Genomic DNA, 115,343 nt, shown 5'->3' with positions numbered 1-115,343 from the left:
TGCAGCGCTTCACGGGCGGCAGTGAACGCTTCGTTGGCGGAGTGTTCCGGTGGCAGTTCGTAGGTCACTGACGTGGTTTGGCCTCTGGCACTGACCTGCCCTTCGAAGCGCAGCTTGCCGCTGATTTTACGGATCGATCCGAGCGGATAGACACGCTCCAGTTCGGTCGGGGCACGATAGTCGACGATTTGTGCATCGGCCAGACGCGGCACGATCGGTAGATCCTGACTGCCCGGTACATCGTCGGCGATTGAAAAGGAACTGAAACAGCACAGTGCCAAGAGACTGAGTGAACGCATGGATAGGTTCATCGGACAGACATGGCCTGGGTGCCGCTTTGGCCATTCGGGGTCGTAGCGGTGTAAAGATCCATCATGGTTATCTCCCATTTCAACCCGCCCAGCCTCGACAGTTGCCCGCAGCAAGTCAAGGAATGGCGAAGAACCGATTGAAACAGTCTGCGACAAGATCGGCACCGGCCTCATCGTTGAGGTGCAAATGGTGTCCGCCGGGCAGCTGTTCCCGGTTAAAGGGTAGACGCTCCAGCAGTTCTGGGTGTTTGGCCAGCATGCCGTCGGCCGCGACGACCAATTGCGCAGGACAGTCGATGCGCTGGACGAAAGCCATCGCCTGTTCCAGGGGCAGGCGCAGCGGCGACGGCAGCGTCAGGCGATTATCGGTGCGCCAGGTGTAACCGCCGGGCACGGGCATCAATCCCCGTTGCGCCAACAGTTCCGCCGCCTCACGACTGACCGCCACCAGACCTTTCATCCGCGCTTCGATGGCTCGGTCGAGGCTGTTGTAGACCGGTTTGCGCTTCTCGCGCAGTTCCAGTTGCGCTTGCAGGGCCATGCCCATGCGTTCGGCAGCGTTTTCGCCTTTGTCTGTAGGAGGAATCACGCCGTCGATCAACGCCAGATGCGAGATACGCTGCGGCAACGAACCGGCCAGCACCAGCGACACGATGGCGCCCATCGAATGCCCGAGCAGGCCGAAACGTTTCCAGCCCATCTGCTCGGCAACCTGCAGCACGTCATGGGCGTAGTCCCACAACGCGTAACCGGCGCCACTCGGTCGATGCCCGGAGTGCCCATGCCCGGCCATGTCCAGGGCCATGATGCGCAAGCCTTTGAGCTTCGGCGCCAGGCGGGCAAAGCTGTTGGCATTGTCGAGCCAGCCATGCAGGGCGATGACCGGCAAACCGTCCTCGGGACCGAACAAGTGCGCAGCCAACTCGATATGCGGCAGGTTCAGGCGTACTTCTTCGAAGGTCGGGCTCATGCGCAATCCTTGTCCTGAGGGTTTTCCCAGCGAGTGAACAGGCTCTTGAGCAACCGCGCCGTGTCTTGCGGGCGTTCAAGCGGAAACATATGGCCACCGGGCATGCTCAGCGCCTCGCCCTGGGCAAGACGCGAAACGAAACGGGTGTGATGACGCATCACCACCCGACTCTTGTGCCCTCGTACCACCGCCAGCGGCACTTGCAACTGTCGGGTAAGGCCGGGACTGGTGTGCGGCACCCCGCGATAGATGCTGATCTCGGTGGCCGGGTCGAAGCGCAACCGCAGCTTGTCGCCCACCTGATGCAAACCGTGTTGCAGATAGGCATCGAAACATTCGGGATCGAAACTGCGAAACAATGTCTTGCCGGCAAAGTAGCTGCGTGCGCTGTCGAGATCGGCAAACTCTTCGCGCCGGCCCAGGGTGCGTCCAGCCGGAGTCAGTCTGTCGATGAAGCCGAAGCGCTTGGCCGCACGGATCACCCATTGATCGGTACGGGTCAGCACAGGGGAATCGAGCATGACCACGCCGCGATACAACTCAGGGCAACGCAGCGCCGCATGCAGGTGCAGCACGCCGCCAAACGAGTGGCCGACGCCCCACACCGGTTGATCCTGCTGCTGCAAATGGTGAATCAACTCATCGACAAGGTTGTACCAGTTATCGTCCGCGGGAAATCGCGGGTCATGGGCATGCTGCTCCAGATGCGCGACCCGGTACTCGGGCGCCAGCGCCGCGAACAACTTGCCATAGGTACCCGAAGGAAATCCGTTGGCGTGGGCGAAAAAGATCGGTTGCGACATGCGGGTAGATCCATGAGCGGGAAACGTGGCGTTGATTGTCCGCAAGAGTGCGCCTCACAGCAATGACCGTAACGGCCAGGAATGATGACAGTCGCGCCATGGCTATATCCGACGCACCGCCGTGTGGGTGTTTTTGTCAACTGTCAGTTCTGTCAGTTGACCCACGCCGTGTTCAGGCTGATAAGAGGATTACCCTCATCAAAGCTGCCGGCGCCCATGACTCACGCGAATACACCCGCCATCCAGGCCTTCGACGCTCGAGGCCTGGTATTACGCAGCGTGAATTACCATCGTCGCGATGAGACTTTGGCACCCGAGAGTTACATCACTCACCAGACGCATGATGCAGCGGGGCGCACGGTATTGAGTCGCGATCCCAGACTGTTCCGCGAGCACACACCTGAAAAACCCGGCCCGGCGAATCAGAGCAATGTGTTCAGCCTGTCAGGCGCCATGCTGTCGAGTGAAAACAGCGATGCAGGCTGGCGCCTGAGCTTGCTCGCAGAGGACGGCGCTCACATTGACGGATGGGATCAGAAACGCAACCACAGCCGTATCGTCCATGATGCTCTGCGACGACCGAGCGCCACTTTCGAGCAGTCTGGCGACGAGCCTGAACACTGTACGGAGCGCTTCACCTATTTCGATGATCCGGATGAAGTCCACCATAACCGCCGTGGCCGATTGATTCGGCATGACGACACCGCAGGCACCCTGCACTTCACTGAACTCAGTATGAGCGGGCAACCACTGCAACTTTGTCGCACCTTCAGTGCCGATCCCGCGTGGGCGGTGGACTGGCCGGAAGTGGAAGTCGATCGCGATTTTTTTCTGGAAACCCGATCGGCCGCGACCCACTTCAGCTACAACGCCCTTGGCGAGTCGGTTGGTCAGACAGATGCCTTGGGAAATCGGCAGATACAGCTTCAAGACGTGGCGGGCCATGTGAAAGAAACCCGTCTGACACTGGCCGCAAACGACGACAGCCAGACGCTGGTCAGCGATATCCACTACAACGCCTTTGGGCTTATTGAGCAGCAACGCGCGGGAAATGACGTGATCTCCCAAGCGACATTCAGCCTCGACGATGGCCGCCTGCAACGTCTGAGGAGCCAGACCAGTCATGGCTCGATCCTCCAGGATCTGTCCTACGCGTACGACGCAGTCGGCAATATCACTCGCATCAGCGATAGCGCAGAGGCGGCTGTCTATCACCGTAACCAGCGAACAGACGCGATCTGCCGCTACCGTTACGACAGCCTCTCGCGCTTGATCGAGGCCAGTGGCCGGCAGATCCGCAACGCTGCGGGCGGGCCACAGCTGCCGGCATTTGCCTCTCCTGCCGACCCGGGTCAGTTGGAAAACTACACGCGCACTTACACCTATGATCCGTCCGGCAATCTGCTGTTGATGGAGCACCGCGCCGCCAGTGGAAACCGCACCGAGCGCACGGTTGTGGCCAGCGCCAGCAATCGCAGCCTGCCGGAAAGCCCCGACGGCCATCTGCCCGATGAGCAGGCGATTGCCGCCGCTTACGACGCCAATGGCAACCGCGTGTTTCTCCAAGACGAAGGGCAAACGCTGCAATGGGATCGACGCAATGAATTGCAACAGGTTGATCAGGTGGTTCGAGAGGGTGAACCGAATGATTGCGAGTTCTACATCTATGACGGCAGCGGTCAACGCCTGCGAAAAATCCGTCAGGCCTGTACCGCATCGGTGCAACGACTCAGTGAAACGCGCTACTTGCCCGGTCTGGAAATTCGCACCGATCCGAATCAGACCGTACACGTCATCACCGTCAAGGCCGGTCGCGCGACAATCCAGGTGTTGCACTTTGAAAAACCGCCACCACACGGCATACCCCAGCATCAGCAGCGCTACAGCTTCACCGATCAATTGAACTCCAGCACCATTGAACTGGACGCCCAGGCACAGATGATCTCCCGGGAAAGCTATTACCCGTTTGGCGGTACCTGTTGGTGGGCGGGCCGAAGCCTGGTCGAAGCGAGCTACAAGACCCTGCGCTACTCGGGCAAGGAACGGGATGCCAGTGGCCTGTATTACTACGGTTTTCGTTACTACACGCCATGGCTTCAGCGCTGGCTCAATGCGGACCCGCTGGGGGTGCAGGACGGACTGAATCTGTTTGCCATGGTGCACGGCAACCCTGTCGGGAACGTGGACTTCCAGGGACTGGTCACACTGAAAGAAGGCGTGGGCGCCGCTCTGGCAACCTTTGGCCGGGACAGTGTGAGTGCACTGGCCGCAGGAGCGGTTAAATATTTTGCTGCAAGAGGGTTGGAGCAATGGGCAACCGGCGATCCGGACTCACCGCCAGACCCGGGTGTCAATCTGGGATTGACCCTAGCAGGCAGCATGGTGGGTGCGTTGGCCGGTGGTTCCATGGGGATAGGAGCAGGCAGTCGTATTGCCAGCAGCCGCAACTACAACCGCACCACACAGAAAGTCATGGCCGGTATCTTGGGGCTGGCGGGCGCTGCGGCGGGAGCCGCCGCTCCACTGTATGCGTACCTGTCTGAGCGGGAAACCTTGAACATGACAGCCATCAGCATACTTGCCAGTGTGCCCAAGAGCATGACAAGGGAAGCAGGCCAGCGCGCGTTCGCCAGCGTCGGCCCCAGTGTCACGATTGCGCCAAGCGGTACCACGACCGCTTGGCGCACCGCCTTCTATGGAGCCGTTCTTTTTGCTGACGGTGCGCTCGGGGCAAATCTGCCACCTGGCCTGGATATCACTGTCGCCGCTACCGTGGAAGGCCTGGATGGAGCGTCCACAACCACGATCAACTCATTGCGTGGAGGTGACTACAGCAGCCCGGAACGCAATCGGCTTTCTGTGCCGAATGCAGCGGAATGGCTATACGGCGTCGTAACACGTACCGCCGGCTCAACCTTGACCGCCTCACTGACATTGCTCGCCGAACCTCTAACGAACACAATCGAAAACGCCCACTTACAATCAGCAGTCGTCGAAAGCCTGGCCACCCCCACCGAGGCCCGCACATACCTGGGCCAGCATGTGCAGCGTGGCGCCTTCGAGCTGGCCAGGTACGACGATGGGGACTTCACTCTGGATCGTTTCACTCCAGCGAACCGGATTTGGAGAGATGCGACACCCGCCGGTTATCACCCGGAAACACCCGACGCGGGCGACCTGCCCATGAGTGTTATCAGACGACGTAGCGTATGACTCAACTCGAGGGTGGTGTCTGCCCCAACGGCACCACTGCCATGGTCAAGCGCGAGACACAACTGGCCTTGCCTTCATCGCTGGTCAGTCGAATATCCCAGACATGCGTGGTGCGACCGATATGAATCGGCTTGGCCACAGCCGTCACCCGGCCACTGCGCAAACCACGCAAATGGTTGGCGTTGATCTCAAGCCCCACGCAATAAAACTGGCTGGCATCGATACACAAATAACTGGCCATAGAACCGACAGTTTCAGCCAGCACCACCGAGGCGCCGCCGTGCAGCAGGCCGTAAGGCTGGTGGGTGCGATGGTCGATGACCATGCTCGCGGTCAGTGATTGTTCGTCGAACGCCTCGAAACGGATATCCAGCACTTCGCCGATGGTGTTTTTCTGGATTGCGTTCAACTGCTCGATGTCGGGAGTGGTGCGCCACAGGCTCATCACAGACTTCCTTTGTTGTTTTAGTGGTCGCTCAATCCTGCCACAGCACCGCCTCGCTGCGCTCGCTCCATTCTTCGAAGCGCGCGCCGTAGGTGTCTTCGATGACGTTGCGTTTGATTTTCAGGGTCGGCGTGAGAAACCCGTTCTCCACCGCCCAACTGTCCTTGACCACCACCAGTCGACGCAGGCGCTCGTGCTTGTCGAGCACCGCGTTGACCTCCTCCAGCAGTTTTTCCAGGCTCGAATGCAGACTCGCCCGCCCCTCTTCCTGATTGACAATGGAGAGCACGCACAAGCCCAGCGGCGCGCTCAAACCATCGCCCACCACGCAGACCTGTTCGATACGCGAATGCACCGCCAGCCGATTTTCGATCGGTGCCGGCGCCACATATTTGCCTTTACTGGTCTTGAAGATCTCCTTGAGTCGACCGGTCAGGCGCAGGCGCCCTTCGGCATCCTGCTCGCCCTTGTCACCGGTGCGCAGAAAACCGTCCTCGGTGATCGTTTCGGCGGTTTTCTGCGGCTCCTTGAAATAGCCGAGCATGTTCGCCTGACTGCGTACCTGCACTTCACCGGACTCATCGATACGCACTTCAACATCCGGGCACGGTTTACCGATCCAGCCCTGCTTGTATTGACCCGGCAGGCAGATGTGCGAATAGCCGCAGCTCTCGGTCATGCCGTAGACCTCCAGGACGTCGAGCCCGAGTTTCTGATACCACGCAAGCAAGGTTTGCGGCACTGGCGCGGCGCCCGACAGGGCGACGTGCAAGGCATCCAGCCCGAGGCCAGCAAGCACTTTGTGCCCGACCCGCTTGCCGATGAACGGCAGGCCGAGGAGCAAATCCAGGCGCTTTGCCGGAATCTTGCTGTAAACGCCCATCTGGAATTTGCTCCAGATTCGCGGCACACCAAACATTGCGGTCGGCCGCGCACGCTGCAAGTCAGTGATAAAAGTCTCGAGGCTTTCGGCAAAGAACACCGTCTGCCCGGTGTAGATCGACGCCAACTCTACAAACATCCGCTCGGCGACGTGGCACAGCGGCAGGTAGGAGAGCAATCGATCATGCTCGTTAAGCCCGAATAACTGCGTGCCATGGGTCGTCGCAAACCCGAGGTTGGCGAAACTGTGCATCACGCCTTTGGGCAGGCCAGTGGTGCCGGAGGTGTAGATGATGGTGGCCAGTTGCTCGGCGGCGGGACGCGGGTCGTCCTGGATCGGTGAACTGCGTTGCAGGTCGGCCCAGCTGAAATCGAAGTCGCCGGCCGGATGCAGCGGCAGGCTGATGGTCGGCAGGCCCAAAGGCATGCCTTTCGACATGCCGGGCCAATCATCCAGTTTGCCGATAAACGCCAACACACTTTCCGAGTGGTTGAGCACCTGAGCCACGGAGTCGGCGGTCAGGTTGGGATACAGCGGCACAGAGACGTGCCCGGCCATCCAGATGGCGAGGTCGGCGATGATCCAGTGCGCGCAGTTTTTCGAGATCAGCGCGATGTGGCTGCCCTGCGGCAACTCGCGCGCTCGCAGCCAATGCGCGGCGCAGCGGGCCTGATGGCCGACGTCGGCCCAGGTCAGCGTTTCGACCTGCCCGCCCCCGACTGGCTGTACGAGGAAGCGTTGGCGCGGGTGCCGCGCCTCGCGTTCGTAAAACACGTCCAGCGGCAAACGGAATGCGGCAGACATGCGACTCGCTCCTGTTTTTTAGGTCTGGAGCAAGCGTAGTCAACCAAGCAAGTGCTTGGTTGGAAAATTCAAACAAATAATTTCCACCGACACAGCGAAATGTGGGAGCGGTGTTTACAACGTTATGGATGCTTGAGGCTATTGAGCTTCATCGAGCCGATCAGCAACTCACTGTGTTCAAGCTCCGCAAGCCCGGCCGTGCTGACCCTCTCGGGCGGATACCCGGCGCCATGCTGCAGATAGCTGAGCAAATTGCCCACCAGCGGGTTATGGCTGACCAGCAGCACATTGCTCACCGAGACCAGTTGATCGGTGACCTTGTCCGGATCGACCTCTGGCGTCAGCCACTCGACCGTGCGAATCGGCGGCTCGAAACCCAGCGCCTCACGGACAATCTGCGCGGTCTGTTGCGCGCGCAGATAGGGGCTGGCGTAGATCGCGGTCAACGGCTGGCCCATCAGACGGGCCGCACTGCTCAAGGCTTCCTGGCGGCCATGCTCGGTCAGCTCCCGCTCGGCATCGGGGCACGCGCCATAAGGCACGGCTTCACCGTGACGCAATACCCAGAGTTTCATAGCTTGGGTTCCTCATCTCGGGCCGGATGCGGTGCTGGCGGCACGGCATGCGGCGCTTCGCCTTCGGGGGTACGCGGCGCAGGCCAGTCGGCGAACGGCCATGGTTTCTGGTCGCTGTGAAAGCTGCCGAAACGGCCGATCTGTGCCAGAAACTGGCTCAGGCTGTCGCCGAAATTCATCAGGCCGGCGCTCGGAGCGCCATAGATCAAACGATAGATCAGTTGCACCAGCACCACTGCGCCAAGGATGAACTGCGCCACTTGCCAGACCAGCACGTAAATGAGCATCCACAACACCCGCAGGAGGATGGACTCGTACTTGGTGTCGATTTTTGGATCGTTCATAGGTCGTTCCCTGCTGATTCAGTTGAAACCACTGGTGGAAATAAAGTCGACGTCGGTTTTCGGCTCGGCCCGCATCAACAACGCGATGACCTGGTCCAGCGTGCGCCCTTCGAACAGAATGGCGTGCAGCCCGGCGACCAGCGGCATGTAGACACCCACCTCCTGGGATTTGGCCTTGAGTACTTTCAAGGTATTCACCCCTTCGGCGACTTCACCAAGGCGCGACACCGCTTCGTCGAGGCTCAGCCCCTGACCGAGGGCGAAACCGACCTGATAGTTGCGGCTCTTGGGCGACGAACACGTCACGATCAAGTCACCGACGCCGGCAAGCCCCAGGAAGGTCATGGGGTTGGCACCCTGATTCACCGCAAACCGGGTCATCTCGGCCAGGGCCCGGGTGATCAGCATGCTCTTGGTGTTCTCGCCCATCTCCAGAGCCACCGCCATGCCGGCGATGATCGCGTAAACGTTTTTCAACGCACCGCCCAACTCGACACCGAAACGATCGGCGCTGGCGTAGACGCGGAAGGTGCGGCCATGCAGCGCGGCTTGCACTTGTTTGCACAGGTCTTCGTCTTCACTGGCAACCACGGTGGCGGTCAGTGCGTGCTCGGCGATTTCCCGCGCCAGATTCGGCCCGGACAACACGCCGATGCGCGCTTGCGGAGCGATCTCTTCGAGGATCTGGCTCATCAGCTTGAAGGTGTGGGCTTCGATACCCTTGGTCAGGCTGACCAGCATTTTGCCGCTCAGCCGTTCGGCGTGGGCGGCCAGCACCGTGCGCAACGCGCTGGACGGCAGGGCGACAAAGCACAGGTCACAGGCATCGAGGGTGGCTTGCAGGTCGGTGACGGCGGTCACGCCCGGCACAATCTTGATGCCTTTGAGGTAACGCGGGTTTTCGCGATTGACCCGGATGGCCTCGGCCTGCTCGGGGTCACGCATCCACTGCAAGACTTGATGGCCGTTCTCGGCCAGAAGATTGGCCACGGCGGTACCAAAACTTCCGCCTCCCAGGACCGCAATCGGGCGCTGTTCAGTCATATGCAATCCGTTAATCCATACCAGTGGCGATGTCGGCATTATACGGGGCGACCCCGTCGCGGCCAGCCCCCGCGTCAATTACCGATACTTGTAGGAAGAAGACCAACAAAACCTAGGAAAATGCCTATAACGTGACTGGAAAAGTCGCTGCCCTCGGTTAACATGCCCGCCAATTCTTCGCTCTATAGGCTGTGTCGTGCTCTTTGCTTCTCCCTCATCGCGCTCGTCCCTGTTGCTCGCGCTGCTGTTCAGCCCGGTCGTGCAGGCCGATGACCTGTTCATGGACAGCGAGTCGCTACCGCAGGTGCTGACGGCCACACGCCTTAAACAGACACCGGCGCAAGTGCCGGGAAGCATGACCGTCCTCGACAGCGAATTGATCAACGCCAGCGGCGCCCGCGACATCAGTGAACTGCTGCGCCTGGTGCCCGGGATGATGGTCGGCAACGTCAGCGGCAATCAGGCTGTGGTCAATTACCACGGCACCAACGCCAGCGAAGCGCGGCGCATGCAGGTGTTGATCGACGGCCGCTCGGTTTACCGCGCGGGTCTGGCCACGGTGGACTGGAGCGATATTCCGGTGGCCGTGGAAGACATTGAGCGCATCGAAGTCTTCCGAGGCCCGAACACTGTCAGCTACGGCGCCAATGCACTGATGGCGGTGGTCAACATCATCACGCGCCACCCGGCGAACAGCCACGGCACACGGCTGAAGATCACTCGAGGCCAGCGCGGCATCAACGATTTCCATGCCAGCCAGGGCACGGGCTGGAATGGCGGCGACCTGCGTCTGTCGCTGTCAGGTCAAGAAGACGACGGTTTCGACAGCAATCGCACAGGCGCCGATTACCGCGACAGCCGCCGCTTGAACCGTTTCAGTCTAGCGGTCAGTCATACCCTGAGCGACAGCCAGAGCCTCGACTGGCAGGTCAACGCGAAGGACGGCACCAACCAGCGGCCCTATACCTACCGACCGGTGTTCTCGGGGATTACAGACGCGGGGAACAACTCCGACGTGGTGGCCAAGGACTACGCCGGGTCGGTGCGCTGGAATCTCGACATCAATCCCGAACATAGCCTTTATGTACAAGGATCGGCGCAGCACTGGGACCGTCAGCAAACCTGGCGCGCTTGCGACGCCGAAGTGTCGTTCAGCCCGGAACTGACGCAGCTGTGGCAACTCGACCCCAATTACACCGAGCGCCTGGCGCGCAACATCACCCGGTTCACCGGCCCCGGCGCCGAGCCCGGCAGCCCGCAGAAAATGGCACTGGCCAATCAGGTGCTTGATCAATGGCGCAACGGCGCCAGCCAAACCCTGTGCGGCGATATCGACCAGAGTGCCCGGGAGTCGCGTTACGACCTCGAATTGCAGGACACCCTCAGCCTGTCCGACAGCCTGCGTCTGGTCAGCGGCATGAACTATCGTTACGACCGGGCCGATTCCGAGACCTACTTCAACGGCACGCTGGACGACACCACTTGGCGCGCCTTCGGCCAACTGGAATGGCGCGCGACCGAACACTGGCTGTTGCAGGGCGGTGCAATGTTCGAAGACACGCAACTGATCGGCAGTTCGCTGACCCCGCGCTTCGCGATCAACTACCTGATCAACCCGCGCCATGGTCTGCGTGCGGTGTACTCGGAGGCGATCCGCTCGCCGGACATGTTCGAGAACAACGTCAACTGGAGCTATCAGGTGACCAACCTGCGGCCCACGGCGTACGGCCAGTCGTCAGCGCGTTATTTCGTCAAGACCCGTGGCCCCGGCGATCTCGATCAGGAACACATGCGCTCGCGTGAACTGGGCTACAACGGCAATTTCGCAGAGTGGGGACTGGCACTGGATGTGAAGCTGTTCTACGACGAAATCACCGGGATGATCAGCGAGCCGTTGCGCAACAACCAATACATCGCCAGCAATGCCAACAGCTCACGTTTTCGCGGCACCGAAACCCAACTCGACTGGCGCGTGAGCAGGGTCGACCGCTTGCGTTTCACTTACGCCTACGTCGACGCCCAAGCGAGCAATCCGCTGGATCAGCAATTCACCTCGCGCAACAGCGGTTCGGCCGGTTGGCTGCGCGACTGGGGCCAAGGCTGGAACAGCGCCCTCTTCTATTACGGCGACAACGCGCTCAACGGCTATCGCTTTGAACGGGTCGACACGCGGATCGCCAAACGCATCCCGCTGGGCAAAGCCCAACTGCAACTGGCCGGCGTGCTGCAACAGCGCCTCGATCACGCGCCAACGACGTTCGTGGACAACCAATACGACGAACGCCGGGTGATGTATTTCAGCGCCGAGTTGGAGTTCTAGGGTGCGCCTCGGCCTGTCACGCAAGGCGCCAACCCTTGGCCACTGCCTGGCCGGGCTGTGCCTGTTTCTGGCCGCGTGGCTGCACGGCATCGCAGTGCAAGCGGCCGATATTCTGCTCACAGGGGCTGAAGAAAGTCCCGGCGTGCAGGCTTTCGTTCAGGCCCTCAGCGAGTTGCGTCCGACCGACAGTGTGCGTTTCCAGCCGCTGGCCAGTCTCCCGGCACCGGGAAAATTACCTTCCAGCCTGCGCCTGATTCTGCTCGATCTGCCAAGCCTCGACTGGCGCCTGCAAGACTCAAAGGGCCCGGCAACGCTGGTGCTGCGTATCAGCCGCGTGCAAGCACATCAGCGTTTCGGCTCGGCACAACCCTCGCAGCTGACTCTGCTGTGGAGCGATCCACCACTGGGCCGTCAATTGCAGTTGATCCGGCGGATGTTGCCGCAGGCGCGCAGGGTTGGCGTGTTGTTCCACCCGCACAGCGAATTTCTGCTCAAGGAACTGCGCCTGACCGCTCAATCGCTGAATCTGCAAATCGTCAGCCAACGCTGGGACAACACCCACGACAACCGCCCCCTGCAAGCTGTACTGAAAAATAGCGACGTGCTGCTGGGCCTCGACGATCCTGATCTGTACAACCCGAGAACCGCGAAAAACCTGCTGCTCAGCAGTTACTCGCAGCAAATGGCGCTGGTGGGGCCCAACGTTGCGTTTGTCCGCGCCGGTAGCCTGGTCAGCAGCTACAGCGATCAGAGCGACTGGCTGGCGGTACTCGACCAACTGCTCGACCAGCCGCCGGGCAATTGGCCGCCAGCCCTCTATCCCAAACGTTTTAAAGTCTCAAGTAATGCGCAGGTGGCTCGTTCCCTTGGGATCGAACCGTTAAATGACGCGTCAGTCGCCAGAGCGTTGGCTGAAGGAGAAAGCCGCCCATGAGTTTCCGTCGCCGTTGGGACATCAACACCCGGACCCAGTTGATCAGCCTGGGCCCGGCGCTGTTGCTGACCTTGTTGTTGATCAGCTTTTTTACCTTCGTGCGCATTCAGGATTTGCGCCAGGAGCTGAACCACACCGGCCAATTGATCGCCAACCAACTGGCACCCGCCACCGAGTACGGGGTGATTTCCGGCAATAACGAAGTGCTGGAGAGCCTGCTCAAAGCCTCGCTGGCAACACCCAACGTGCGCTTTATCGAAGTGCAAGACAGTGCTAACCGGATTCTGGTCTACGTCGAGCAACCGGCGAATGTCCATAGCCGTGCGCATCAGGTCGAAGTTTTTCAAGCGCCGGTAAGGCTGCAACGGATCGCCCTGCACAATGATTTTTTCCAGGACACCAAAGTCAGCAATGGCGCGGCCAACGAGGATTATCTGGGGCGAGTGATCGTCGGTCTGTCCAACGATGCCTTCAGTCAGCGTCAGCAGGAAATCCTGCTCAAGGCCGCTATTCTGGCGCTGTTTGCCCTGCTCTTCACCTTCATCGTCGCGCGGCGTCTGGCCGGCAGCCTGTCGCAGCCGATTCGCGATATCGGCAATGCGGTCAAGGCGATTCAGCAAGGCGACTATAAAACGCCGCTACCGATTGTCGACGACACCGAACTGGGCGCCCTGTCGCAACACATCAACAACCTCGCTCAGGCGCTGGAACAGGCCAGTCGTGAACAGCATCAAGCCATGGCCCAACTGATCCAGACCCGTGAGGAAGCGGAAAAGGCCAACTGCGCCAAATCCGACTTCCTGGCGATGATGAGCCATGAACTGCGCACCCCCATGAACGGCGTGCTGGGCATGTTGCAATTGCTCGAAACCACCGACATGACCGAAGAACAGGTCGAGTACGCCGCGCTTGCCTCGGAGTCCACCGAACACCTGCTCAAGGTCATCAACGACATTCTCGACTTCTCGCGCATCGAGCGTTCGGAACTGGAACTGGAGCATATCCCGTTCAACCTCGCCGAACTCATCGCAGCCTGCGCCCAGTCGTTCCAGCACAGCGCGGTTCAGCGTGGCCTGGCGCTCAATCTGCGGATCCCCGAAGACATGCACGGTTTGCAGGTACAGGGCGATCCGACGCGGATCCGGCAGATTCTGGTCAACCTGGTCGGCAACGCCTTGAAATTCACTGAACAGGGTCGGGTCAGCATCGAGGCGCAGTGGCAGTCGCTGGATCACGAACTGCTGTGGTTCACCTGTTCGGTGCGCGACAGCGGCATCGGTATTTCGTCCGAGAGCCTGGAGTTGATGTTCAACGCTTTCCAGCAGGCCGACAGTTCTATTTCAAGGCGTTACGGTGGCACCGGCCTCGGTCTGCCGATTGCCCGCACTCTCGCCGAGCGCATGGGCGGGACATTGCGCGCGCAGAGCGAAGAAGGTCGCGGCTCGGTATTCACCCTGGAAATTCCGCTGGCTCTTTATAAGCAGGCGTTGCCGCAACTGGCAGCGCCACGCGCATTGAACAGCAGCGGTCACGGCGAGGGGCGTCATGTGTTGCTCGTGGAAGACAATCCGGTGAATCAGACTGTGATTGAAGCGATGCTGCGCAGTTTGGGCTTTACTGTCAGTGTTGCCACCGATGGCGCACAAGCGGTGCAAAATGCCGAAGCAAGCGATTTCGAAATGATTCTCATGGATTGCCGTTTGCCGATCATTGATGGCTACGAAGCGACCCGGCAGATTCGCCGCTTGCCCGGACGCAGCGCGGTGCCGATCATCGCATTGACCGCCAATGCCTTGCAGGGCGACCGCGAGGCCTGCCTGTCGGCGGGCATGAACGATTATCTGGCGAAGCCGTTCAAACGCAATGACCTACAGCAGATTCTGCAGCGCTGGGTGTCGTAGTGACGGCTTTTCGACCATCTGCGACTGGCGTGAAAAGCGAAAGTGCGGCAGTCTTAGGCACCCGAACGAGCCTCAAAAGGGGCTTGAATAAAAATTTCAGTGCACAAGTGTACATTCATGTCCTTGGTGCTGTGACTTTCACCACAACGCAATAGTCTATGAGTAGGCTGCCGGTTCGAGGCATGAACGCTTCGAACGGTCGGGAAGATTTGCCCCACCTGCCGCATGGGATTATTGAGGAGCTCGCATGACCAAACAAAACGCCTTTACTCGGGAAGATCTGCTGCGCTGCAGTCGCGGTGAGCTGTTCGGCCCAGGTAACGCGCAACTGCCCGCCCCGAACATGCTGATGGTGGATCGAATCACCCTGATCAGCGAAGAAGGCGGCAAGTACGGCAAAGGTGAATTGGTCGCCGAACTGGATATCAATCCTGACCTGTGGTTCTTCGCGTGCCACTTCGAAGGTGATCCGGTCATGCCGGGCTGCCTGGGTCTGGATGCCATGTGGCAACTGGTCGGTTTCTTCCTGGGCTGGCAAGGCCTGCCGGGCCGCGGCCGTGCGCTGGGTTCGGGCGAAGTGAAATTCTTCGGTCAGGTGCTGCCGACCGCCAAGAAAGTCACCTACAACATTCATATCAAACGCGTCCTCAAGGGCAAGCTGAACCTGGCCATTGCCGATGGTTCAGTGACTGTCGACGGTCGCGAAATCTACACCGCCGAAGGCCTTCGCGTCGGCGTGTTCACCTCCACTGACAACTTCTAAGGGTTATTCGCATGCGCCGCGTCGTTATCACTGGTCTGGGCATTGTTTCGTGCCTGGGCAATGACAAAGAGACCGTCTCCGCTAACCTGCGTGCAAGCCGCCCTGGCATCCGGTTCAACCCGGAATATGCCGAAATGGGTCTGCGTAGCCAGGTTTCCGGCTCCATCGACCTCAACCTTGAAGAGCTGATTGATCGCAAGATCTATCGCTTCGTCGGCCACGCAGCGGCTTACGCCTACCTGGCCATGAAAGACGCTATCGCTGACTCCGGTCTGACCGAAGAGCAAGTGTCCAACCCGCGTACCGGTCTGATCGCCGGTTCCGGTGGTGCTTCCACGCTGAACCAGATGGAAGCGCTGGACATCCTGCGCGAGAAAGGCGTGAAGCGCGTTGGCCCATACCGCGTCACGCGGACCATGAGCAGCACCGTTTCCGCTTGCCTGGCCACGCCCTTCAAGATCAAGGGCCTGAACTACTCCATCGCTTCTGCCTGCGCCACCAGTGCTCACTGCATCGGTACCGCCATGGAACAGATCCAGATGGGCAAGCAAGACATCGTCTTCGCCGGTGGTGGTGAAGAAGAGCATTGGAGCCAGTCGTTCCTGTTCGACGCGATGGGCGCCCTGTCCAGCAAGCGCAACGACACCCCGCAACAAGCCTCCCGTGCCTACGACGCTGACCGTGACGGTTTCGTCATCGCTGGCGGTGGCGGTATGGTCGTGGTTGAAGAGCTGGAACACGCTCTGGCCCGTGGCGCGAAAATCTACGCCGAAATCGTTGGCTACGGCGCGACGTCCGACGGCTACGACATGGTCGCTCCAAGCGGCGAAGGCGCGATCCGCTGCATGCAGATGGCGATGTCCACCGTTGATACCCCGATCGACTACCTCAACACCCACGGCACTTCGACTCCGGTCGGTGACGTCGCGGAAATGAAAGGTGTGCGTGAAGTGTTCGGCGACAAGGCTCCGGCCATCAGCTCGACCAAGAGCCTGTCCGGTCACTCCCTGGGCGCCGCCGGCGTTCACGAAGCGATCTACTGCATGCTGATGATGGAAGGCAACTTCATTGCCGGTTCCGCCAACATCGACGAACTCGACCCAGAAGTGGCCGATATGCCGGTGCTGACCAAGACCCGCGAGAACGCCACCATCAACACCGTGATGAGCAACAGCTTCGGCTTTGGCGGCACCAACGCCACGCTGGTACTGAAGCGCTGGGAAGGCAAGTAATTCCCCGCTGCTGAGCCTCACATGAAAACGCCCCGACTGGTTCGGGGCGTTTTTTTGGCCTGAAGTAAATGGCAGTTACACCGTAAAACCCTGTGGGGCGAGCCTGTTCGCTCCCACAAGTGGGCTTGCGGAGCTTCTGAAAATGAAACTTCTGTCATGCAACTTCCCACCCTGCGACCGAATGTCGCGGTTTTAGCGGCCTCCAGCACTGTTGCAGAATTCGCAACTATACCTTGCACGAATCAGCCGTTTACTTAGCAAACTAACAAATCATATAAAAGAGTCCTGCACACGCCTTGCTGCAGATAACTTGAGATTTGGAGCTAGCAGATGACTGTAAAAGTAACTGAACGCGACGATTCACACATGTCCCATGAAGGCGTAGCCGCCGGTTTACGAATCTGGGATGTGCATCAACAAGACTTGCTGGTCGGCATGTTCCATAACGAAATCGATGCCCACAACTACAAGGCCGAACTGGAACTGCAAGAACAGCAACGGGATTTACGATCCGCCTGAACCAACCACAGCATTGAAAACGACAAACCCCGCGATCGCGGGGTTTGTCGTAGTGACAGCACTACCGATTTACCACATCAGATCGTCAGGGATCTGGTAGGCCGCGTACGGATCGTCCTCGGTGATGATCTCTTCGGTCTGCACGTTGAGCTGCACGATGCGCTGTGGATCGCGCTCCTGGATCTTCAGGGCCGCTTCACGGGGGATCACTTCATAGCCGCCGGCATGGTGCACGATCGCCAGCGAACCGCTGCTGAGCTTGTTGCGCATCAGCGTGTTGACCGAGAGGCGCTTGACCTTCTTGTCGTCGACAAAGTTGTAGTAGTCCTCGGTGGTCAGCTTCGGCAGACGCGAGGCTTCTATCAACTGCTTGACCTGTGCCGCACGCGCCTTGGCCTCGGCTTTCTCTTTCTGCTGACGATTCAGCTCCTGGTCGCGCTTGACCTTCTCGGCCATGGCTTCCTGTGCGGCGCGCTGCTGCGAGTCATCCAGCTCGATCTGGCCTTTGTGGGCCAGACGCTGCTGCTTCTGTTTGTCCTTGCTGACCTGTTTGGCCTGCTTCTGGTTGACCAGCCCTGCTTTGAGCAACTGATCGCGAAGGGAAATACTCATGGTGCTTACTCACTTGGGCAGTTGCTCAGCCGCAGCTGGGCAAGTTCTTTTCCTGACGTTTGGCTTCACCCCAGAGGGCGTCCAACTCTTCGAGGGTGCAATCTTCCATGGGACGGTGGGTGTCGCGCAATGCCTGTTCGATAAATCGGAAACGTCTTTCGAACTTGCCGTTGGCACCACGCAGTGCGGTTTCCGGATCGACCTTCAGATGCCGGGCCAGATTGACCACGGAAAACAGCAGATCACCGATCTCGTCAGCCACCGCGACGGGATCGTTCTCGGACATGGCCTCAAGCACTTCATCAAGCTCTTCGCGCACCTTGTCGAGCACTGGCAAGGCGTCTGGCCAGTCGAAACCGACCTGCCCCGCACGCTTTTGCAACTTGGCTGAACGCGACAGCGCAGGCAGCGTCGCCGGTACGTCATCAAGCAGCGAAAGTTGCTCTGGCGCAGCGGATTTCTCGGCGCGCTCTTGCGCCTTGATCTCCTCCCAGCGCTGCTTGACTTGCTCTTCACTCAAACGCGGTACGTCGAGCGGCGCATACAGATCGCCGGTGGGGAAGACGTGGGGATGACGGCGGATCAGCTTGCGGGTGATGCTGTCGATCACCCCGGCAAACTCGAATCGCCCCTCCTCCCGTGCAAGCTGGCTGTAATACACCACCTGGAACAACAGATCGCCCAACTCGCCCTGCAAGTGATCGAAGTCGCCACGCTCGATGGCGTCAGCCACTTCGTAGGCTTCTTCGAGGGTGTGCGGGACGATAGTTGCGTAGGTTTGCTTGATGTCCCACGGGCAACCGTACTGCGGATCGCGCAGGCGACTCATCAGGTGGAGCAGGTCTTCAAGGCTGTACATCATTTATCTCTCACCACAAAACCCATGTGGGAGCGGGCTTGCTCGCGAATACGGTGTGTCAGCAACAATGATGTCGACTGACATGCCCTTTTCGCGAGCCACCCCGCTCCCACAGTTGATCGGCGTTGGTCTTCACGGAGTACGGTTACGCCGCGTTTCGATGATGTTCGGCAACTGCGAAATCCGCCCCAGCAACCGCCCCAACGCATCCAGACCCGGAATCTCGATGGTCAGGGACATCAGCGCGGTGTTGTCCTCCTTGTTCGAGCGGGTGTTGACCGCCAGCACGTTGATCCGCTCGTTGAGCAATATCTGCGAAACGTCGCGCAGCAGACCGGACCGGTCGTAGGCTCGGATGACGATGTCCACCGGATAGGTGAGCACCGGCACAGGGCCCCAACTGACCTGGATGATCCGCTCAGGTTCGCGCCCGCCCAGTTGCAGCACCGAAGCGCAGTCCTGGCGGTGAATGCTCACGCCACGGCCCTGGGTGATGTAACCGACAATCGCATCGCCCGGCAGCGGCTGGCAGCAACCGGCCATCTGCGTCATCAGGTTGCCGACGCCCTGGATCTGTATGTCGCCGCGCTTGCCCGGCTTGTAGCCAGTGGCTTTGCGCGGGATCAGCTCCAGTTGTTCGTTGCCGCGTTCCGGCTCGACCAGTTGCTGCGCCAGGTTGACCAGTTGCGCCAGACGCAAATCGCCAGCACCGAGGGCGGCGAACATGTCTTCGGCGGTTTTCATGTTGGCCTTGTCCGCCAACTTGTCGAAATCCACCGCAGGCAGCCCCAGACGCGCGAGTTCGCGCTCGATCAGGGTTTTGCCCGCCGCAACGTTCTGATCACGGGCCTGTAACTTGAACCAGTGAACAATCTTGGCCCGAGCCCGGGAAGTGGTGACGTACCCCAGGTTCGAGTTCAGCCAGTCGCGACTCGGCGTCCCGTGCTTGCTGGTGATGATCTCGACCTGCTCACCGGTTTGCAGGCTGTAGTTGAGCGGTACGATGCGCCCGTTGATCTTCGCGCCACGGCAGTTGTGACCGATTTCCGTGTGCACGCGGTAAGCGAAGTCCAGCGGCGTCGCGCCTTTGGGCAAGTCGATGGCGTGACCGTCGGGGGTGAAGATGTAGACCCGGTCCGGCTCGATATCGACGCGCAGTTGTTCGGCCAGGCCCCCGATATCGCCCAGTTCCTCATGCCACTCGAGCACCTGACGCAGCCAGGAGATCTTCTCTTCGTAGTGATTGGAGCCGGATTTGACATCGGTGCCCTTGTAGCGCCAATGCGCGCAGACGCCGAGTTCGGCCTCTTCGTGCATGGAATGGGTGCGGATCTGCACCTCCAGCACCTTGCCTTCCGGGCCGATCACCGCGGTATGCAACGAGCGGTAGCCGTTCTCTTTCGGGTTGGCGATGTAGTCGTCGAACTCTTTCGGAATGTGCCGCCACAGGGTGTGGACGATGCCGAGCGCGGTGTAGCAATCGCGCATTTCCGGCACCAGCACGCGCACCGCACGCACGTCGTAGATCTGGCTGAATTCCAGACCCTTGCGCTGCATTTTGCGCCAGATCGAATAGATGTGTTTGGCCCGGCCGCTGATGTCGGCGTCAACACCCGTGGCCTGCAATTCGTCTTTGAGCTGGGTCATCACGTCGGCGATGAAACGCTCGCGATCCAGACGTCGCTCGTGGAGCAACTTGGCGATCTGTTTGTATTGATCGGGTTCCAGGTAGCGGAAGGACAAGTCCTCCAGCTCCCATTTGATATGACCGATGCCGAGCCGGTGCGCGAGCGGCGCATAAATGTCGAAGACTTCCCGGGCGACACGGTTACGCTTCTCGTCGTCGGCGGTTTTCACCGCGCGGATCGCGCAGGTCCGTTCGGCCAGTTTGATCAGGGCAACGCGCACGTCGTCGACCATTGCCACGAGCATCTTGCGCAGGTTTTCCACCTGCCCTTGCGCCCCCATGACCATCGACTGACGCGGGCTCAGACTGGCACTGATGGCGGCCATGCGCTGCACGCCGTCAATCAGCTTGGCGACCACGGAACCGAAGCGCTGGCTGACGGCTGCCAGTTCGATCTGACCTTCGCGCACACCGCGATACAAGACCGCAGCGACCAGCGAATCCTGATCGAGCTTGAGGTCGGCGAGAATCTCGGCAATCTCAAGCCCGGTGCGGAAACTGCCGGAGCCCTCGGCCCACAGGTTCTTGGCGGCGTTGGACTGTTGTTCAGCCTCGCGAGCGAACTCGCAGGCTTCTTTCAAGGCTTCGCGATCCAGTGCCAGATCGACACTGACCGCGTGATCGAGCCAAGCCTCGAGATTGATACTGCCGTCATTGTTGATCGGCTGGTGTGCTCTCACCTGTACCATCTTGCTTTACCTTCCCTACGACGCAGATTCAATGCGTCAAATCGCTGGTCTTCTATGCCCGTGGGCACTCGCGGGGCTAACGCGAGCGCGTCACGGACAGACCGGACGGATCAGACGAGCCATCCTGGCTCGCTTCAAATAACGCCATGGCTTCGACATGCGCCGTCTGAGGAAACATATCGAGAATCCCGGCACGTTTTAACCGGTAGCCCTGCTTGATCAATTCGACCGTATCGCGCGCCAGCGTTGCCGGGTTGCACGACACATACACCAACCGCTTGGCACCCAGGGTCGCGAGCTTGCGCACCACCTCGAAAGCACCGTCACGCGGTGGGTCCAAGAGTACCGCAGAAAAGCCGTTTCCGATCCACTGAGCATCGGTCAAAGGCTGGGATAAATCGGCTTGAAAAAACTTTGTGTTATGCAAATTGTTACTAGCGGCGTTCGCGGCGGCACGCTCGACCATGGTCTGCACACCTTCGACCGCCACCACTTCGCGCACGGTTCTGGCCAGCGGCAAAGCGAAATTGCCCAAGCCGCAGAACAGATCCAGCACACGCTCTTCGCTCGTCGGTTTCAGCCAATCCAGCGCCTGCGCAACCATCGCTTCGTTAATACCGGCGTTGACCTGAATGAAATCCCCCGGCCGGTAAGCCAGATCCAGTCCCCATTGCTCCAGGCGATAACCCAGCGACTGGTTCGCATCAATCGGTTGCGGTCCGCCTTCGCCATGCAGCCACAATTGCGCTTCATGGCATTGGCAGAAATCCTTGAGGATCGTCAGATCCGCTTCCGACAGCGGCGCCATGTGCCGCAGCAACACCGCCAGCGATGAACCGCTGAACAACTCGATATGGCCCAGCGCTTGCGGTTTGCTCAAACGACGGAGCATCTGCGGCAAAGCGGTCATGATCGGCTGCAAGGGCTGTACCAGCACCGGGCATTCGTTGATCGCAACAATGTCCTGGCTGCCGGCAGCACGCAAACCCACCTCAAGTTGCCTGGCTTTGATGTCCCAGCGCACGGCAATGCGGGCGCGACGGCGATAGCCGAACTCGGGGCCGGTCAGCGGCGGCGCCCACTCTTGCGGTTCGACACCGGCGACCTTCGATAATTGCTCGGCGAGCATGCGCTGTTTCAGGGCAAGCTGTTCGCCGTGGGGCAAATGCTGAACGCTGCAACCGCCACAACGGCCCGCGTGCTGACACGGCGCAGGACGGCGCAACTCACTGGTCTTGAACACGCGTTCGGTACGCGCCTCGACCACTTTGCCGTGGGCGCCGAGCACCCGCGCCTCGACCTCTTCACCGGCGAGGGCGCCGAGGACGAACCAGGTGCGGCCTTCGAAAAACGCGATGCCGCGACCGTCATTGGCCAGACGCTCGATGCTCAAGCGCTGTTTTTTGCCGGTCGGGATTTGCGGGGCCTTGCTGCCACCCGTGGGCTGGAAGCGCAGGCCTCTCTCGTGTTTGGCCATCAGTTGGGCGCGTCGAAAATGCCGGTCGACAGATAACGGTCGCCACGGTCACAGATGATCGCGACGATCACCGCGTTTTCAACTTCCTGGGACAGACGCAGCATCGCTGCCACCGCACCGCCCGAGGACACACCGCAGAAGATACCTTCTTCGCGGGCCAGACGACGGGTCACGTCCTCGGCTTCGCTTTGTGCCATGTCGACGATGCGGTCGACGCGGTCGGCCTGATAGATCTTCGGCAGGTATTCCTGCGGCCAGCGACGGATGCCGGGAATGGCCGAGCCTTCCATCGGTTGCAGACCGACGATCTGCACGTTGTCGTTCTGCTCTTTCAAGTAGCGCGACACGCCCATGATGGTGCCGGTGGTGCCCATAGAGCTGACGAAATGGGTGATGCTGCCCTGGGTCTGACGCCAGATTTCCGGGCCGGTGGTGGTGTAGTGCGCCTCAGGATTGTCACCGTTGGCGAACTGATCGAGCACCTTGCCACGACCTTCGGCTTCCATGCGCTGGGCGAGATCGCGAGCGCCTTCCATGCCTTCTTCCTGGCTGACCAGAATCAGCTCGGCACCGTAGGCGGTCATGGCCGCTTTGCGCTCGGCGCTGGAATTGTCCGGCATGATCAGGATCATTTTGTAACCCTTGATCGCTGCAGCCATGGCCAGAGCGATCCCGGTGTTGCCCGAGGTCGCTTCGATCAGCGTGTCGCCGGCGTGGATCTGCCCGCGCAACTCGGCACGGGTGATCATCGACAGCGCCGGACGGTCCTTGACCGAACCCGCCGGGTTATTCCCTTCGAGCTTGAGCAATAGGGTGTTGCTGGTGGCTCCGGGCAGGCGCTGCAAACGCACCAGCGGAGTGTTGCCGACGCAATCGGCGATGGTTGGGTACTGCAAGGTCATGGCGTATTCGCAATCCAGACGTGCGGGGGCGCCTATCATACCGGCAAACCCGCGCAGGCCATATCACGCAAAGTGCGGTGCTTATGGTTTATGGGAATAAGGAGACGCTAGTCCGTGTTTTCTGCGTGCGCCGTATCCAATGCATAAAACTCGTGCAGTTTGGCTTGCAACAATTGTTTATCCGGCAAGCACGTTTGGTATTCAGCAATCAAGGCAGGCGAAAGGCTGCGATTAAGGGCGTACTCGACGACCTCGTCCTCTTTGCTGGCGCAGAGCAGCACACCGATGGCCGGGTTTTCGTGGGGCTTGCGAACAGTGCGGTCCAGCGCCTCCAGATAAAAATCCAGCTTGCCGAGGTACTCCGGCTCAAAGCGCCCAACCTTGAGTTCGATGGCCACCAGGCAGTTGAGCCCACGGTGAAAGAAGAGCAAATCGAGCGCGAAATCCCGACTGCCGACTTGCAGGGGGTATTGAGAGCCAACAAAGCAGAAGTCGCGACCAAGCTCGGTCAGGAACGCCTTCAGCCGCCCCAGCAATCCTTGGTGCAGATCGGTCTCGGCATGGACGCCGGGCAAGTCGAGAAATTCGACCATGTAGGCGTCGCGAAATATCTCCAGTGCTGCTGGGTGAGCCTGCTTTAAAGCAGCAGATGCCTTCGCCGGATCGGTGACACTTCGTTCGAACAGGGCTGCCTTGAACTGGCGCTCCAGTTCGCGCTTCGACCATTTTTCCTGAACCGCCATTTTCAGGTAGAACTCCCGCTCTTCCGGGCGTTTGCTTTGGCCGAAAATGATCACGTTGTGCGACCAGGATAATTGTCGCGCCAGTGGTGCGACTTTTTCTTCGCCGCGATAAATTTCATAAAACTGACGCATACGAAATAGATTGGACCGGGTAAAACCTCGCAGTCCCGGTTGGGTCAGAGCCAAATGTTCAGCCAATTGACCAACCACTGAATCCCCCCACTCCGCCCGCTCAATCTTGCGACTGATATGTGCACCGACCTGCCAATACAGCTCAATCAGTTGTGTATTGACGGTCTGCATGGCCTGGTGCCTGGCACTGTTGATCAGCGCTAACACTTCGTTAAAATGATCGCCATCCGAGATACCGGTAACGCTGGAGGCATTCATGCGCAATTCCTTGAAGATGAGGTGAAGCGCGAGCTTAAACGCTCAACGAACCTTCAAATGACCGCCGATCCTGCTTGGGAAATATCGTACAAAAATACGAGAGCACTCCCGCAAAGTCGGCGGAAATGGACATTCCATAGGACTACATCGCGAGCAGGCTCACGCCTACAAGAGAACCGTTTCCTTCACACAGTCAGCGGCGAACACAACCCCAATGCAGGAGCGAGCCTGCTCGCGAAGGCGTCAGTCGAAGCAATCCCCTCATCAGCAACCAACCGAAAATTCAGTCGCAACCCCGTCCCGCTGTTCTCCGCCCACAACGTCCCGCCCTGGCGCTGCACCGCATTCCTGGCAATGCTCAACCCCAACCCGAACCCGCCATTGCCCGGCCGCGCCCCATCCAGTCGGATGAACGGATCAAAAATCCGCTGCAGATCCCCGCCAGCCACCCCGCCCCCCTGATCCTCCAGACACAGATGCCAATAACTCCCCTCCCGTCGCCCATCCAAGCGCACGATCCCGCCCTCAGGCGAGTGACGAATGGCATTGCGCAAAATGTTTTCCAGCGCCTGCGCCAGCGTATTGAGATTGCCGCGCACCCAGCACGACGCTTCGACGGAGCACTGCAATTGCAGACTTGACCAGCCGCTTTCATAACAGGCGTTATCGGTGAGCATTTCCCACAGCGCCTGGATCTGGATGGCCTCATCCGGCAACGGTGAGCGGTCAGTATCCAGCCAGGCCAGTTGCAGCGTGTCTTCGACCAACCGTTGCATGCCGTCGACTTCACGCCCGATGCGCTCGCGCAATTGCACCAGGCTTTGCTCGCTTTCGCTGGCCACGCGCAGTCGACTCAGCGGTGTACGCAGTTCATGGGAGAGGTCGCGCAGCAATTGCTGTTGCAGCGCGACGCTCGATTGCAAACGTTCGGACATCGAGTCGAACGCCCGGGCCAGTTCGCCGAGTTCGTCCGGTCGCTGGGTGATACCGCTCGACAGTCGCACATTCAATTGATCGGCGCGCCAGGCGTTGGCCTGTTCACGCAGGTTGTTCAGCGGCACCACCAGCAGGCGATACAGGCCAACGCACAGTAATAAAGTGAACAGGCCGGGAATCACGCCGTTGGTGATCACCCGCCAGAACACTCGATATTTGCCCGGCAGAAAACGCTCGGGGAGTTCGATCACCAGACTGCCAACGGAGGGGGCTTGGGGAAACGGTATGCGCAGCCACGGCCGCCCCTGCTTGTGGATCGGCCAATCGAGCCCGCGCAGAAAAGTCAGGTGCTGGATTTCCCGGTCATTGAGCGGCTCATTGCTCAACGATTGCAAGTTGCTGCCGATCACGCCGACCCAGGCGGCTTCGCGCAACTCCATGCTCTGCAACCAGCTATCGACGCCTTCGCGCCGGCCCCGCTGCCAAGCCTGCTCGGCTTCGCTGGCATAACGCATCAAGGTGCCACGCGCCTCGCTGGAGAGAAACTGATTGCGTTGCTCCATGTACCGGCCCCATGACCAGCTCAGCCAGATCATCAGCAAACAGAACGCCACCAACAGAAAGGCCAGCTTCCAGAACAGCGAATGACGCCCCGGCAGTTCAGACACTTTCATCAGCGGCACTCAACACATAGCCCTTGCCCCAGACCGTGCGCACTTCGCGCTCGGTATAACCGATGGCCTTGAGTTTGCGGCGGATCTGGCTGATGTGCATATCGAGGCTGCGGTCATGGGCCGCGTAGCCGCGTTGCAGAACATGCTGATAAAGGAAGGCCTTGCTCAGCACCTCCTCATTATTGCGATCGAGGGTTTCCAGCAGGCGGAATTCGCTGCGGGTCAGCCCCGCCGGTTGTTCGCGAAAAAACACATCGCTCTGTTGATCGTCGAAGCGCAGCGTACCCGGCGCCACGGGCACGGCTACAGGCGCCGGGCGACGATCCAGGGCCACCCGCCGCAGAATCGCTTCGATGCGCACATGCAATTCGGCCATGCTGAACGGTTTGGGCAAATAGTCATCGGCGCCCAAGCGGAAACCACTGATGCGATCAGCCTCGGCCCCCAGCGCCGACATCAGCAGCACTGGCGTCGAATGACTCTGGCGCAACTGGGTCAGCACCTTGAGACCGTCCAGCCCGGGCAGCAGAATATCCACCAGCACCACGTCGAACGGTTGGTGCTGAGCGATGTTCAGACCTTCCTGGCCGTTCTGGCACCACGTCACCTGAAAGCCGCTGCGGCCCAGGTGTTCGTGAACGTAGGCCCCCAGGACCGGATCGTCTTCGATGGAAAGAATGCGTGGCTGAACGACGGAAACAGGATTCATGAGTATCTGCAAATAATTCTCAGTTGAGCGCGATTATTCAAGATTGAGGGACATCGGGCAACCCAAGCCTGGCCTGCCGGACAAACGCGCACCGATGCACAGACCGACCACGACACCATTTTTCCGAAGATTGCCCGCGAGCAAATCGCTACACTGCGCCCATGCCGCGTGCCGGATGCACGCATGAGTCAACAGATCAGCGGGATGCAGGAGACAGGTGTGCTCAAGAAACTGGGAATCAAAGGTCGCGTGATGCTGCTGACCTTGTTGCCGACCAGCCTGATGGCGCTGGTGCTGGGTGGTTATTTCACCTGGACGCAGCAGTCCGACTTGCAGACCCAATTGATGCAGCGTGGCGAAATGATCGCTGAGCAACTGGCGCCGCTGGTAGCTCCCGCCATGGGCCATGGCAACAACGAATTGCTCGAACGCATTGCCACCCAGTCGCTCGAACAACCGGACATGCGCGCGGTGACCTTCCTCGCGCCGGATCGCACGCCGCTGGCCCACGCCGGCCCCACCATGCTCAATCAGGCGCCGAGCGGCGACAGCGCCCAACTGCAAAGACGCAGCGGCAATGACGCGACTCGTTACCTGATGCCGGTCTTCGGCAGACACCGCAACCTTGCCGGTGAGGTGATCCCCGAAGAGTCCGACCGCCTGCTGGGCTGGGTCGAACTGGAGCTGTCCCACAACGGCATGCTGCTGCGCGGTTATCGCAGCCTGTTCGCCAGCCTGCTGCTGATCGCCGCAGGCCTCGCTGGTGCGGCTTTGCTCGCATTGCGCATGGGGCGCACCATCAACCGCCCGCTGGGCCAGATCAAACAAGCCGTCGCGCAACTCAAGGATGGTCATCTGGAAACCCGCCTGCCACCCCTTGGCAGCCAGGAGCTCGATGAGCTGGCGTCGGGCATCAACCGCATGGCCGGCACCCTGCAAAACGCCCGCGAAGAATTGCAGCACAGTGTCGATCAAGCCACCGAAGACGTGCGCCAGAACCTGGAAACCATCGAGATCCAGAACATCGAACTGGACCTGGCCCGTAAGGAGGCGCTGGAGGCAAGCCGGATCAAATCCGAGTTCCTCGCCAACATGAGCCACGAGATTCGCACGCCGCTCAATGGCATTCTCGGCTTCACTCACCTGTTGCAGAAAAGCGAACTGACGCCGCGTCAGCTCGATTATCTGGGCACCATTGAAAAGTCCGCCGACAGCCTCCTGGGCATCATCAACGAGATCCTCGATTTCTCGAAAATCGAAGCCGGCAAACTGGTGCTCGACCATATCCCGTTCAACCTGCGCGATCTGTTGCAGGACACCTTGACGATTCTTGCCCCGGCCGCCCACGCCAAACAGCTTGAACTGGTCAGCCTGGTGTACCGCGACACGCCACTGTCGCTGGTCGGCGACCCGTTGCGCCTGAAGCAGATCCTCACCAACCTAGTCAGCAACGCGATCAAGTTCACCCGCGAAGGCACCATCGTCGCGCGAGCCATGCTTGAGGAAGAACACGAGGACAGTGTGCAACTGCGCATCAGCATTCAGGACACCGGCATCGGCTTGTCGAGCCAGGACGTACGGGCGTTGTTCCAGGCCTTCAGTCAGGCTGACAACTCGCTGTCGCGCCAACCCGGTGGCACCGGTCTGGGTCTGGTGATTTCCAAGCGACTGATCGAACAGATGGGCGGCGAAATCGGCGTCGAGAGCACGCCGGGCGAAGGCTCGGAATTCTGGATCAGCCTGAGCCTGCCCAAGGCCCGCGACGATGCCGAAGACCTGCCCTCGGCGCCGCTGCTCGGACGTCGGGTGGCGGTGCTGGAAAACCACGAACTGGCGCGTCAGGCGTTGCAGCATCAACTGGAAGACTGCGGCCTCAATGTCACACCGTTCAACACCCTGGAAAGCCTGACCAATGGCGTCACCGGCGCGCATCAGACCGATCAGGCGATTGATCTGGCGGTAATCGGCATCACCAGCAACGACATGTTGCCGGAACGTCTGAACCAGCATATCTGGGATCTCGAACACCTGGGTTGCAAAGTGTTGGTGCTGTGCCCGACCACGGAACAGACGCTGTTCCATCTGTCGGTGCCCAATCCGCACAGCCAACTGCAAGCCAAACCGGCCTGCACGCGCAAACTGCGCCGGGCGCTATCGGATCTGGCCAACCCGCGCCAACCACGCACCGAACCCGGCGAGCCGCTGTCGAGTCGCGCGCCGCGAGTGCTTTGCGTCGATGACAACCCGGCCAACCTGTTGCTGGTGCAAACCCTGCTCGAAGACATGGGCGCCAAGGTCCTCGCCGTGGAAAGCGGTTACGCCGCAGTCAAAGCGGTACAGACCGAATCCTTCGACCTGGTACTGATGGACGTGCAAATGCCGGGCATGGACGGCCGTCAGAGCACCGAAACCATCCGCCAGTGGGAAAGTGAGCGGCATTGCACGCCGCTGCCGATCGTCGCCCTCACCGCCCACGCCATGGCCAACGAAAAACGTGCGTTACTGCAAAGCGGCATGGACGACTACCTGACCAAACCGATCAGCGAACGGCAACTGGCGCAGGTCGTGTTGAAGTGGACCGGTCTGGCCCTGCGCAATCAGGGGCCGGAGCGGGCCAGCGAAAGCACTGCCGGCCAAAACGAACTGCCGGTACTCGATCACGAGGAAGGTTTGCGTCTGGCTGCCGGTAAAGCAGATCTGGCGGCGGACATGCTGGCGATGTTGCTGGCCTCGCTGGAGGCCGACCGCGAAGCCATCCGCAATGCACGCGACAGCCACGATCAGAATGCACTGATCGAACGAGTCCATCGCCTGCACGGCGCCACACGCTACTGCGGCGTACCGCAATTGCGCGCCGCCTGTCAGCGCAGCGAAACCCTGCTCAAACAGGACGACCCAAAAGCCGCGCAAGCGCTCGATGAACTGGAGCGAGCGATGAACCGACTGGCAGCGCAAGCGAGGATCAGCGCCTGATCCAGCGCAATGCCGGTCGACGCAGACCCGGCTAAAGTGGATTCGGGTGCTTCAACCCGGGTCGATGTTCCAGGAGGATTCAATGCGCACAATCGTTTTCAGCAGCCAGGCCTACGACCGCGACAGTTTTCTCGCGGCCGACTGCCCGACGGACATCGAACTGCATTTTCAACCTGCCCGGCTCAGCCTCGACACCGCCGCACTGGCCGACAGGCACGAGGTGGTTTGCGCGTTCATCAATGACGATCTCGGCGCGGCGGTGCTGGAGCGACTGGCCGCCGGCGGCACCCGATTGATTGCCTTGCGCTCGGCCGGTTACAACCATGTCGATCTGGCCGCAGCCAAACGTCTCGGCCTGACCGTCGTGCGTGTCCCGGCCTACTCGCCCCATGCCGTGGCCGAACATGCTGTCGCACTGATCCTGGCCCTCAACCGACGCTTGCACCGCGCGTACAACCGCACCCGCGAGGGCGATTTCAGCCTGCACGGGCTGACCGGTTTCGATCTGGTCGGCAAGACCGTCGGCATCGTCGGCACCGGGCAGATCGGCGCCACGTTCGCGAAAATCATGCACGGTTTCGGCTGTAAATTGCTGGCCTGTGATCCGTATCCAAACCCCGACGTCCTGGCACTCGGCGCACGCTATCTGAGCCTGCCGGAGTTGCTCGCGCAATCGCGAATCGTCAGCCTGCACTGCCCGCTCAACGAGCAAAGCAAACACCTGATCAACCGTGATTCACTGGCGCACATGCAAGCCGGCGCCATGCTGATCAACACCGGGCGCGGCGCTTTGGTCGACACGCCAGCGTTGATCGACGCCTTGAAGGACGGGCAGCTCGGCTACCTGGGGCTGGATGTGTATGAAGAAGAAGCGCAGTTGTTTTTCGAGGATCGCTCCGACCTGCCGTTGCAGGACGACGTGTTGGCGCGATTGCTGACCTTTCCGAACGTGATCATCACCGCGCATCAGGCGTTTCTGACGCATGAAGCGCTGGGCGCGATTGCCGCAACGACCCTGCACAACATCGCGACCTGGGCGGCGGGATCGCCGCAAAATCAGGTCGAGGGTTGAGGGTTTAACGTTTTATTTCGGTGATAGCGAGGACGCCAGAATCAGTAGCGCCAGCCAGCCGAAGCCGAAAAGCCGCTGCTTCGCCGAGTGCCCGCTGCGCAGCAGAAACCAGACGAAAACCATCGGCAACAGGAACACCATGATCTTCAGCCAGCTTTCCACCGGACGGCTGCCATCTTCATTGATGGGCCGCGCAACCGTTTGTTCGGCCTGTTGCCGACGCCGACGCCCCGCTGCGGCCGGCATGACTTTTGGCAAAGGCTCAGGCGCCGGAGGGACAAATGCCTCGGGCACGGCCTGGTTACGCGGCAGACTGCCGAAAGAAATCGTCGAAGGCTGAACGGGGGCCGCTGCGGTCTGGGCTTGTGCGTGGGTTGGCTGCTCTGCCAGAGGAGCCCCGCAATGAATGCACGCCGAGGCTTCTGAGCTGATGTTGCGCTTGCATTCATAACATTCGATAAGCGCCATGTTCCGTTCCTTCAGAGTCGAGGGCGGCAGTTTGCCATGTGTGCAAGCCGATTTGAACCTGATCGAAGGTCACAAGCGTGCGTCATTCTGCAACGTGGCCCGTGCTAGCATGTCGCGCATATTTGGAGGACCCATGGTCGAACACGATTTCCGCTACAACCTGATGAACCCGCAACACACCCTCACCGAATGCCGCGCCCTTGTTCCGGGCCGCTATCAGGTCACCGGCAATGGTGGCTCGATCCGCATCGGTGACGCCCTGTTGGTCACCCTCAAAGGCAGCAAGGACTTGTCCATGCGCCTGACCGTCGAAACCGTCCGCCACCTGATCAATCCGCCGGGCCAATGGACCGCGATGACCACGGGCCCGGTGTTCGGCGAACTGGCGATTCACACCTGGCAGGTCAACTGCGACAGCTGCGCCAAAGAGCTGAGCTTTGAATTCGCCGTCGACGCCAAGCTGGGCAAAACCGCAGAAAAACCAGCGGCTACGGCGCGCATCGCCGAACTGGGCTGGAAAGCCGTTGGCGACAAGCACCTGTGCCCGAAATGCCAGGAGCCTGCGTGATGAAACGCCTTGCCCTGGCCGCTCTGGTCGGTGTTGGCCTGATGGGCTGCGCCGCGGAGCCTGTGCAGTTGCAACAGAACCGCAGCTACATTCTGGAGTGGATCGGCGAGCGGCCGTTGATGGATTACAGCCATCTGACCGTGACACTTGGCGATGATGGTCGCGCCTATGGCAACGGCGGCTGCAACCATTGGTTCGCGCCTTACACGCTCGATGGCAACAAGTTGAGCTTCGGCAAGATCGGCAAGACCCGCAAGCTGTGCGCACCGGCACTGATGGAGCAGGAGCAGCGTTTCCTGCAGGCATTGGAAGGCGTGCAGCGCTGGGACATCTCGCCCATCGAGCAGATGCGCTTCTGGCCGGCGCAAGGCAAACCGCTGCGCTGGTGGCTGGAAGAGGGTTGATCATTTGTGGTGAGGGGACTTATCCCCTCACCACTGAAGCTCGCTTTCGGCAAAAGCTCGGCGTGCCTACTGGGTAGCCTGCAACGCCTCAAGCCTGGCCATCACCCCGGCCGCCGTCTGCTCACCCAGCAACTGCTCCCGCACCTTGCCTTTGTTGTCGATGATGTAAGTCACCGGCAACGCCTCGCTGCGCGGCAACTCGAACAACTCCGCCGGATCCTGCGCCAGCACGGTGAACTGGATGCCCAGTTTTTCGCTGGCGCTCTTCAGCTCTTCCCCCTGCACGTTGTCGAAGTTGACCCCGAACACGCCGACGTTCTTGCTCTTGAGCTCGTCTGCCAGATGGTTGAGCTCCGGAATTTCGGTCCGGCACGGCCCGCACCATTCGGCCCAGTAGTTGAGCACCACCCATTGTTTGTCCAGGCGCTCGGACGCCACCTTCTGACCATTCTGGTCGATGCCGTAATCATTGCCGCAGCCCCCCAGCATCAACGCCCCGATCATGGTCAATGCCGCTGCCAATCGCCGTGTCATGTCGTGTTCCTTGTGAAAATTTGAATGCGCCTGCGACCCATCGTCTCTGAAGGTTCTGGATTGTGCGCTGCACAGTTAGAATAGCCGCCACTTTACGCCAGAAGCGACCCGCCATGACCGATCTGACGCTTTATCACAATCCGCGCTGCTCGAAATCCCGCGGCGCACTGGAACTGCTGGAAGCCCGCGGCCTGACCCCGATCGTCGTGCGTTACCTCGAAACCCCGCTGGATGCGGCGCACATCAAGGCGCTGCTCGGCAAGCTGGGGATCAGCGCACGGCAACTGCTGCGCACCGGGGAAGATGAATACAAAATGCTTCAGCTCGCCGACAGTAGCCTCAGCGAAGATCAACTGATCGCCGCCATCGCCCAGCATCCAAAACTGATGGAGCGACCGATTCTTGAAGCCGGCGACAAAGCCGTCATCGGCCGTCCACCGGAACAGATTCTGGAGTTGCTGCCGTGAGCGCGCCGTACATTCTGGTGTTGTATTACAGCCGCAGCGGCTCGACCAACGAGATGGCGCGGCAGATTGCCCGCGGCGTCGAGCAGGCCGGTCTTGAAGCACGCCTGCGCACCGTGCCGGCGATCTCCACCGAATGCGAAGCCGTGGCCTCGGACATCCCTGATGAAGGTGCGCTCTACGCCACCCTTGATGATCTGAAGAATTGCGCCGGACTGGCCCTCGGCAGCCCCACCCGATTCGGCAACATGGCCGCACCGCTCAAGTACTTCCTCGATGGCACCAGCAATCTGTGGCTGACCGGCGCACTGGTCGGCAAACCGGCCGGCGTGTTCACCTCCACCGCCAGCCTGCACGGCGGTCAGGAAACCACGTTGCTGTCGATGATGCTGCCCCTGCTGCACCACGGCATGCTGATCACCGGCCTGCCGTACAGCGAATCGGCGCTGCTGGAAACCCAGGGCGGCGGCACGCCTTACGGTGCCAGCCATCATGCCGGGGCTGATGGTAAAAGCGGTCTGGATCAGCACGAAGTGGCGCTGTGTCGCGCACTCGGCCTGCGTCTGGCCAAGACAGCCCAAAAACTGGAGGACTGACATGGCCAGGAAGCCGAAGATTCTACCCTCCGTCGCGTGGCTCGAGCCGCGCGTCAAAGCGATGCGGATTATCAGTCTGTTGTGCTTTTTCGGCCTGGCCGGATTGCTCGCCGCTTACTACCTGATCTTTGCCGACCTGCACGGTGCGCGACCGTGGGTGATTCTGCTGGTCGAACTGGTCCCGTGGATCGTCCTCGCACCGGCCATGATCATAGGCAGCGCTCGCGGACATTCGTGGATGTGCTTTGTGGTGAATCTGTATTTCATCAAAGGCGCGCTGGCGGCGTATGACCCGAACCGGCAGTTGTTCGGCATTCTGGAGATGCTCGCGAGCCTGGCAGTGTTCTGCTCGGCGCTGCTGTATGTGCGGTGGCGGTATCAGTTGAATCGCAAACTGGCGGGTGAAGGCGAGATTTGCGGCGCCTGAGCCGGCGCCTTCGCGAGCAAGCCCGCTCCCACAGGGGATCCGTGGCGTCCACAGATCCCCTGTGGGAGCGGACTTGCTCGCGAAGGGGCGGACTCGGTGTCAGTGATTGACGGTATAAGCCAGCATCATCGAAATCTGGCTCATCGGCCGGCCGCCACTCTCTTCATGCCACTGGTTGAACACATTCTGCACAATGGCCAGATCGCGCAGGCTGGTCGGCGCCTTGTCGACGACCTTCTGCGCATTCAACGCCGCGACCACGTCGTAGCTCGGCACAAACGTATCCTTGCCGACCATGCGCAAAAACCGTGGCGCCGATAGCCCGCCCAACTGATGGCCGTGCTTTTTCAGGTAGGTCCACAGACCGACAATATCGGTCACCGGCCAGTCGGCAATCAACGCGCCGAAACTGCCCTTCTCCTTCTCCACATCCAGAATGAACTGCGCATTGCGCGGCACACTCTTGAGCTTGCCCAAGTGGCGGATGATCCGCGCGTCCTGCATCAAGCGTTCAAGGTGCTCGGCGCTCATCAGCACGACTTTTTCCGGGTCGAACTTGAAGAACACCTCTTCAAACGCCGGCCATTTGGCGTCGACCAAGCTGTGCTTGAGCCCGGCGCGAAACACGCGCAGGGCCATGGTCGAGAGGTAGCGATCATCGCTGATCTTGCGCAGTTGCGCCGGGGTCTTGGGAACGGGCAGATGGGCTTCCAGTTCAGCCGCTGAACCAAAACGGTTCAGACAGTATTCGTGCAGCCACTTGTAATCGCGCATGCCCTCTCCTGTTGAGTGAAGCGAAGAAACCAATGTGTGCGGGCAAGCCCGCTCCCACAGGGATGGTGTTTACAGGTTGACGACGTTAACGAAGCGCGAAGCCGCCGTTTCGTCGATCTTCAGGCTGGTGAAGTCGAACAGGTTGCGGTCAGCCAGTTGCGACGGCACCACATTCTGCAAACTGCGGAAGATGCTTTCGGTGCGCCCCGGAGTCTTGCGATCCCAGTCCTGAAGCATTTCCTTGACCACCTGACGCTGCAGGTTTTCCTGCGAACCGCAGAGGTTGCACGGGATGATCGGGAATGCCTTGAAGTCCGAGTACGCCTGAATGTCCTTCTCGTTGCAGTAGGCCAGCGGGCGGATTACCACGTTGCGACCGTCGTCGGCGCGCAGCTTGGGCGGCATCGCCTTGAGCGAGCCGTTGAAGAACATGTTGAGGAAGAACGTTTCGACGATGTCGTCGCGGTGATGACCGAGGGCCATTTTGGTCGCACCGATTTCATCGGCAAAGGTGTACAGCGTGCCACGACGCAGGCGCGAGCACAGCGAGCAGGTGGTCTTGCCTTCCGGAATCAGCTCTTTGACCACCGAGTAAGTATCCTTCTCGACGATGTGGTACTCGACGCCCAGTTCTTTGAGGTAGGCCGGCAGCACGTGCTCCGGGAAGCCCGGCTGCTTCTGGTCCATGTTCACGGCGACGATCTCGAACTTGATCGGCGCAACCTTCTGCAGGTGCATCAGTACGTCGAGCATGGTGTAGCTGTCCTTGCCCCCGGACAGGCAGACCATGACCTTGTCGCCGTCTTCGATCATGTTGAAATCGGCGACCGCTTCGCCGGCCAGGCGGCGCAGGCGCTTTTGCAGTTTGTTCTGATTGACCGTAAGAGTGCCCATGACGCGAAATCCGTGAGGTGTGACGAAAGGCCGGCATTTTACGCAAAAACCCTGAGGTTGTGGTCACAGGTTGTCGCCACTGGCCGATTCGCCTTTTACAGACCCCACGGCGATTAACCCGTGTGTTTACAGCGCGATTTGCTCTAACCCCCTGGTCCCGGTGCGGTTCAGACCTTTCTATACTGCGACGTAAGGTCGCACGCATTTGAAGACCTGAACTTGCTCGGCCTCATTGGCCCGTAGGCGCTCCGCTGGGGGGCGATGGCAATAACAAGAGGAGTGACTGGCATGATCCATCACGTAGTGGGACTTTTTACCCACCCCGATCAGGAATGGAAAGAAATCCGTGGCGACCAAGAGGAAAGCATCAGCCACATGTACCTGACGCACACGCTGATCCTGGCGGCCATCCCGGCTGTCTCGGCCTTCATCGGCACCACTCAGGTCGGCTGGGTGATCGGCAACCGCGCCCCCGTGATGCTCACGGTCGAAAGCGCGATCTGGATGACGGTCATGTCTTATCTGGCGATGCTCGGCGGCGTCGCGGTCATGGGGGCCTTCGTGCACTGGATGGCGCGCACCTATGACGCCAACCCGAGCCTGGCCCGTTGCGTTGCATTCGCCACTTACACCGCGACACCGCTGTTCGTCGGCGGGTTGGCGGCGTTGTATCCGCATATGTGGCTGGGGATGATCGTCGGTACGGCGGCCATCTGCTACACGGTGTATCTGCTCTATGTCGGTCTTCCGACCTTCATGAATATTCCATCCGACGAGGGTTTTCTGTTTTCCAGCTCGGTGCTGGCGGTGGGCCTGGTGGTGCTCGTGGCCATCATGGCGTTCACCGTGATCATCTGGGGGCTGGGCGTCGGCCCGGTCTATACCAACTAGAAAAGCGTCCTGCCTGAGAAAAACCAGACCTGCCAATAGAGGCCGCCGCAAGGCGGCCTTCTCGCGTGCAGGATGACCATTCGGCAGTTCGGCGATTCGCAAGTCCCAAGGGTTGCGGCATACTCGACACCTCTGGAGATCCATCAAGCATGCCCGAGCAACTCAATACCCGCGTCGAAGACTGCTACCAACTCGCTGAATCCTTTTTCAAACGTCACTTCCAACGCCCTGTGGTGAGCCTCAAGCTGCGCGGGCAAAAAGCCGGGGTCGCGCATCTGCACGAGAACCTGCTGCGCTTCAACCCACAGCTGTACCGGGAAAACACCGAGCATTTCCTCAAGCAGACCGTGGCCCATGAAGTCGCGCACCTGATCGCCCATCAACTGTTTGGCGACCGCATTCAGCCCCACGGCGAGGAGTGGCAACTGATCATGCGCGGCGTTTATGAACTGCCGCCGGATCGCTGCCATACCTATCAAGTCAAACGCCGCAGCGTGACGCGCTATATCTATAAATGCCCGTGTGCAGACAGCGATTTTCCGTTTTCGGCGCAGCGTCACAGCCTGGTGCGGCAGGGGCGGCGGTATTTGTGCCGGCGGTGCCGGAACACGTTGGTATTCAGTGGTGAAATGCGGGTGGAATAAGTGTTGTTACAACTGGCCCCATCGCTAGCACTGGCTCTAAAGAATTACTTTGGCAACACGCCATTCGGTAATCCGCTGCGCACTAAACCCCAACGCCCCCAACACCTGATCCGTATGCTCCCCCAACACCGCCCCGACATGCCGCGGCGCCGGTAAAGCCTCGGAAAACTTCAGCGGACACGCCATCTGCGCCTGCGTCGTGCCATCTCCCCGCGGCACCTGCGTCACCAGTTCCCGCGCCTGCAACTGTGGATGCTGCAGCGCCTCACCCAGGCTCAACACCGGCTCGACACAGGCATCGAGCCCGGCAAACAGCGCGCACAGTTCGGCAAAGTCATGCTTCTCGAATTCAACCTTCAACGCCTCCTTGAGCGCCTGCTGTTGCTCAGGCTTGGGTGACAGGCCGTACGCCGCCAGCTCCGGCCGGCCCAGCGCCGTACACAGTGGCTGCATGAAACCCGGCTCCAAGCTGCCCACCGACATCCAGCGCCCATCGCGGGAACGGTAATAGTCGTAGAAGCTGCCGCCATTGAGCATCTGGTCTTCCCACCCCGGCTCCTCGCCGCAAGCCAGATAGCCGGCGCCGGCCATGGCATTGAGGCTGAAGGCGCAGTCCGTCATGCTCACGTCCAGATGCGTGCCCTGCCCGGTTTGCTGACGCGCAATCACCGCCGCCAACAGACCGACAACCCCATGCAGCGAGCCGCCGGCGACATCGGCCACCTGCATGCCCAGCGGCAGAGGCCCGCTGTCGGCGCGGCCGGTGTAACTGGACAGCCCGGCCAGGGCCAGATAGTTAATGTCGTGGCCGGCGCGATCCTTGTAAGGCCCGGTCTGGCCGTAACCGGTGATCGACACGTAAATCAGCTTCGGATTGATGGCTTTCAACGCCTCGTAACCCAGCCCCAAACGCTCCATCACACCGGGGCGAAACTGCTCAAGCACAATGTCGTAATCGCCCAGCAACTGCTTGATCACGTCCAGCGCCGCGGGCTGTTTCAAGTCCAGCGCCAGGCTGCGCTTGTTGCGATTGAGATACGCGTGGCTGGCTGATACCCCGCCGTCATGGGGCGGCAGCACCCGCAGCAGATCCATGCGCGTGGGCGACTCGATGCGCAGCACGTCGGCGCCCATGTCCGCCAGCAGCAGCGAGGCGAAGGGCCCCGGCAACAACGTCGAGAAATCCAGAATCTTCAGTGAGGCCAGCGGTGCGGACATGGGCGATCTCCTTGTGCGATGCACTCAGCCTAGGCAGCTAACCGCCATGCGGCAATCACCGGATGTGTCAGTAAACATGACCGTTGTGCTCAAATCGCAGGCCAAAAAAAACCCGCCGAAGCGGGTTTTTTCATGCAAGCACGAGTTAGCTGACGCTGTTAGGGGTTGGGCCTTCAGCCACACCCAGGTCATCTTCTTCACGCACATCGGAGATACCACGACCGCCCGAGGCCAGCTCGGATTGCAGCACGTCGGTGTCCAGCTCATTCACCCACTTGGCCACAACGAGGGTGGCAACGGCGTTGCCGACCAGGTTGGTCAGCGCGCGAGCTTCAGACATGAAGCGGTCGATACCCAGGATCAGCGCCAGACCGGCCACCGGCAGGTGACCGACCGCCGACAGCGTGGCCGCCAGCACGATGAAGCCCGAACCGGTGACACCGGCAGCGCCTTTGGAGGACAGCAGCAGCACCAGCAGCAGGGTGATCTGGTGAGTGATGTCCATGTGGGTGTCGGTCGCTTGAGCGATGAACACGGCCGCCATGGTCAGGTAGATCGAAGTACCGTCGAGGTTGAACGAGTAACCGGTCGGGATCACCAGACCCACAACGGATTTCTTCGCGCCCAGACGCTCCATCTTGATCAGCATGCGTGGCAGCGCCGACTCGGACGAGGAAGTACCCAGCACGATCAGCAGTTCTTCACGGATGTAGCGAACCAGTTTCAACACGCTGAAACCATGCGCGCGGCAGATGGAGCCCAGCACCACGACGACGAACAGTACGCAGGTGATGTAGAAGCAGATCATCAGTTGACCCAACTGCACCAGCGAGCCGACACCGTAAGCACCGATGGTGAAGGCCATGGCACCCAGCGCACCGAGCGGCGCCAGTTTCATGATCATGTTGATGATGTTGAACATCACATGCGCGAAGCGATCAATCAGGTCCAGCAGCGGACGGCCGTAGGAACCGAGGCGATGCAGGGCGTAACCGAAAATCACCGAGAACATCAGCACTTGCAGGATATCGCCAGTGGCGAATGCACCGACAATGGTGTTCGGGATGACGTTAAGCAGGAAACCGACGATGCTCTGGTCTTTACTGGCCGTCACATAGGAGGCGATTTTCGAGGCATCCAGCGTTGTCACGTCGATGTGCATGCCGGCGCCCGGCTGCACAACGTTGACCACCACCAGACCGATCAGCAAGGCGATGGTGGAAACCACTTCGAAGTACAACAGCGCGTAGCCGCCGGTCTTGCCCACCGACTTCATGCTCTGCATACCCGCGATACCGCTGACAACGGTACAGAAGATGATCGGCGCGATGACCATTTTGATCAGTTTGATGAACCCGTCACCCAGCGGCTTGAGCGCCACACCGGTCTGCGGATAGAAGTGACCGACCAGAATGCCGATGGCGATGGCAACGATCACCTGGAAATACAGGGATTTATACAGTGGCTGACGAGTCGTCATTGCAAGTGTCCTCAAGCGTCTCGCTGGGCAACATCCATCTGTTGTCCGCAAAACCTTAAATTGCGAACCCTCCTGCACTGGAGGGATTTGTTGTGTCGAATGGCGCTTTATCCTGCGGATCAACGCACGCTTCTGACACTCCTATCGCAAGCGTCGTGCCACGTTGGTGCATTTCGCGGCAAGCCTTTTGATATCAGGGATTGCAGGCTCATCGATGTCAGCGTTCGTCGCCCCTGCCCTGGCGGATTTCCGCCAACCCACCGCTTCTCGTCCTACAATTTGGCGGAAATCCGCCTTGTTGCCCTTGATGCACCCCGGCTACCATCCGGCGCCTGAGAAAGGATTTGCCGCTTATGCGCGAACGCACCATTGCCAGCCATTTCGCCCGTGCCGCCCTCGGCGGCGCACGTCGCTCAGGGTTCGACTATTCGGGCCTGTTGCAGCAACTGGGGATCAGCCCTGAATTGCTCGACGAGCCTCGTGCACGCATTGCCCCGGAGCAGTTCACCCGTTTGATCCAGGCACTGTGGCTGGTGCTGGACGACGAATACCTGGGATTGGGCAACGCACCAAGCAAACCCGGCAGCTTCGCCATGATGTGCCACGCCTCGATTCATTGCCGCAACCTGGAGAAAGCCCTGCAACGCGGTTTGTTGTTCTACAGCCTGTTCCCCCAGGCCCCGCGCCTGACCCTGAGCCGCGAAGACGAATGGGTGCGGCTGAGCCTTGACGATTCGCAGCTATGGGACCCGGATCACTTTCTCAGCGAGAGCCTGCTGGTGATCTGGCATCGCCTGGGCAGTTGGCTGATCGGCCAGCGCATTCGCCTGGAACACGCCACGTTCAGCTATGCGAAACCGGCGCATGGCGCTGAATACGATCTGCTGTTCCCCTGCCCCACGACGTTCGGCACCGCGCAAAGCAGCCTGCTGTTTCACAGTCGCTACCTGCCCATGCCCTTGCTGCAGGACGAACGCACCCTCAAGCATTTCCTCGAACGCTCCCCGGCGGATCTGCTGTCACGCCCGGATGACGGCGACAGCCTGAGCAGCCGCTTGCGTCGCTTGCTCAGCCGCGACACGGCGAACTGGCCGGATCTGGAAGCGGTGGCCGCGCACCTGCACATCAGCCCGCAGACCCTGCGTCGGCATTTGCGCGAGGAAGGCAGCAGTTTTCAGGAGTTGAAAGATCAGTTGCGGCGGGATATCGCCATCTACCATTTGGGGCGGGCGGATCTGTCGTTGCAACAGATCGCCGAGCAGTTGGGGTTTTCCGAACCGTCGGCGTTTCACCGCGCGTTCAAGAAATGGACAGGGCTGACGCCGGGGGCTTATCGGGCGCAGGAACATTGAGCGTAAAAGATCACAGATCTTCAGCAGTTCCTGCGAATTGGAATGCAAACTGCTGTAGTCGCCGAGACTGCGATCCTTTGACTTCAGATCACCCCGGCAGACCGAGATACTCGTCCCCCGGAACCGGTTTCACAGAACCTGGTTCAACATGCTCGAGAACGCCTCCAAAAGGGGTATCGAGTCCCCCCGCTAATACCGGCTGCAAAGAGATCACCCAAACGGTCCCGTCCTCATGACAGGAAACATACCCGAGTGAATCATCGGGACTGATCGCCATACGAAGTGGCAGCCGTCCTACGGGTATTCTCTGGATGACAGCGCCAGATTGAATATCAATGGTCGAGACGGTATGCGTATGAGGATTACAGCAGTAAGCACGTGTACCGCGATGGTTGACCACGATGCCCCTGGCGAGCCCGGTAACGGGTATAGCCCTGATCAATGCGCCATTGTGAGCATTGACCTGCACGATTTCCTCCGTCGTGCTCACTACAACATCAGCAAAAATGCTGTTCCCGTCAGGACTCATTGCGAGACCGATAGGCGGCGCCTTCAAGCGGAATGCGGCAATTTGCGTCAGTGACCGGGAATCGATGACGACAATCGAGCTGCTGCTTACTACAGCGACATAAATTCTGCTGCCATCGGGATGAACAACAATCTGGTTCGGTGCCTGGCCAACCGTAATGGTTTTTAGCGATTGCAAGTTGCGCACATCTATCACGTTAACAGTGGCGTCATGCGAGTTACTGACAAACGCAAGCGCTTCGTCCTGGCTCAGGGTGACATTGAAGCAGGCTCTACCTACCGGAAAGCTCGCGATGGTCCGCTCGCTCTCCAGGTCGAGGATTTCCATTAGTTGAGTCTGGTAAAAGCCTGCAAAAGCCCGAGTACCGTCGCGACTCAATGCATGCTGACTCGATGAATCCTGACCGTTGATCGGGATATACCGTTCAACCTTGGCTTTTTCAGTGTCGATCACCGCCAGCGATCTCCCGTTAGCAGGCCCCACGTAGGCTCGTCTGCCATCGCTACTGATGGTAATTCCCTGAATCAGAGCGCCGACGGCAATTACGCCCGGTTGCGCATACGCCATGACAGTCAAAGTCTCGGTTGTCGTATGCCCGCCACTGGAGGCCATCAGAGTGTAAACCCCGCCAGCAGTCGCTCCTTTAATGCCCTCGATGATCAGGGTGCCGTCCGGCTGTGTCGAAAATTCGCGGGTACCGCCTGCCCCATCGGCATATTGGCTGCCTACTGGAAGCACTACCGTGATCTTGCCTACAGCTGGCTGCCCTGATCGCGTAAGGCTGAGTTTGACGTCTTTGACGCGTCCGCCAGGAGCGACGTCATACGGTCCGTTACTGAAGGCGACTTGAGTATCAAGTCGGCCAAGATGAACATCTATCAGCTTGGTTGATGACCGATTGAAATTTCCCAAATGATCGAATACCAGGTAGTCCAGCTGTACGTAACGGCTGTCCCCAATGCGCCGAAACGTGTCCTCGAAAAGCGTTCTGGTCACCGGTGCCGAAGCATCGGTGATCTCCCACTCATCCGTCTCATCACCGGTCTGAAAACGAATACGGTTATAGGGGCGTGGGTTGGAAAAGTTAAATCCGAACTCCACACCTTGCGCAGCCCGTGCAGCGTCGACCCCATCCTTCAGCACATCGGGGGGGATTACCAGATCCAGCCCCTGTGGCGCCGGTTCTCCCGGCGAGCGCAGGTAATACAACACGTTCAAATCCCGTGAGTCTTCGCTATTCCCACTGGGACGAGTGACTTTGTAATGAAACCTGGAAACTCCATTGGGCAACCGTCCGTGCGGTACGTACAGACGGATACGTGACTGCTCCTCTCCCTGTACGATGGTTTTTCCTGCAACCGGAGTGGTCTCGCTATTGATGTACAAGTCAACGCGATCATCGACAGCCATTTTCCACGAACGACTCTGGAGCTCCGCCCATGGATCGACCAGGCACTCCAGGCCCTGCGGCTGTTCATCGTAGAGCGATTTGGGAATGCCACCGTCAGCGGGATCGGCGGTTTTCAACGGAGAGATCCATCCTGGAATGATTACGGGATAAAGTACAAACAACTGGTTCAGCGCCGATGACTGGATATCCATCATGTTCTCCCGCAAGTGTGATTCAACCGAGCCCTCTCGGAGGCGCAACCATCACACACCTACCCCGTCCGACTGACAACTGTCACATCTGACAGGTAAGGTCTGATTTCCGACAGACGGTTATCCTCGTTATACCGCCGGAAAATGAATCCTGAACGCCGCCCCACCCATCGGCGAATCACCCAGCGCCAGTTTGGCGTTGTAGCTTTCGATGATGTCCTTGACCACCGCCAACCCGATGCCCTGCCCCGGATGCTGGGCATCCAGCCGTTCGCCACGCTCGAGAATCCGCGCACGCTGATCCGGTGGTACGCCCGGGCCGTCGTCCTCAACGCATAACTCAACCCCGGCCAAGGTCTCGCGCACGCTGATGCGCACTTCACCCAGACACAGGCGATAAGCGTTTTCCAGCAAGTTGCCCATCATTTCCAGCAGCGCGCCCTGCTCGATCGGCACGTAGCAATGCTCGGGCAGATCGAACGCCACGCGCACATGCTTGTCGCGATACACCTTGTCCAGCGTGTCGCAAAGGCTTTTCAGCACCGGTTGCAAGCGCACCTGATGTCGCACCAGTCCGCTTTTGCGCAAGCTCGCCCGTTGCAGTTGATAGCTGATCTGCTGGCTCATGCGTTCGATCTGGCTTTGCAGCACCCAGGCCTGATCGCGTTCTTCGGGACGTTGAGCCATGTCCTCGCTGACGCCTTGCAGCACCGCCAGCGGCGTTTTCAGACTGTGGGCCAGGTCATCGAGAGAGTCGCGATAGCGGCTGCGTTGCTGGCGCTCACTGAGCAGCAAGCGGTTGAGCGAACCGGTCAGTCGCAGCAGTTCACGCGGGTGTTGTTCGGTGAGGCTTTCGCGGGTGCCGCCTTCGATTTCATCGAGTTCCTGACTGAGTTGGCGCAAGGCTTTAAGGCCCCAGGTCAGACCGATCCACAACAGCGCCAGCAGTACCAGCAAGGCGGCGCCGAAACCCAGGTAAAGATTTTCGCGCAGGCCTTCAAGGGTGCTTTCGTACTCGCGCACCGGTTGCAAGGCAACGATGCTGAACGCAGCGCTTTTGCCGCCGAGCAGTTTGACTTCCACGTCGTAGACGAAGAATTCCTGGCCGCTGGCCTCGCGAATCCGCGCGAACTCGTTGCCGAGGCCGTCATAACGCGGTTTGTAGTTGATCTGCTCTTCCTGGGTGGCTTTCGAACGCCAGACCAGATGCCCTGAACGGTCATAAATGTAACCGAGCAGGCGCAGGTCAGTGAGGTTGAAGCGCTCATCCGGCAACTGCGTAGGCATCACCAGCCGGCCGTTTTCAATGCGTGCGGCGGAGATCAGCGTGGTGACGTCCGACGCCAGACGCTGCTCGATGGAATCCTGCAGCGCCAGGCTGAACGCGCCTTGCATCGCCGGCAGCAAGGCGAGCATGAACAACACCGCCAACGTGGTGGCGGCGAGCATCAAGCGAACACGAAGGGAACGAATCAAGTGCAGCGCTCATTGAACAGGTAGCCGAGACCACGCACGGTGTCGATTGGCTTGAACCCGGCCGGACCTTCGAGCTTGCGGCGCAGGCGGCCGACCAGCACTTCGATCACGTTCGGATCGCGCTCGTCATCGTCCGGATAGAGCTGTTCCATCAAGCGGTCCTTGGGCACCACTTGCTGGTGGTGACGCATCAGGTATTCGAGGATGCGGTATTCGTAAGCGGTCAGCGCCAGCGGTTGCTCGTCGAGGGTAGCCTGTTTGCGATTGAGATCGAGCAGCAACGGGCCGGCGACGATGGTCGATTGCGTGAAACCGCTGGAGCGTCGCAACAAGGCATTCAGGCGCGCGTCGAGTTCTTCGAACTGGAACGGTTTGACCACGTAGTCGTCAGCACCGGCGGCCAGGCCTTCGACCTTGTCCTGCCAGTTACCGCGCGCGGTGAGGATCAGGATCGGGAAGGTCTTGGCGCCTGAGCGCAACTGGCGGATCAGGTCGAGGCCGCCCATGCCCGGCAGACCGAGGTCGATCACCGCCAGGTCAAAATTGAACTGCCCGGTCTGGTACAGCGCCTCTTCGGCATTGGCCACGGACTCGACCACGTGACCGCTCTCCGTCAGACGGGTTTGCAGGTGATGACGCAACAGCGCTTCATCCTCGACGACCAACAGTTTCATATCGCTCTCCTGGGTAAATCAAAATCTCCAACAACACACCTGTGGGAGCGGGCTTGCTCGCGAAGGCGATGTACCAGTCGTCATCTTCATTGACTGATCCACCGCTTTCGCGAGCAAGCCCGCTCCCACATTCAGGCTGACTGCTCTATCAGAAAGAGTAGTTGGCCGACAGGTACGTCTGGGCGCTGCTGGTCAAGCCCAGCGAACCCTGTTTGCTGCCGCCGCGCTCGCTCATCTCGGTGCTGGCGTTGCTACGCAGGTAACGGTAACCGAGTTCTACCGAAGTGTTTTGCGACACTTGCTGCAAAACACCGAACTGGCCGCCGACCGCATAACCGATGTCACTGTCGCGACTGTAGCCTGGCGATTCCTGAGTCAGCTTGGTCAAACCGGCCGTCGCACCGCCGAACAATTTGGTGGTGTTGCCCACCGGATAGAACAGATCGTAGCTACCCAGCAGGTTTTCCTGACGCAGTTTAATGCCATTGTGCGAACCCGACACATTGTCGTAGGTGGCGTAGTAGCGACCCTGACTGTTTTGCTGACCGAGGCGTACGCCGTAGGTATTGTTGCCGTCGATCGCGCCAGTGGCGTCAGGGTGATCGAGGTTGTCGTTCAGGGCATGGGATTTTTTGATCTTGTCGCTGGTCTGGCCGAAGGTCAGGCCGGCGAAGTTCGAAGTCGTGTCGGCATGGGCCGCGATACTGGCGCTCATTACGGTAAATGCCAGCAGCAGTTTGTTTAAACGAGTCATGGTATTTCCTCTTTCACAGTGCTGTTTGGGTATGGCGCAAGGTTACTGCCCCTGTCCTGTACCGCCCCTGAACACTCTCTGAACCTGACCTGAACCAAATCGACTAGGCTGCTCTGACCACTTTTCGATATGGAGACCGACCATGCGCCTGTTCCTCGCCCTCACCCTGCTGGCCGCAAGCTGCCTCACCCACGCGGCGATCAAGACCGAAGAAATCCCCTACCAAAGCGCCGACGGCAGCAAGCTGATGGGTTACTACGCCTACGACGACGCGATCAAAGGCGCCCGTCCCGGCATTGTCGTGGTGCATGAATGGTGGGGCTTGAACGATTACGCCAAGCGCCGCGCACGCGACCTGGCTGAGCTCGGCTACAGCGCGCTGGCGATTGATATGTACGGCGAAGGGAAAAATACCGAGCACCCGAAAGATGCGATGGCGTTCATGCAGGCAGCGACCCAGGACGCCGACGCCGCCAGTAAACGCTTCTCTGCCGGTTTGGACTTGTTGAAAAAACAGCCCCAGACCGACGTGAACAAACTCGCAGCCATCGGCTATTGCTTCGGCGGTGGCGTCGTGTTGAACGCGGCGCGCCAAGGTGTACCGCTGGCGGGGGTGGTGAGTTTCCATGGCGCGCTGGCAACCAAGACGCCGGCCACGCCCGGCAGCGTGAAGGCGAAAATTCTGGTGGAGCATGGTGCGCTGGACAGCATGGTCACGCCGGACAACGTCACCGCGTTCAAGTCGGAAATGGACAAGGCGGGGGCTGACTACAGGTTCGTCAGTCTGGAGGGCGCCAAGCATGGTTTTACCAATCCGGATGCCGATCGCTTGAGCCATGGCGAACACGCAGGGCCGGACATTGGTTACAACAAGGCTGCGGATGAAAAATCCTGGGCGGACATGAAAGCGTTCTTCCAGAAGATCTTTGGTTAAGCCAGCGTTGAGCGTGGTGTGGCCTTCACGCTTGCTCGCGAAGGCCACACCATTGATCTCGACCTTGCCTCGGCTAACCGGCAAAATGCCCGCCATGAATCTCACCCCAACCCTCCCCGCTTGCTGCACCCCGCTCGACGCCCACTGGCCCTTGCCGACGGCGTTGCCCGACACGGTGCTGCTCAGCACTCATTTCGATCCGTCGCAACTGCTCGGCGATGACTTTCAACGCAGCGCCATCGATCCACCGCCAAGTATTCAGCGTTCGGTGGCCAAGCGTCAGGCCGAGTTTCTCGCCGGACGCCTCTGCGCGCGGGCGGCGCTGCAACAGTTGCAAGGGAGTGGCATGGTTCCAGCAATTGGCGAAGACCGGGCCCCCGTGTGGCCGGCGCACATCAGCGGCTCGATCACCCACAGCACCGGCCGTGCGGCAGCGATTGTCGCCAATAAGCAACATTGGCGCGGCTTGGGTATGGATCTGGAAAACCTGCTCAACATCGAGCGCGCCGAGCGCCTGGCCGGGGAAATCCTCACTCCGGCGGAAATGCAGCGCATGGCCGCTGGCGCGCGGGATCAATTGGCGTTGCTGGTCACGCTGACATTCTCGGTGAAAGAGAGCCTGTTCAAAGCGCTGTACCCGATCGTGCAAAAACGCTTTTACTTCGAGCATGCCGAACTCCTGGAATGGACTGAACAGGGTCAGGTACGTTTACGCCTGTTGACGGACCTGTCCGGCGAATGGCGCAACGGGACAGAACTGGATGCGCAGTTCGGGGTGCAGGATGGGCAATTGTTGAGTCTGGTCAGTATCAAAGCCTGAAGATCTTTATGGGCTTTCAGGGAGACCACATCGCTGGCAAAGACGACACAACATTCAGCGCCGCTCCTGATTCCTCGGCCAGCTCAAGCTAAAGCAGGCCCCTCCCAGACTCTTGCTCCGGCCAATGATGGCCCGCCCGTCATGCCAATGGATGATCCGTCGCACAATCGACAAGCCCAACCCATGCCCACCCGATGCCCGGGTGCGGCTGTCGTCCAGGCGTAAAAACGGCGTGAAGATCCGCTCCCACGCCACTTCCGGCACTCCCGGCCCGTCATCCTCGACATCCACCCGACAGCGCAGTTGCCCGACCTGATAACTCACCGTGACCGTCGAGCGTGCATGGCGCATGGCGTTGCTCACCAGATTCTGCAAGGCCCGATGCAGATAACGCGGCTCAGCCTCGACCCAGGCATCGTCGTTATCGGCGGCGGCCAGACACAAGCCACGCTGCACCGTGACCTCGGCGCGCAACGGCGCCAATTCCTCGATCACCTGATTGACCAACGCGTCGAGGTCGATGCGTTGAAACGTCAGCGCCGGTGCCCCCTGCTCCAGACGCGCATACGTGAGCATTTCATCGACCAGCTTATCGAGGTCCTCAATGTCGTGATCCATGCCCTCACGGTACTTTTCCAGGGCTTGCGGCGTGGTTGCCGAGCCGATCATTTCCAGGCCAAACCGCAACCGAGCCACCGGCGTGCGCAGTTCATGGGACACCGCACGCACCAGTTCACGCTGGATCGCCAATAACTGTTGCAGGTGTTCGGCCATGCCATTGAACGCCGAAGCCAGTCGCCCGACCGAGTCAGCACCGCGCGCCGGCACGCGGGTTTCCAGACTGCCCTTGGCGATGCGCGTAGCCGCTGCTTCAAGGCCTCGCAAACGGCGCTCGAGTTGGCGCACCAGCAGATAAACGATAAGGCCGATCAAGGTCAGCCCGAGCGCGGCGATCAACACCAGCCATTGCGGTGGATACGGATTCATCTGGTACAGCGGCCCGATTTCCAGCACCCAGGGCGTACCAACCATGCCGGCAAACACGCGGATCGAATCGCCGCCCTTGCCCAGCGCCATCACCGTATCGCCCTCGGACACCCGTCGGCTCTGGTCTTCGTCCATGTCGGCGTCATTCACTGTGACCAATCGCAGATCGAAACCGAAGCCCTTCTCTTTCTTTATCTGCGCCAGCCGTTTGGGCTGCTCGCCCACCGGTACGCGCACCAGTTCATCGGCCAGCAGGTAAATAGTCGCCCGGGCCAGTTGTTCGCTGATTTGTTGCACCTCGCCGGTGAGTACGAGTTGTTCTTTGTCGCTGACCAGCCGATAGACCTTCGCCGCATGCGGCCCGGTTTGCTCGACCAGCGCTTGGCCGCGCAGAACGCGGGTGCGCTGGGTGAGGTCGAGGCCCGTTTCGGCAAAGGTCTTGAGCGCCAGCGGAATCCCGAGCAATCGCTCCCAAACCAATAGCGCACGATGACGCTCGGTTTCATTCATCGGTTGCAGGTTGTCGGCCATCAGCGAGAACGTGCCGTGGGCCAGGCGCTCGCGGTACTGCTCGCTGCGCACCTGATTGAGCAGGTTCAGTGCGAGCACACCGAGCACGGCCACCAGAATCAAGGCTGCGCACATGCCGCCATAGATACGCAGGAAGATCGAGTTCACAGCGCCAGGTCTGCGCAGGCCTCAGGGACGAACAGGTAGCCTTTGCTGCGGATGGTCTTGATCAGACGCGGATGGTCGGGGTCGTCGCCGATTTTGGGGCGGATGCGCGATATGCGTACATCGATCGAGCGGTCCTGCCCGTCGTAGCCAATACCGCGCAGCGCGGTGAAAATCTCTTCCCGTGACAGAATGCGTCCGGCGTTGGAGACCAACAACCAGAGCAGGTCGAACTCGGCGCTGGTCAACTCGATGCCGCTGTCGCTCAGCCAGGCCTCGCGCAAGGCGTTGTCCACCACCAGCGGGCCGAATTGCAGGCGCCGGGATTTCTCCGTGGTCGGCTCGGGCGTGTCACTGCGTCGCAGCAACGCCTGAACCCGCGCCAGCAACAGTCGCGGGCGTACCGGCTTGCACACGTAATCATCGGCGCCGAGGTCGAGGCCATGGATCTGGTCGGCGTCGTCGGTTCTTGCCGTAAGCATCAGAATCGGCCCGTCATAACGGTCGCGCACCTTGCGGCAGATGCTCAGGCCATCTTCGCCGGGGAGCATCAGGTCGAGGATCACCAGATCCGGTTGCTCCTTGATGATCCGCGCCGCCGCCAGCGCACCGTTGCCTTCGATGTCCACGCGCAGTCCATTGGCTTGCAGGTAGTCGCGAGTGAGTTCGGCCAGACGCTGATCATCCTCGACTATCAATACCTGAAAGGCTTGTTGCTCCACCGGTGACCTCTGCTTGCCAGAATTACGAATAAAGGAAGGATCCTCCGGTCTTTTTGTCATCTTTTCGGAGGATAAGAATGCGTACGCATGGGCCGATTGTATAAACGGCGTCCAGCCAGAACACAAGTCGGTAAATGCGTTCGGACAAGGCCGTTTTTTGTGATAGGGTTCGCGCCCTTAAAAATCCGCTGAAGCGTTTTTCCAGGCGAAAAAACAGTGACAAACGGTCTAGCTCAGCAGGTTCGCGGCCTACACGGGAATTCCCTGTTTCACACACAATTTACGCACAGGGTTATCCACAAGCTGTGCGTTGCAATCCGCCCCTGAAACGCATTATCTTGTAGCCCGCTCGCAAAAAAACCCTACATGTAGGGTTTTGCGTAAAAAACCAAACACAAACCGGACAGTGAATTCAAGGCTTTTTATTGCCATTGTCGGGTTGAACCAAACGTATTTTTACAAGCCCAAACCGCGCCTGCGGATGGCTACCGTTTTTCAGTCGATCACGACGATAACGGTACGGGTGTTGCAGTGGCGAAACTGCTCCCCGAAAGGAATGCGGTCTCACGCGTATCGCGCGAGCCGAAGACTTCGGCATGGAAGCGGCGCCCACAAGGCCTTCTTCCTGAACTGTCCCGAAGTCGTTATACCCGGCACGTGCCGGTTGTAGTGCTTCAGGACGGAACGGTGGGCACCGTGATGGTGCCCAAACAAACATAGAGAACGTGGAGACACCCATGCAAACCGACACAACTCGCGAGAACCCGCAGGGCACCTTGCCGCAGGCCGCTGATTCGACTTCGGATCTGGCAGCCACCGCGCCTGGCCAGCTGCGCGTGATCAAGCGTAATGGCACTGTCGTTCCTTACACCGATGACAAGATCACCGTCGCTATCACCAAAGCGTTTCTCGCAGTTGAGGGCGGCACCGCTGCCGCTTCGTCGCGAATCCACGACACCGTTGCCCGTCTGACCGAACAAGTCACCGCGACCTTCAAGCGTCGCATGCCTTCGGGCGGCACCATCCACATCGAAGAAATCCAGGACCAGGTCGAACTGGCCCTGATGCGTGCCGGCGAGCAGAAAGTGGCTCGCGACTACGTGATCTACCGTGACGGTCGTTCGAAAGAACGCGCTGCCCACGCCCCGGCCGAAGAAGCAGTCAACGCTCATCCGTCGATCCGCATCACCCGTACCGACGGTAGCCTGGCGCCACTGGACATGGGCCGCCTGAATACCATCGTGACCGAAGCCTGCGAAGGCCTGGCTGAAGTCGACGGCGACCTGATCCAGCGCGAAACCCTGAAAAACCTGTACGACGGCGTGGCCCTGACCGACGTCAACACCGCCCTGGTGATGACCGCCCGTACGCTGGTTGAGCGCGAGCCGAACTACTCGTTCGTGACCGCCCGCCTGCTGATGGACACCCTGCGTGCCGAAGGCCTGGGCTTCCTGGGTGTGGCTGAAAGCGCCACTCACCACGAAATGGCCGACCTGTACGCCAAGGCACTGCCGGCTTATGTCGCCAAAGGTATCGAGTTCGAACTGCTGAACCCTGTGCTGGCCACCTTCGACCTGGAAAAACTGGGCAAGGCGATCAACCACGAGCGTGATCAGCAATTCACCTACCTGGGCCTGCAAACCCTGTACGACCGTTACTTCATCCACAAGGATGGCGTGCGTTTCGAACTGCCGCAGATCTTCTTCATGCGCGTGGCCATGGGCCTGGCCATCGAAGAGAAGAACAAAGAAGACCGTGCGATCGAGTTCTACAACCTGCTGTCCTCGTTCGACTACATGGCTTCGACTCCAACACTGTTCAACGCCGGCACCCTGCGTCCACAGCTGTCGAGCTGCTACCTGACCACCGTTCCGGATGACCTGTCGGGCATTTACCACGCGATCCACGACAACGCCATGCTGTCGAAATTCGCCGGTGGCCTGGGTAACGACTGGACGCCTGTCCGTGCACTGGGTTCGTACATCAAAGGCACCAACGGCAAGTCGCAAGGCGTGGTTCCGTTCCTCAAAGTCGTGAACGACACCGCCGTCGCCGTTAACCAGGGTGGCAAGCGCAAAGGCGCTGTCTGTGCCTACCTGGAAACCTGGCACATGGACATCGAAGAGTTCATCGAGCTGCGCAAGAACACCGGTGATGACCGTCGTCGTACCCACGACATGAACACCGCCAACTGGATCCCTGACCTGTTCATGAAGCGCGTCTTCGATGACGGCAAATGGACCCTGTTCTCGCCATCCGAAGTACCCGACCTGCACGACCTGACCGGTAAAGCTTTCGAAGAGCGCTACGAGTATTACGAAGCGCTGTCCGAGTACCCGGGCAAGATCAAGCTGTTCAAGACCATCCAGGCCAAAGACCTGTGGCGCAAAATGCTGTCCATGCTGTTCGAAACCGGTCACCCATGGCTGACGTTCAAAGACCCGTGCAACCTGCGCAGCCCGCAGCAGCACGTCGGCGTGGTTCACAGCTCGAACCTGTGCACCGAGATCACCTTGAACACCAACAAGGACGAGATCGCCGTTTGCAACCTGGGCTCGATCAACCTGCCGAACCACATCGTCGACGGCAAGCTGGACACCGCCAAGCTCAAGCGCAGCATCGATGTTGCCGTTCGCATGCTCGATAACGTGATCGACATCAACTACTACTCGGTACCGCAGGCGAAGAACTCCAACTTCCGTCATCGCCCTGTCGGCCTGGGCATCATGGGCTTCCAGGACGCGCTGTACCTGCAACACATCCCTTACGGCTCCGACGCTGCCGTCGAATTCGCCGACAAGTCGATGGAAGCGGTCAGCTACTTCGCGATCCAGGCGTCCTGCGACCTGGCTGACGAACGCGGCTCGTACGAGACGTTCAACGGTTCGCTGTGGTCCAAAGGCATCCTGCCACTGGATTCGCAACAGATCCTGATCGAGCAACGTGGCCAGAAGTACATCGACGTTGACCTGAACGAAACCCTCGACTGGGCACCGGTTCGCGCCCGTGTACAGAAAGGCATTCGTAACTCCAACATCATGGCCATCGCACCGACCGCGACCATCGCCAACATCACTGGCGTCTCGCAGTCGATCGAACCGACCTACCAGAACCTGTATGTGAAATCGAACCTGTCGGGCGAATTCACCGTGATCAACCCGTACCTGGTTCGCGACCTCAAGGCTCGCGGCCTGTGGGACTCGGTCATGATCAACGACCTGAAGTACTACGACGGTTCGGTTCAGCAGATCGAGCGCATCCCGCAAGAACTCAAAGAGCTCTATGCAACCGCGTTCGAAGTGGACACCAAGTGGATCGTTGACGCCGCCAGCCGTCGTCAGAAGTGGATCGACCAGGCTCAGTCGCTGAACCTGTACATCGCCGGCGCCTCGGGCAAGAAGCTCGACGTGACCTACCGCATGGCTTGGTACCGTGGTCTGAAAACCACTTATTACCTCCGCGCCCTGGCCGCGACCAGCACCGAGAAGTCGACCATCAACACCGGCAAGCTGAACGCTGTTTCCAGCGGCGGCAACCACGGCGACGATTCGGTTCTGGCGGCTCCTGCAGGTCCTGCTCCAGTGCCCAAGGCTTGCGCGATTGACGAGCCGGATTGCGAAGCTTGCCAATAACCTGAGCTGAGTCAGGCGTTGCAAGGCGCCTGAACGAGAAACCCCCGACAGACCTATGGTTTGTCGGGGGTTTTCTTTTGGGTGGAGTAAACGCTCGGGTCAAGTGTATCTGACAGCAGTTGGGCAGCATCAGGACGCCTTCGCTGCCCCCTCTCCCTTGGTCGGCTCACACACCGCCCAAACCGAACCGGCCTCGCACCTACAAAAAAGCCCCTCAAAAAGAGGGGCTTCCTTTACAACCAAAAACCAGCATCAGGCCATCTGAATGATGGTCTGCATGATGGTGCTCTGAGTCGAAATAGTCTTGGCGTTCGCCTGATAGTTGCTCTGCCCCTTGATCAGATCAACCAGCTCGTTGGTCAGGTTAACGTTGGACTCTTCCAGCGAGTTGGAAACAACCGAACCCAACGTACCGGTTTCCGGCGCATCGTAACCCGGGATACCCGAAGCAAACGTCTCTTTCCAGCTAGTACCACCAATAGCCTGCAGGCCTTGTTCGTTGGTGAAGCTGGCCAGCGCAACCTGGCCGATGGCCTTGCTCTGGTTGTTGCTGAAGTTGGCGAACAGCGTACCGGTGCCGTCGATGGTCAGGTTGGTGATCTGGCCAGTGGCGTAACCATCCTGAGTCGGGATCGAACGCGCGGTGTCAGCGTTGTACTGAGTGGTCTTGGCCATGGAAATGGTAATACCAGCGGTGTTCGCCGCAGCACCGTTAGGCGTGAAGGTACCATTGATCACATTGCCAGGAACCCAGCCGGTGAGCTTCAGGTCACTGCTAATCACCGGACCAGGCGGCGTGCTGACCTGAGTCAGTTTGCCAGCGGAGTCAAACGTCATGGTCGAAGGTGTCGGCGCGGTGACCTTCGGATCGCTACCGGTAGCGTCCGGGTTACGCCCGTCTACCAGGGTGTAGACCTTCCAGGTGTTGGCACCGGTCTTGACCACGTACTGATCCATCGGGTGCATGTTGCCCTGACTGTCATAGATCGGCGTGCTGAACGATTTGGTGTAGGTCGCGAGGTTGGTCGGGTCGAATTTGCCGGCGGCCACGGTGTCGTCGATCACCGGAGCGGTCGAGTCCAGGTTGATGGTCGACGTCACCAGCGAGGTGGACTTTGGCGCCAGGTTCGAGGTGTCGATCTTCAGGTCGGTCAGTACGCCGTTGATGACCTTGCCGTTGGCATCCACGCCGTAGCCCTGCAGACGCGAGGTGTAGTTGGTGTTGGTGATGAAGCCAGCATTGTCGACCTTGAACGTACCGGCACGGGTGTAGGACACCGAGCCATTGTTGCTCATGGTGAAGAAGCCCGAACCGTTGATACCCATATCCAACACGTTACCGGTGTTGTTGATGTCACCCTGGGTGAACTGCTGGGACACGTTGGCCAGACGCACACCGTTACCGATGACCTTGCTGCCGCTACCCAGGCGAGTGGCCGAGTAAACGTCTTCGAATTCTGCACGGGACGATTTGAAACCGGCGGTTGCAACGTTGGCGATGTTATTGCCGGTCACGTCCAGTTGTTTGTTGGCTGCATAGAGACCGCTAAGGCCGATATTGAAAGACATATTCCACTCCTTTGTGCCGGTTAGTCGGCTCTATATACCAATGGTTTGTACTTTGGACAGGGCGACGGTGCCCTTGCCGGACAGGTTGAGCATCAACTCGCCGCCGGTCTGGCTGATGGTCACACTGTTGACCGTGGCTGGCAGGTAAGTCGCCAAGTCGGTCGCGGTGCCATTGATTGATGCGTTGGCTTTGACGGTATAGGTACCGGCCTTCACCAGATTGCCGTCCTTGTCCTTGCCGTCCCAGGTGAAGCTCGCGCTGCCTGCGGCGCGACTGCCCAGATCGATGGTGCGAACCACCGTGCCGCTGCTGTCGGTAATGCTGACGGTGCCACCGGCAATCGATGACGGAACGGTCGCCGAACCGGTCATGCCCTTGCTCGGGTCGTCCATCTGAACGCTGTTGGTCTGCACGATCACGTTGCGACCGACCAGCGACGACGCCTGCAGTGCCTGCGAGGAGTTGTAGTTGCCGGCCAGCGAGCTGACGGTGCTGTTAAGCGTGGTGATGCCTTCCAGGCTACTGAACTGTGCCAACTGGGCAACGAATGCACTGTTGTCCTGCGGATCGAGCGGGTTCTGGTTTTTCAGCTGGGTGACCAGCAATTGCAGGAACGCGTCCTTGCCCAGTGCCTGGCCGCCGGTGGCGCTGTTGGTAGCCGAAGCAATGCCACCGGTGGTCGAACTGGTCTTTTTCGACGAGTTCGCCAGGATGTCATTCATGCTCAAGCTGCTGGTGGTATCGGAAACACTCATGGCCGTCGCCCCTTATTACTGACCGAGGGTCAGCACCTTCTGCATCATGGTTTTGGCGGTGTTCATCATTTCGGCGTTGGTCTGGAACGACCGGCTCGCGGAAATCATGTCAGCCATTTCTTCCACCACGTTGACGTTCGGGTAGTAGACGTAGCCCTTGGCGTCAGCGGCCGGATGGTTCGGCTCGTAACGCGCCTCGAGGTTGCTCTGGTCTTCGACCACGCCGAGTACCTGTACGCCCTGCCCTGCGGCGTCCTGGCTCTGGAACAGCGAGTTGCTGCCGCTGTTCTGGCCACCCTGGAACATGGTGGCGAACACCGGGTGACGGGCGCGGTAGGTCTGGTCGATGCTCGACGAGACGGTTTCGGCGTTGGCGATGTTCGAAGCCACGGTGTTCAGACGCGTGGTTTGTGCGCTCATGCCGCTGCCGGCAATGTTGAAAACGCTGGACAGGGACATGGATTACTCTCCGCGCAGGGCTGACACCAGCCCTTTGAATTTGCTGTTGAGCAGAGTGAAGCTGGCCTGGAAGCCGACCGCGTTTTGCGCGTAGTTCGACTGCTCAAGCTGAGCATCTACGGTGTTCTGGTCGATCGAAGGCTGCATCGGCGTGCGATACATCAGCGACTCGTCGCCATTGCCCAGGCCTTCAGCTTCGATGTGACGACTGTTCGTCATGTTCAGGGCGATGGTGCCGTTGGCGTTCTTCTGGGTCTGTGCTTCAAGCACTTTGGAGAAGTCCAGATCCCGAGCCTTGTAGTTCGGGGTATCGGCGTTGGCGATGTTGTTGGCCAGCACTTCGGCACGCTGAGCGCGGAAGCCCAATGCCTTTTCGTGAATGCCGAGCGCTTTATCGAAGCTGATGCTCATGTCGGGAACCTTCGGGTGACCGGTTTTTCGTAACTGAGCTTTAGCAAGCGCCGTGCCAACGCGAGAAACCCCCGAAAACCGCACCTTTGCGGGGATCAGGCAAAGCGGCAATGCCAGAAAAGCGGCAAACGACTTCCGCTGGCTGCCGCTTTTCTGCCGCTTGCCCTCCCCTCCCACCCACACCACAGCTCCACTGTGGGAGCGGCGACCTCGTAGAAACGCCAGGCACAAAAAAACGGGAGCCCCTGCGGACTCCCGTTTTTGTGTTGCCGATTTGCAGATTACTTGGCCTTGTAAATGATCCCCGGGCTGCACTGGACCATCTGGTAATGATCCGGCAAACCGTTCAGCGCTTCGGAAGCGCCAAGGAACAGATAACCACCCGGTTTCAGCGTGCTGTGAATGCGCAACAGAATGTCTTTCTTCACTTCAGCAGAGAAGTAGATCAACACGTTGCGGCAGAACACGATGTCGAACTTGCCCAGGCTGGCGTAACTGTCGAGCAAATTGAACGAGCGAAACTCCACCCGGTTCTTGATCGGTGCCTTGATGACCCAGCGCCCAGGTCCTTTCGGATCGAAAAAACGCTGCAGACGATCGGGGGACAAACCGCGACCGATTGCAAGGCTGTCGTACTCGCCAGTCTTGCAGTTGTTCAGCATGCTGCCCGAGAGATCGGTGGCAACGATCTGCACGCCCATCTTCAACTGGCCAAGGTTGACGCGCTCGAACTCATCGATAGACATCGAGAGCGAGTACGGTTCCTGACCCGACGAGCAGGCTGCCGACCAGATCCGCAGACGCTGGTTGGGACTGGCCTTGATGGCTTCGGGCAGCACCTTGTTCTTCAAGACTTCAAACGGATAGGTGTCACGAAACCACAGGGTTTCGTTGGTTGTCATGGCATCGACGACCTGCTCGCGCAAACCACTGCGCGGCTGGGTCTGGATGCGCTGAACCAGCTCACCCAGGGACTTGATACCTTGCTGCTCCATCAGTTTGTTGAGACGGCTCGAGACCAGGTACTGCTTGTTTTCACCGAGCAAAATGCCACAGGCTTTTTCCAGGAAGACCCGGAACTGTTCGAAATCCAAATTACCCGTAGACAAATTGATGCCGCCTCTTAAATCGTGTTGACCGCCAGGGACAAAAGGTCCCTAGCTGATATCTGCTGCTTTGATCCGGTCGACTACCCGGGATGCCAGGTCATCAGGGCGGAACTTGGCCAAAAAGTCATCGGCACCGACTTTCTTGACCATCGCCTGATTGAATACCCCCGACAACGAAGTATGCAGGATGATATGAAGCTTTTGCATGCGAGCGTCGCCGCGGATTTCGGCCGTCAGGGTGTACCCGTCCATCTCCGGCATCTCGATGTCGGAAATCATCATCAGGAACTCTTCTTCCGGCTTCTTGCCCTCGTCGACCAGCTTGCGCAGGTAATCCAGCGCCTGCTTGCCGTCGTTCAACGCCACGACTTCAACGCCGATCGTCTGCAGGCAACGCGTGACCTGCTTGCGCGCCACCGACGAGTCATCGACCGTCAGCACCCGCAGCGACAACGCCTTGGTCTGCGTCTCGACATCGACAACACCGACCGAAATCGCTTCCGGCGTCGGTGCAACTTCCGCCAGCACCTTTTCGACGTCGATGATTTCGACTAACTGATTGTCCACCCGAGTCACAGCGGTCAGGTAATGATCGCGCCCGGTGCCCTTGGGCGGTGGATGGATCTCCTCCCAGTTCATGTTGACGATGCGCTCCACCGAGCGAACCAGGAAACCCTGGGTCTTGGTGTTGTACTCCGTGATGATCACGAACGGATTTTTCTTGTCTTTCAACGCCCCGGAACCGGTCGCCATTGCCAGATCAAGGATCGGAATGGTCGCCCCCCGAATATTCGCCACCCCGCACACGACAGGACTGGACTTGGGCATCAGCGTCAGTTGCGGGCATTGCAGCACTTCCCGAACCTTGAACACGTTGATCCCGTAGAGCTGCTGACCGTCGAGACGGAACAACAACAGCTCCAGGCGATTCTGCCCTACCAGTTGCGTGCGCTGGTTCACCGAATCCATTACACCAGCCATGCCCAGACTCCTACACCAACGCCAAGTGTTGTTGCGACGCACATTCATTGCTAAACGGCACGGCGCTTGCTTTTTAACTCGTATGAACGCTCAAACGACATTTTTCCGACGCCTGACATCTCCCCTTCGCAGAGGGCTTTGCGCGATGTCCGCCGTTTGCCTCTTTTTCGCCGGCAGCCCTGCCATTGCTGATGCGGTTACCTTGCCTGACATGCTTATCGGCGTCACTCAGGGCTTTCTTGAGTTCACCGTAGAAGACTATCTGGCTACCAGTCAAACGGAAGGCCGCTACGAAATCGAAGTCAACCAGCTCGACCCCCGTATGCACATGCCCATGTGCGACAAGGAATTGACAGCGTCTTTGGAGAGTCCGGCACGTCCGCTGGGACGGGTAACCGTGAAGGTTCGCTGTGAGGGAAGCTCGCCCTGGACCGTGTTCGTACCCGCTCAAGTCCGCCTGTTTCGCGAGATTGTGACCACCACACGACCGCTCAAACGCGCCGGGATTATCGAGCCGCAGGATGTGACCCTGCGAGAGCGTGACGTCAGCACAATCAATCAAGGTTTTCTGACGTCGGTGGATCAAGCCATCGGGCAAAAATTAACCCGACCAACGGTCGCCGATCAGGTCATCACGCTCGTGCATCTGGAACAGGCGGAAGTCGTGCGCAAGGGCGATCAAGTGGTCATCATCGCCCGCACCGGCACACTCGCCGTGCGTATGCCGGGAGAAGCCCTGTCCAACGGCGGCCTGAAAGAACAGATCCGGGTGAAAAACCTCAACTCCAACCGGGTCATCAAGGCGCAAGTCATCGCGCCAGGCCAAGTGGAAGTGGCCATGTAAAACGCTCATGAGAAAACTGGCGCGGACCTCGTCGGTTCCCTAAACTGTGCGGCAGCAGGACACGCGCCGGCGCATGCAGGGCCTATTGCTAAATGGGCCTAAAGTTTTCCAGGGGATGGCCGAAAACATGGCAAGCGTCCAAATTCCCAGAGGTTTTTAACATGGTCATCGATTTCAGCCGTTTGAACAGCTCCTCGTCACTTACGGGCAGTACACGTACCAGCAACGCCAGGGAAACCGCCGAAACCGGCACCTCCGCGCCGCTGAATACCCAGGCCGAACCGGCCAGTACCGCAAAAAGCGGGGAATCGGTACACCTCAGCAATGAGGCTCAACAGTTGCAGAAGGTCACGGACAAGCTGCGCGATCAGCCTGCTGTCGACAAAGCCCGAGTGGCCGAGTTGAAAGCCGCGATTGCCGATGGCAGCTACAAAGTCGACAGCAACCGTGTAGCCAGCAAACTGCTCAACTTCGAAGCCCAGCGCTAGGCTTTTGCCTGCGCCAGGCTTTTGGACGCTTAAAACCCAAGGCCAGCCATGCACGACACTCATTTACTGCAACTGATCATCGACGACTTTGCTCCAGCTCAACAATTGCTGGAATTGCTGCAAACCGAATCCCTCGCTTTGCATAGTCGCGACATGCCCTTGCTGGAAGAAATTCTGGCACGCAAACAGGCCCTGATCATTTTGCTTGAACAGCATGGCCGCAAACGCAGCGAAATCCTCGCCAGTCTCAACCTGCCGACCAATCGGCAGGGGCTTGAGCAACTCGCCAGCCAGTCGAGCCTCGGCGACCAGTTGCTCAGCCAGAGCGACTTCCTGACCGATCTCATCGCCCAATGCCAGGCGGCCAATGTCAACAATGGCCAGTCGATCCGGGTACAGCAGGCCGCTACGGCCAATCAGCTGAAAATCCTCACCGGGGGTGAACCGCCAGCGCTGTATGACGCCAGTGGTGCTTTCGCCAAACCCGTCAAGCCGCGTACGTTCAGCCAGGCGTAAGCCGTTCGATGAGCCCGCACTATCAACACGAGAAACATGCTGGCAAAATACTGGCCAGTCGTAGTCAAATTTTGTCTGGAGATTGAGAAAACGTGCCAAACGCCCTAAGCGCGGATGATGCTCCGCAGCCCCCAAAGGTGCTCACCACGCCCCTGGAAATCTCCAGCAACCTGCGTCAGTTGCAAGAAAGCCACGATCCGCTGATCATCACGTTCCACGAACGCAGCCAGCGCTTCCAGAGCTACCTGATCAAAGTCGACCGTGACAGCGCGTCCATCGCCCTTGATGAAATGATCCCGCGCGACGGCGAACGCTTCCTGCTCGCCGGCGAGTCTTTCAAAGTTGAAGGTTTTCATGAGGGTGTGCGCATTGCCTGGGAATGCACTGGCACGCTGAACATCCAAGAGTGCGAAGGTGATCGCTTTTATACCGGCGAACTGCCGAGCGAAGTGGTGTATCACCAGCGCCGCAACGCCTTTCGCGCGGCACTGAAACTGACCGATCTGGTCAACGTTGAACTGGGCGGCGAAAAGCTCAAATCGCCGATCAACGGCAAGCTGCTGGATATTTCCGCGACCGGTTGCAAGCTGCGCTTCGAAGGCGACATCACCGATCGCCTGCAACTGGGCCAGGTCTACGACCGCTTGATCGCCCCGCCGCTGTTCGGCAACCAGCCGACTTCCGTCGAACTGCGTTATCTGCACTTCGAAGAAAAACTCAACATCACGTTTGCCGGCCTGCGCTTCCACAACATCAGTGGTCAGGCTGCACGTAACGTCGAGCGTTTTGTTTATCAGCTGCAACGTGAAGCACGGCGTTTCGATAAAGACGATCTCTGATTCGACACGGCCAATAAAAAGGGCAGTCACCTTGCGGTGACTGCCCTTTTTTATTTTCGACTGCTTCTCAAGGCCTGGCGCCACTGATATCCGGGGCGGGCTTATCGTTGCCAGCATCCGGATTGGCTGCAGGTTCGGACTCAGGTTCTGTTTCAGGTTGCGATTGCGCCTCCGGCTCTGACACTGGCTCCGGTTCAGGCTCTGGCTCTGGCTCAGGCGTGTTCTGCATCTGCTCCTGCACCACCTGCTCGTCAACACGCGGGTCGAGGGCTGCCACCAGCGGTGAGCTGGACATGCTGTCCGGCATCGCTACGTGATGCAGCGGCGCGTCGTCGACCTGATGCAGATTGGTCACCGCCTTCGGGCGAATCCGCCACACCAGCACCATCGCAAAGAAGCTGAAGAACGCGTACAGACTTTGGCTACCGAACAACTTCATCAACACACCCGCCAACAGCGGCCCGATGCTCGCACCGACCCCGTAAGTCACCAACAGCATCGCCGTCAGCGACACCCGGCGATCACCCTCGACATGGTCGTTGGAAAACGCCACCGCCAGGGGATACAGACAGAACTGCACCAGCGAGCAGAGGAAGCCGACCACAAACAGCACCTCCAGCGGTACCTGCGGCAGGATCGCCAGCGGCAAAGCGGCAACCGCCAGAAAACCGGCAAAACAACGAATCAGCAGCGCGCGATCATATCGGTCAGACAACCACCCCAGCGGCCACTGCACCAGCAATCCGGCAAAAATGCAGGTACCCATGAATAGACCGACCTGCTCGGTCGACAGCCCTTGCTGCGAGGCATACAGCGGCGCCAGACCGTAAAACGAGCCAATGATCAAACCCGCCCCGAGCACCGTACTCAATGATTGCGGCACGCGCTTGATGAAAAAACGCGGCTCCATCGGCGCCGGATGCAGCGGTGCCGGGTGAATCCGTCGGGTCAGCGTCACCGGCACCAGACACAGCGCGAAGCACAGGGCGACCAGCATCAGCAGCTCCAGACCGAGGCCCGGATGCATGACCAGAATCAATTGACCCAACACCAGGCCAAGGTACGACGCGATCATGTAGCCGCTGAACACCAGACCACGCTGGTTGGCATCGGCCTGCTCGTTGAGCCAGCTCTCGATGACCATGTACTGGCACATCATGCCCAGACCCACAATCGTTCGCAGCACCAGCCATGCCGGCAGCCAGTCCACCAGACCATGCCCCAACACCGCCGCACCGACGATCCCGGCACACGCCGAATACGCGCGAATGTGCCCGACCCGGGCGATCAACCGGTGGCCGATCTTGCCGCCCAGCACCAGACCGAAATAGTTGGCGGCCATCAACGCACCGACCCACAGCCCGTCGACATCTTCAGCCGCCAGGCGCAGGGCCAGATAAGTAGATAGAAGACCCGAGCCGATCAACATCATCAGCGAGGCAAAATACAGCGCTCGAAAGGATTTCCAGATTTGGCGCATCGGCGTTCCGAGCGGCTCCTTGCAGTAAGTATCGGGCTATCAAACGATAGCCCGATGGCGACGGTACGTCAGGCCTGGGCTGCTAGAACACGCCGTTCCCAGGGAGTGATTTCATCAAAGAAGCTGGTCAGTTCCATGGTCTTCGAAGCGATGTAGCCTTCGATGAACTCCTGTCCGAACAGTTCCCTGGCCAATTGGCTACGTTTCAGACGTTCGAGTGCGGCATGCAAGGTACACGGCAGCGAAAGATTATCCGGCACGTCGAATTCGCCCTGAATCGCCTCGGTCGGCTCCAGTTCGTGTTCGATCCCGTGCAAACCGGCAGCCAGACTGGCGGCGATCGCCAGATACGGATTGGCGTCGGCGCCGGGCAGACGGTTTTCGACCCGACGAGCGACCGGTGAACTGGCCGGAATCCGCAGCCCGGCCGCACGGTTATCGTGGGACCAACAGGCATTGTTGGGCGAAGCGAACGGATGGCACAGACGCTGGTAGGAGTTCACGTTCGGCGCAAACAGCGCGGTGAAGTCCGCCATGCCCGCCTGCTGCCCGCCAATGAAGTGGCGAAACATCGCCGTCGGCTGGCCGCTATCGTCGCTGAAGACGTTTTTGCCGCTGGCGATATCAACGATGCTCTGGTGAATGTGCATCGAGCTGCCCGGCGTGTGCGCCAGCGGTTTAGCCATGCAGACCACGGTCAGGCCATGCTTGAGCGCGACTTCTTTGAGCAAGTGTTTGAACAGGAAGGTCTGATCGGCCAGCAACAGTGGATCACCGTGCAGCAGGTTGATCTCGAACTGGCTGACGCCCATTTCGTGCATGAACGTATCACGCGGCAGACCGAGGGCCGCCATGCATTTATAGACTTCACTGAAGAATGGTCGCAGACCGTTGTTGGAACTGACGCTGAACGCCGACAAGCCATCCTCGCGGCGGCCATCGAGACCGACTGGCGCTCGGAACGGCTGGGTCGGATCAGTGTTTGGAGCGAACACGAAAAATTCCAGTTCGGTCGCCACCACAGGCGCCAGACCGAGCGCCTTGTAACCTGCGATGACTTTCTTGAGCTGGCCACGGGTCGACAGGCTGGAACTTTCGCCAGTCAGTTCATCGGCATCGCAAATGGCCAGGGCACGGGGTTCGTCACTCCATGGCAACGGATGAATCTGGTCTGGATCGGCAATCAGCGCCAGATCACCGTCATCGCTGCCGTAGAACCGCGCCGGCGGATATCCGCCCATGATGCATTGCAGCAGCACCCCCCGCGCGAGCTGCAAACGACGCCCTTCGAGAAAACCCTCGGCGGTCATCACCTTGCCGCGTGGTACGCCGTTCAAATCCGGCGTGACACATTCAATCTCATCAATGCCCGTCAATCGCTGCGCGAGTGAACACTGGCCATCGGTTGTCATGACGCAATCCTTGTTGTTGTACGAGCCGCGAACGGCGACCCGAACAAAATAGGCTTCGGCTGTTCGGAATATCAAGCAGCGTCAAACAAAAAGCCTCGGATCACGGCAGATAGAGACTGAAGATCCCGCCACCCAAGGGGCCGCCATTACGGATTTCGGTGCGTCCCTCGACACCATTGCGTTGATGCAACGCGGCAATGCGGGCAGCGAAATACAGGCCAAGCCCGGTACTGCCGCTGCTGTGATTGATGCCCTGTACATAGTCAGCCTGACGTTCGAGCATCTCGACCGGATAGCCGTCGCCGTCATCGTTGATGCTCAGCACCAGTTGCCCGGCCTCGTCACTGACGGTGATCAGCAGCGACTCGCGGGCATAACGAATGGCGTTATTGATGCAATTGCCCAGCACCGAGGCAACCAGCTCACGATCAAAGAAACCCAGCGGACTCAGTGGATCAACTTCATAAGTGGCGATGATGCCGCGACTGGCGAAGACCTCTTGATGCGCTGCCAGTTGCGCCTCGATGAAATCATCCAGTTCGTGATACGCCGGCTGCACTGGCATCTGGTTGACGCCGAGTTTGTACAGCCCAAGCAACTGCACCAGCATGCCGTTGAGGTGGGCGAACTCGAAGTCGATCACGCCCTGCTCCGTGCCTTCGCGCTGCGCTTGCGGCAAACGCGCCAGCCATTTGCTGTGCGCTTGCATCAGCATGGCCAGCGAGTTCTTCATGTCGTGAACGGTGGAGGCGATCACCGTGGAAAAATCCAATGCTTGCTCGTCTTGGTTCATTCGCCAAACGCCTTGCTTTTCAGCTTCTGATAGCGCGAGAAACGCGCGTCGGTGTCGGGCATCAGGCCGACCATTTTCAGGCAGGCCCGACATTCTTCCAGCTCCGCCGAAGGCACACTGGTGTCGGTGCCGTGGAGCAGCGACTGGGCCATGTTCAGCGCGATACTGATGTTCTTGGGTTGCATCTTCAGCGCCTTGCGGAAGACCTCGCGGGCTTCAACCAGATTGCCGGTCTTGTACACCCGCACGCCCTGACGGTTGAGGTCGGCGGCGGCATTGCTCGAACTGAGGATAGTCGGGTCATCGGTGAGCTTGGCAATGTCTTTCATCACCGCCGGATCGTCACCGTAGATTTCCGCGCAGCTCTTGAGCATCGACGTGCCCGCCTCGGCCTGACCGAGCATCTGCAACTGCTTGGCGACGAGCAGCGCCGCCTCCGGACTCATGAACTGTTCCATGCCGTCGAGTCGCATCAGTGCTTGCTCGGTGAGCTTGTCGGCGGTTTCGGCATCGTTGAGCAGAAGGCTCGTTGCCTTCATCAAACGCGCACGAATCTGCAAACCGGGGTCGGTCGGGTTCTCTTTGGCAACAGCGCTGAGGGTAGTGTTGATCTCCAGGCGCGTGCGCGTATCGAGACCGCGCTCACTGCCTTTGCTGATCAGCGCATGGGCCAGGCCGAGGTTGCTTTCCGGATCCTTGAAGCGCGACTGCGCGCCCTGCGACACAGCCTGACGGTAAGCCCGCGAGGCGGTGTCGAAATCTTCGTTGGCCATCGCCAGTTTGCCGAGCAACGCCTGCCGACGCACCGCCAGCGGCGACAGGCGAATCGCTTCTTCCAGCACCTGCTGCGCGCCTTTGGTATCGCCCTCGGACACCAGCACATCAGCCATGCCGTCGTACAGCGAAGGCATCATCGGGAATACCTTCAAGGCCTTTTCATACACACCTTTGGCCTGCGCCACTTGCCCACGCTTGAACAGCAACTTGCCCAATCCAGCAAACGCCCACGGCAACGGCCGGTCAGCAATGATGCTGTCGTAGAGGCGTTCCAGTGCTTCGTTCTGATTCAGGTCGCGTAAAGCATCAGCGCGATAGCGCAGACACAGCGGCGAATAGCGAATGTCCTGTTTGCACAGGGCGATGCAGGCGTTGAGCACCTCGACCGGTTTGCCACGGTCGAGGGCTTGCAGAATCGGTTTGAGCAACGTCTTGCGCTGCTCCAGACGCTCCAGCCGCTGGGCCAGCCCCGAGCGGTTGAACGGTTTGGTCAGGTAGGCATCCGGCTCATGCTCCAAAGCACTGAGCACCATCGCCTGACTGGTCTCGGCCGTCACCATCACAAACACGGCTTCGTGGCTGATGAGCTTTTCCAGCATCAGGTCTTCAAGAACCTGCTGGCCGTTCTTCTTGCCGTCACCGAGGTGGAAATCCTGCAGGATGAAATCGTAGGATTTCTGCGCACACATCTTCAGCGCCTGCTCACCGGTGTCAGCGGTGTCCACGTCCTTGACCCCCAGCTCACGCAGCATCGAGCGCACGGAGCTGCGGAAATCCGAGAAATCATCGACGATCAGAAAACTCTTTTGGTGATACGACAGCATCGAGGATTTCCAGGCAATTGAAGTAGATGAACCAAGGGCGATTTTCAGGCGCGCAGATGATAGCTGGAGGCCAAATGCTATCAAGCGATTTCGCACAAGTCTGAACTCACCGTTTGGGTTATCGGCCAGAAGTGGCGTTCCCTGAAGCCGACGCTTCAAGATTCCACACACAGCGATTAACCTGCGCGCCTGCCAACTTCTCACTACAAGGCCGACCTCGTGTACATCAAAGGACGCTACATCGTATCTGCCTGTGCGTTGCTGTTCTTCCAGCAGGCCATGGCGAGCGCAATGGACAGAAGCCCTCGCCCATCAGCCGGATGGCGCCGAAAAAGAGCTATTGGATGATCTGCAAAACAGCGTTCGCGCAGCCAGTAAAAATGATCCGGAGTTTGCTCTCGAACGGACACTCGCGTCCTTGGCGTTGAAAAGCGCTGCAACCCAGTTTTCCGCAGCGAGTGGCAGGCGTTGAGTGCCACCGACTTCGACGCTGACACCGCACTGGGCCGAACCTCGTTCACGCTGCGGGATCTGGACGACAACGGGCAAGAGCGAAAGCCCATTTGCCCTATTCCTGCGTCCGCCACAAACAACGACGAATATTACGGCTACGGAGCAGGCTACTACGCCATCGAACAGGTCGCCGACTTCCCGGTGATCATCGGTAGCAAATGCTTTATTGCGCGAATGAATGACTGATTCGGCGCCTACAGCGCTAAGGATGGACTCTATGCGCAAGTGACCTTGCGCAAACCGGGCGCGCAAGAACAGGAGCGCGACTACAAGGTCAATGGACGTCGGCGCATGACCGGGATATGCACCTCAATTGGCAAACCTGGAGGGGGCGCTGAGGAATAGCCCCGGCGCCCGCCCATGAAAAGCCCGGACAGATGAAACTGCGCGAGTTTTTTATCTGAAAATCATCGACCTCTTGAGATCACGCCACTCATGTATTGATTCAAATCGCGAAAATCCTTAACCGTCCAAGCGTGCGGCGGCAGCTTTACACCGTTCTCTTTCAATGTTCTTGGAATCAAGTCTCCGTTTGGACGAAGTATTATTGACGACACAATAACGCCTGGGTATTCCTTGAGTCTTTGCTTGAAAAAGGACGCTGTCAGATCAGGCGTCGGTGGATTGCTTTTATTAGCCAGGGGTCCTGATGCCTTCAGATCTACTCCGTGGCACATGGCGCACCGCTGTGAATAGAGGTTTTTCCCGTTGGCATTGTCCGCAAAAGACAGCGGCGCCTGAATTAGCGATAAAAAACCAAGCGAAGCAATGAATAGTATTTTCATGCCTCACTTAGCCTTCTTGCGTTTTGCAGCACTTGAAAAGAATTTCAAAAGGCCTTCCATCGGCATCTTCCTTAAGCCGCGAATACGAAAAAGCCCCTTTCAGATCACTCTGAAAGAGGCTTGACTGCTTCTCCTGCCAACACGGCTGTCACAGAGAAGCGCAGTGGTCAGAAGAGTGGCCAGAAGGCCAGAATATATGGTGTCCCAGGGCAGGTTCGAACTGCCAACCTTCCCCTTAGGAGGGGGATGCTCTATCCAATTGAGCTACTGAGACACTGAGTTGTCACGAGATGAACACTGCGCGACGGACGGCGTGCATGTTAACGGCCAGGCCCTGATTTGTCATGTCATCCGTAGGGCTTTTTAAGTGTAGGCAGGCGCCCGGCAAGGCTGCGGGAAGATTTACCGTGCATTTTGCACTCTCCCAAAAAGCCATCATTGCAGATTGCAACCTTCGCTCTCTGAAAAAACCTTCCAAATGCTTGTTTTTAAAGGACTTAACAGCGGATAGACTGTTGGCACGACGGCTGCTTTGTCTGTTCTCATAACAGAACAAACGGAGTCCGCCTCATGAACAGCACTCTCTTGCTCGCAAACGCGGTCGCCTTGGCGATTTTGGTAGGTTTCCACTTTGCCCCCGAGAGCGCTGAACGGGTTGCTCAGCGCATGCCGCATTACTTGCAGGTGCAGAAAGCGCCGCAGTTGGCACTGTTGAGTGATCAGAGCTTCGCACCGCAAGCGGTCAGCGAGTCTCAGCAGGCACTGCCAGCACTAGCGACCGAACGTCTGGTTTTTTGAAATATCTGCAGGAGTACAGCATGTCCAAATCAGCAGCAGGATTTCTGATCCTCGCCTTATTGAGTGGCGTTGTGCATTTTTCGCTGTTCGAGGAAACCGAAATCACTCTGCCGCTGATTAGCTGTGGCGTGTTTACGGTGTTGTTTGCTCTGGCGCTGATCGCCGGGCGCAGGTTCAAGTTTGATCCAGTACTACGTTGAGCCGGACCAGCTCCAGAAGCTGATTGACGGCGTCCGCCAGGTTGCCCGAATTGTCGATCAGGTGCACAGGCCGGTCACTTGATCTCCTATCCTTGAACAGAGCGTTCCGGGCAAGTCGTGCATCGATCTGCTCAAGCGTCTCTCGACCGCGCCTGAGTAAACGCTCTCGCAGCACCTCATCCCTGACCGTCAGTAAAACCGGCAACAGCGAAGGATAGCGCTCCTGTGCCTGCCGCAAATTGGCACGCGAGCCGTTGACCAATACATGTCGCCCGGCTTGCAACCATTGATCCATTTCCACCGCAATGCCATAGGCGAGGCCGTTGGCTTGCCATGCCAATGAAAAATCACCGGCGCGCTGACGTCTTTCGAACTCTTGCGGCGTTACGCCAATCGCATCCTCGCCCATCGATTCGGCAGATCGCGTGATCACCCGGCGCATGACTTCGCAGTTCAACGCCCGCAATGGCTCACGAGCGGCCTCGATCAGACTGTCCTTACCCGAACCGGACGGCCCCATCAGATAAATAAGCTTGCCATACATCCTGAAAACGCCCTCCAGCAGGTGTTTGCCCCTAGTAAATCGGCAAATTGCCACTATCCTGTACAGGTAAGGAACAAGGATCGAAAACCGCATAGCATGCACGTTCTGACGTCTTAGAACACTAAAGGACGTGCATCAGGAGGCGGTCTTTGATGCGGGCCAAGGCAAAGTTTTCAAACCAGTCCGCATTTCTGATAATTGGTGCTGGCATTACGCCTTTACCCAGCTCAATATTTGTCACAGAATTGACGCCAATGATCTGGCAATTTTGAGGCATGATGCGAGCCTCTTAACAATTCAGGTTGAACCATTTGGCGCGGATGCTTGTCCTACCACACATCTGCGGCCAATCCCGAGAACCGCTCCCCTGAACTAACCGGTTAAATATATGCGCCCATTGAAACAGGCAATTTATTCCAGCCGTACGGCTGACAAGTTCGTCGTACGTCTGCCAGACGGAATGCGTGAACGCATTGCCGAGGTGGCTCGCAATCATCATCGCAGCATGAACTCCGAGATCATTGCGCGCCTTGAGCAGAGTCTTATTCAGGAAGGCGCTTTGGGCGAAGAACTGAGCATGCGTCTGGACAGCCCGGAGCTGTCGTTGCACGAACGCGAGTTGCTGCAACGCTTCCGCCAGCTTTCTCACCGTCAACAGAATGCACTGGTGTCCTTGATCGCCCACGACGCTGAAATGGCTGCAGACGCGTCCTGAGTCATACCGAACACCTCAAGCCAGCATTAGTGCTGGCTTTTTTTCGCCTGAAATTCAGGCCATCCCTTTTCTCTAAAAAAACCCGCCAATAGAGTTGGCGGGCCGTTTATTCATGGCAGATCAAAGCAGGAAGATTGTCGCCAACCCCAGGAAGATGAAGAACCCCCCACTGTCGGTCATCGCGGTGATCATCACGCTGGCCCCCATCGCCGGGTCACGCCCCATCTTCGCCAGCGTCATCGGGATCAAGACCCCCATCAGCGCCGCCAGCAACAGATTGAGAGTCATCGCTGCTGTCATCACCACGCCCAGCGACCAACTGCCGTAAAGCAGATAGGCAACCACCCCGATCACCCCACCCCAGACGAGGCCATTGATCAATCCAACCGCCAACTCCTTACGCATCAGGCGTGAAGTGTTACCGGTGCTGACCTGATCGAGCGCCATGGCACGAACGATCATGGTGATCGTCTGATTACCGGAGTTGCCGCCGATCCCCGCCACGATCGGCATCAGCGCCGCGAGCGCTACCAGCTTCTCTATCGAGCCTTCAAACAGGCCGATCACCCGGGAAGCGAAGAACGCGGTGATCAAGTTGATCGCCAGCCACGCCCAACGGTTATTCAGGGATTTCCATACGGAGGCGAAGATATCTTCCTCTTCACGCAAACCCGCCATGTTGAGGACTTCGCTTTCGCTTTCCTCACGGATCAAGTCAACCATTTCGTCGATGGTCAGACGACCAATCAGCTTGCCGTTCTTGTCGACTACCGGGGCAGAGATCAAGTCGTAACGCTCGAATGCCTGAGCAGCGTCGTAGGCATCTTCGTCCGGGTGGAAACTCACCGGATCGCTGGCCATGACTTCAGCAACCTGTTTATCGGGGTCATTGACCAGCAAACGCTTGATCGGCAGCACACCTTTAAGCACGCCGTCGTAATCGACCACGAACAGTTTGTCGGTGTGACCAGGAAGCTCTTTGAGGCGGCGCAGGTAACGCAAAACTACTTCGAGACTGACATCCTCACGGATGGTCACCATCTCGAAGTCCATCAGCGCACCGACCTGCTCCTCGTCATAGGACAGCGCCGAACGCACACGCTCGCGCTGCTGGTTATCCAGACTCTCCATCAGCTCATGGACGACATCTCGCGGCAGCTCAGAGGCCAGGTCAGCAAGTTCGTCGGCATCCATGTCCTTGGCCGCAGCCAGGAGCTCGTGATCATCCATGTCGGCGATCAGCGTTTCACGGACAGAATCGGATACTTCGAGAAGAATGTCGCCGTCGCGATCAGCCTTGACCAGTTGCCAAAGCGTCAGGCGATCATCCAGCGGCAAGGCTTCAAGAATGTAGGCAACGTCGGCGGAGTGCAGATCATCGAGCTTGCGTTGCAACTCGACGAGATTTTGTCGGTGAACCAGGCTTTCCACCCGGTCCTGATGCGCGCCTTCCTGGCGATGAGTCAGGTCTTCAACGACCCGTTGACGCTGCAGCAGCTCGACGACCTGAGCCAGGCGATCCTGCAGGCTTTCCTGTGTTTTCTTTACTTCGATTTCAGACATAGGCGAACTCCACTCCCAGCAGCGGGGCACGCCGGAAGGATCAATCAGTCAATTCATGATTGGTAAAACGGGGTACTGAGTAACTACTGGGTAAGTCCATGGAAGTTTTCCACAAGCCCCGGCGGGGCTGACGGGCGCAATGATACACCGCCTGACGGTTTAAAACGTTAAAAAATCACGGCTGAAACAAGCGCTTGCGAGACAAACCTGAGCGCAGCCCTGATCCATGCAGATGCGACGACTCATCCCGAAAAGAAAACACACCGGCATTAAAAAATGTAGCAGCTACCCTTGAGCGTAGACCGTCATGGAGGACGTCGAATGCCATCAAAAACATCCCGCTTTGTGCTCGCCAGCCTGCTCTGCCTCCCAGCCGCCGGGGCTGCGACCAGCCTTCATCGCTGCGAAGCTCCTGACGGCAGCATTACATTCACGTCGATGAGCTGTGCAAGCGGAGAAAGGCTCTCAGCGCAGGAGGTTCACCCCTACCTCACCGGCTCAGTGGTCGCGGTGATGCCAGCGCTCAATCACGAAGAAACATCCGGCAAGAAAACCAACGACAGAGAACCTGGCGTTGCCGGCAAAGCAGAAGACAAATGCGGAAATCTCATCGATGCCAGACAACGGCGTGAAGCGATCATTAATCGACGCGTCATTGCCGGCATGAACCAACAGGATGTCGAAAGCGCACTCGGCAAACCGGACAAAGTGAATATTCGGACTTTGACTACAAGCTATCGGTACGATCTCAAGCGAGGTCGCACGGCTCTAGTCGAATTTGATGAGAAAGGGTGCGTCAAAGGAAAAGCCAAATCCCGGACAGCAAAAAGCCCGCGTTAAACGCGGGCTTTTCGATATATGGTGCACTCGACAGGATTCGAACCTGTGACCGCTCGGTTCGTAGCCGAGTACTCTATCCAGCTGAGCTACGAGTGCATTTGTGTTTTTAGACCAGATCACAACTGGTTGAAGCCAGATCACCTGCATTGCTGCAAACAACCCTAAAATGGTGCACTCGACAGGATTCGAACCTGTGACCGCTCGGTTCGTAGCCGAGTACTCTATCCAGCTGAGCTACGAGTGCATTTGTGTTTTTAAACCAGACCACAACTGGCTGAAGCCGAGTTACTTATATTGCTATAAACAACTCTTAAATGGTGCACTCGACAGGATTCGAACCTGTGACCGCTCGGTTCGTAGCCGAGTACTCTATCCAGCTGAGCTACGAGTGCATTTGTTGCGCCGCATTATAGCCCGTCTAATCTCTATTCCAACCACTTTTTCTAGTAAATTCAATAATTTACCGAAAAAGCCAGATTACAACGTACTAAGCAAATAATGGCGGAGAACGGGGGATTCGAACCCCCGACACCCTTTTGAGGTGTACTCCCTTAGCAGGGGAGCGCCTTCGGCCACTCGGCCAGCTCTCCGCAACACGGGGCGTATATTAACCACCTTCTTCCCCGTTTGCAAACATAAAAAACGATAAAAATTAATGGCTTGGTTCTTCGTCCTTCTCTTTCTTTATACGCAGGTAAATTTCCTCACGGTGCACGGCAACCTCTTTCGGGGCGTTGACGCCGATACGCACTTGATTTCCTTTAACGCCGAGCACGGTTACGGTGATTTCGCCATCACCGATAATCAGGCTTTCTGCGCACCGACGAGTCAGAATCAGCATACCTTTCTCCTCACGCAATTCAGTTCAGGGACAACAGTCTGCAAAAAAAAGGCACCCGACCTACAACCGGAGCGATCGTAGCCCTACATGCCTGAGTATTGACTAGCGCGAGCAAAAGAACAGTTCAGGTCTCGCGTCATTCAAAAATAAAGGGCGCGATCAAACCGCGCCCTTCAAGGAAACGGAATTACTCGCCCTGACGGGCGGGAGCATCCAGTTCGAAAGCCGTGTGCAGGGCGCGCACAGCCAGCTCCAGATATTTCTCTTCAATGACGACGGAAACCTTGATTTCCGATGTCGAGATCATCTGGATGTTGATGCTTTCCTTTGCCAGGGATTCGAACATGCGACTGGCCACGCCGGCGTGGGAACGCATGCCGACGCCGACGATCGAGACCTTGGCAATCTTGGTGTCGCCGACCACTTCACGGGCACCGATCTCGCGGGCGGTGTTTTCCAGCACGGTCTGCGCGCCCGGGTAGTCGTTGCGGTGCACAGTGAAAGTGAAGTCGGTGGTGTTATCGTGCGCGACGTTCTGCACGATCATGTCGACTTCGATGTTCGCAGCACTGATCGGGCCGAGAATCTTGAACGCCACACCTGGAGTGTCTGGCACGCCACGGATGGTCAGCTTGGCTTCATCGCGGTTGAAAGCGATGCCGGAAATGATCGGCTGTTCCATGGTTTCCTCTTCATCAATAGTAATGAGGGTGCCCGGACCCTCCTTGAAGCTGTGCAGTACGCGCAGCGGAACGTTGTACTTGCCGGCGAATTCCACCGCACGGATCTGCAACACCTTGGAGCCGAGGCTGGCCATTTCCAGCATCTCTTCAAAGGTGATCTTGTCCAGACGCTGAGCGACTGACACAACACGCGGGTCGGTGGTGTAAACACCATCAACGTCGGTGTAGATCTGGCATTCATCCGCCTTGAGCGCTGCAGCCAGTGCCACTCCCGTGGTATCGGAACCGCCGCGACCGAGGGTGGTGATGTTGCCGTGTTCGTCGACACCCTGAAAACCAGCGACAACCACCACGCGACCTGCTTTAAGATCACCACGAATTTTCTGGTCATCAATCTGCAGGATACGCGCTTTATTGTGTGCACTGTCCGTCAGGATCCGCACCTGATTACCGGTGTACGACACCGCCGGCACACCACGCTTGATCAGCGCCATGGCCAACAGGGCAATCGTCACTTGCTCACCAGTGGAAACGATCACGTCCAGTTCGCGCGGAACCGGTTGACCGTCGCCACTGATTTGCTTGGCCAGATCGATCAGACGGTTGGTTTCGCCGCTCATTGCAGACAGCACGACCACCAGGTCATCGCCGGCATCGCGGAATTTCTTAACCTTGTCGGCGACCTGCTCGATTCTCTCGACAGTGCCGACCGAGGTGCCTCCAAATTTCTGTACGATCAAAGCCATTTCAAAGCCGCCTCTGCCCATGAAGGGCGCCCAATAATCACTCAAACAGCCACCGGCCCCGCCACTAGACTGCGGGCCCGGCGGGCCGCCTTATAAACCCTGCTCGACGAATGGAACGGTCAACGCCAGTGCGCCATCCAGCGCGCCGGCGTCGACACCGCCGCCCTGCGCCATGTCCGGACGACCACCGCCCTTCCCGCCCACTGCCGCAGCAGCCTGTTTCATCAAATCACCGGCTTTGAGTTGGCCAGTCAGGTCTTTGGTTACGCCTGCAACCAGAACGACCTTTTCCTCATGGACACTGCCGAGCAGGATCACTGCGCGGCCGAGTTTGTTTTTCAGTTGATCGACCAGCGCCAGCAGCGCCTTGCCATCCTGACCATCCAGGCGTGCAGCCAGAACCTTCACACCTTTGACATCCAGTGCCGAGGCCGACAGATCGTCGCCCGCAGCGCTGGCCGCCTTGGCCTGCAACTGCTCGAGTTGTTTCTCCAGCAGACGGTTGCGCTCCAGCACAGCCGACAGTTTGTCGATCAGGTTGTCGCGACCGCCCTTGACCAGGCTGGCCGCTTCCTTGAGTTGTTCTTCCGCGGCGCTCAAGTAAGCCAGTGCCGCAGCACCCGTGACGGCCTCGATACGACGCACGCCCGATGCCACACCGCCTTCGCTGATGATTTTCAGCAGGCCAATGTCCCCGGTACGGTTGGCGTGGATACCGCCGCACAGTTCGACGGAGAAGTCGCCGCCCATGCTCAGCACCCGCACGTTGTCGCCGTACTTCTCGCCAAACAGCGCCATGGCGCCTTTCTTCTTGGCGGTCTCGATGTCGGTTTCTTCGGTTTCAACGGCGGAGTTCTTGCGAATCTCGGCGTTGACAATGTCTTCCAGCGCTTTCAACTGTTCAGGCTTGATGGCTTCGAAGTGGCTAAAGTCGAAGCGCAGACGCTGACTGTCGACCAGCGAGCCTTTCTGTTGAACGTGATCGCCCAGCACCTTGCGCAGTGCTGCGTGCAGCAAGTGCGTGGCCGAGTGGTTCAGCGAAGTGGCGTGACGCACCTCGGCTTCGACATGGGTTTGCACCGGTGCGCCAACGATCAGGCTGCCCGAGGCCAGCACACCGTGGTGCAGGAAAGCACCGCCGGTTTTGGTGGTGTCGCGCACATCAAAACGGCTGCTACCCGCTTGCAGATAACCACAATCGCCGATCTGGCCGCCGGACTCAGCGTAGAACGGGGTCTGGTTCAGCACCACGACGCCCTCTTGGCCTTCACTCAAAACGTCGACGGACTGACCGTCTTTGTACAAAGCCACAACTTTCGCCGAACCGCTGGTGTTGTGATAACCGGTGAACTCGGTATCCACATCAACCTTGACCAGGCTGTTGTAGTCCATACCGAAGGAGCTGGCGGAACGCGCACGCACGCGCTGGGCTTCCATCTCGCGCTCGAAACCTTCTTCGTCGATGGTCAGGCTGCGCTCGCGAGCGATGTCGCCAGTCAAATCCATCGGAAAACCGTAGGTGTCGTAAAGTTTGAACACTACATCGCCCGGCACCACGTCGCCTTTGAGGTCAGCCAGATCCTGCTCGAGGATTTTCAGACCTTGTTCCAGGGTCTTGGCGAACTGCTCTTCCTCGGCTTTCAACACGCGCTCGATGTGCGCCTGCTGGGATTTCAGCTCAGGGAAGGCTTCGCCCATCTCGGCCACGAGTGCGGCAACGATCTGGTAGAAGAAACTGCCCTTGGCGCCGAGTTTGTTGCCGTGACGGCAAGCACGACGAATGATCCGACGCAGCACATAACCGCGGCCTTCGTTGGACGGCAGCACGCCGTCGGCAATCAGGAAGCCGCAGGAGCGAATGTGGTCAGCCACGACTTTCAGGGATGCCTGATTGTCGTTGGTGCAACCGATGGCCTTGGCCGACGCGGCCAGCAGGCTCTGGAACAGGTCGATTTCATAGTTCGAGTGAACGTGCTGCAGCACGGCACTGATCCGCTCCAGACCCATGCCGGTGTCGACCGACGGCGCTGGCAGTGGGTGCAACACCCCATCGGCGGTGCGGTTGAACTGCATGAACACGTTGTTCCAGATTTCGATGTAACGGTCGCCGTCTTCTTCAGGCGAGCCTGGTGGGCCGCCCCAGATGTCGGCGCCGTGATCGTAGAAAATCTCGGTGCAAGGACCGCAAGGGCCGGTATCGCCCATGGTCCAGAAGTTGTCCGAAGCGTACGGTGCGCCCTTGTTGTCGCCAATGCGCACCATGCGCTCGGCCGGAACGCCGATTTCCTTGGTCCAGATGTCGTACGCCTCGTCATCGCTGGCGTAGACGGTGACCCACAGTTTTTCCTTCGGCAGGTTCAGCCACTTGTCGGACGTCAGGAAGTTCCAGGCATAGGTGATCGCATCACGCTTGAAATAGTCACCAAAGCTGAAGTTACCCAGCATTTCGAAAAACGTGTGGTGACGGGCGGTATAACCGACGTTTTCCAGGTCGTTGTGCTTGCCGCCGGCGCGCACGCACTTCTGGCTGGAAACAGCGCGGGTGTACGCGCGCTTTTCCTGGCCCAGGAAGCAGTCCTTGAACTGGTTCATCCCCGCGTTAGTGAACAGCAGGGTTGGGTCGTTGCCCGGAATCAAAGAGCTGGAGGCTACACGGGTGTGGCCTTGCTCTTCGAAGAAGCGAAGGAAGGCTTCACGGATTTCTGCGCTTTTCATTAGGTTCTTCCACGGAGGCTGCGGCCAAAGGCCTGTTCGAAACGTCAACAGACGAAGCGACGGCAAAGGGCCGCATTATATCGGCCCTGCGCGCGGGGTACAGCGTGTTTATACGATAGAAACGGTCAATTGGACGGCTAACGCTGTCACTTGCGCGAAAACTCGACGAATGTCGCGATCACTTGCTCGATTTGCGAGCGATTGACGTCCATGTGCGTGACCATCCGCAGACGCGCGGCGGCACTCAACTTGATCCCGCGCTCGGCAGCAAACGCCTTGATCGCCAGGGCTTTGTCGCCCATTTGCACATAAACCATGTTGGTCTGTACTGGTTCGACGCTAAAACCTGCCTCACGCAGCCCTTCAGCAAGCCGTTGAGCATTGGCATGGTCATCCGCCAGACGCTCAACGTTGTGATCCAGCGCGTACAAACCCGCCGCCGCCAGTAATCCGGCCTGACGCATGCCGCCGCCGACCATTTTACGCAGACGACGAGCCTTGCCGATCAGTTGCTCAGAGCCGCAAAGCACCGAACCGATCGGCGCCCCCAACCCTTTGGACAGACACACCGATACCGAATCGAAATACCGAGTGATTTCCCGGGCATCGACCCCGAGCTTGACCGCAGCGTTGTACAACCGCGCGCCGTCCAAGTGCAATTGAAGGCCGTGATCTTGAGTGAAGCGTTGGGCGCTGGCCAGATAATCGAGTGGCAACACTTTGCCTTGCATGGTGTTTTCCAGTGCCAGCAGACGAGTCCGGGCGAAGTGGAAGTCGTCGGGTTTGATCGCGGCGGCCACCTGATCAAGATCCAGCGAACCATCGGCCTGTACTTCCAGCGGCTGCGGCTGGATCGAACCGAGCACCGCGGCGCCACCGCCTTCGTACTTATAGGTGTGCGCCTGTTGGCCAACGATGTACTCGTCACCGCGCTCGCAATGCGCCATCAATCCCAACAGATTGCTCATGGTGCCGGTTGGCACGAACAACGCGCCGGCGAAACCCAGGCGTTTTGCCAGTTCGGTTTCCAGACGATTGACCGTCGGGTCTTCGCCGTACACGTCGTCACCGGTGGCGGCGCCGGTCATGGCGTCGAGCATGGCGGGAGTCGGTTGGGTGACGGTGTCGCTGCGAAGATCGATAACGCTCATGAACCTGGCCTCAAGTCAGCAGGGGAAATCCCTTTACGAAGGTGAATTACTGCGGTCATCGCGCCGATTAATCAACCCTTGGCGCAGAAAAACGCCTCACAAGCATTCAAAAAAATCGATAACAATCATCTGAAAGGCGCAATGCACAGACACAAAATCTGTGTTAAAAACGCTGCGCCGCCCGAGAAAGGGTGGCGAAAACGTTCTCAGGGCGGGGTGCAATTCCCCACCGGCGGTAATTGCGCGCAATGCGCATAGCCCGCGAGCGCTTGGCGACGGGCATGGCAATGGCTGTGATCGACGACAAGGTCAGCAGACCCGGTGTGATTCCGGGGCCGACGGTCATAGTCCGGATGAAGAGAGAACGGGATTGACACCCAAGAGCCGTCCGCGCGCTTCTGCGTTCGTGCGTACCCTTGAATCCCCTTCGATTCATAACGCCCTGTTTTTCACACAAACAGGAGTCAGAACATGCAACCCACCGCTATCGACAGCAAAAGCAAACACCCTCATGGCGAGCGCGTCGCGTTCATCCAGGCCTGCTGGCACAAGGAAATCGTCGACCAGAGCCGTAAAGGCTTCGTCGCCGAAATGCTCGTTCAGGGTTATCAGGAATCGGACATCGACTTCTTCGAAGTCGGCGGTGCCTTTGAAATGCCCCTGCATGCCAAGCTACTGGCCAAGACCGGTCGTTATGCCGGCATCGTCGCGGCAGCCCTGGTAGTGGACGGCGGCATCTATCGTCACGAGTTCGTCGCCCAGTCGGTGGTCAGCGGCCTGATGCAGGTGCAACTGGAAACCGAAGTGCCGATATTCTCCGTGTCCCTGACCCCGCATCATTTCCATGCCGGTGAAGAACATCAAAAGTTCTTCTTCGAGCACTTTGTGCACAAAGGTCAGGAAGCGGCGAAAACGTGTGCCGATACGCTGCAGAAGGTTCGGGTGTTGCGTCGCAGTGAGCCCCGTGCGGTCGCTGTCTGATATCTGCACCGAGTGAGGTCTCAGACCTCACTCAGATCCAAATGTGGGAGCGGGCTTGCTCGCTCCCACAGGAGATAGGTGTTGATCCCCCAAATTGTTTCAGGCCAGGGTTTCGTCGGTGGCCGGCACGATCAGGATGCCCGCTCGCAAGCCGTTCTTGACCTTGGGATTGGGAAAGATGATCCGCGCGCCTTCTTCCTCGATGATCCAGCGGGTATTGGCCAAGTCCTCGGCCAGTACATAACCGACTTCCAACTGGGAAAAGTTCTCGATGTCCTGCGGCAGGTTCAGGCGGAACGCATCGCTGTGCTTGATGATTTCCCGCGCCACGCTGAACAGTTGCAAGCCATCCAAGCCCTCCTGCGCCAGATCTGACTCATTGCCTTCAATGATCTGCTTCAGACGGGTTTCCAGCCGCGAGACATCAACCCCTTCGTTCTGCCCGAAGGGCCGCGCCTTGCCCAATTCCAGCGTAAAAGCCTCGGCGCCGAGTTTGTCGTAGGTATATGCGCTGAACACGATCGACGGTTTATTCTGCAACAGCACCGCTTCCATGCCCGCAGCACGCAAGCGCGCCAGCTCTCTACGCGAATGCTGGCGTCCTTCCTTCCACGGATACAGGGCGAATTGCTCGATCTTCGAGCCGCGAATGGCCGTGTGCAGGTCATAGTGCAAGCGCTGGCGATCCGGCAGGCTGAAGAAACTCGCCGCCAACCGCTCAAGTTCACAGGCACGCAGCGCTTCAGAGCCGCTGCTTTGTTCGTGACGACCGTTGAACAGCCGATTGACGTCCTGCTCGATGAAACGCTCGCCTTTGCGAATCGCCTCAGTGTTGCCGAACAGGAACAGAATGCGTGCGCGCGGCTTCAGATCGCCGCGAGCGATGTCATGCAGCAGCCGATCCAGCAGCTCGATCGGTGCGGTTTCGTTGCCGTGGATGCCTGCCGACAGCAGCAGGTCCAGGCCATTGTCAAGCGCTTGCGGTGGCCGGACCTCCAGCGCACCTTCGCTCAACCAGCGCATCCGCACGCCTTCGACAGTCAGTTGAGTCTTCTCCGCCGGTTCGCGGCCGGCGAGGGTCAGTTCAAGCAGTTTGCCGAGGGCGAGCATAGAGCGGTTTCCTTAGTGGTCGTGGTTGCAATCCGGGCCGTGCACGTGGTCTTCGTCGCCGCCAACGTCGGCCGGTTCCATTTCCAGTTGCAGACTTACCAGATTAGTCGCCAATGGGCGCAGCAGCAGGTTGGCGTACTCGGCATCACCTTCTTCAACGTCGACGCCGATCAGCAGTTGGCCACGGCCATCCTGCTGGATCCACAGCTCTTTGCCTTGCCACATGACCGCGACGCGGGTGCACGAGGTTTGCAGTTGCGTGCCGTCGGTGTCTTCAAGGATCAGCTGCAGGGAATCGCTCATGTTTTTACTCTCTTGGGGAGACGAACCGCACGCCGCGTTCAAGCGGCGCGCCGGCCATCAATTGATCTGGAATGGATAAACCGCGCCCAGTTTAAGGATTTGCGTGAGTTCATCCAGTGCCGTCCGGCATTCAAGCAGCAATTGCGGGTCCGCCAGATCGGTTTCGCTCAGGCGGTCGCGGTAGTGCTTTTCAATCCATGCGGTCAACGAACCGTACAACGGGGCCGTCATGATAACCCCTGGGTTGACCGCCGCCAGCTCGGTTTCATTCAGTGCAACACGCAAGCGCAGGCACGCCGGACCGCCCCCATTCTGCATGCTCTGCTTGAGGTCGAAGACCTTCACTTCGCGGATCAGACCGCCGGAGCTGGTCAGGCTTTGCAAGTAAGCCCACACGCGCTCGTTGGCCTGGCACTCTTGCGGCACGATCAACAGCATCGAGCCGTCAGGGCGCGACAACAACTGGCTGTTGAACAGGTACGAACGCACGGCGTCGTCGACGGTGACCGCCGAACGCGGCACACAGATCGACTGGAAATTGCCGCCAACCCTGGCCAGTTTGCCTTGCAACTCGGCCAGCATCTGATCGGTGTCGAGGAACGCGTCCTCGTGATAGAACAACACCTCGCCATTGCCCACGGCAATCACGTCGTTGTGGAACACGCCCTGATCGATCACGTTCGGATTCTGCTGTGCGTAAACCACGCCTTCGTCCCGCAGACCGTGCAGACGCGCTACCGCTTGCGACGCTTCGAGGGTCTGCCGGGCCGGGTATTTTTGCGGCGCCGGGAAACGGTTGTCGAAGGCACTGCGACCGAACACGAAGAACTCGACACCGGCCTCGCCGTACTCACGGCAGAAACGCGTGTGGTTGGCCGCGCCTTCGTCACCAAACTGCGCCACCGCTGGCAGCGCAGCGTGATGGGCGAAGTGTTGCTGATTGGCGAACATCGCGCCGAGCACGCGGCTCGTGGTCGGGTGCTCGATGCTGCGGTGGTATTTGCAGTTGAGGTTAGCGGCGGTGAAATGCACACGGCCGTCAGCGGTGTCGGCACTCGGGCTGACCGTCGCAGCGTTGGCCACCCACATGCTCGACGCCGAGCAACTGGCGACCAGCAAAGGCATGGCCTCTTTGGCCGCGCGCTCGATCACTTGCGCGTCGCTGCCACTGAAACCCAGACGGCGCAGAGCGGCCACGTCCGGACGTTCCTGCGGCGCCAGCACGCCTTGCTGAAAGCCCATTTCCATCAGCGCTTTCATTTTCGCCAGGCCTTGCAGCGCCGCTTCCTTCGGGTTCGAGGACTGCTGGCTGTTGCTCTGGGACGCAACGTTGCCGTAGGACAGACCGCCGTAGTTATGGGTCGGCCCCACTAGACCGTCGAAATTGACTTCATAGGATTTCATCAGCGAGGCTCCACGAGAATCTGTTGTTATAGGCTTCAGTAACTATTCTTTGTGACCGAGGCGCGGCTATCGCCAGCAGGCTGGTTCCCACAGGGAAATGCATTCCACTTTGAGTGCCACCTGCTAACGATGGGCATCACGCCATCTTTACGCCGGGTGTAAGCGATGCAGGCAACACCAGGCTCGGTGTTTCCAGCGACGCCACCGGGTACGCGCAATAATCCGCCGCGTAGTAGGCACTGGCGCGATGGTTGCCCGAGGCCCCCACACCGCCAAACGGCGCGCTGCTCGCAGCCCCCGTCAATTGCTTGTTCCAGTTGACGATGCCGGCGCGGCTTTCCAGCCAGAATTGCTGATAACGATCTTCGGAATCCGACAACAGACCGGCGGCCAAGCCGTAAGCGGTGTCGTTGGCCTCACTGATCGCTGCGGCGAAATCGCTGTAGCGGATCACTTGCAGCAACGGGCCGAACAGTTCTTCGTCCGGACGCTCGGCCACTGCGGTCACATCAATAATGCCGGGGGTCAGCAACGCGGCTTGCGCCTGCGGCTGCGTCATGTCCAGCAGTGACACGGCGCCATTGGCCAGTAAATGCGCTTGGGCATCCATCAACGCTTTCGCCGCGCCAAGGGAAATCACTGACCCCATGAACGGTGCCGGTTGCTGATCGAACGCACCGACTTCAATGGTCGAGCTGACCTCAACCAGACGCTTGAGCAGGCTGTCGCCCCACGCGCCTTGTGGCACCAGCAGACGACGAGCGCAGGTGCAACGCTGGCCCGCCGAGATGAAGGCCGATTGAATGATCGTGTACACCGCCGCGTCGAGGTCAGCGACCTGATCCACCACCAGCGGGTTGTTGCCCCCCATTTCCAGCGCCAGAATCTTGTCCGGACGCCCGGCAAATTGCTGGTGCAAGTGGTTGCCGGTACGGCTCGAGCCGGTGAAGAACAGACCGTCGATGCCCGGGTTCGCCGCCAGCGCAATGCCGGTTTCACGAGCGCCTTGCAGCAGGTTCAGGACGCCGGCCGGCAACCCGGCTTCGATCCAGCACTTGACCGTCAGCTCGGCAACTTTCGGGGTCAGCTCGCTGGGCTTGAACAGCACGCTGTTACCGGCCAGCAACGCCGGCACGATGTGACCGTTGGGCAAGTGACCAGGGAAGTTGTAAGGCCCGAACACGGCAACCACGCCGTGAGGCTTGTGGCGCAGCACGGCGGTGGCGTCGCCCAACGGGCCGCTCTTCTCGCCGGTACGTTCGCGGTAGCTCTGCACCGAGATCGCGATCTTGTTGACCATGCTGGTGACTTCGGTGGCGGCTTCCCACAGTGGTTTGCCGGTTTCCTCACCGATGGTGCGGGCCAGTTCGTCGCTGTGGTGCTTCAGTGCAGCAGCAAAGGCTTCGAGCACGCTGATGCGCTCTTGCAGCGTGCGCCGTGCCCAACCCGGAAAAGCCTGACGCGCCGCCTGCACGGCCGACTCGACCTGCGCAGCAGTGGCGCCCTCCCCCGACCACAGCACTTGCTGGGTCACCGGGTTCAGTGACTGAAAAGCTTCGCCCTGACCGGCCAGCCATTCACCTGCGATGTATAGCGAATTCATTATTTCGACTCCCGAGCAGCAGACAACGCCACGGCGCGCACTTGGTCGCCCGCGTTGAGTTGAAGACGTTTGGCGGTGTGTGGATCGACCACCAGCGTGCCCGCAGCCAGACGTGCCGGCGCAGCCGTGATGCGGCAGTCTTCGCGTTTGCGGTTATGGATGATGAACGGCGTGGCATCGTCGCCCGGCGTACCGACCGCCAGTACCAGCGCCTCGCTGTCTCGCACCGCGCGGATCTTGCTGGTTTCGCATTCGATGGCCGGACCGGCGTCAAAGATGTCGACGTAACCCTGATAACTGAACCCTTCGCTCTTGAGCATCGCCAGCGCCGGCTCGGTGTCCGGATGGACCTGGCCGATGACATTGCGTGCATCAGGCGACAGGAAGCAGGTGTACAGCGGGAATTTCGGCATCAGTTCAGCGATGAACGCCTTGTTGCCGACACCGGTCAGGTAATCGGCCTGGCTGAACTCCATCTTGAAGAAGTGCCGACCCAGACTTTCCCAGAACGGCGAACGGCCAGCGTCATCCGACACACCGCGCATCTCGGCGATGATCTTGTTGCCGAACAGTTCCGGGAACTCGGCGATGAACAGCATCCGCGCCTTCGACAGCATGCGACCATTGAGACCGTTACGGTAATCGGCGTGCAGGAACAGTGAGCACAGCTCGGAGTTGCCGGTCAGGTCGTTGGCCAGGAACAGCGTCGGGATCTCGCGATAGATGTTCAACTCTTGCGAAGCGCTGACGGTCAGGCCGACACGGAAGTTGTACCAGGGCTCACGCAGACCGACCGCGCCGGCAATGGCGGAAATACCCACCACGCGGCCGTCGTCGTCTTCAAGCACGAACAGGTAATCCGCATCGCCACGGCCGGCTTCGCCGCGAAAGGTCTTTTCAGCCCAGTCGACCCGATGGGTCAGGCGCTCTTCGTTGGCCGGCAACGTGGTCAGGCCAGTGCCGGTGCTGCGGGCCAGGTCGATCAGCGCGGATAAATCGCTGCTGCGTACGGGACGAACAATCATGCTATCTCCTCAAACGGGCCGCCTTCGCCACCCGTAAAACTCGCTAAGGCGTTAAACCGCCACCAGGCGCACGCTGGCACCTTCACCGACGCCCAAGGCCTCGGCCGCTTCCAGATCAAGCGTCACCGGTTTGCCCGGCGCGTAGTCCAGCTCAAGCAACACGGCGCGGTAATCCTGCAACTGGGCGTTGGCCACCAGATACTGGCGACCGGCACCTTTGACCGGCTCGCCGATCTTCACCGGCACCACACGGCTCTGGGCGATCGAACGGATCCCCGACACACGCGCATGCAGGGTCGGGCCGCCGTCGAAAATGTCGATGTAGTGATCGGTCTCGAAGCCTTCGCGCATCAGGATGTCGAAGGTGATCTGCGCACGCGGGTGTACCTGACCCATCGCCTCTTGGGCGGAGTCCGGCAGCAACGGCACATAGATCGGGTAATGCGGCATCAGCTCGGCGAGGAACGTACGGCTTTTCAACCCGCACAGGCGCTCGGCTTCGGCGTAGTTGAGGTCGAAGAAGTTGCGACCGATGGCGTCCCAGAACGGCGAGTCGCCATGCTCATCGCTGTAACCGACGATCTCGGTCACCACCGAATCGGCGAACCGCTCCGGGTGGCTGGCGACGAACAGCAGACGACCACGGGAATTGAGTTCGGCCCACGGCGAACCCACCAACTCACGCTGCACGTAGAAACTGGTCAGCAAGCTATTGCCGGTCAGGTCGTGGCACTGTGAAAGCACATGGATCTTGTTGTGGATCTTCAGCTCGCGGGAGGCGTGGACGAAGGTCTCGTTGCGAAAGCTGTAAAACGGTTCCGAATAACCGGCCGAAGCAACGATCGCCGAGCAGCCGACCAGTTTGCCGGTGGTGGAGTCTTCAAGGACGAAGAAATAACTCTCTTCACCGTTGAAGCTCACTTCGGCGGCGAACGAGGCTTCGCTCGCCGCGATCTTGTCGCTCAGACGTTCCACGTCATCCGGCAAGGAAGTGACACCAATCGGACTGTCCGCAGCCAGACGCTGTACCTCGCCCAGATCAGCCATTTGCGCGGGGCGCATCACCAGCATGGTGTCACTCCTTTCTCTTATAAAAATCACAGAAAAAACACCGAACATTGTTGGAGCGGGCTTGCCCGCTCCCACATTTGATATTGCCCGGTATCAAAAATTGGGTTCGACGCCTGAACCGCTCAGGCGTCGAAAGGTGTATCAAGCTTGCGTCAGTGTTGCAGCGGCACGCTCGAAGCGGTCCAGACCGGCATCGATATCAGCGTCCTCGACCACCAGGCTCGGGGCGAAACGGATCACGTCGGGACCTGCTTGCAGAATCATCAGGCCTTCTTTTTCAGCGGCGTTGAAGATGTCTTTGGCCTTGCCTTTCCAGGCGTCACTCAGCACGCAACCGATCAGCAAGCCGAGGCCACGCACCTGAGTGAACAGGCCGTACTTCTCGCCAATTTGCTCAAGACGGGTTTTGAACTTGTCGTGCTTGGCATTGACGCCGCTCAGCACTTCAGGGGTGTTGATCACGTCGATCACCGCTTCAGCAACCGCGCACGCCAGCGGGTTGCCGCCGTAGGTGGTGCCATGGGTGCCGACGACCAGATGTTTGGCCAGCGCTTCGGTGGTCAGCATCGCCGCGATCGGGAAACCGCCGCCCAGGCTCTTCGCGCTGGTCAGGATATCCGGGGTCACGCCGTAATGCTGGTAGGCAAACAGCTTGCCGCTGCGGCCCATGCCGGTCTGCACTTCATCGAACACCAGCAGCGCGTTGTTCGCATCGCACAGTTCGCGGGCACCTTGCAGGTAAGCCAGTTCGGCCGGCAGCACGCCGCCCTCGCCCTGGATCGGTTCGAGCACGACCGCGCAGGTCTTGTCGGAAACGGCCGCTTTGAGCGCCGCCAGATCGTTGTAGGGAACGTGGGTGATACCGGTGATTTTCGGGCCAAAACCGTCGGAATACTTCGACTGGCCACCCACATTCACGGTGAACAGGGTGCGACCGTGGAAGCTGTTCAGCGCGGCGATGATCTCGTATTTCTCAGTGCCGAAACGGTCGAACGCGACGCGACGGGCCAGCTTGAAGGCGGCCTCGTTGGCTTCGGCGCCGGAGTTGCAGAAGAACACACGCTCGGCGAAAGTTGCGTCGATCAGCTTGTGCGCCAGACGCAGGGCCGGCTCGTTAGTGAACACGTTCGAAACGTGCCACAGCTTGTTCGCTTGCTCGGTCAAGGCACCGACCAGCGCTGGGTGCGCGTGGCCCAATACGTTGACGGCGATGCCGCCGGCGAAGTCGATCAGCTCGCGGCCGGCCTGATCCCAGACGCGGGAACCGGCGCCACGCACCGGAATGAAAGCGGCAGGCGCGTAGTTGGGAACCATAACCTGGTCGAAATCGGCGCGTTGTACCGCAGCGTGCTCAACGGACATCGGAGTCTCCTGATGAGGGCCACCCGCCTGAAACTGGCGAGCGATGGGGGGATTGTAAGGACAGTTTTCAGCCCGGCCTTGCCGCCAAGCGACAACTTCTTATAGCGCAAACCCCGGTTTTTCCCGGGTTTACGGCAATGCGACAAATAGCGTCGCAAAGGCGCAGTTTAAACTGGCGCTGCCGATTGCGGCAGACGCGGGAGAATATCAACTCAGCCTCACGTCCAAGCGATAAATATGTACCGCACCTGGATCGCCACTTCCTGATTTGCTGTCGCTCTTTTCAACGGCCAAGGAACGGCACATGCATTTGCCTCAAGGACAGCACCCCACAGCTAGAACCGACACGACCGACCCGCAACACCCCGATGATCACTATCAGCACTTGAAGAACGCCCTGCCCGACTGGCTTGCCAACGTCTCCCCCACCCGACGCCAGGCCCTGAAAAAAGTCCAGCCGTCACAAACCCTCACACTGCAGGCGGTATCGACCGCGCAGCATCAGAGACTCAAAGCCCTCAACGCCGAACACTGGACGGCGCAAAGCGAGGTCGACACGCAACTGGAACATTTGCAGGACGCCAGTGCCTTCGCCGAACCCTTGCTCAAGCAAGCGCTGAAAAGCCGCTTCGACCTGGATGTGGATGTGCGCAAAACGTTCCTGCGCCTGTATATCCCCGCAACCACGCCCTGGTTCCCGATCAGTACCGGCGCTCGGACCTGGACGGTCTCGCTGCTGGATGCCGCGCTGCATAACTTCGAAGAAAAGGAAACCCGCAACAAGGCCTTCGAAGCCGATTCGACTTACATCACCCAGCCCTCATCCACCGGCCAGTTCGATACCCTGCCGTCAATCAAGGCCAAACTGAGCATCGCGAACTTTACAAAACTGTGCCGGGAACTGGATATCGGCGCGCAATACAAAACCCATCTGGAAGCCCACCTGGGCTTCTCCGATCCGGCAGTGGCAACGTCGCTGCGCCAGAAGATTGATGCAAGTGAAAAAGCCGCGATGCGCGCAGCGCTGCAAATGGCACTGATGAACCGTGACATTTCGCAAAGTTCTTTTCGCCTGATCGACGCGATGCTCGACGGGCTGCAAGGCATACGAATCAACAGCGTGCCCGTGGTGCGTCATGACGTGACGATGATGGGCGCCACGCTTACCGGTATCGTCGTGTTTGCCCCCAGCCTGGAGGAGGCGCGAAAAAACGCCCAAGTGGTGGCCTATGTCCCGGAAGACCCCGAGCACCCGTTCAAGGAATATGCCTCGGCGCTCGAGATGGTCATTGAATTGACCCGACAGTTGCGCTCAAAGGATTACCAGCACTTTTTCAGCCGGTTCGTGAATCACGAACACCGCGGTTTTTTCTTCTCCGGCCTCAATGACCGCCTGAGCAAAATCAAATGGCACCCAAGCGAGAAAGGGAGCTCTGAACCCGCCTGGCGGGCGTCCCCGGTCGAGCGCCCCAATCTGGAGACGGCATTCATCCCGTTCCACGACGACCTGTGGCAACACCTCTATCAGGCGAAACTCAACAAGATCCTCAATGACGCCCGTTTCATCGCCGTGCCGACCGCTTCGGTCGACCAGAAAGCCCGCTGGGCCTTCTGGGATTCGGTGGTCAATATCATTTCGACGATCGTACAGACCGCAGCGCTGGTCGTTGCGCCGTTCGTGCCCGTGCTGGGCGAAGCGATGATGGCGTACATGGCTTATCAGTTTCTCAACGAGGCCTTCGAAGGCATCATCGAATGGGCACAGGGGCGCACCACCGAAGCGTTCGAACACTTGATGAGCACCCTCGAATCGCTGATCCAGTTGGGGTTGTTTGCAGTCGGCGGGAACATTGCCGTGGCCGAGCTTCCCAAGATTTTGCCCAAAGAAATCGTCGCCTTCATCGACCGTTTCAAAACGGTCAAAATGACCAACGAACAAGTCCGTTACTGGGATCCTGATCTCGGTCGCTATCAACAGGAGAGCGCTCCTGACGCCGACTCCACGCCTAATCAACTGGGCCTGCACGAGCATCAGGGCAAACATCTGTTGCCGCTCGAAAACGCCCATTTTGCCGTGAGCGAAAGCACAATCCCCGGCCAGTACCGGATCGAACACCCGACCCGTCCCGATGCTTACCAGCCGCTGTTGCGACACAACGGCGACGGCGCCTGGCACACGGAACTCGAACAACCACTGGAATGGGACAAGCCCACGGCGTTGCGCCGGATCGGCCCCTTGGTCGAGTCGTTTTCCCCACTCGAACGCGAAACGATTCTTCAGGTCAGCGGGGTCAACGAAGGCGCCCTGCGCAAAATGCATGTCGAACAGGAAAAACTGCCGCCGCTGCTGGCCGACAGCATCCAGCGCTTCAAGATCGATCAGCAACTGCAACGTTTTAACGACTATCTGAGCAGCGATGCGCCCGAGCAATACCTGCGCGCCGACCCGGTCATGCAGTTGCAACTGTTGACCGAGCAGGGTCGCTGGCCTGCCGGCAAACGCCTGCGTTTGCTGGATAAACAAGGCGAACTCATCTGGCAATCCTCCAGTGACGAGCGCTTGCCGCTGACCGAGTTGCATCAAGCCAGCCTGATCGGCGACGACCTGCTCAAAAGCCTGTTTTATGCCCTCGACGAGGCGCAAGGCAAAGCCCTGCTGGGCATGGAGTTTTCCGGCCCGACGCCGCCACTGGACGTACGCAGCCAGATGCTTCGCAAGCAACTGGCCCAGCTCGCCATGCAACAACGCAGCGTCATGTTCGAGGCGCGCTATCAGGCGCTGCAGCACAGCGACGATCCACTGGCGCAGCCCCTGCTCCAGCACGATCCGGCGCTACCGGCCGCCGTCACCCGCGAATTACTCGCCACGACCACCAGTGACGAACTGCTGGCCATCAGCGAAGGGCAAGTGCCGGCGCGTCAGCAGCAACTCATGCAACTGGCCCGTCAGGAAGTGCGTGTCACCCGCGCCTATGAAGGGCTGGAGCTCGATTCCGTCAACAACCCGGATTCTGACACCCTGGCACTGCACAGCCTCAAACTGTTACCTGGCTGGAGCGGCGATGTACGTATCGAAATCCGCGACGGGTACTACGAAGGGCCGATACTCGACAGCACCGGCCGCAGCGATGCCCCCGCGCAGAAAATCCTCGTGCGAAAAAGCGATGGCAACTATCAGCCCTACGATGAACGCGCTCAGGAGCTGCATTCGGCCACCGATTTCTATTCAAGCCTGCTCCACGCCTTGCCGGATGCCGATCGCCGGGCGTTGAACCTGCAAATCAGCGACGTAGGTAAATTGAAGCAAGCGATTCGAGCGAATCCGATGGCGCGCAGCGAACTGCGGGTTGCGATTGCACAACCACCGCTACCGGAGCCCGTTATCGATACGTTGCGCCTGGTCGGTGTTGAAAGTCATCCACCAACACGCAGTGCGCAAGCGCGAACGCTCGCTGAGCGGATACTTGAGGTCTATCCGAACGAATCGCCAGCCGAAGTGCAGATGTTTATTTTCGAGCACCAGCGAGGCGCGGGTGGTGTGCGAGGCGAGCTCTCGCGACTTCACCGCGAGTACATCAGGCTCAGCGACGATCTGCGTCGCTGGCAGTTCGATGTGCCGTCGCACGACCCGCAGACAGGTCTGGCGTTGACACCGATTCAGCGCAGAGCCGCCCTGCAAAGCCGTTCGACCCTCAGACGCGGGATCGAGCGGTGCTGGCGCAAGCAAACGCGCGGACCGGCCGGTTACCTGATGCAGATCACTGACCCGATCATTGGCGAGCTTCCTGTGCTGGATGCTGACTTCAGCCACGTCACCTCTCTGGCGATCAATGGCATCAGAAGTACCCGCGGTGTCGATCAGTTCTTGCAGCGTTTCCCCACATTGATGTATCTGGATGTGCAAAACGCCAACCTGCCAAATCTGCCGTCCGCCCTCACCTCGATGCCGGTGCTGCGGCAACTGATCCTGCGCAATTGCAACCTGCGCCTCGGCGCTGGCGATCAGGTTTTACTGGCTTCATTGTCAGACCTGTCCGTTCTCGATCTGCAGGACAACCCGCTAGGGCTGCACCTCGATATCCAGCCAATGACCTCGCTGCGTTTACTCAACCTGACCAATACCGGTATCACGGAGGCGCCAGCCAATCTGCTGAGCCACCCACGATTGGTCAGCGGTAAATTCGCCAGCAACCTGATCACCGAAGTGCCGGACGCCTTATTCACACTCAACAGCATGCTCAGCGACGGCTTCAATTTCGCCGACAACCCGCTGAGCGCCGCCTCGCGAGAACGCGTGAAAACCCATTACCAGCGCACCACAAAGCACTTCGGGGTAGTGCCTGAAGAAGTCGACATCAACCGCACGATCAACCTGTTTGCGGCACTCGAGCCTGCGCAGGCTACCGACGTGTTCTATCAACTGCCCGGAACGCTGGCTCAAGGTCGGGCGCAACTGACCCAATGGGAAGTCGAATTCAGACAGATGAAGGATGGCCTTGCGCAATGGAGCCGAAACATTCCCGAAAACGACCCCACGACCGGCCAACCGCTGAACCTGAACGAGCAATCCAGCGAACTGATGCACCGCGAGCGATTCGCTCAGGCGCTGGAGCAATTCTGGGGCAGCAGAACCCCACACCAGCCCACGCTCAGAAGCTGGTACCTGGAGGCGAATCTGGACTTCATCGGCGATCTGCCAACGCTGGATGCCGACTTCAGCCACGTCTCCAAACTGAGCCTGACCGGCAATAAAGACGTTTCAGCGCTGACGCCATTTCTGCATCGTTTCCGGAACCTGGAAGCGCTGCATCTGTTTGATTTCGATCTGGAACCGGCGTCCAGTTCGATCATCGGTTTTCCTCGCCTGACCACGCTGGAGCTGAAGAATTGTGCGGTGGTGCTGACCCCGGAAAACCAGGCAGCTCTTTGCACCATGAGCAGCCTGGAAACACTGGAGCTGGGCAACAATCCGCTGGGCACACTGCCCGACCTGAATCTGCTGCCCAACCTGACTTATATCGATGTGAGCAACGCTGGCTTGTCCACCGTCCCGGACGGCGTCATCGATCACCCGAATCTGCGCACGATGATCTTCAGCGACAACCTCATCACCGAACTGCCCGAGGCCATTTTCGAACTGCCCCCCAATCGCAGCGACGGGATGGATTTTGCCGACAACCCTCTATCAGCCGCGACTCGCGAACGGATCAAAATCTATTACCGCAAGACGGGGCAAGACTTCGATGTGCAGGCCGATCCGGCTGACATTGCCGTGGCTCGGGAACTGTTTCCACAACTGGATGCGCAGGAAGCCAGTGACATGATCTACGACTTGCCCGGCACCCTGGTCGATAGTCATGATCAACTCGGTCGCTGGCAAACCGAGCTCACCACGCTGACAGCCAATCTCGCCACGTGGGCGCCTAAGGTTCCCTCCCTCCATCCCGTCACCGGTGAAGCCCTGACGGCCATCGAATTGCTCAACGAGTACGCATACCGCAAGGCGTTCGGGCAAAAGCTTGAGAACTTCTGGCGTCATCGCTTGACCCTGTCCGGAATGCGTGACGATTCTTTTTCCTCGGGCCTGCCATTCATCGGTGACATGCCCGTGCTCACGACAGACTTCAGCCACGTCTCGAACCTGCACCTCAAGGGCAATCCTGCCTTGCGTGGAATCGAACCGTTCCTTGATCTGTTTCCCAGAGTGCAATCGCTTGAGATGCGCGACCTCACCATGGAGCAATTCCCCGCGCCCGTTGGTCGCATGCAGGAACTGAAGGATCTGACGCTGAACCATTGCCAGCTCACGTTGACCCCCGAGGGGCAAAACACACTGATCTCACTGAGCGACCTTGAACGTCTGGACCTGAGCAACAACCCGTTGACGCTGGCACCGGATATCGCGGCGATGCCAAAATTGAATGACATTCGCTTGTCCAACTGCAGCCTGACCCAACTGCCAAATGGTCTCGAAGCACATCCCAACCTGAAATCAGTTCTGCTCGAAAGCAACCGCATCACCGAATTACCCGAAGCGTTTTTTCAAATCGACGCCGATCTGGCTGACGGCGTCGATCTGTATGACAACCCTTTGTCGGACGCCAGTCGTGATCGCATCAAGACGTTCTACAACCAACAAGGATGCGACCTTGGCGTGCAGGCCGATCGTGCTGACATCGGCCGCGCGCGCGCCTTGTTTCCGGAGTTGGAAGACGAAGACGCCAACCATATGATCTACAAACTGCCGGGCTCGCTGGACGACGGTCGAGCCCAGCTTTTGCGCTGGGAAAGCGAAATGGCCCAAATGGATCGCGACCTCAATGCCTGGACCGAGGCCATTGCGGCAAGCGACCCCGAGACTGGCCAGCCACTCAGTACCACCGAGGTGGCAACCGAGCGCGAAGCCAGACAAGAGTTCAGCAACGATCTTCAGCAGTTCTGGCGCCAGCGCCGCGCAGACAAACTTGAGCTGCGCTCCAATACGTTCACTGCCGAACTGCCCTTCACCGGTGATCTGCCCGCCCTGTCGGCTGACTTCAGCCATGTCAAACAATTGTCCTTGCAGGGCAAATCAACGCAAAACGTCCCGGACGCGTTCCTGAACTGTTTCCCTGGTTTGTCGGGACTGGAAATGCGCGATATTGCCCTGCGCCGCTGGCCTCAGGCGCTGAACAGGATGCCCTCGCTGCTGACCCTGGCGCTTAGCAACTGTGGTGTGGTCTTTGACGCCCAGGCGCAAGCCATGCTTTCAGGCATGCGCCGGCTGACGATGCTCGATCTGTATAAAAATCCACTGGGTGTGGTGCCTGACGTTTCGCCGCTCAAGGCGCTGACTTACCTCGACCTGTCCGAAACCGGTATCGGCAGCGTCCCGGCCGGCCTGACGGAGATTGCCGACCTCAACACCGTGTTGTTGAACGATAACCGCATCACCGAGTTGCCGGAGGCGCTCTACAACCTCCCCGACCCGGTCAGCAATGGCATCGCTCTGGACGACAACCCGATGTCTGCAAAGACGCGCGATCAGATCAAAGCCTATTACCAACGTACCGGCAGGCATTTTTTCGTACTGGCCGAACAGGCCGATGTCGAACGGGTACAAGCGTTGTATCCACATTTTTCGCAGACCCAAGCCAGCGATCTGATTTACCGCCTGCCCGGCACATTGGCGGATGGACGCGTTGAACTGGCACGTCGAGAGACCGAACTGACGACCCTCAACAACGACCTTGAGCACTGGATGAACGCGCAGTTGCTTGACCCCGTCACCCGCCAATCGCTGGAACCGCAAGCGCGGCTGCAAGAGCAATCCAAAAGGATGAAATTCAAGGAAAGCCTGGAAAATGCCTGGCGTCGCAAATCATCCGCAATTCAGTCCGCGTCCAGCCTGACCCTCGACCTGTCGTTCATCGGAGACCCGCCTGCCTTGGCCGCGGACTTCGGGCATGTGCTTGAACTGGATCTGACCAGCACGGCTACCGTTGCGCCGCGAACCGAAGGCTTGCTCGCCCGCTTCCCTAACCTGCTGAGTCTTAAGATGCGGGGGTTTGAACTCGAGAGCATTCCCGCCGAGGTTTTAAGCATGAAGAAACTCAAGCTGCTGAATCTGCCCGAGTGCAGCATCCGTCTGACAGAAGACACTGCGAATGCGCTGGGGACTCTGGAAGAAATCGACAGCCTGGACTTAAGCAACAATCCCCTAGGACGCGCGCCCGACATCAGCCGCATGAAGCAACTGACCCGCCTGGATCTGAGTAATACCGGACTCACCGAGACGTGGCCGGCACTGTTCGACTCCATCACACTGAGCCACGCCGACCTTTCGGATAACGCGATCACCGAGTTGTCGATTGAAATACTGCGTGGTGATCGTCAGTTGATCGCCCACTTCAACTTCGATGGTAATCCGTTGTCGGGGCTGGCCCGCAGACGGCTTGAAGACTATGCACAATTGCGCGCAGCCAGGCTGAATGAACCGCGCTGGCGCCAGCAGATCACCGTGGGGGATGACACGAGCTCATCGTCTTCGACGTTTGCGACCTCGCCGCAATCGGAGAATTAACAATAGTCGCCAACCCGACGCGGCTCAGCCGCGCTCGGGCGGCACCGACGACAATTCGAACGGGCTGCTGCTTCGCCGCTGGTTGCGATCTTCTCGCGGCGTGGCACCGAAGAAGTTGCGATAAGCGCTGGAGAAGTGCGGCCCCGAGGAGAAGCCGCACGACAGACCGATCTGAATGATCGACTTGCTGGTTTGCATCAACATTTGCCGGGCCTTGTTCAGGCGCAGTTCCAGGTAGTACTGGCTCGGCACACGATTGAGGTATTGCTTGAAGATCCGCTCCAACTGCCGACGGGATACGCACACATGCTGGGCAATTTCGTCGGTGGTCAGCGGCTCTTCGATATTGGCTTCCATCAGCAACACCGCCTGGGTGAGCTTCGGATGGCTGGAGCCCAGACGGTTCTGCAACGGAATGCGCTGACGCTCGCCGCCCTCGCGGATGCGCTCCACCACCAGTTCTTCGGACACCGCACCGGCCAGCTCTGCACCGTGATCACGCGCCAGCACTGCCAGCAACAAGTCGAGCACCGACAGGCCGCCACACGCGGTCAAGCGATCACGGTCCCAGTCGAACAGATGGCTGGTCGCGATGACTTTAGGAAAACGCTCAGCAAAATCGTCCTGCCAGCGCCAGTGGACGGCAGCGCGGTAACCGTCGAGCAAACCGAGTTGCGCCAACGGATACACGCCGGCCGACAGACCTGCGATCACACAGCCAGCCCGCACCAGTTGTTTCAGTGCACTGCTCAGAGCCGGCGCCAAAGACGTCGGTGGCTCATCGGCGAGCAGAAACAGTTTCTGGAAGTTTTCGAGCTTGCCGGCCCATGGCTCGCCGGGCAATTGCCAGGCACCTTCGGCGGGAAGCTCGGCCTGCAAGAACGTCAACTCGTAGACCACGTCCGGGTGCACACGCTGAGCAACACGCAAGGCCTCCTCCGCCAGCGCCAGCGTCAACGCTTTAGTGCTGGGCCAAATCAGGAAACCAATTCGATGGGCAGTCATGGGCGGGCAATCCGAAACGAAGAACGGTGATGAAGGCAAGGGCCAATGCTAGCCCGAAATCGAAACTGTCGCAGATCCATTGTGGGAGCGGGCTTGCTCGCGAATGCGGTAGATCAGACACCAATGATGTCGACTGATACACCGCTTTCGCGAGCAAACCCGTTCCCACAGGGGGCCGAGCAAGTTTTCAGGTCGCGAAGCATGACCTAATTGGGTGCATAACGGGAGCGATTACTTGAGGCTACCCGAGAGGAACTGTTGCAGACGTTCCGATTGCGGATTGACCAGCACTTCACGCGGATCGCCGCTTTCTTCCACGACACCTTTGTGGAGGAATACCAACTGGTTCGACACTTCACGGGCAAAGCCCATTTCGTGGGTGACCACCACCATGGTGCGGCCTTCCTGAGCCAGCGCCTGCATGACTTTGAGCACGTCGCCTACCAGTTCCGGGTCGAGCGCCGAGGTCGGTTCGTCGAACAGCATCACTTCCGGTTCCATCGCCAGCGCACGAGCAATCGCCACACGCTGCTGCTCGCCACCGGACATGTGCCCCGGGAACGCATCCTTACGATGGGCCACGCCGACCTTGTTCAGGTAATGCTCGGCTTTCTCGCGGGCTTCGGCCTTGGACATGCCCAGCACATGCACCGGCGCTTCCATGATGTTTTCCAGCGCGGTCATGTGCGACCACAGGTTGAAATGCTGGAACACCATCGACAGACGCGAACGCATACGCTGCAGTTGCTTTGGATCAGCGGCTTTCAGCGCGCCGTCCTTGTTCGCGACCAGTTTCAGCTCTTCGTTGTTGAGCAGAATCTTGCCCGCGTGCGGCTGCTCAAGCAGGTTGATGCAACGCAGGAAAGTACTTTTGCCGGAGCCACTGGAGCCGATGATGCTGATCACATCGCCGGCTGCCGCTTTCAGGGACACGCCCTTGAGCACTTCGTGACTGCCATAGCGTTTATGCAGGTCTTGGACTTCAAGTTTGTACATGCGGTCGGTTCTCACAAAAACAGTCAGTCAGTCGTTGAGCAAGCGCCCGTGACGCAGCGCTTCGCGCCCCGCCACCTTGGCCAGCCAGAAACCGGGTTGGGCATAGCGCAGCCGTTCAATGGCAAACAGCACCCCGGACGTACCAGCACACACCGTGCTGACCCGATCGGACACAGGGTCGATCACTTCAAAAATCTCATCACCGGCCTCGACCCATTCGCCGGGTTTACGCACAAAGCTCACCACGCCCGGGTGCGGCGCGAACAACAATTCGGTGCCTTCGAACGGCATGCCTTCGCACGGCTCGTGTGCCGGGCTCGGCCACTCGCCGCAGATCAAGCCCTGCTCGGCGAGAAACGCCAGAATGCCTTCAGCATGGGCCTGGGCATCAGCGCGGCCAGTGTCAGCCTGACCGCCCAGCTCGATGGTCGTCGCCAGACAAGCCAAAGGAATCTGCGCCTGCGGGAACTGACGCGACAGGCGCAGCCACGGCAGCGAACAGGCTTCATCGAAGGAGCTGCCGCCGGAATCTTCCGCCAGCAAACCCACTTTCACATTCAGATGCGCGGCCAGTGAACGCCACTGCGGCCAGTGCTGCGGCAACGCATACAGGTGCAGTGCCGCTTCAGCATCACAGTGCAAGTCGAGCACCACGTCGGCGGTGCAGGCGTGGCTGAGCAATACGCGCTGCATGCCTTGCAACTGGCTGCTCGCGGGCGGCAATGCCGCCAGATGATCGGCCATCGCCTGACGGATCAGGCGAATATTGGCGTGCGAATCGTCACCCAGGCTGCCGGCCAACGCCGCCGCAACCGGCGCGCTCAGCTCAACGAAGTCACGGTTGAAATTCTTGCCACTGCCCGCCTCGAAACGGCCTTGGTGATTGCCTTGCAGCAACTGACCAAGACCCAACGGGTTGGCCACCGGCACCAGCTCGATCACGCCGTTGAGCAGGCCTTTGTCTTCGAGTTCGCCGAGGCGCTTTTTAAGCTCCCAGGCGGTGCGCATGCCCGGCAATTCGTCAGCGTGCAGGCTGGCCTGAATGTAAGCCTTGCGCTCGCCGCTGCCGAAACGAAACACCGAAATCCTGCGCTCGCTGCCCAGATGGCTCCACGGCAAAACGTGGTCGATACGTTCCATATCAGTGCTTCCGCGGGGCCAGATAGCTCAGCCAGCGACGCTCGGCCAGCTTGAACAACTTGACCAGAATGAAGGTCAGGCACAGGTAGAACACGCCAGCGGTGATGTACGCCTCGAACGGCAGGTAGTACTGCGCGTTAACGGTACGGGCCGCACCCGTGATGTCGATCAGGGTCACGATGGACGCCAGACTGGTGGTCTGCAGCATCATGATCACTTCGTTGCTGTACTGCGGCAACGCGCGGCGCAGGGCCGACGGCAGCAGGATGCGCTTGTACATCTTGAAGCGCGACATGCCCATGGCTTTGGCCGCTTCGATCTCACCGTTCGGCGTCGCCTTCAGGCTGCCGGCGATGATTTCCGCGGTGTAGGCGCTGGTGTTCACGGCGAACGCCAGGCATGCGCAGAACGTAGCGCTGGACAGCCACGGCCAGAGGAAGCTTTCACGTACAGCTTCAAACTGGGCCAGACCGTAGTAGATCAGGAACAGTTGAACCAGCATCGGCGTACCGCGAATCACGTAGGTGTAGAGCCACGCGGTGCCGTTGACGATCGAGTTCTTGGAGACGCGCATCAGCCCCAGCGGCAACGCCGCCAGCAGACCAAAGAACAGCGACAGCGCGAGCAGTTTGAGGGTGGTCAACAGGCCGCCGAGGTACAGCGGCATAGCCTCCCAAATGACGTTGTAGTCGAAGATCATAGATCAGCCGCCCTTACGCCTACCGAGTAGCGCTTCTCAAGTTGACGCAATGCCAGCAACGAGACACTGGTGATCACCAGGTACATCGCCGCCACTGCAAGGAAGAAGGTGAAAGGCTCGCGAGTGGCATCCGCCGCCTGCTTGGCCTTGAACATCATGTCTTGCAGACCGACCACCGAAATCAGCGCAGTCGCCTTGGTCAGTACCAGCCAGTTGTTGGTGAAGCCTGGAATCGCCAAGCGAATCATCTGCGGCACCATCACCCGGAAGAACACCTGAAAACTGCTCATGCCGTAGGCCATGCCCGCTTCGGCCTGCCCCTTGGGGATCGCCATGAACGCGCCACGGAAGGTTTCCGACAGGTACGCCCCGAAGATGAAACCGAGGGTGCCGATACCGGCGGCCAACGGGTTCAGGTCGATGTAATCGTTGAAGCCGAGCAGCGGCGCCACGCGGTTGAGCAAGTCCTGACCGCCGTAGAAAATCAGCAGGATCAGCACCAGATCGGGAATCCCGCGGATCACCGTGGAGTACAGATCGCCCAGCCACGCCAGCCAGCGCACCGGCGACAGGCGCAGTGCAACACCGATCAGCCCGAGAACGATGGCCAGAGCCATGGACGACAAGGCGAGCTGAAGCGTCAGCCATGCGCCATCGAGGATGACAGCCCCGTAGCCTTTCAACATGATTCAGGTCCTCGAAAGTTGGGATGAAAAAATGGCGCAAACCGCAGAGATCCTGTTGCTTGCGCCATTTCGGACTTGTCGCAGAGACGTATTACTTGCCGTAGATATCGAAGGCGAAGTACTTGTCCTGGATTGCTTTGTATTTGCCGTTTTCGCGGATGGCCGCGATGGCCGCGTTGATCTTGTCTTTCAGGGCATCGCCCTTACGCACAGCGATGCCTACGCCGTCGCCGAAGTATTTGACGTCGGTGAAAGCCGGGCCTGCGAAGGCGAAACCTTTACCGGCGTCGGTGTTCAGGAAACCGTCTTGCAGCAGGGTGGCATCAGCCAGGGTGCCGTCGAGGCGACCGGCGGCCACGTCGAGGTAGATCTCGTTCTGCGAACCGTACGGCTTGATCTCGGCGCCCAGTGGAGCCAGGACTTCGCGGGCGAAACGCTCGTGGATCGAACCACGTTGCACGCCGATGTTCTTGCCCTTGAGCTCAGCCAGACCTTCGCTGACCTGAGTACCGGCCTTCATGACCAGACGTGCCGGGGTGTTGTAGTACTTGTTGGTGAAGTCGACGGACTTCTTGCGGTCTTCAGTGATCGACATGGACGACAGGATCGCGTCGATCTTGCGCACTTTCAGTGCTGGGATCAGACCGTCGAACTCTTGCTCGACCCATACACACTTGACCTGCATCTGCTCGCACAGCGCATTGCCGATGTCATAGTCGAAACCGACGATGCTGCCGTCCGGCGCTTTGGAAGCGAACGGAGGGTAAGCCGCTTCGATACCGATCTTCACAGGTTTTTCGTCAGCGAAGGCATTGAGCGACAGCACGGACAGTGCCAGGGCGCCAAGCAGCACAAGTTTCTTCATCTTGAGACTCCATCGGTAAAGGGCAAAAACGGCAGAGTGAGCAACAGCCCAATATGCGAATGGGTGAATCGGAAAATCCGTTGCTGCATCGGTGGGAAATTTCCTATTGAAACCGCAGGAGGTTTCAACGTTAGCCACGATGAGCCAGTGATCGGCATTCTAACGACAGGCCCGAAGTCGATATTTCTTCAATGCGACAACTAATTACAGATGCACCGAGAAACCGACTTGAGCACATTGACAGTCTTGCAATTTCATGCAAGAGCGAAAGACAGTGAACCGATCTATGCTGCAAATTGCGGGCCTATTATTCGCAAACCCTTCTAATCCGGCAAGCGCAGCGTTGTGTCTTATTTTTCTCGCCTGGTTTTGAGGCTCTGAAACGGGGCGATGCGTTTCCCCTCGCCCCGGTTTGGCGCTGGCGGTTACACATTTGGTTACGGGGATGAAGACGGGTAACAGGCGGAAATGTCTTACGCGGGAAATCGATAATTATTGGTTGGGTGGTTTCGGTTTCTGGCTGCGGACTACACCAGCGCCTGACAAATTGCCTTCGCGAGCAAGCCCGCTCCCACAGTTTTGACCGAATGCCTCAAGCCCCAATGCAATTCCCTTTGGGAGCGGGCTTGCTCGCGAAGGGGCCAAACCAGCCACCACATAAACAACAGACACAAAAAAGCCCCATCCGGCCTACACCGAACAGGGCTTTCCTACACATCAACCCGCTACTTAAGCAACATTCATGGTCTTGTGCGTATCAATCAAATGCTGCACCACACCCGGGTCCGCCAGCGTCGAGATATCCCCCAACCCGTCGTACTCAGCCGTGGCAATCTTGCGCAGAATGCGGCGCATGATCTTGCCCGAACGAGTCTTCGGCAGCCCCGGCGCCCACTGGATCACGTCCGGCGAAGCAATCGGGCCGATCTCTTTACGCACCCAGTTCTTCAACTCCAGACGCAATTGCTCGGTCGGCTCCTCGCCATTCTTCAGCGTGACATAGACATAAATGCCCTGCCCCTTGATGTCGTGCGGCACACCGACCACCGCCGCTTCAGCGACTTTCGGGTGGGCAACCATCGCGCTTTCGATCTCGGCCGTGCCCATGCGGTGGCCGGAGACGTTGAGCACGTCATCCACCCGCCCGGTGATCCAGTAGTAACCATCGGCATCACGACGCGCACCGTCACCGGTGAAGTACATGCCTCGGAACGTCTTGAAGTAGGTGTCGACGAAGCGGTCATGGTCGCCATACAGCGTGCGCGCCTGACCTGGCCACGAATCGAGAATCACCAGATTGCCTTCAGCCTCGCCCTCGATAATGTTACCGAGGTTGTCGACCAACGCCGGCACCACACCGAAGAACGGCCGCGCCGCCGAACCCGGCTTCAGCGCATGGGCGCCCGGCAACGGGCTCATCATGTTGCCGCCCGTCTCGGTCTGCCACCAGGTATCAACGATCGGGCAACGGGACTTGCCCACATTCTTGTAATACCAGTCCCAGGCTTCCGGGTTGATCGGCTCACCCACCGAACCGAGCAAGCGCAGGCTGCTGCCATCAGCGCCCTCAACAGCGGCCTGACCCGAAGCCATCATTGCGCGGATCGCGGTCGGCGCGGTGTAGAGGATGTTGACCTTGTGCTTGTCGACAATCTTCGCCACCCGAGTGATGTCCGGGTAGTTCGGCACACCTTCGAACAGCAACGTGGTCGCGCCGTTGGCCAGCGGGCCGTAGACGATATAACTGTGGCCAGTGACCCAGCCAACGTCGGCCGTGCACCAATAAACTTCGCCCGGGCGATAGTCGAACACACGCTCGTGGGTCATCGCCGCATACAGCAGATAACCGCCCGTGGTGTGCTGCACGCCCTTCGGCTTGCCAGTGGAGCCTGAGGTGTAAAGGATGAACAGCGCTTCCTCAGCGCCCATCTCTTTGGGCGCGCACACGCTGCCCGCCACTTTCATCAGGTCTTCGTACCAGATGTCGCGATGCTGGTTCCACTTGATGTCGCCACCGGTGCGCTTGCACACGATGACTTTCTGGATGCTGCTGGTTTCCGGGTTGGTCAGCGCGTCGTCGACGTTGGACTTGAGCGGGATCTTCTTGCCGGCACGAATGCCTTCGTCAGCGGTGATCACCACTTTGGATTTGCAGTCGATGATGCGACCGGCCAGGGCTTCCGGCGAGAAGCCACCGAACACCACCGAGTGAATCGCGCCGATCCGGGTGCAGGCCAGCATGGCGACCACGGCTTCGGGAATCATTGGCATATAGATAGTCACCACGTCGCCGCGGTGTACATCCTGACCACGCAGGGCGTTGGCGAGTTTGCACACTTGTTCGTGCAGTTCGCGGTAAGTGATGTTGCGGCTTTCGGAAGGATCGTCACCCTCCCAGATGATTGCCACTTGATCGCCGCGCTCGGCCAGATGACGGTCGAGGCAGTTATAGGAAACGTTCAGGGTGCCATCGGCGAACCACTTGATGTCGACATGGTGATCGTCGAACGAAGTCTGTTTCACCGTGGTGAAAGGCTTGATCCAGTCAAGACGCTGGGCTTGCTCGCGCCAGAAGCCGTCAGGGTTGACGACCGACTGCTGGTACATGGCTTTGTAGGTCGCCTCGTCAGTCAGCGTGTTAGCCAGAACCTCGGGACGAACGGGATACAGAGAAGCCGCACTCATCTTTCCTACCTCGGTGTAATAGTTGTTTTTGTATGACCCAGTTGTATCCGGGCCAGCCCCATAGAACCATTCGACGATGGTAGTAACAAGCCCCTACAAAACATCCAGTTACCCCGACCGCAAGCCTGACGCCCCTCTCCCAAACACTCACCCCTCCCGTGGGAGCTTGCCTGCAAGCGATTCAGACAACTCGCTCTTTCAGGCAAATTGCTTGGCGAGAACTCGATATCGACCGATTGTTACCAAATCTGCCAAAGGTGTTTATCAAAACCCGCTCTGTTTACCCCCACCTCACCTCCCTAGAATTCACCTCGCCGACAAGGCAAAGCGATTAACAACGATACAGCCCCCACGAAGGCCGTTAATCCAGCTCTCAAGTAATAACTGCAAACGATGAAGTTACACACGCAACCCCATAAAGGTTGCGTGACCCCACTCGACCTCAAAAAGGTAAATCCGAATGAAAGCTTTATGGGTTCTGGCCCTCAGCAGTCTGTGCGCAACCGCCATGGCAGACGAGGCCCCGACTGATGTCGCCCAGCAACAACCGGCCGCCGAGGAATACACCTACTCGACTCACCTGGACATCGCCAAAGTTGTCTCCATGAGCGAAGTGCCCAATGTCTGCGAAGTGGTTCCGGCCAAAATGGAATACGACGACTCCAAAGGTCAGCGCCACATCCTGCGTTACAGCATCATGGGCAATGGCTGCACCAATTGACGATTGAGACTGCACCGAATCGGATCTCTCAGCGCTTCATTGAGGGTCGATTCCAGCCCGACTTCGGTCGGGCTCAGTTGTGTCTGGAGTCGTCAAAAATGCTTGCAAAACACTAGATGTAGTGAAAAACACGGTTTTTTGTTCGTTTTTTGAGCAATTCCACATTTACGAAATTTCTTCGAAAAAAAATCTATCCCTGGCAAAGCCCTGTAAACCCACGCTCTCACTGAAAAACCACCCTCCCCGACCGCTCCGTGCGCGGATTCGCCTCAGCACGGCCCGTTTTTTTTCCCTATAATGCCGCCCTAATCGGGACAGCAATATTCCCTTACAGGGATGAACAGCCCATCTGAAGCCCCGCAGCAGCGTTCAACGCGAGCTGCGCCCGTCAGAGGCTCTCGGAACCCCGAACAAAATTCTGTTTTATTGCCTGCCTTAGCTGCTGCAAAAAACGATTCCTTAAGATCCAACGCGGTCTGTACGACCGTGTGAAAAACCAAACCATCAGGTTTCACACGGGGCGACAGGCCCTCACGCAGGAGACGACACGTCATGCTGAGCTGGGACGAATTCGACAAAGAAGACAGTGAAGTAGCAGCAGTGAAAGGCGCCAACGCCGGCCACGCTACTGAAGCCAACATGGACCGCCTCGACAACGCCGGCGGCGCCGCCGCGCTCGAAGCCCGCGCCGTCACCGCCGACGACTCGGCCGCCGTGGCCCGCGCCAAGGCTGCACTGAACTCCCTCGACGTCGCCGAAGGCCTCGCCGAACTCGAAGGCGCCTCCGCCCGTGTCGCCGTTGACGAAAAGCGCATGATCAACTGCCGCGCCGACCTCAACCAACTCGTACCCTTCAAGTACGACTGGGCCTGGCAGAAGTACCTGGACGGTTGCGCAAACCACTGGATGCCGCAAGAAGTCAACATGACCGCCGACATCGCCCTCTGGAAAAACCCGGAAGGCCTGACCGACGACGAGCGCCGCATCGTGATGCGCAACCTCGGCTTCTTCTCCACCGCCGACTCCCTGGTTGCCAACAACCTCGTCCTGGCCGTGTACCGCCTGATCACCAACCCGGAATGCCGCCAGTACATCCTGCGCCAGGCCTTCGAAGAGGCGATCCACACCCACGCCTACCAGTACTGCATCGAATCGCTGGCCATGGATGAAGGCGAGATCTTCAACATGTACCACGAGATCCCATCGGTCGCGAAAAAAGCAGCCTGGGGCCTGAAATACACCCGTTCGATCTCTGATCCGAAGTTCGAAACCGGCACCCCGGACACCGACAAAGAACTGCTGCGCAACCTGATCGCCTACTACTGCGTGCTGGAAGGCATCTTCTTCTACTGCGGCTTCACCCAAATCCTCTCCATGGGCCGCCGCAACAAAATGACCGGCGTCGCCGAGCAGTTCCAATACATCCTGCGCGACGAATCCATGCACCTGAACTTCGGCATCGACGTGATCAACCAGATCAAAATCGAAAACCCACACCTGTGGGATGCCGAAATGAAGGAAGAAGCGACCCAGATGATCCTGCAGGGTACGCAACTGGAGATCGAATACGCGCGCGACACCATGCCTCGCGGCGTACTGGGCATGAACGCAGCGATGATGGAGGACTACCTGAAGTTCATCGCTAACCGTCGTTTGTCGCAGATCGGCCTTAAAGAGGAATATCCAGGGACCACTAACCCGTTCCCTTGGATGAGCGAGATTATGGACTTGAAGAAAGAGAAGAATTTCTTTGAGACTCGGGTTATTGAGTACCAGACTGGTGGTGCGCTTAGCTGGGATTGATTGATATGGCCCTGCTGCTTCAATTGCAGCAGGGCCATAAAAATATCAAAAGGCTGTTATTCAGAAGGCAAAAACAAGAAACCCGCAGCAATCGCGCCAACGATTGCTGCGGGTCTTGACCGCACCATTGAACAGAAGCCCGAGGGTGCGGGCCGTGACTGGAAGAACTCAAATCACGAAGCATTGGGAAAATGCGCGACGTGATTATAGACATCTTTCGGACGGTTACAACGGCCTCACGTCGGAGAATTCGTCATGAACGATTATCCGGTGGCACCGCCAGGATACAGAGCTGTTTTCTGTATGAGCTTCAAGCACTGGCGTAGCGGAAAAGACGTCTTTCGCAAAGACGGACGTCCTTTCTGCTTCTTTGTAAAAGCGTAACCGTGCGGGACAGGCAACTGTCCCGCTCTATTATCACGAACTGAGTAATTCGAATGAAGCAGACAATTATTGATGCGATCACCAACAATCAAGTTTTAACGTTCACATACAGCGGCATTCCGCGAGTAGTTGAGCCGCATGCCGTTGGCCTTTCTCGCACGGGAAAAGAAGTACTTCGTTGCTTTCAGACACATGGAAGACATGAAACTCCAGGCCATGAATGGGATCTTTGTGAACTCAATAAAATCTCTGACCTGAAAACATCAGGCGCTACTTTTCAAGCTCCTCGGCCTGGTTATCGTCGCGGAGATCGCCACATGACTGATATTTTTGCGGAGCTCTAATGCTCCAATCGAAAAAAGTGAAAAGCCCTGATCTAATCAGGGCTTTTTAATTCCATGACAGATGATTCCTTCCCTACGCCACGGTTCTAAATCTCCTACACCACTTACAGCCGCTTCTGCATTGAACCCTGCCGCAAGCACCTCTAAGCTCAATTTCAGGTGCCTAAGAAACGCCCAACGTAGAAAGCATGGTCAACTCACAGACGCGCACGCCGTCGGTGGTTATTCCATGCTCGTTGGGATTTCTTAAATCCACTCTACGTTGGGGCCAGGCTCTCCAAAATCTAAACGTAGAGGTCATGGATATGCCCGATCCTTTTTCTGTAACCGTCTTCTCTCGCCACAATCTCGCTCTTCATGCCCTTCTACTCGAAAACCAACCATGGTTCTGCGCCCGCGATATCGGCCGTTTGATGGGTGTCCATCTGAGCGAACGCATGGTCAACAAACTGGACAAGGATCAGCGCCGCGTTTTGTGGATCGAGTATTTCCGGCAACCCGAAAAGCAACTGATGCTCAGCGAGTCCGGTGTGTACGCTCTATTGGTGTATCACTACGTTCCGGGGAATCGTTTGTTGCGTGAGTGGTTGACTCATCAGGTGGTGCCAGCCCTGCGTGATGCGGAACACTTGGGACATTCAGATCGGCCGATGTTGAGTTTGTTGGATTGGCCGGAAATGTCGTTGAGTCTGCTGCATTGGCAGAACGAAGGTTGGATTCGGCTGCGAGACATGCCCTATCTGTTGAGCGATCAGACACCACGAAAAGCTACCGCGACGAAGCCTTGGTGGCGGAGGCTCGCTCACGCGTTTCAGCCGTCGAAGCATTCGATGGGGTAAGCGATACGTTTGTAGGATCACATGCGAGATCCGTCGCTATTTTTTGTAGGAATTTTCGTAGACAGCAGTAATGGCCACTCAGTATCGTCCGAGGGTTTTCAACCCTCGGCGACTGTATGGATACCTCGAAAGGAAAGACTGGCTGGAGCGATGAGGAGCTAGAGGCTTCGGTAGACGCTTATCTGAAGATGTTTGCTCTTGAGCAGCAAAAGCAGCCATTCAAAAAGGCAGACGAAAACCGTCTGTTGCGTGAAGGCCCACTGAGCAAACGCAGTGCCTCCTCCGTCGAGTACCGCATGCAGAACATCTCTGCGGTGATGGAGCAATTGGGGCAGCAGCGAATTACTGGCTACGTTTCGGCAAAGAACCTTGGTTCTGGCGTTAGTAAACGGATCAAGGAATTCCTCGCGAAGAAGGGCATCCACGCATTACGAAAAGGTGAACAGCGGGCCACTACATTTACTCCGCTTCAGTTGGTCGAGATCACTGCACCTCAACAAAATGAAGCGCCAGTGGGCGTTCTAAACCCTAAAGAAACGACTTCCACAGTCGTGAGGCTTGCCCGCGCCCAGAGCGTAAAGAAATGGGTACTCAAGCACTCCCAAGGCATTTGTGAAGGTTGTGGCCAAACCGCACCATTCGTTAGTGCAAACGGCCGCCCCTTTCTTGAAGTCCATCATGTTAAGCACCTTATTGATGGCGGAACCGACCGCATATGCAACACGGTTGCGCTGTGCCCGAACTGCCATCGTCGTTGCCACCATTCCAGCGATAAAAAAGAGTTCACCGCTGAGTTTTATAAGAAAGTCGAGCGGTTGAGGCCTGAATAGAGGATCAAACTTGTGCCGAGGAATCCCAACGTCCTAAAGGCTCTGCACTGACCTCCAAATCAAACAACGACAATTCCCAACCCAATCCAAGACCCGTCCTACAGCCTCAATGCATCACCTTCATTAACGTCGCCCGGCTTCTTTCCGGTGCGACCGATAAATGAACGAAAGGATGATCAGTGGCTGGCAAAAAGGATATTCCCCGGGTCAGGAACCCACCTTCAGGCGACGGGCATCACGTCACCTACCGGTTCATGAACACGACCGAACTGGCCGAGCGCGAAGCCAGGCAGAACGCTTATGAGGCCATGCTGGCCCGGCAGGAGGCGTTTGAGCGCAGCCGGCAGGTCGCTGTCAAAAAAGACGAGGCGGTTCGGGCCGGATGCGTGTTCGCGAAGTCTTGCAAGCTGCCGGACGCGATCATTGATTACTCGAATCCCTCCGGGATGGTACCGACCGACAGCCTGAGGGATTACGGCGAATTCGCTTTACTCGGTACCCGTGAGGCCGATGATGCCGGGCTGCGGAATCTGCAAACCATCAGCGGCAATACCGTTTCACTCGGCCTTGGGCGCCTTGCTCTTCGAAGCCCGACACTCGCCACACCTGCAATAGGTCTTGGAGCCGCCATTGGCGCTACCGGTGCCGCACTCATGACCGGCATGGTCGCTTTGCTCTGGACGCCCAGCCTGGGTGACAGCGCTCTCTACACCGAGGAACAATTGCGCGCCCTCAAGCAGGCCCGCACCCGTGTTCGCCTGCGCATCGAGCAACAAACCGACGGCGCTCTCAAAGGTTATGCCTTCTACACCGGCAAGAATCGCGGCTGGGAAATGGTCGATGTCGTGAAACTGGAAACCCGCGACAGCCAGTACGTCGCCAATCTGGGTGAAGGCGTCGAGCTGATCTGGACACCCGCCGTTGACGGCTCCGACATCCTCGGCATTCCTGCTCTGGAAGCCGCTCCGCAGGCACCGCACATCTGGGTTTACCCGCCAACGAAAGCGGCGAACGACATCCTTGTGAATCCTGTTTACCCACCGGAGTACAGGGATTTCATCCTGGTGTTTCCAGAGAGTTCGGGGGTAAGGCCGGTTTATATTGTGGTGAGTGTTTCTGATCACAAATATCATCCGGCACCCAAAGGATTAAGTGCGTTTCCCGACGCAACACCAGCAAAACAGAAGACCAGGGTCAAAGGACGAGGTACTCGTATGCGTTGGAAAACCAAGGATGGGCTGATTCTGGAATGGGATTATCAACATGGAGCCGTCGAGATGTACGACAAACGCGGTCGGCATCTGGGCGAGTTCGATGCTGACACTGGTGAGCAGAACAAACCGGCCGACCCAAAGAGAAGGATAGAACCATGACTCACGTAATTTATGCGTTTGATCGATCCACCGAAGCTCTGATTTTCGAAGTGCCTATCTCGGCAGAGGCTATCGAGCAGCTGCGAGTCATCATGAAATGGAACGACGCAGAAGACGAACTCTACGGATACGATCTTGATTTTCAGCAGCTAGCACAACTGGAAACGCTAACCGGAAAATCTTTCTACGATCCTCAATACGATTACCAACTCGCTAGCTACGGACATTAAAAGTTCAGGGCAACCCAGCGACGGCACGAGGACAGTAGATCCATGATCTATCTAATCGAGGCATTTTATGAAGAAAGCGGTTTCCTGGCATTTGAAGAGGAACTCCCAACCGGATCAGATAAGGCGATAAAAACCATCATGGGATGGACGGTGGAACAGCAAGGATGGGAGGGATACGATCTCTCGCACGAACAGCTTGGAGCCCTGGAAAAACTACTGGGGAAGGAAATCTATAACCCTGCTTATAAATTTCAGCTCAGCTGCAATGTGTAAATGATGGGTCTGACACCGGTGAGCATGACAAACCGATAGATCCAGAGAGATTGCGCATCATCCTGAAAACAATCAGTGCAACCCGCGCCGCCTCCCGCTATTAATACCCTCCCCCACTCAAGGATCCGAGCCCCACCATGAAATTCGATCTCGCCTACTGCCTCAGCCTCGACGACAAGTTGTCGATCTATGACGTCCGCGATCTCAATTTCGATGAGACGGTGGCGTTCGATTCTGCCAAGGAACACTTCCAGTGCCCCAACGATGCCTGTCGTTCGGCGTTCGAGGCTTCCAACGCGTTGGGCACGTTCAACGCCAAGAATGTGAATTACGTGCGCACGCCGCATTTCAAGAATCTGCCCACTACGCAGCATGTGGCGGGTTGTCCATATGTGAGCTTGAAGGCGTCGGCGTCTGGTATTGAGACGGCGGACGGCGAGACTGATGACGGGCGGGAGGAGCATTTTCCATCAGAGTTGTTGCTGACGCGGCGTGAGTATGTGCGCAAGCCTGCCGCGCCGGCGGTGGCGGCGGATGTGTTGCGTGATGATCCGGTGCGGGTGGCGGCGGTGGGTGGTAAAGAGTCAGCGAGTCGTGAGTCGGCGCCGGACAAGACCAGTGTGTTTGCGCATCCGGTGGAGTGTTTTGTGTCGAACTTCGCCGACAAGGATTTGCTCAAGCGCATGCCGTTGAAGATCGGCGAACACACGGCGCCGTACAGTTCATTCTTCAAGCCGATCAAGTTCTTGATGGACAACAAGGGGCTGATTTACTGGGGCCGGATCAAGAAGATCGAGGACTTCCACGACGGCGCCAGTTTTCGTATCGATTTCGAGGACAGGGTCTGGTGGAAGAAGCCTGAGGACAGCAAGAAGAAGCCTTACACAGTCAGCGTTTATCTGAACAAAAAGTTGATCGACAACTACCGCAAGCGCAAGGCGTTTCTGGAAGAGATCAAGCAGGCGGTCGACAGTGACAAGGCATTGTTCTGTTTCTTCTATGGCGTGACGCCGGAGTTGAAGCTGGTGCCGGGCAAGAAGAACCCCGAAAAGCCTTTCGAGGTCTTCAATGCCAATATCGAGAACCTGGATCACTTCATCATTCGTGAAGCGCCGGGTCTGGCGTGACGGTTAGCCTTGGGGCAGTTGCAGTTTGACGGCGCCGGGGTGTTGTTTGATCAGTGAGTACGGCAGCACTGGCCACTCGGGCGCATCACAGGCGCGTGCGACGCGCGCAAAGTAGGCGCCCAGGTACACGCCTTTGGCGGTGAAGTGCCAGGATGGATAACCCCAGATACTTTCGTCCGTATAGTCGCAGCTGTTTTCATCCTCCTCTGCCGGCTTCTTCATTTCATCGGGATACAGCGCAGTGAGTTGTTTGACCAGCCACGGCGCAAGCACTTCACGTTGATAGGTTGAGTGCGCACTGCTTTGCGCGGAGCTCAATGGCTGATCGCCCAAGCTGTCGCGATCGGCGTGCAGCAATGGCTTGCCCTCGCCCACCCACAACACATCTTCCAGCGACAGCGAATGCCCGCTGCTCACATCAATATTGAGCGGCGAATCGCCGAAATCAGGATGCGCGCCCCCGCAGTAGTAGCTGGTTGAAATATTCAGGCTGATGAGCGCGGGCGAAATCAGCTTCGGTTCGGCCTGCTGCATGAATTCGACGTTGTCCCCACCCTGCAACTGGCAGTAGTGGTAACTGATGACTTCACTCCAGAGGCGCCCGAGCAACTGCTGATTGACCCGTTGCAGGTCATCTTTGGGCAGGCCCGATTCAACACTGAACAGCGAAATTTTCGACTCAGGCTCCGTCCACCATTGCAGGTCATAGCCCATGAAATTTTCTTTCTTCACGGGTTTGAGCTTGAGGCCCTGTAGGCGCAAATACTCGTAGGGCGAGCTTTTGGGTAGCAAGGCAATGAAGGGCAAAGTGGTTGAGGTCGGCGCAGGCAGTCTGGCTTCGGCCAGTTTCACCGGCAGTTTTTTGCCCTGCGGACTTTGCCATTCGCCCTGCCAGCCATTGGCGGTTTCTTCCAGCTTCAAGGTCGGCAGCGGCTTGTCTTCGCCGTAGCGGTTGTCGCCTTCAACGAGGTTCAACGTGCCGTCTTGCAGCCAACCGCTGAGGGCCAGGTCGCGGTGATACTTCTCGTAGAAATAACGGCCGCTCACTTCGTCCGGCTGTTCCGTGTTCAACTCAACGACGATGGGCGTTTTGCCCAGCGTGCCGGTAAATACATGCCGACCGTCGTCGGCATGGGCGGTGGAAATCAGCGTGAACAGCGCAGCGGCGCAGGTTGCCGGACGCAACAGTCCCTTGAGCATTGATCGATCCTTGAGAGAGGCAGAGACAGCGCCGGAAGATGAGTGCCGGCGCGGGTAAGTTCGGGGCGGATTATGGCGAGCGCACTCTAAGTATTCGAGTGTTGTCGCTCGTATTCTTGCAACCAGGCTTCGCGCTTGATGGCCGCGTTCTCCAGGATTATTTGCTTGCGGCGTGCTTTGGCTGCATGCAGTTGAACGTCATCCAGAAAACAATAATGACGCAGCCAGTGGAGCGTCATTTCCTCATCCGGGAAGTAATACGTCTTCACGCCCTTGCTGTTTCTGGGCGTGTCATTCATCTGCTCGTCAAACACCCTGGCGGTGTCTTCATCAGGCGGTAAACAACCGATTTGAGCGGCCTTGCTCTGGAAGATCCAGGCAATTTCATCAATGTGCTTTTGCGCACTGCGGTGGCTGCGCCGATAGAACGTTTGCTGCTCACAGGTCTGCGTCATCCGCGCCAATATCAAGTCGGGATCGAGCCACTGTTGGAGATCGTGCTTCAACGCATGCATCAACAACCCGCTGGCCCAACGCTCGACAAATCGTGCCACAAACCCTTCGGCGTCAGCCTTCTTCGCGTCGGCAAAGATCATGCAATAACGGGTTTTAACGTGGATGGCGATCAGCACATGCTTACGTTGCACGGTTATCGCGTGTACCAACCATTGCTCGTCGGCACCGGTCAACGGGTCATCTTCGATGATCGAAGACGGCGGCTTCGGATCGACGGGCGATAGCGTTTTACCCTTTTGAATCCGGCTGAAAAACTTACTGGCAGCCTCGGTGCAATTGAAAATCAACATCCTGGTTCTCTGCTAAATACGGGAAATGATGCTCTGTCGTCATGTTTGATTTCTTCTGCCCATTCGGTGTTGCAGGGCTGGCGAGCGGTGCCTGAAATGCGCTCTCACCGCTCTGAGCCGATATCTCACAATTGCTCATCGGTCTGTAAGGCTCACTTTATCGAGATAGCCAGCAGCACGACAATCAGCAATCCAATATAGACCCACGCATGCACCCGATCCGGAATCCGTCCGATCCACGGCGTGGCCAGTCTAATCCCTATCAACGAGCCAACCGTCAGCACCGCAAACGCCAGCAGGTCTACGTCACCGATAAACCATGGTCCCAGATCCGTCTCGCTGACCCCGGCCAGCGCCATGTAGGTCAGCGTCCCAGCCATTGCCACCGGCACACTCAACGGATTGGCCATGGACGTTGCCTGGGACATGCTCAGTCCGCAGCGACGCAGGAGCGGCACGGTCATGACGCTGCCTCCTACACCGAGGAACGTGGCGATGGCGCCGATGCCTACACCGCCGCCGGATATTTCTGTAATGCCGAGTCGGCGGGGGATGACGCCTTCGTTGCGGGTGAGAAAGCCGCGTCTGAGCAGGCAGTCGATGATGGTCACGCCGAGGTAGGCGATGAAGGCATAGCGGATGATTTCACCACTGACCCACACTGCCGCAATCGCCCCCATAACCGCGCCAAGCCCGATAAACCCTCCCAGCGGCCACAGATAATGACGGATCAGGTTGCCGGCGCGGCGGTGTTTGTCGG

Annotated in this window: 102 protein-coding genes, 5 tRNA genes and 1 riboswitch (2 of these 108 running past the window's edge); of the genes, 40 read left to right on the top strand and 67 right to left on the bottom strand. The window is 58.7% G+C overall.

The window, feature by feature from the left end:
- From AACY50_RS02315 to AACY50_RS02305, 3 genes are all read right to left on the bottom strand, one after another.
- On the bottom strand, window positions 1-299 hold the 5' portion of the coding sequence (locus AACY50_RS02315) for a DUF4892 domain-containing protein (RefSeq protein ID WP_221732995.1). Its footprint begins 511 nt before the window's first position; 299 of the gene's 810 nt are visible here — the first part of the coding sequence; its start codon is at window positions 297-299; its stop codon lies beyond the left edge, outside the window.
- 127 nt (window positions 300-426) lie between these two features.
- On the bottom strand, window positions 427-1,281 hold the full coding sequence (locus tag AACY50_RS02310; RefSeq protein WP_339538096.1) for an alpha/beta hydrolase: 855 nt from the start codon (window positions 1,279-1,281) through the stop codon (window positions 427-429).
- On the bottom strand, window positions 1,278-2,084 hold the full coding sequence (locus tag AACY50_RS02305; protein ID WP_339430820.1) for an alpha/beta fold hydrolase: 807 nt from the start codon (window positions 2,082-2,084) through the stop codon (window positions 1,278-1,280). Before AACY50_RS02305 ends, AACY50_RS02310 begins: the two co-directional genes overlap by 4 nt.
- Window positions 2,085-2,300: 216 nt before the next feature.
- On the opposite strand from AACY50_RS02305, the gene AACY50_RS02300 reads away from it, so the two are divergent.
- Window positions 2,301-5,297, top strand: a complete 2,997-nt coding sequence (locus tag AACY50_RS02300) for an RHS repeat-associated core domain-containing protein (RefSeq protein ID WP_339538095.1) — start codon at window positions 2,301-2,303, stop codon at window positions 5,295-5,297.
- Window position 5,298: 1 nt separating this feature from the next.
- On the opposite strand, the gene AACY50_RS02295 is transcribed toward AACY50_RS02300, so the two are convergent.
- The 5 genes from AACY50_RS02295 to AACY50_RS02275 all read right to left on the bottom strand — a co-directional run bounded on the left by AACY50_RS02295 (window position 5,299) and on the right by AACY50_RS02275 (window position 9,392).
- On the bottom strand, window positions 5,299-5,742 hold the full coding sequence (locus AACY50_RS02295; RefSeq protein ID WP_221732999.1) for a hotdog fold thioesterase: 444 nt from the start codon (window positions 5,740-5,742) through the stop codon (window positions 5,299-5,301).
- A gap of 31 nt (window positions 5,743-5,773) precedes the next feature.
- Window positions 5,774-7,429 (bottom strand): AMP-binding protein, encoded by a 1,656-nt coding sequence (locus tag AACY50_RS02290; protein WP_339430823.1) that lies wholly within the window; start codon window positions 7,427-7,429, stop codon window positions 5,774-5,776.
- A 122-nt stretch (window positions 7,430-7,551) separates the two neighbouring features.
- Entirely contained in the window at window positions 7,552-8,004 is a 453-nt protein-coding gene (sixA, locus tag AACY50_RS02285) for a phosphohistidine phosphatase SixA (protein WP_339430824.1), read from the bottom strand.
- Window positions 8,001-8,348: a DUF4389 domain-containing protein gene (locus AACY50_RS02280; RefSeq protein WP_339430825.1), complete on the bottom strand. Its 348-nt coding sequence runs from the start codon at window positions 8,346-8,348 to the stop codon at window positions 8,001-8,003. Before AACY50_RS02280 ends, sixA begins: the two co-directional genes overlap by 4 nt.
- Before the next feature lie 18 nt (window positions 8,349-8,366).
- Window positions 8,367-9,392 carry an NAD(P)H-dependent glycerol-3-phosphate dehydrogenase gene (locus AACY50_RS02275; protein WP_339430826.1) on the bottom strand — a complete coding sequence of 342 codons (1,026 nt, stop codon included), beginning with the start codon at window positions 9,390-9,392 and terminating at the stop codon, window positions 8,367-8,369.
- A 196-nt stretch (window positions 9,393-9,588) separates the two neighbouring features.
- On the opposite strand from AACY50_RS02275, the gene AACY50_RS02270 reads away from it, so the two are divergent.
- The 6 genes from AACY50_RS02270 (at window position 9,589) to AACY50_RS02245 (ending at window position 17,061) form a co-directional block, all read left to right on the top strand.
- A complete protein-coding gene (locus AACY50_RS02270; RefSeq protein ID WP_339495428.1) occupies window positions 9,589-11,712 on the top strand; it encodes a TonB-dependent receptor plug domain-containing protein in 2,124 nt (707 codons plus the stop codon).
- Between the two features lies 1 nt (window position 11,713).
- Window positions 11,714-12,646: an ABC transporter substrate-binding protein gene (locus AACY50_RS02265; protein WP_339538094.1), complete on the top strand. Its 933-nt coding sequence runs from the start codon at window positions 11,714-11,716 to the stop codon at window positions 12,644-12,646.
- Window positions 12,643-14,547: a response regulator gene (locus AACY50_RS02260; protein WP_339430829.1), complete on the top strand. Its 1,905-nt coding sequence runs from the start codon at window positions 12,643-12,645 to the stop codon at window positions 14,545-14,547. Before AACY50_RS02265 ends, AACY50_RS02260 begins: the two co-directional genes overlap by 4 nt.
- Window positions 14,548-14,794: 247 nt before the next feature.
- On the top strand, window positions 14,795-15,310 hold the full coding sequence (gene fabA / locus AACY50_RS02255; protein WP_003227150.1) for a 3-hydroxyacyl-[acyl-carrier-protein] dehydratase FabA: 516 nt from the start codon (window positions 14,795-14,797) through the stop codon (window positions 15,308-15,310).
- An 11-nt stretch (window positions 15,311-15,321) separates the two neighbouring features.
- On the top strand, window positions 15,322-16,542 hold the full coding sequence (gene fabB / locus AACY50_RS02250; RefSeq protein ID WP_221733008.1) for a beta-ketoacyl-ACP synthase I: 1,221 nt from the start codon (window positions 15,322-15,324) through the stop codon (window positions 16,540-16,542).
- Window positions 16,543-16,872: 330 nt separating this feature from the next.
- The gene (locus AACY50_RS02245; RefSeq protein ID WP_339430830.1) at window positions 16,873-17,061 is read left to right on the top strand and encodes a hypothetical protein; all 189 of its coding nucleotides are present in this window, start codon (window positions 16,873-16,875) and stop codon (window positions 17,059-17,061) included.
- Window positions 17,062-17,130: 69 nt separating this feature from the next.
- Here the strand turns inward: AACY50_RS02245 and AACY50_RS02240 are convergent, their stop codons facing one another.
- The 8 genes from AACY50_RS02240 to AACY50_RS02205 form a co-directional block, all read right to left on the bottom strand.
- Window positions 17,131-17,673 (bottom strand): DUF2058 domain-containing protein, encoded by a 543-nt coding sequence (locus AACY50_RS02240; RefSeq protein WP_339430831.1) that lies wholly within the window; start codon window positions 17,671-17,673, stop codon window positions 17,131-17,133.
- Between the two features lie 25 nt (window positions 17,674-17,698).
- Window positions 17,699-18,532, bottom strand: coding sequence for a nucleoside triphosphate pyrophosphohydrolase (gene mazG / locus AACY50_RS02235; protein ID WP_339431010.1), 834 nt, complete (start codon window positions 18,530-18,532; stop codon window positions 17,699-17,701).
- Window positions 18,533-18,664: 132 nt separating this feature from the next.
- Entirely contained in the window at window positions 18,665-20,908 is a 2,244-nt protein-coding gene (gene relA / locus AACY50_RS02230) for a GTP diphosphokinase (protein WP_339430832.1), read from the bottom strand.
- A 76-nt stretch (window positions 20,909-20,984) separates the two neighbouring features.
- The gene (gene rlmD, locus AACY50_RS02225; protein ID WP_339464082.1) at window positions 20,985-22,385 is read right to left on the bottom strand and encodes a 23S rRNA (uracil(1939)-C(5))-methyltransferase RlmD; all 1,401 of its coding nucleotides are present in this window, start codon (window positions 22,383-22,385) and stop codon (window positions 20,985-20,987) included.
- Window positions 22,385-23,287, bottom strand: coding sequence for a cysteine synthase CysM (cysM, locus tag AACY50_RS02220; protein WP_221733057.1), 903 nt, complete (start codon window positions 23,285-23,287; stop codon window positions 22,385-22,387). The genes rlmD and cysM overlap by 1 nt, the downstream gene beginning before the upstream one ends.
- A 107-nt stretch (window positions 23,288-23,394) precedes the next feature.
- Complete coding sequence (locus tag AACY50_RS02215) at window positions 23,395-24,420, bottom strand: PDDEXK nuclease domain-containing protein (protein ID WP_339464080.1); 1,026 nt, start codon at window positions 24,418-24,420, stop codon at window positions 23,395-23,397.
- Between the two features lie 185 nt (window positions 24,421-24,605).
- Window positions 24,606-26,030, bottom strand: a complete 1,425-nt coding sequence (locus tag AACY50_RS02210) for a sensor histidine kinase (RefSeq protein ID WP_339430835.1) — start codon at window positions 26,028-26,030, stop codon at window positions 24,606-24,608.
- Window positions 26,017-26,739, bottom strand: coding sequence for a response regulator transcription factor (locus AACY50_RS02205; RefSeq protein WP_339430836.1), 723 nt, complete (start codon window positions 26,737-26,739; stop codon window positions 26,017-26,019). Before AACY50_RS02205 ends, AACY50_RS02210 begins: the two co-directional genes overlap by 14 nt.
- 219 nt (window positions 26,740-26,958) lie before the next feature.
- Here AACY50_RS02205 and AACY50_RS02200 point away from each other — a divergent pair, with 219 nt between their 5' ends.
- Window positions 26,959-29,712 carry a response regulator gene (locus tag AACY50_RS02200; protein WP_339431011.1) on the top strand — a complete coding sequence of 918 codons (2,754 nt, stop codon included), beginning with the start codon at window positions 26,959-26,961 and terminating at the stop codon, window positions 29,710-29,712.
- A gap of 82 nt (window positions 29,713-29,794) precedes the next feature.
- Window positions 29,795-30,784 (top strand): 2-hydroxyacid dehydrogenase, encoded by a 990-nt coding sequence (locus tag AACY50_RS02195; protein WP_339430837.1) that lies wholly within the window; start codon window positions 29,795-29,797, stop codon window positions 30,782-30,784.
- Between the two features lie 12 nt (window positions 30,785-30,796).
- On the opposite strand, the gene AACY50_RS02190 is transcribed toward AACY50_RS02195, so the two are convergent.
- Entirely contained in the window at window positions 30,797-31,252 is a 456-nt protein-coding gene (locus AACY50_RS02190) for a hypothetical protein (RefSeq protein ID WP_339538093.1), read from the bottom strand.
- Between the two features lie 133 nt (window positions 31,253-31,385).
- On the opposite strand from AACY50_RS02190, the gene AACY50_RS02185 reads away from it, so the two are divergent.
- Together AACY50_RS02185 and AACY50_RS02180 are read left to right on the top strand one after the other, a co-directional pair.
- Window positions 31,386-31,820 (top strand): hypothetical protein, encoded by a 435-nt coding sequence (locus AACY50_RS02185; protein WP_008079168.1) that lies wholly within the window; start codon window positions 31,386-31,388, stop codon window positions 31,818-31,820.
- A complete protein-coding gene (locus tag AACY50_RS02180) occupies window positions 31,820-32,224 on the top strand; it encodes an META domain-containing protein (RefSeq protein ID WP_339430839.1) in 405 nt (134 codons plus the stop codon). The genes AACY50_RS02185 and AACY50_RS02180 overlap by 1 nt, the downstream gene beginning before the upstream one ends.
- 66 nt (window positions 32,225-32,290) lie before the next feature.
- Here AACY50_RS02180 and AACY50_RS02175 read toward each other — a convergent pair whose 3' ends face one another.
- Window positions 32,291-32,758 carry a TlpA disulfide reductase family protein gene (locus tag AACY50_RS02175; protein ID WP_339430840.1) on the bottom strand — a complete coding sequence of 156 codons (468 nt, stop codon included), beginning with the start codon at window positions 32,756-32,758 and terminating at the stop codon, window positions 32,291-32,293.
- Between the two features lie 113 nt (window positions 32,759-32,871).
- Here AACY50_RS02175 and arsC point away from each other — a divergent pair, with 113 nt between their 5' ends.
- From arsC to AACY50_RS02160, 3 genes are read left to right on the top strand one after another with little or no spacing between them, the layout of a single operon-like run.
- On the top strand, window positions 32,872-33,225 hold the full coding sequence (arsC, locus tag AACY50_RS02170; RefSeq protein ID WP_339430841.1) for an arsenate reductase (glutaredoxin): 354 nt from the start codon (window positions 32,872-32,874) through the stop codon (window positions 33,223-33,225).
- Complete coding sequence (gene wrbA / locus AACY50_RS02165; protein WP_221733022.1) at window positions 33,222-33,818, top strand: NAD(P)H:quinone oxidoreductase; 597 nt, start codon at window positions 33,222-33,224, stop codon at window positions 33,816-33,818. Before arsC ends, wrbA begins: the two co-directional genes overlap by 4 nt.
- 1 nt (window position 33,819) lies before the next feature.
- Complete coding sequence (locus AACY50_RS02160) at window positions 33,820-34,245, top strand: DUF2069 domain-containing protein (protein WP_339495434.1); 426 nt, start codon at window positions 33,820-33,822, stop codon at window positions 34,243-34,245.
- A 99-nt stretch (window positions 34,246-34,344) separates the two neighbouring features.
- On the opposite strand, the gene AACY50_RS02155 is transcribed toward AACY50_RS02160, so the two are convergent.
- On the bottom strand, window positions 34,345-35,019 hold the full coding sequence (locus AACY50_RS02155) for a DNA-3-methyladenine glycosylase I (protein WP_339495435.1): 675 nt from the start codon (window positions 35,017-35,019) through the stop codon (window positions 34,345-34,347).
- Between the two features lie 69 nt (window positions 35,020-35,088).
- Window positions 35,089-35,913, bottom strand: coding sequence for a tRNA 2-thiocytidine(32) synthetase TtcA (gene ttcA / locus AACY50_RS02150; protein WP_339430843.1), 825 nt, complete (start codon window positions 35,911-35,913; stop codon window positions 35,089-35,091).
- Window positions 35,914-36,201: 288 nt separating this feature from the next.
- Between ttcA and AACY50_RS02145 the strand changes: the two genes are divergently transcribed.
- Complete coding sequence (locus AACY50_RS02145; protein ID WP_339430844.1) at window positions 36,202-36,804, top strand: Yip1 family protein; 603 nt, start codon at window positions 36,202-36,204, stop codon at window positions 36,802-36,804.
- A gap of 149 nt (window positions 36,805-36,953) precedes the next feature.
- Window positions 36,954-37,448, top strand: coding sequence for a SprT family zinc-dependent metalloprotease (locus tag AACY50_RS02140; protein WP_221733026.1), 495 nt, complete (start codon window positions 36,954-36,956; stop codon window positions 37,446-37,448).
- A gap of 36 nt (window positions 37,449-37,484) precedes the next feature.
- Here AACY50_RS02140 and AACY50_RS02135 read toward each other — a convergent pair whose 3' ends face one another.
- Both AACY50_RS02135 and AACY50_RS02130 read right to left on the bottom strand, forming a co-directional pair.
- Window positions 37,485-38,666 carry a CaiB/BaiF CoA transferase family protein gene (locus AACY50_RS02135; RefSeq protein WP_339464078.1) on the bottom strand — a complete coding sequence of 394 codons (1,182 nt, stop codon included), beginning with the start codon at window positions 38,664-38,666 and terminating at the stop codon, window positions 37,485-37,487.
- A 145-nt stretch (window positions 38,667-38,811) separates the two neighbouring features.
- Window positions 38,812-40,146 (bottom strand): dicarboxylate/amino acid:cation symporter, encoded by a 1,335-nt coding sequence (locus AACY50_RS02130; protein ID WP_339430846.1) that lies wholly within the window; start codon window positions 40,144-40,146, stop codon window positions 38,812-38,814.
- Between the two features lie 353 nt (window positions 40,147-40,499).
- Between AACY50_RS02130 and AACY50_RS02125 the strand changes: the two genes are divergently transcribed.
- Window positions 40,500-41,498, top strand: coding sequence for an AraC family transcriptional regulator (locus AACY50_RS02125; RefSeq protein WP_339464077.1), 999 nt, complete (start codon window positions 40,500-40,502; stop codon window positions 41,496-41,498).
- Between the two features lie 88 nt (window positions 41,499-41,586).
- On the opposite strand, the gene AACY50_RS02120 is transcribed toward AACY50_RS02125, so the two are convergent.
- The 4 genes from AACY50_RS02120 to AACY50_RS02105 all read right to left on the bottom strand — a co-directional run bounded on the left by AACY50_RS02120 (window position 41,587) and on the right by AACY50_RS02105 (window position 46,533).
- Complete coding sequence (locus AACY50_RS02120) at window positions 41,587-43,629, bottom strand: YncE family protein (protein WP_339430848.1); 2,043 nt, start codon at window positions 43,627-43,629, stop codon at window positions 41,587-41,589.
- 129 nt (window positions 43,630-43,758) lie between these two features.
- Window positions 43,759-45,105, bottom strand: coding sequence for an ATP-binding protein (locus tag AACY50_RS02115; RefSeq protein WP_339538092.1), 1,347 nt, complete (start codon window positions 45,103-45,105; stop codon window positions 43,759-43,761).
- A complete protein-coding gene (locus AACY50_RS02110; RefSeq protein WP_339430850.1) occupies window positions 45,102-45,779 on the bottom strand; it encodes a response regulator transcription factor in 678 nt (225 codons plus the stop codon). Before AACY50_RS02110 ends, AACY50_RS02115 begins: the two co-directional genes overlap by 4 nt.
- Before the next feature lie 148 nt (window positions 45,780-45,927).
- Complete coding sequence (locus AACY50_RS02105) at window positions 45,928-46,533, bottom strand: hypothetical protein (RefSeq protein ID WP_339430851.1); 606 nt, start codon at window positions 46,531-46,533, stop codon at window positions 45,928-45,930.
- 142 nt (window positions 46,534-46,675) lie between these two features.
- On the opposite strand from AACY50_RS02105, the gene AACY50_RS02100 reads away from it, so the two are divergent.
- Together AACY50_RS02100 and AACY50_RS02095 are read left to right on the top strand one after the other, a co-directional pair.
- The gene (locus AACY50_RS02100) at window positions 46,676-47,467 is read left to right on the top strand and encodes a dienelactone hydrolase family protein (RefSeq protein WP_339430852.1); all 792 of its coding nucleotides are present in this window, start codon (window positions 46,676-46,678) and stop codon (window positions 47,465-47,467) included.
- Window positions 47,468-47,561: 94 nt separating this feature from the next.
- A complete protein-coding gene (locus AACY50_RS02095) occupies window positions 47,562-48,287 on the top strand; it encodes a 4'-phosphopantetheinyl transferase family protein (protein WP_339430853.1) in 726 nt (241 codons plus the stop codon).
- A gap of 54 nt (window positions 48,288-48,341) precedes the next feature.
- Here AACY50_RS02095 and AACY50_RS02090 read toward each other — a convergent pair whose 3' ends face one another.
- Together AACY50_RS02090 and AACY50_RS02085 are read right to left on the bottom strand one after the other, a co-directional pair.
- Window positions 48,342-49,952, bottom strand: a complete 1,611-nt coding sequence (locus AACY50_RS02090; protein ID WP_339430854.1) for an ATP-binding protein — start codon at window positions 49,950-49,952, stop codon at window positions 48,342-48,344.
- A complete protein-coding gene (locus tag AACY50_RS02085) occupies window positions 49,949-50,671 on the bottom strand; it encodes a response regulator (protein WP_339430855.1) in 723 nt (240 codons plus the stop codon). The genes AACY50_RS02090 and AACY50_RS02085 overlap by 4 nt, the downstream gene beginning before the upstream one ends.
- A gap of 737 nt (window positions 50,672-51,408) precedes the next feature.
- Here AACY50_RS02085 and AACY50_RS02080 point away from each other — a divergent pair.
- Window positions 51,409-54,303 (top strand): ribonucleoside-diphosphate reductase subunit alpha, encoded by a 2,895-nt coding sequence (locus AACY50_RS02080; protein WP_339430856.1) that lies wholly within the window; start codon window positions 51,409-51,411, stop codon window positions 54,301-54,303.
- 252 nt (window positions 54,304-54,555) lie between these two features.
- On the opposite strand, the gene flgE is transcribed toward AACY50_RS02080, so the two are convergent.
- From flgE to AACY50_RS02050, 6 genes are all read right to left on the bottom strand, one after another.
- Complete coding sequence (gene flgE / locus AACY50_RS02075) at window positions 54,556-55,872, bottom strand: flagellar hook protein FlgE (protein ID WP_339430857.1); 1,317 nt, start codon at window positions 55,870-55,872, stop codon at window positions 54,556-54,558.
- Between the two features lie 30 nt (window positions 55,873-55,902).
- Window positions 55,903-56,628 carry a flagellar hook assembly protein FlgD gene (gene flgD / locus AACY50_RS02070; RefSeq protein WP_339430858.1) on the bottom strand — a complete coding sequence of 242 codons (726 nt, stop codon included), beginning with the start codon at window positions 56,626-56,628 and terminating at the stop codon, window positions 55,903-55,905.
- A gap of 15 nt (window positions 56,629-56,643) precedes the next feature.
- Complete coding sequence (gene flgC, locus AACY50_RS02065) at window positions 56,644-57,087, bottom strand: flagellar basal body rod protein FlgC (RefSeq protein ID WP_003227217.1); 444 nt, start codon at window positions 57,085-57,087, stop codon at window positions 56,644-56,646.
- 3 nt (window positions 57,088-57,090) lie between these two features.
- Window positions 57,091-57,498 (bottom strand): flagellar basal body rod protein FlgB, encoded by a 408-nt coding sequence (gene flgB / locus AACY50_RS02060; RefSeq protein WP_339430859.1) that lies wholly within the window; start codon window positions 57,496-57,498, stop codon window positions 57,091-57,093.
- 281 nt (window positions 57,499-57,779) lie between these two features.
- Window positions 57,780-58,607 (bottom strand): protein-glutamate O-methyltransferase CheR, encoded by an 828-nt coding sequence (gene cheR / locus AACY50_RS02055; protein WP_221733039.1) that lies wholly within the window; start codon window positions 58,605-58,607, stop codon window positions 57,780-57,782.
- A 48-nt stretch (window positions 58,608-58,655) separates the two neighbouring features.
- The gene (locus AACY50_RS02050; protein ID WP_221733040.1) at window positions 58,656-59,588 is read right to left on the bottom strand and encodes a chemotaxis protein CheV; all 933 of its coding nucleotides are present in this window, start codon (window positions 59,586-59,588) and stop codon (window positions 58,656-58,658) included.
- A gap of 82 nt (window positions 59,589-59,670) precedes the next feature.
- Between AACY50_RS02050 and flgA the strand changes: the two genes are divergently transcribed.
- From flgA to AACY50_RS02030, 4 genes are all read left to right on the top strand, one after another.
- The gene (gene flgA, locus AACY50_RS02045) at window positions 59,671-60,432 is read left to right on the top strand and encodes a flagellar basal body P-ring formation chaperone FlgA (RefSeq protein ID WP_339430860.1); all 762 of its coding nucleotides are present in this window, start codon (window positions 59,671-59,673) and stop codon (window positions 60,430-60,432) included.
- Between the two features lie 161 nt (window positions 60,433-60,593).
- Window positions 60,594-60,920, top strand: coding sequence for a flagellar biosynthesis anti-sigma factor FlgM (flgM, locus tag AACY50_RS02040; protein ID WP_339430861.1), 327 nt, complete (start codon window positions 60,594-60,596; stop codon window positions 60,918-60,920).
- A 48-nt stretch (window positions 60,921-60,968) separates the two neighbouring features.
- On the top strand, window positions 60,969-61,436 hold the full coding sequence (locus tag AACY50_RS02035; protein WP_339430862.1) for a flagella synthesis protein FlgN: 468 nt from the start codon (window positions 60,969-60,971) through the stop codon (window positions 61,434-61,436).
- Window positions 61,437-61,528: 92 nt separating this feature from the next.
- Window positions 61,529-62,275 carry a flagellar brake protein gene (locus AACY50_RS02030; protein WP_339430863.1) on the top strand — a complete coding sequence of 249 codons (747 nt, stop codon included), beginning with the start codon at window positions 61,529-61,531 and terminating at the stop codon, window positions 62,273-62,275.
- A gap of 67 nt (window positions 62,276-62,342) precedes the next feature.
- Here AACY50_RS02030 and AACY50_RS02025 read toward each other — a convergent pair whose 3' ends face one another.
- The 4 genes from AACY50_RS02025 to AACY50_RS02010 form a co-directional block, all read right to left on the bottom strand.
- Window positions 62,343-63,755: an MFS transporter gene (locus tag AACY50_RS02025; protein ID WP_339538091.1), complete on the bottom strand. Its 1,413-nt coding sequence runs from the start codon at window positions 63,753-63,755 to the stop codon at window positions 62,343-62,345.
- A 68-nt stretch (window positions 63,756-63,823) separates the two neighbouring features.
- A complete protein-coding gene (locus AACY50_RS02020; protein WP_339431012.1) occupies window positions 63,824-65,065 on the bottom strand; it encodes a glutamine synthetase family protein in 1,242 nt (413 codons plus the stop codon).
- Window positions 65,066-65,267: 202 nt separating this feature from the next.
- Window positions 65,268-65,960, bottom strand: a complete 693-nt coding sequence (locus tag AACY50_RS02015) for a sensor histidine kinase (RefSeq protein WP_339430865.1) — start codon at window positions 65,958-65,960, stop codon at window positions 65,268-65,270.
- Entirely contained in the window at window positions 65,957-67,561 is a 1,605-nt protein-coding gene (locus AACY50_RS02010; protein ID WP_221733047.1) for a tetratricopeptide repeat-containing response regulator, read from the bottom strand. The genes AACY50_RS02015 and AACY50_RS02010 overlap by 4 nt, the downstream gene beginning before the upstream one ends.
- A gap of 468 nt (window positions 67,562-68,029) precedes the next feature.
- On the opposite strand from AACY50_RS02010, the gene AACY50_RS02005 reads away from it, so the two are divergent.
- On the top strand, window positions 68,030-68,260 hold the full coding sequence (locus AACY50_RS02005; protein ID WP_339538089.1) for a hypothetical protein: 231 nt from the start codon (window positions 68,030-68,032) through the stop codon (window positions 68,258-68,260).
- A gap of 221 nt (window positions 68,261-68,481) precedes the next feature.
- Here the strand turns inward: AACY50_RS02005 and AACY50_RS02000 are convergent, their stop codons facing one another.
- The gene (locus tag AACY50_RS02000; protein WP_339538088.1) at window positions 68,482-68,859 is read right to left on the bottom strand and encodes a cytochrome c; all 378 of its coding nucleotides are present in this window, start codon (window positions 68,857-68,859) and stop codon (window positions 68,482-68,484) included.
- Window positions 68,860-69,056: 197 nt separating this feature from the next.
- Window positions 69,057-69,133, bottom strand: a tRNA-Arg gene (locus AACY50_RS01995).
- A gap of 296 nt (window positions 69,134-69,429) precedes the next feature.
- Here AACY50_RS01995 and AACY50_RS01990 point away from each other — a divergent pair.
- Both AACY50_RS01990 and AACY50_RS01985 read left to right on the top strand, forming a co-directional pair.
- Window positions 69,430-69,657: a hypothetical protein gene (locus AACY50_RS01990; RefSeq protein ID WP_339430868.1), complete on the top strand. Its 228-nt coding sequence runs from the start codon at window positions 69,430-69,432 to the stop codon at window positions 69,655-69,657.
- Between the two features lie 20 nt (window positions 69,658-69,677).
- Entirely contained in the window at window positions 69,678-69,857 is a 180-nt protein-coding gene (locus AACY50_RS01985) for a PA3371 family protein (RefSeq protein WP_339430869.1), read from the top strand.
- Here AACY50_RS01985 and phnN read toward each other — a convergent pair.
- The gene (gene phnN, locus AACY50_RS01980; protein WP_339431013.1) at window positions 69,832-70,401 is read right to left on the bottom strand and encodes a phosphonate metabolism protein/1,5-bisphosphokinase (PRPP-forming) PhnN; all 570 of its coding nucleotides are present in this window, start codon (window positions 70,399-70,401) and stop codon (window positions 69,832-69,834) included. The genes AACY50_RS01985 and phnN overlap by 26 nt on opposite strands.
- Window positions 70,402-70,789: 388 nt before the next feature.
- Between phnN and AACY50_RS01975 the strand changes: the two genes are divergently transcribed.
- Window positions 70,790-71,116, top strand: a complete 327-nt coding sequence (locus tag AACY50_RS01975) for an Arc family DNA-binding protein (protein ID WP_003178899.1) — start codon at window positions 70,790-70,792, stop codon at window positions 71,114-71,116.
- 120 nt (window positions 71,117-71,236) lie between these two features.
- On the opposite strand, the gene mgtE is transcribed toward AACY50_RS01975, so the two are convergent.
- The gene (gene mgtE, locus AACY50_RS01970) at window positions 71,237-72,679 is read right to left on the bottom strand and encodes a magnesium transporter (RefSeq protein ID WP_339430870.1); all 1,443 of its coding nucleotides are present in this window, start codon (window positions 72,677-72,679) and stop codon (window positions 71,237-71,239) included.
- Between the two features lie 321 nt (window positions 72,680-73,000).
- Between mgtE and AACY50_RS01965 the strand changes: the two genes are divergently transcribed.
- On the top strand, window positions 73,001-73,519 hold the full coding sequence (locus tag AACY50_RS01965) for a cell envelope protein SmpA (protein ID WP_339430871.1): 519 nt from the start codon (window positions 73,001-73,003) through the stop codon (window positions 73,517-73,519).
- Window positions 73,520-73,538: 19 nt separating this feature from the next.
- Here AACY50_RS01965 and AACY50_RS01960 read toward each other — a convergent pair.
- The 8 genes from AACY50_RS01960 to ltaE form a co-directional block, all read right to left on the bottom strand.
- Window positions 73,539-73,615, bottom strand: a tRNA-Arg gene (locus tag AACY50_RS01960).
- A gap of 71 nt (window positions 73,616-73,686) precedes the next feature.
- A tRNA-Arg gene (locus AACY50_RS01955) sits at window positions 73,687-73,763 on the bottom strand.
- A 71-nt stretch (window positions 73,764-73,834) separates the two neighbouring features.
- Window positions 73,835-73,911, bottom strand: a tRNA-Arg gene (locus AACY50_RS01950).
- A 107-nt stretch (window positions 73,912-74,018) separates the two neighbouring features.
- Window positions 74,019-74,109 (bottom strand) — tRNA-Ser (locus tag AACY50_RS01945).
- A 62-nt stretch (window positions 74,110-74,171) separates the two neighbouring features.
- Window positions 74,172-74,360, bottom strand: coding sequence for a carbon storage regulator CsrA (gene csrA, locus AACY50_RS01940; protein WP_002554426.1), 189 nt, complete (start codon window positions 74,358-74,360; stop codon window positions 74,172-74,174).
- A 187-nt stretch (window positions 74,361-74,547) separates the two neighbouring features.
- Window positions 74,548-75,789 (bottom strand): aspartate kinase, encoded by a 1,242-nt coding sequence (locus AACY50_RS01935; protein ID WP_339430872.1) that lies wholly within the window; start codon window positions 75,787-75,789, stop codon window positions 74,548-74,550.
- A gap of 90 nt (window positions 75,790-75,879) precedes the next feature.
- Window positions 75,880-78,504, bottom strand: a complete 2,625-nt coding sequence (alaS, locus tag AACY50_RS01930; protein WP_339430873.1) for an alanine--tRNA ligase — start codon at window positions 78,502-78,504, stop codon at window positions 75,880-75,882.
- A gap of 146 nt (window positions 78,505-78,650) precedes the next feature.
- On the bottom strand, window positions 78,651-79,655 hold the full coding sequence (gene ltaE, locus AACY50_RS01925; protein ID WP_339430874.1) for a low-specificity L-threonine aldolase: 1,005 nt from the start codon (window positions 79,653-79,655) through the stop codon (window positions 78,651-78,653).
- A gap of 198 nt (window positions 79,656-79,853) precedes the next feature.
- Window positions 79,854-80,025: riboswitch (FMN riboswitch) on the top strand.
- Window positions 80,026-80,126: 101 nt separating this feature from the next.
- Here ltaE and AACY50_RS01920 point away from each other — a divergent pair.
- A complete protein-coding gene (locus tag AACY50_RS01920) occupies window positions 80,127-80,636 on the top strand; it encodes a 6,7-dimethyl-8-ribityllumazine synthase (RefSeq protein ID WP_339430875.1) in 510 nt (169 codons plus the stop codon).
- Window positions 80,637-80,735: 99 nt separating this feature from the next.
- Here AACY50_RS01920 and astE read toward each other — a convergent pair whose 3' ends face one another.
- The 7 genes from astE to AACY50_RS01885 all read right to left on the bottom strand — a co-directional run bounded on the left by astE (window position 80,736) and on the right by AACY50_RS01885 (window position 88,514).
- On the bottom strand, window positions 80,736-81,746 hold the full coding sequence (gene astE, locus AACY50_RS01915; protein ID WP_339430876.1) for a succinylglutamate desuccinylase: 1,011 nt from the start codon (window positions 81,744-81,746) through the stop codon (window positions 80,736-80,738).
- 12 nt (window positions 81,747-81,758) lie between these two features.
- Window positions 81,759-82,049, bottom strand: coding sequence for a topoisomerase II (locus tag AACY50_RS01910; RefSeq protein ID WP_339430877.1), 291 nt, complete (start codon window positions 82,047-82,049; stop codon window positions 81,759-81,761).
- 57 nt (window positions 82,050-82,106) lie between these two features.
- A complete protein-coding gene (astB, locus tag AACY50_RS01905) occupies window positions 82,107-83,453 on the bottom strand; it encodes an N-succinylarginine dihydrolase (protein WP_339507813.1) in 1,347 nt (448 codons plus the stop codon).
- A gap of 136 nt (window positions 83,454-83,589) precedes the next feature.
- Window positions 83,590-85,059 (bottom strand): succinylglutamate-semialdehyde dehydrogenase, encoded by a 1,470-nt coding sequence (gene astD / locus AACY50_RS01900; RefSeq protein WP_339431014.1) that lies wholly within the window; start codon window positions 85,057-85,059, stop codon window positions 83,590-83,592.
- Window positions 85,056-86,081: an arginine N-succinyltransferase gene (gene astA / locus AACY50_RS01895; RefSeq protein WP_339430879.1), complete on the bottom strand. Its 1,026-nt coding sequence runs from the start codon at window positions 86,079-86,081 to the stop codon at window positions 85,056-85,058. The genes astD and astA overlap by 4 nt, the downstream gene beginning before the upstream one ends.
- Window positions 86,082-86,132: 51 nt before the next feature.
- A complete protein-coding gene (gene aruF / locus AACY50_RS01890; protein ID WP_339430880.1) occupies window positions 86,133-87,152 on the bottom strand; it encodes an arginine/ornithine succinyltransferase subunit alpha in 1,020 nt (339 codons plus the stop codon).
- A 141-nt stretch (window positions 87,153-87,293) separates the two neighbouring features.
- On the bottom strand, window positions 87,294-88,514 hold the full coding sequence (locus AACY50_RS01885) for an aspartate aminotransferase family protein (protein WP_339495992.1): 1,221 nt from the start codon (window positions 88,512-88,514) through the stop codon (window positions 87,294-87,296).
- Window positions 88,515-88,818: 304 nt separating this feature from the next.
- Here AACY50_RS01885 and AACY50_RS01880 point away from each other — a divergent pair, with 304 nt between their 5' ends.
- Entirely contained in the window at window positions 88,819-96,576 is a 7,758-nt protein-coding gene (locus AACY50_RS01880) for a dermonecrotic toxin domain-containing protein (RefSeq protein WP_339538087.1), read from the top strand.
- A gap of 24 nt (window positions 96,577-96,600) precedes the next feature.
- Here AACY50_RS01880 and argR read toward each other — a convergent pair whose 3' ends face one another.
- The 7 genes from argR to acs form a co-directional block, all read right to left on the bottom strand.
- Entirely contained in the window at window positions 96,601-97,581 is a 981-nt protein-coding gene (gene argR, locus AACY50_RS01875) for a transcriptional regulator ArgR (RefSeq protein ID WP_339507815.1), read from the bottom strand.
- A gap of 231 nt (window positions 97,582-97,812) precedes the next feature.
- The gene (locus tag AACY50_RS01870; RefSeq protein WP_221734282.1) at window positions 97,813-98,577 is read right to left on the bottom strand and encodes an ABC transporter ATP-binding protein; all 765 of its coding nucleotides are present in this window, start codon (window positions 98,575-98,577) and stop codon (window positions 97,813-97,815) included.
- Window positions 98,578-98,604: 27 nt separating this feature from the next.
- The gene (locus AACY50_RS01865) at window positions 98,605-99,717 is read right to left on the bottom strand and encodes a M14 family metallopeptidase (RefSeq protein WP_339464058.1); all 1,113 of its coding nucleotides are present in this window, start codon (window positions 99,715-99,717) and stop codon (window positions 98,605-98,607) included.
- A 1-nt stretch (window position 99,718) separates the two neighbouring features.
- The gene (locus tag AACY50_RS01860; RefSeq protein ID WP_221734280.1) at window positions 99,719-100,417 is read right to left on the bottom strand and encodes an ABC transporter permease; all 699 of its coding nucleotides are present in this window, start codon (window positions 100,415-100,417) and stop codon (window positions 99,719-99,721) included.
- Complete coding sequence (locus AACY50_RS01855; RefSeq protein WP_053122878.1) at window positions 100,414-101,103, bottom strand: ABC transporter permease; 690 nt, start codon at window positions 101,101-101,103, stop codon at window positions 100,414-100,416. Before AACY50_RS01855 ends, AACY50_RS01860 begins: the two co-directional genes overlap by 4 nt.
- Before the next feature lie 91 nt (window positions 101,104-101,194).
- Window positions 101,195-101,968: an ABC transporter substrate-binding protein gene (locus AACY50_RS01850; RefSeq protein ID WP_221734279.1), complete on the bottom strand. Its 774-nt coding sequence runs from the start codon at window positions 101,966-101,968 to the stop codon at window positions 101,195-101,197.
- A gap of 729 nt (window positions 101,969-102,697) precedes the next feature.
- The gene (acs, locus tag AACY50_RS01845; protein ID WP_339430885.1) at window positions 102,698-104,653 is read right to left on the bottom strand and encodes an acetate--CoA ligase; all 1,956 of its coding nucleotides are present in this window, start codon (window positions 104,651-104,653) and stop codon (window positions 102,698-102,700) included.
- Window positions 104,654-105,113: 460 nt separating this feature from the next.
- Here acs and AACY50_RS01840 point away from each other — a divergent pair, with 460 nt between their 5' ends.
- The 9 genes from AACY50_RS01840 (at window position 105,114) to AACY50_RS01800 (ending at window position 112,577) form a co-directional block, all read left to right on the top strand.
- Window positions 105,114-105,374, top strand: coding sequence for a DUF2790 domain-containing protein (locus AACY50_RS01840; RefSeq protein WP_339538086.1), 261 nt, complete (start codon window positions 105,114-105,116; stop codon window positions 105,372-105,374).
- 552 nt (window positions 105,375-105,926) lie between these two features.
- Window positions 105,927-107,177 carry a ribonucleotide-diphosphate reductase subunit beta gene (locus AACY50_RS01835; protein ID WP_047599662.1) on the top strand — a complete coding sequence of 417 codons (1,251 nt, stop codon included), beginning with the start codon at window positions 105,927-105,929 and terminating at the stop codon, window positions 107,175-107,177.
- A 437-nt stretch (window positions 107,178-107,614) separates the two neighbouring features.
- Window positions 107,615-107,905 carry a hypothetical protein gene (locus AACY50_RS01830; protein WP_339538085.1) on the top strand — a complete coding sequence of 97 codons (291 nt, stop codon included), beginning with the start codon at window positions 107,615-107,617 and terminating at the stop codon, window positions 107,903-107,905.
- A 305-nt stretch (window positions 107,906-108,210) separates the two neighbouring features.
- The gene (locus AACY50_RS01825; RefSeq protein ID WP_339538123.1) at window positions 108,211-108,744 is read left to right on the top strand and encodes a BRO-N domain-containing protein; all 534 of its coding nucleotides are present in this window, start codon (window positions 108,211-108,213) and stop codon (window positions 108,742-108,744) included.
- 116 nt (window positions 108,745-108,860) lie between these two features.
- A complete protein-coding gene (locus AACY50_RS01820; protein ID WP_339495420.1) occupies window positions 108,861-109,574 on the top strand; it encodes an HNH endonuclease in 714 nt (237 codons plus the stop codon).
- Between the two features lie 179 nt (window positions 109,575-109,753).
- Window positions 109,754-110,947 (top strand): S-type pyocin domain-containing protein, encoded by a 1,194-nt coding sequence (locus AACY50_RS01815; RefSeq protein ID WP_339538083.1) that lies wholly within the window; start codon window positions 109,754-109,756, stop codon window positions 110,945-110,947.
- The gene (locus AACY50_RS01810) at window positions 110,944-111,177 is read left to right on the top strand and encodes a DUF7683 domain-containing protein (protein WP_150592936.1); all 234 of its coding nucleotides are present in this window, start codon (window positions 110,944-110,946) and stop codon (window positions 111,175-111,177) included. The genes AACY50_RS01815 and AACY50_RS01810 overlap by 4 nt, the downstream gene beginning before the upstream one ends.
- Window positions 111,178-111,219: 42 nt before the next feature.
- Entirely contained in the window at window positions 111,220-111,450 is a 231-nt protein-coding gene (locus AACY50_RS01805; protein ID WP_339430895.1) for a DUF7683 domain-containing protein, read from the top strand.
- Between the two features lie 137 nt (window positions 111,451-111,587).
- Entirely contained in the window at window positions 111,588-112,577 is a 990-nt protein-coding gene (locus tag AACY50_RS01800) for a hypothetical protein (RefSeq protein ID WP_339538082.1), read from the top strand.
- A 3-nt stretch (window positions 112,578-112,580) separates the two neighbouring features.
- Here the strand turns inward: AACY50_RS01800 and AACY50_RS01795 are convergent, their stop codons facing one another.
- The 3 genes from AACY50_RS01795 to AACY50_RS01785 all read right to left on the bottom strand — a co-directional run.
- Window positions 112,581-113,777 carry a hypothetical protein gene (locus tag AACY50_RS01795; RefSeq protein WP_339538080.1) on the bottom strand — a complete coding sequence of 399 codons (1,197 nt, stop codon included), beginning with the start codon at window positions 113,775-113,777 and terminating at the stop codon, window positions 112,581-112,583.
- 86 nt (window positions 113,778-113,863) lie between these two features.
- Window positions 113,864-114,583, bottom strand: a complete 720-nt coding sequence (locus AACY50_RS01790; protein ID WP_339538079.1) for a DUF6933 domain-containing protein — start codon at window positions 114,581-114,583, stop codon at window positions 113,864-113,866.
- Between the two features lie 152 nt (window positions 114,584-114,735).
- A protein-coding gene (locus tag AACY50_RS01785; protein WP_339538078.1) for a sulfite exporter TauE/SafE family protein crosses the window boundary here: on the bottom strand, window positions 114,736-115,343 show its 3' portion. Its footprint extends 208 nt past the window's final position; only the last 608 of its 816 coding nucleotides appear in the window; its start codon lies off the right edge, out of view — the gene reads right to left on this strand; it ends in the stop codon at window positions 114,736-114,738.

It is taken from the genome of Pseudomonas sp. RA_15y_Pfl2_54, from assembly GCF_963971015.1.
GTDB lineage: Bacteria > Pseudomonadota > Gammaproteobacteria > Pseudomonadales > Pseudomonadaceae > Aquipseudomonas > Aquipseudomonas baetica_A.
This window is presented reverse-complemented; position numbering and strand designations above follow the sequence as displayed.

What these genes read in the sequence shown, in the direction of transcription:
- AACY50_RS02310 (WP_339538096.1), bottom strand. Translation starts at nt 1,281, where the DNA reads ATGAGCCCGACCTTCGAAGAAGTACGCCTGAACCTGCCGCATATCGAG.
- AACY50_RS02305 (WP_339430820.1), bottom strand. Translation starts at nt 2,084, where the DNA reads ATGTCGCAACCGATCTTTTTCGCCCACGCCAACGGATTTCCTTCGGGT.
- AACY50_RS02300 (WP_339538095.1), top strand. Translation starts at nt 2,301, where the DNA reads ATGACTCACGCGAATACACCCGCCATCCAGGCCTTCGACGCTCGAGGC.
- AACY50_RS02295 (WP_221732999.1), bottom strand. Translation starts at nt 5,742, where the DNA reads ATGAGCCTGTGGCGCACCACTCCCGACATCGAGCAGTTGAACGCAATC.
- AACY50_RS02290 (WP_339430823.1), bottom strand. Translation starts at nt 7,429, where the DNA reads ATGTCTGCCGCATTCCGTTTGCCGCTGGACGTGTTTTACGAACGCGAG.
- sixA (WP_339430824.1), bottom strand. Translation starts at nt 8,004, where the DNA reads ATGAAACTCTGGGTATTGCGTCACGGTGAAGCCGTGCCTTATGGCGCG.
- AACY50_RS02280 (WP_339430825.1), bottom strand. Translation starts at nt 8,348, where the DNA reads ATGAACGATCCAAAAATCGACACCAAGTACGAGTCCATCCTCCTGCGG.
- AACY50_RS02275 (WP_339430826.1), bottom strand. Translation starts at nt 9,392, where the DNA reads ATGACTGAACAGCGCCCGATTGCGGTCCTGGGAGGCGGAAGTTTTGGT.
- AACY50_RS02260 (WP_339430829.1), top strand. Translation starts at nt 12,643, where the DNA reads ATGAGTTTCCGTCGCCGTTGGGACATCAACACCCGGACCCAGTTGATC.
- fabA (WP_003227150.1), top strand. Translation starts at nt 14,795, where the DNA reads ATGACCAAACAAAACGCCTTTACTCGGGAAGATCTGCTGCGCTGCAGT.
- fabB (WP_221733008.1), top strand. Translation starts at nt 15,322, where the DNA reads ATGCGCCGCGTCGTTATCACTGGTCTGGGCATTGTTTCGTGCCTGGGC.
- AACY50_RS02245 (WP_339430830.1), top strand. Translation starts at nt 16,873, where the DNA reads ATGACTGTAAAAGTAACTGAACGCGACGATTCACACATGTCCCATGAA.
- AACY50_RS02240 (WP_339430831.1), bottom strand. Translation starts at nt 17,673, where the DNA reads ATGAGTATTTCCCTTCGCGATCAGTTGCTCAAAGCAGGGCTGGTCAAC.
- mazG (WP_339431010.1), bottom strand. Translation starts at nt 18,532, where the DNA reads ATGTACAGCCTTGAAGACCTGCTCCACCTGATGAGTCGCCTGCGCGAT.
- relA (WP_339430832.1), bottom strand. Translation starts at nt 20,908, where the DNA reads ATGGTACAGGTGAGAGCACACCAGCCGATCAACAATGACGGCAGTATC.
- rlmD (WP_339464082.1), bottom strand. Translation starts at nt 22,385, where the DNA reads ATGGCCAAACACGAGAGAGGCCTGCGCTTCCAGCCCACGGGTGGCAGC.
- cysM (WP_221733057.1), bottom strand. Translation starts at nt 23,287, where the DNA reads ATGACCTTGCAGTACCCAACCATCGCCGATTGCGTCGGCAACACTCCG.
- AACY50_RS02215 (WP_339464080.1), bottom strand. Translation starts at nt 24,420, where the DNA reads ATGAATGCCTCCAGCGTTACCGGTATCTCGGATGGCGATCATTTTAAC.
- AACY50_RS02210 (WP_339430835.1), bottom strand. Translation starts at nt 26,030, where the DNA reads ATGAAAGTGTCTGAACTGCCGGGGCGTCATTCGCTGTTCTGGAAGCTG.
- AACY50_RS02205 (WP_339430836.1), bottom strand. Translation starts at nt 26,739, where the DNA reads ATGAATCCTGTTTCCGTCGTTCAGCCACGCATTCTTTCCATCGAAGAC.
- AACY50_RS02195 (WP_339430837.1), top strand. Translation starts at nt 29,795, where the DNA reads ATGCGCACAATCGTTTTCAGCAGCCAGGCCTACGACCGCGACAGTTTT.
- AACY50_RS02190 (WP_339538093.1), bottom strand. Translation starts at nt 31,252, where the DNA reads ATGGCGCTTATCGAATGTTATGAATGCAAGCGCAACATCAGCTCAGAA.
- AACY50_RS02185 (WP_008079168.1), top strand. Translation starts at nt 31,386, where the DNA reads ATGGTCGAACACGATTTCCGCTACAACCTGATGAACCCGCAACACACC.
- AACY50_RS02180 (WP_339430839.1), top strand. Translation starts at nt 31,820, where the DNA reads ATGAAACGCCTTGCCCTGGCCGCTCTGGTCGGTGTTGGCCTGATGGGC.
- AACY50_RS02175 (WP_339430840.1), bottom strand. Translation starts at nt 32,758, where the DNA reads ATGACACGGCGATTGGCAGCGGCATTGACCATGATCGGGGCGTTGATG.
- arsC (WP_339430841.1), top strand. Translation starts at nt 32,872, where the DNA reads ATGACCGATCTGACGCTTTATCACAATCCGCGCTGCTCGAAATCCCGC.
- AACY50_RS02160 (WP_339495434.1), top strand. Translation starts at nt 33,820, where the DNA reads ATGGCCAGGAAGCCGAAGATTCTACCCTCCGTCGCGTGGCTCGAGCCG.
- AACY50_RS02155 (WP_339495435.1), bottom strand. Translation starts at nt 35,019, where the DNA reads ATGCGCGATTACAAGTGGCTGCACGAATACTGTCTGAACCGTTTTGGT.
- ttcA (WP_339430843.1), bottom strand. Translation starts at nt 35,913, where the DNA reads ATGGGCACTCTTACGGTCAATCAGAACAAACTGCAAAAGCGCCTGCGC.
- AACY50_RS02145 (WP_339430844.1), top strand. Translation starts at nt 36,202, where the DNA reads ATGATCCATCACGTAGTGGGACTTTTTACCCACCCCGATCAGGAATGG.
- AACY50_RS02140 (WP_221733026.1), top strand. Translation starts at nt 36,954, where the DNA reads ATGCCCGAGCAACTCAATACCCGCGTCGAAGACTGCTACCAACTCGCT.
- AACY50_RS02135 (WP_339464078.1), bottom strand. Translation starts at nt 38,666, where the DNA reads ATGTCCGCACCGCTGGCCTCACTGAAGATTCTGGATTTCTCGACGTTG.
- AACY50_RS02130 (WP_339430846.1), bottom strand. Translation starts at nt 40,146, where the DNA reads ATGACGACTCGTCAGCCACTGTATAAATCCCTGTATTTCCAGGTGATC.
- AACY50_RS02125 (WP_339464077.1), top strand. Translation starts at nt 40,500, where the DNA reads ATGCGCGAACGCACCATTGCCAGCCATTTCGCCCGTGCCGCCCTCGGC.
- AACY50_RS02120 (WP_339430848.1), bottom strand. Translation starts at nt 43,629, where the DNA reads ATGGATATCCAGTCATCGGCGCTGAACCAGTTGTTTGTACTTTATCCC.
- AACY50_RS02110 (WP_339430850.1), bottom strand. Translation starts at nt 45,779, where the DNA reads ATGAAACTGTTGGTCGTCGAGGATGAAGCGCTGTTGCGTCATCACCTG.
- AACY50_RS02105 (WP_339430851.1), bottom strand. Translation starts at nt 46,533, where the DNA reads ATGACTCGTTTAAACAAACTGCTGCTGGCATTTACCGTAATGAGCGCC.
- AACY50_RS02100 (WP_339430852.1), top strand. Translation starts at nt 46,676, where the DNA reads ATGCGCCTGTTCCTCGCCCTCACCCTGCTGGCCGCAAGCTGCCTCACC.
- AACY50_RS02095 (WP_339430853.1), top strand. Translation starts at nt 47,562, where the DNA reads ATGAATCTCACCCCAACCCTCCCCGCTTGCTGCACCCCGCTCGACGCC.
- AACY50_RS02080 (WP_339430856.1), top strand. Translation starts at nt 51,409, where the DNA reads ATGCAAACCGACACAACTCGCGAGAACCCGCAGGGCACCTTGCCGCAG.
- flgE (WP_339430857.1), bottom strand. Translation starts at nt 55,872, where the DNA reads ATGTCTTTCAATATCGGCCTTAGCGGTCTCTATGCAGCCAACAAACAA.
- flgD (WP_339430858.1), bottom strand. Translation starts at nt 56,628, where the DNA reads ATGAGTGTTTCCGATACCACCAGCAGCTTGAGCATGAATGACATCCTG.
- flgC (WP_003227217.1), bottom strand. Translation starts at nt 57,087, where the DNA reads ATGTCCCTGTCCAGCGTTTTCAACATTGCCGGCAGCGGCATGAGCGCA.
- flgB (WP_339430859.1), bottom strand. Translation starts at nt 57,498, where the DNA reads ATGAGCATCAGCTTCGATAAAGCGCTCGGCATTCACGAAAAGGCATTG.
- AACY50_RS02050 (WP_221733040.1), bottom strand. Translation starts at nt 59,588, where the DNA reads ATGGCTGGTGTAATGGATTCGGTGAACCAGCGCACGCAACTGGTAGGG.
- flgA (WP_339430860.1), top strand. Translation starts at nt 59,671, where the DNA reads ATGAACGCTCAAACGACATTTTTCCGACGCCTGACATCTCCCCTTCGC.
- flgM (WP_339430861.1), top strand. Translation starts at nt 60,594, where the DNA reads ATGGTCATCGATTTCAGCCGTTTGAACAGCTCCTCGTCACTTACGGGC.
- AACY50_RS02035 (WP_339430862.1), top strand. Translation starts at nt 60,969, where the DNA reads ATGCACGACACTCATTTACTGCAACTGATCATCGACGACTTTGCTCCA.
- AACY50_RS02025 (WP_339538091.1), bottom strand. Translation starts at nt 63,755, where the DNA reads ATGCGCCAAATCTGGAAATCCTTTCGAGCGCTGTATTTTGCCTCGCTG.
- AACY50_RS02020 (WP_339431012.1), bottom strand. Translation starts at nt 65,065, where the DNA reads ATGACCGCCGAGGGTTTTCTCGAAGGGCGTCGTTTGCAGCTCGCGCGG.
- AACY50_RS02015 (WP_339430865.1), bottom strand. Translation starts at nt 65,960, where the DNA reads ATGAACCAAGACGAGCAAGCATTGGATTTTTCCACGGTGATCGCCTCC.
- AACY50_RS02010 (WP_221733047.1), bottom strand. Translation starts at nt 67,561, where the DNA reads ATGCTGTCGTATCACCAAAAGAGTTTTCTGATCGTCGATGATTTCTCG.
- AACY50_RS02000 (WP_339538088.1), bottom strand. Translation starts at nt 68,859, where the DNA reads ATGAAAATACTATTCATTGCTTCGCTTGGTTTTTTATCGCTAATTCAG.
- AACY50_RS01990 (WP_339430868.1), top strand. Translation starts at nt 69,430, where the DNA reads ATGAACAGCACTCTCTTGCTCGCAAACGCGGTCGCCTTGGCGATTTTG.
- AACY50_RS01985 (WP_339430869.1), top strand. Translation starts at nt 69,678, where the DNA reads ATGTCCAAATCAGCAGCAGGATTTCTGATCCTCGCCTTATTGAGTGGC.
- phnN (WP_339431013.1), bottom strand. Translation starts at nt 70,401, where the DNA reads ATGTATGGCAAGCTTATTTATCTGATGGGGCCGTCCGGTTCGGGTAAG.
- AACY50_RS01975 (WP_003178899.1), top strand. Translation starts at nt 70,790, where the DNA reads ATGCGCCCATTGAAACAGGCAATTTATTCCAGCCGTACGGCTGACAAG.
- mgtE (WP_339430870.1), bottom strand. Translation starts at nt 72,679, where the DNA reads ATGTCTGAAATCGAAGTAAAGAAAACACAGGAAAGCCTGCAGGATCGC.
- AACY50_RS01965 (WP_339430871.1), top strand. Translation starts at nt 73,001, where the DNA reads ATGCCATCAAAAACATCCCGCTTTGTGCTCGCCAGCCTGCTCTGCCTC.
- csrA (WP_002554426.1), bottom strand. Translation starts at nt 74,360, where the DNA reads ATGCTGATTCTGACTCGTCGGTGCGCAGAAAGCCTGATTATCGGTGAT.
- AACY50_RS01935 (WP_339430872.1), bottom strand. Translation starts at nt 75,789, where the DNA reads ATGGCTTTGATCGTACAGAAATTTGGAGGCACCTCGGTCGGCACTGTC.
- alaS (WP_339430873.1), bottom strand. Translation starts at nt 78,504, where the DNA reads ATGAAAAGCGCAGAAATCCGTGAAGCCTTCCTTCGCTTCTTCGAAGAG.
- ltaE (WP_339430874.1), bottom strand. Translation starts at nt 79,655, where the DNA reads ATGAGCGTTATCGATCTTCGCAGCGACACCGTCACCCAACCGACTCCC.
- AACY50_RS01920 (WP_339430875.1), top strand. Translation starts at nt 80,127, where the DNA reads ATGCAACCCACCGCTATCGACAGCAAAAGCAAACACCCTCATGGCGAG.
- astE (WP_339430876.1), bottom strand. Translation starts at nt 81,746, where the DNA reads ATGCTCGCCCTCGGCAAACTGCTTGAACTGACCCTCGCCGGCCGCGAA.
- AACY50_RS01910 (WP_339430877.1), bottom strand. Translation starts at nt 82,049, where the DNA reads ATGAGCGATTCCCTGCAGCTGATCCTTGAAGACACCGACGGCACGCAA.
- astB (WP_339507813.1), bottom strand. Translation starts at nt 83,453, where the DNA reads ATGAAATCCTATGAAGTCAATTTCGACGGTCTAGTGGGGCCGACCCAT.
- astA (WP_339430879.1), bottom strand. Translation starts at nt 86,081, where the DNA reads ATGATTGTTCGTCCCGTACGCAGCAGCGATTTATCCGCGCTGATCGAC.
- aruF (WP_339430880.1), bottom strand. Translation starts at nt 87,152, where the DNA reads ATGCTGGTGATGCGCCCCGCGCAAATGGCTGATCTGGGCGAGGTACAG.
- AACY50_RS01885 (WP_339495992.1), bottom strand. Translation starts at nt 88,514, where the DNA reads ATGTCCGTTGAGCACGCTGCGGTACAACGCGCCGATTTCGACCAGGTT.
- AACY50_RS01880 (WP_339538087.1), top strand. Translation starts at nt 88,819, where the DNA reads ATGCATTTGCCTCAAGGACAGCACCCCACAGCTAGAACCGACACGACC.
- argR (WP_339507815.1), bottom strand. Translation starts at nt 97,581, where the DNA reads ATGACTGCCCATCGAATTGGTTTCCTGATTTGGCCCAGCACTAAAGCG.
- AACY50_RS01870 (WP_221734282.1), bottom strand. Translation starts at nt 98,577, where the DNA reads ATGTACAAACTTGAAGTCCAAGACCTGCATAAACGCTATGGCAGTCAC.
- AACY50_RS01865 (WP_339464058.1), bottom strand. Translation starts at nt 99,717, where the DNA reads ATGGAACGTATCGACCACGTTTTGCCGTGGAGCCATCTGGGCAGCGAG.
- AACY50_RS01860 (WP_221734280.1), bottom strand. Translation starts at nt 100,417, where the DNA reads ATGATCTTCGACTACAACGTCATTTGGGAGGCTATGCCGCTGTACCTC.
- AACY50_RS01855 (WP_053122878.1), bottom strand. Translation starts at nt 101,103, where the DNA reads ATGTTGAAAGGCTACGGGGCTGTCATCCTCGATGGCGCATGGCTGACG.
- AACY50_RS01850 (WP_221734279.1), bottom strand. Translation starts at nt 101,968, where the DNA reads ATGAAGAAACTTGTGCTGCTTGGCGCCCTGGCACTGTCCGTGCTGTCG.
- acs (WP_339430885.1), bottom strand. Translation starts at nt 104,653, where the DNA reads ATGAGTGCGGCTTCTCTGTATCCCGTTCGTCCCGAGGTTCTGGCTAAC.
- AACY50_RS01840 (WP_339538086.1), top strand. Translation starts at nt 105,114, where the DNA reads ATGAAAGCTTTATGGGTTCTGGCCCTCAGCAGTCTGTGCGCAACCGCC.
- AACY50_RS01835 (WP_047599662.1), top strand. Translation starts at nt 105,927, where the DNA reads ATGCTGAGCTGGGACGAATTCGACAAAGAAGACAGTGAAGTAGCAGCA.
- AACY50_RS01830 (WP_339538085.1), top strand. Translation starts at nt 107,615, where the DNA reads ATGAAGCAGACAATTATTGATGCGATCACCAACAATCAAGTTTTAACG.
- AACY50_RS01825 (WP_339538123.1), top strand. Translation starts at nt 108,211, where the DNA reads ATGCCCGATCCTTTTTCTGTAACCGTCTTCTCTCGCCACAATCTCGCT.
- AACY50_RS01820 (WP_339495420.1), top strand. Translation starts at nt 108,861, where the DNA reads ATGGATACCTCGAAAGGAAAGACTGGCTGGAGCGATGAGGAGCTAGAG.
- AACY50_RS01810 (WP_150592936.1), top strand. Translation starts at nt 110,944, where the DNA reads ATGACTCACGTAATTTATGCGTTTGATCGATCCACCGAAGCTCTGATT.
- AACY50_RS01805 (WP_339430895.1), top strand. Translation starts at nt 111,220, where the DNA reads ATGATCTATCTAATCGAGGCATTTTATGAAGAAAGCGGTTTCCTGGCA.
- AACY50_RS01800 (WP_339538082.1), top strand. Translation starts at nt 111,588, where the DNA reads ATGAAATTCGATCTCGCCTACTGCCTCAGCCTCGACGACAAGTTGTCG.
- AACY50_RS01795 (WP_339538080.1), bottom strand. Translation starts at nt 113,777, where the DNA reads ATGCTCAAGGGACTGTTGCGTCCGGCAACCTGCGCCGCTGCGCTGTTC.
- AACY50_RS01790 (WP_339538079.1), bottom strand. Translation starts at nt 114,583, where the DNA reads ATGTTGATTTTCAATTGCACCGAGGCTGCCAGTAAGTTTTTCAGCCGG.